The 115343-nt window shown below is 67.2% G+C and carries 109 protein-coding genes and 1 tRNA gene (1 of these 110 running past the window's edge); 67 read left to right on the plus strand and 43 right to left on the minus strand.

From position 1 onward, the window contains the following. From G341_RS0106130 to G341_RS23950, 4 genes are all read right to left on the minus strand, one after another. Nucleotides 1-284 (minus strand): transposase (locus G341_RS0106130; RefSeq protein ID WP_018177401.1); only part of this gene is annotated, 284 nt, incomplete at its 3' end. Nucleotides 285-330: 46 nt separating this feature from the next. Then, entirely contained in the window at nt 331-2889 is a 2559-nt protein-coding gene (gene otsB / locus G341_RS0106135; protein WP_018178233.1) for a trehalose-phosphatase, read from the minus strand. Nucleotides 2890-2911: 22 nt separating this feature from the next. After that, complete coding sequence (locus tag G341_RS0106140) at nt 2912-4420, minus strand: alpha,alpha-trehalose-phosphate synthase (UDP-forming) (protein WP_018178234.1); 1509 nt, start codon at nt 4418-4420, stop codon at nt 2912-2914. A 1-nt stretch (nt 4421) separates the two neighbouring features. Beyond that, nucleotides 4422-4586 (minus strand): hypothetical protein, encoded by a 165-nt coding sequence (locus G341_RS23950; RefSeq protein WP_018178235.1) that lies wholly within the window; start codon nt 4584-4586, stop codon nt 4422-4424. 153 nt (nt 4587-4739) lie between these two features. Here G341_RS23950 and G341_RS0106150 point away from each other — a divergent pair. Then, a tRNA-Thr gene (locus G341_RS0106150) sits at nt 4740-4811 on the plus strand. A 49-nt stretch (nt 4812-4860) separates the two neighbouring features. Here the strand turns inward: G341_RS0106150 and G341_RS0106155 are convergent. Further along, entirely contained in the window at nt 4861-5445 is a 585-nt protein-coding gene (locus tag G341_RS0106155) for a TetR/AcrR family transcriptional regulator (protein ID WP_018178236.1), read from the minus strand. A gap of 120 nt (nt 5446-5565) precedes the next feature. Between G341_RS0106155 and G341_RS0106160 the strand changes: the two genes are divergently transcribed. The 24 genes from G341_RS0106160 to G341_RS0106275 all read left to right on the plus strand — a co-directional run bounded on the left by G341_RS0106160 (nt 5566) and on the right by G341_RS0106275 (nt 34402). Beyond that, a complete protein-coding gene (locus G341_RS0106160; protein ID WP_018178237.1) occupies nt 5566-6540 on the plus strand; it encodes a phosphotriesterase family protein in 975 nt (324 codons plus the stop codon). A 5-nt stretch (nt 6541-6545) separates the two neighbouring features. After that, nucleotides 6546-8072, plus strand: a complete 1527-nt coding sequence (locus G341_RS0106165; protein WP_026303306.1) for a class I adenylate-forming enzyme family protein — start codon at nt 6546-6548, stop codon at nt 8070-8072. A gap of 28 nt (nt 8073-8100) precedes the next feature. Then, on the plus strand, nt 8101-8931 hold the full coding sequence (locus G341_RS0106170; protein WP_018178239.1) for an SDR family oxidoreductase: 831 nt from the start codon (nt 8101-8103) through the stop codon (nt 8929-8931). Nucleotides 8932-8940: 9 nt separating this feature from the next. Beyond that, complete coding sequence (locus tag G341_RS0106175; protein ID WP_026303307.1) at nt 8941-10146, plus strand: acyl-CoA dehydrogenase family protein; 1206 nt, start codon at nt 8941-8943, stop codon at nt 10144-10146. Then, nucleotides 10143-11210, plus strand: a complete 1068-nt coding sequence (locus G341_RS0106180; protein ID WP_018178241.1) for a phosphotransferase family protein — start codon at nt 10143-10145, stop codon at nt 11208-11210. The genes G341_RS0106175 and G341_RS0106180 overlap by 4 nt, the downstream gene beginning before the upstream one ends. A gap of 45 nt (nt 11211-11255) precedes the next feature. After that, a complete protein-coding gene (locus G341_RS0106185; RefSeq protein WP_155826810.1) occupies nt 11256-12698 on the plus strand; it encodes a sugar porter family MFS transporter in 1443 nt (480 codons plus the stop codon). A gap of 9 nt (nt 12699-12707) precedes the next feature. Continuing rightward, nucleotides 12708-13106, plus strand: a complete 399-nt coding sequence (locus G341_RS0106190; protein WP_018178243.1) for a RidA family protein — start codon at nt 12708-12710, stop codon at nt 13104-13106. 1 nt (nt 13107) lies between these two features. Further along, the gene (locus G341_RS0106195) at nt 13108-14295 is read left to right on the plus strand and encodes a winged helix DNA-binding domain-containing protein (protein ID WP_018178244.1); all 1188 of its coding nucleotides are present in this window, start codon (nt 13108-13110) and stop codon (nt 14293-14295) included. 51 nt (nt 14296-14346) lie between these two features. Next, a complete protein-coding gene (locus G341_RS0106200) occupies nt 14347-15183 on the plus strand; it encodes a carbon-nitrogen hydrolase family protein (RefSeq protein ID WP_245556926.1) in 837 nt (278 codons plus the stop codon). 3 nt (nt 15184-15186) lie between these two features. Continuing rightward, nucleotides 15187-16872: a flavin monoamine oxidase family protein gene (locus G341_RS0106205; RefSeq protein WP_018178246.1), complete on the plus strand. Its 1686-nt coding sequence runs from the start codon at nt 15187-15189 to the stop codon at nt 16870-16872. Between the two features lie 16 nt (nt 16873-16888). After that, complete coding sequence (gene speB, locus G341_RS0106210) at nt 16889-17872, plus strand: agmatinase (protein ID WP_018178247.1); 984 nt, start codon at nt 16889-16891, stop codon at nt 17870-17872. Between the two features lie 131 nt (nt 17873-18003). Next, a complete protein-coding gene (locus tag G341_RS0106215) occupies nt 18004-18702 on the plus strand; it encodes a response regulator transcription factor (protein ID WP_018178248.1) in 699 nt (232 codons plus the stop codon). Then, nucleotides 18699-20204, plus strand: a complete 1506-nt coding sequence (locus G341_RS0106220; RefSeq protein ID WP_018178249.1) for a sensor histidine kinase — start codon at nt 18699-18701, stop codon at nt 20202-20204. The genes G341_RS0106215 and G341_RS0106220 overlap by 4 nt, the downstream gene beginning before the upstream one ends. Before the next feature lie 108 nt (nt 20205-20312). After that, nucleotides 20313-21137, plus strand: coding sequence for a DUF559 domain-containing protein (locus G341_RS21215; protein WP_018178250.1), 825 nt, complete (start codon nt 20313-20315; stop codon nt 21135-21137). Nucleotides 21138-21238: 101 nt separating this feature from the next. Then, on the plus strand, nt 21239-21664 hold the full coding sequence (locus tag G341_RS0106230) for an HIT family protein (protein WP_018178251.1): 426 nt from the start codon (nt 21239-21241) through the stop codon (nt 21662-21664). A 97-nt stretch (nt 21665-21761) separates the two neighbouring features. After that, complete coding sequence (locus G341_RS0106235; RefSeq protein ID WP_018178252.1) at nt 21762-23042, plus strand: bifunctional glycosyltransferase family 2/GtrA family protein; 1281 nt, start codon at nt 21762-21764, stop codon at nt 23040-23042. 188 nt (nt 23043-23230) lie between these two features. Further along, complete coding sequence (locus G341_RS0106240; protein ID WP_018178253.1) at nt 23231-25372, plus strand: glycosyltransferase family 39 protein; 2142 nt, start codon at nt 23231-23233, stop codon at nt 25370-25372. A 75-nt stretch (nt 25373-25447) separates the two neighbouring features. Further along, nucleotides 25448-26701 (plus strand): phosphoribosylamine--glycine ligase, encoded by a 1254-nt coding sequence (gene purD, locus G341_RS0106245; RefSeq protein WP_018178254.1) that lies wholly within the window; start codon nt 25448-25450, stop codon nt 26699-26701. After that, the gene (locus tag G341_RS0106250; RefSeq protein WP_018178255.1) at nt 26701-27888 is read left to right on the plus strand and encodes an aminotransferase class I/II-fold pyridoxal phosphate-dependent enzyme; all 1188 of its coding nucleotides are present in this window, start codon (nt 26701-26703) and stop codon (nt 27886-27888) included. The genes purD and G341_RS0106250 overlap by 1 nt, the downstream gene beginning before the upstream one ends. A gap of 73 nt (nt 27889-27961) precedes the next feature. Next, nucleotides 27962-28558, plus strand: a complete 597-nt coding sequence (locus tag G341_RS0106255; protein ID WP_081622448.1) for a TetR/AcrR family transcriptional regulator — start codon at nt 27962-27964, stop codon at nt 28556-28558. A gap of 45 nt (nt 28559-28603) precedes the next feature. Beyond that, nucleotides 28604-30031, plus strand: coding sequence for an adenylosuccinate lyase (purB, locus tag G341_RS0106260; protein ID WP_026303313.1), 1428 nt, complete (start codon nt 28604-28606; stop codon nt 30029-30031). 296 nt (nt 30032-30327) lie between these two features. After that, nucleotides 30328-31281: an alpha/beta hydrolase gene (locus G341_RS0106265; protein ID WP_018178258.1), complete on the plus strand. Its 954-nt coding sequence runs from the start codon at nt 30328-30330 to the stop codon at nt 31279-31281. 113 nt (nt 31282-31394) lie between these two features. Continuing rightward, nucleotides 31395-32285 carry a phosphoribosylaminoimidazolesuccinocarboxamide synthase gene (locus G341_RS0106270; protein ID WP_026303315.1) on the plus strand — a complete coding sequence of 297 codons (891 nt, stop codon included), beginning with the start codon at nt 31395-31397 and terminating at the stop codon, nt 32283-32285. After that, complete coding sequence (locus G341_RS0106275) at nt 32282-34402, plus strand: S9 family peptidase (RefSeq protein ID WP_026303316.1); 2121 nt, start codon at nt 32282-32284, stop codon at nt 34400-34402. Before G341_RS0106270 ends, G341_RS0106275 begins: the two co-directional genes overlap by 4 nt. 82 nt (nt 34403-34484) lie before the next feature. On the opposite strand, the gene G341_RS0106280 is transcribed toward G341_RS0106275, so the two are convergent. Both G341_RS0106280 and G341_RS21220 read right to left on the minus strand, forming a co-directional pair. Next, nucleotides 34485-35954, minus strand: a complete 1470-nt coding sequence (locus tag G341_RS0106280; protein ID WP_026303317.1) for a DHA2 family efflux MFS transporter permease subunit — start codon at nt 35952-35954, stop codon at nt 34485-34487. Further along, nucleotides 35951-36502: a MarR family winged helix-turn-helix transcriptional regulator gene (locus G341_RS21220; protein ID WP_018178262.1), complete on the minus strand. Its 552-nt coding sequence runs from the start codon at nt 36500-36502 to the stop codon at nt 35951-35953. Before G341_RS21220 ends, G341_RS0106280 begins: the two co-directional genes overlap by 4 nt. Before the next feature lie 124 nt (nt 36503-36626). Here G341_RS21220 and G341_RS0106290 point away from each other — a divergent pair, with 124 nt between their 5' ends. The 5 genes from G341_RS0106290 to G341_RS0106310 all read left to right on the plus strand — a co-directional run bounded on the left by G341_RS0106290 (nt 36627) and on the right by G341_RS0106310 (nt 40245). Further along, on the plus strand, nt 36627-37109 hold the full coding sequence (locus G341_RS0106290) for a glutathione peroxidase (protein ID WP_018178263.1): 483 nt from the start codon (nt 36627-36629) through the stop codon (nt 37107-37109). 194 nt (nt 37110-37303) lie between these two features. Beyond that, complete coding sequence (locus tag G341_RS0106295) at nt 37304-38008, plus strand: DUF2334 domain-containing protein (RefSeq protein ID WP_018178264.1); 705 nt, start codon at nt 37304-37306, stop codon at nt 38006-38008. A gap of 43 nt (nt 38009-38051) precedes the next feature. Then, the gene (purS, locus tag G341_RS0106300) at nt 38052-38288 is read left to right on the plus strand and encodes a phosphoribosylformylglycinamidine synthase subunit PurS (RefSeq protein ID WP_018178265.1); all 237 of its coding nucleotides are present in this window, start codon (nt 38052-38054) and stop codon (nt 38286-38288) included. Further along, nucleotides 38288-38968, plus strand: coding sequence for a phosphoribosylformylglycinamidine synthase subunit PurQ (purQ, locus tag G341_RS0106305; RefSeq protein ID WP_018178266.1), 681 nt, complete (start codon nt 38288-38290; stop codon nt 38966-38968). Before purS ends, purQ begins: the two co-directional genes overlap by 1 nt. Nucleotides 38969-38985: 17 nt before the next feature. Beyond that, entirely contained in the window at nt 38986-40245 is a 1260-nt protein-coding gene (locus G341_RS0106310; RefSeq protein WP_026303318.1) for a M18 family aminopeptidase, read from the plus strand. Between the two features lie 7 nt (nt 40246-40252). Here the strand turns inward: G341_RS0106310 and G341_RS0106315 are convergent, their stop codons facing one another. Next, on the minus strand, nt 40253-41530 hold the full coding sequence (locus G341_RS0106315) for a PQQ-binding-like beta-propeller repeat protein (protein WP_155826813.1): 1278 nt from the start codon (nt 41528-41530) through the stop codon (nt 40253-40255). A 48-nt stretch (nt 41531-41578) separates the two neighbouring features. On the opposite strand from G341_RS0106315, the gene G341_RS0106320 reads away from it, so the two are divergent. Together G341_RS0106320 and G341_RS21225 are read left to right on the plus strand one after the other, a co-directional pair. Further along, nucleotides 41579-42643: an alpha/beta fold hydrolase gene (locus G341_RS0106320; RefSeq protein ID WP_018178269.1), complete on the plus strand. Its 1065-nt coding sequence runs from the start codon at nt 41579-41581 to the stop codon at nt 42641-42643. Nucleotides 42644-42837: 194 nt separating this feature from the next. Continuing rightward, the gene (locus tag G341_RS21225) at nt 42838-43836 is read left to right on the plus strand and encodes an esterase/lipase family protein (protein WP_018178270.1); all 999 of its coding nucleotides are present in this window, start codon (nt 42838-42840) and stop codon (nt 43834-43836) included. Between the two features lie 18 nt (nt 43837-43854). Here G341_RS21225 and G341_RS22955 read toward each other — a convergent pair whose 3' ends face one another. The 3 genes from G341_RS22955 to G341_RS0106340 form a co-directional block, all read right to left on the minus strand. Next, the gene (locus G341_RS22955; protein ID WP_018178271.1) at nt 43855-44817 is read right to left on the minus strand and encodes an RDD family protein; all 963 of its coding nucleotides are present in this window, start codon (nt 44815-44817) and stop codon (nt 43855-43857) included. A gap of 140 nt (nt 44818-44957) precedes the next feature. Next, nucleotides 44958-45644: a lysophospholipid acyltransferase family protein gene (locus tag G341_RS0106335; protein ID WP_018178272.1), complete on the minus strand. Its 687-nt coding sequence runs from the start codon at nt 45642-45644 to the stop codon at nt 44958-44960. A 73-nt stretch (nt 45645-45717) separates the two neighbouring features. Continuing rightward, a complete protein-coding gene (locus G341_RS0106340; protein WP_018178273.1) occupies nt 45718-46566 on the minus strand; it encodes an alpha/beta fold hydrolase in 849 nt (282 codons plus the stop codon). A 78-nt stretch (nt 46567-46644) separates the two neighbouring features. Between G341_RS0106340 and G341_RS0106345 the strand changes: the two genes are divergently transcribed. Next, entirely contained in the window at nt 46645-47250 is a 606-nt protein-coding gene (locus G341_RS0106345) for a TetR/AcrR family transcriptional regulator (RefSeq protein ID WP_026303319.1), read from the plus strand. A gap of 3 nt (nt 47251-47253) precedes the next feature. Here the strand turns inward: G341_RS0106345 and G341_RS0106350 are convergent, their stop codons facing one another. Beyond that, the gene (locus G341_RS0106350) at nt 47254-48003 is read right to left on the minus strand and encodes a hypothetical protein (protein WP_018178275.1); all 750 of its coding nucleotides are present in this window, start codon (nt 48001-48003) and stop codon (nt 47254-47256) included. 191 nt (nt 48004-48194) lie between these two features. On the opposite strand from G341_RS0106350, the gene G341_RS0106355 reads away from it, so the two are divergent. The 4 genes from G341_RS0106355 to G341_RS0106370 all read left to right on the plus strand — a co-directional run bounded on the left by G341_RS0106355 (nt 48195) and on the right by G341_RS0106370 (nt 53659). Further along, nucleotides 48195-48710: a nuclear transport factor 2 family protein gene (locus G341_RS0106355; protein ID WP_018178276.1), complete on the plus strand. Its 516-nt coding sequence runs from the start codon at nt 48195-48197 to the stop codon at nt 48708-48710. A gap of 11 nt (nt 48711-48721) precedes the next feature. Further along, on the plus strand, nt 48722-49837 hold the full coding sequence (locus G341_RS0106360; RefSeq protein WP_018178277.1) for an NADH:flavin oxidoreductase: 1116 nt from the start codon (nt 48722-48724) through the stop codon (nt 49835-49837). Between the two features lie 275 nt (nt 49838-50112). Then, the gene (locus G341_RS0106365) at nt 50113-52650 is read left to right on the plus strand and encodes an ATP-dependent Clp protease ATP-binding subunit (protein ID WP_018178278.1); all 2538 of its coding nucleotides are present in this window, start codon (nt 50113-50115) and stop codon (nt 52648-52650) included. 157 nt (nt 52651-52807) lie between these two features. Then, a complete protein-coding gene (locus G341_RS0106370; protein ID WP_026303321.1) occupies nt 52808-53659 on the plus strand; it encodes an SDR family oxidoreductase in 852 nt (283 codons plus the stop codon). Between the two features lie 36 nt (nt 53660-53695). Here G341_RS0106370 and G341_RS21235 read toward each other — a convergent pair whose 3' ends face one another. After that, nucleotides 53696-54016 carry a hypothetical protein gene (locus G341_RS21235; RefSeq protein ID WP_018178280.1) on the minus strand — a complete coding sequence of 107 codons (321 nt, stop codon included), beginning with the start codon at nt 54014-54016 and terminating at the stop codon, nt 53696-53698. A 75-nt stretch (nt 54017-54091) separates the two neighbouring features. Further along, nucleotides 54092-54769, minus strand: coding sequence for a cholesterol catabolism transcriptional regulator KstR (gene kstR, locus G341_RS0106380; protein ID WP_018178281.1), 678 nt, complete (start codon nt 54767-54769; stop codon nt 54092-54094). A 180-nt stretch (nt 54770-54949) separates the two neighbouring features. Here kstR and G341_RS0106385 point away from each other — a divergent pair, with 180 nt between their 5' ends. The 7 genes from G341_RS0106385 to G341_RS0106415 all read left to right on the plus strand — a co-directional run bounded on the left by G341_RS0106385 (nt 54950) and on the right by G341_RS0106415 (nt 63760). After that, complete coding sequence (locus G341_RS0106385) at nt 54950-57118, plus strand: acyl-CoA dehydrogenase family protein (RefSeq protein WP_018178282.1); 2169 nt, start codon at nt 54950-54952, stop codon at nt 57116-57118. A gap of 126 nt (nt 57119-57244) precedes the next feature. Further along, nucleotides 57245-58297: an acyl-CoA dehydrogenase family protein gene (locus G341_RS0106390; protein ID WP_026303322.1), complete on the plus strand. Its 1053-nt coding sequence runs from the start codon at nt 57245-57247 to the stop codon at nt 58295-58297. A 2-nt stretch (nt 58298-58299) separates the two neighbouring features. After that, nucleotides 58300-59463: an acyl-CoA dehydrogenase family protein gene (locus G341_RS0106395; RefSeq protein WP_018178284.1), complete on the plus strand. Its 1164-nt coding sequence runs from the start codon at nt 58300-58302 to the stop codon at nt 59461-59463. Then, nucleotides 59460-60485 carry a bifunctional MaoC family dehydratase N-terminal/OB-fold nucleic acid binding domain-containing protein gene (locus tag G341_RS0106400; protein ID WP_018178285.1) on the plus strand — a complete coding sequence of 342 codons (1026 nt, stop codon included), beginning with the start codon at nt 59460-59462 and terminating at the stop codon, nt 60483-60485. Before G341_RS0106395 ends, G341_RS0106400 begins: the two co-directional genes overlap by 4 nt. Then, entirely contained in the window at nt 60482-60922 is a 441-nt protein-coding gene (locus G341_RS0106405) for a MaoC family dehydratase (RefSeq protein WP_018178286.1), read from the plus strand. The genes G341_RS0106400 and G341_RS0106405 overlap by 4 nt, the downstream gene beginning before the upstream one ends. Next, nucleotides 60919-62094, plus strand: a complete 1176-nt coding sequence (locus G341_RS0106410) for a lipid-transfer protein (protein WP_018178287.1) — start codon at nt 60919-60921, stop codon at nt 62092-62094. The genes G341_RS0106405 and G341_RS0106410 overlap by 4 nt, the downstream gene beginning before the upstream one ends. A 52-nt stretch (nt 62095-62146) precedes the next feature. Next, nucleotides 62147-63760, plus strand: coding sequence for an AMP-binding protein (locus tag G341_RS0106415; RefSeq protein WP_018178288.1), 1614 nt, complete (start codon nt 62147-62149; stop codon nt 63758-63760). Between the two features lie 53 nt (nt 63761-63813). Here the strand turns inward: G341_RS0106415 and G341_RS23445 are convergent, their stop codons facing one another. The 3 genes from G341_RS23445 to G341_RS0106435 form a co-directional block, all read right to left on the minus strand. Then, a complete protein-coding gene (locus G341_RS23445; RefSeq protein ID WP_081622450.1) occupies nt 63814-64323 on the minus strand; it encodes a DUF6764 family protein in 510 nt (169 codons plus the stop codon). Between the two features lie 185 nt (nt 64324-64508). After that, nucleotides 64509-65000: a GNAT family N-acetyltransferase gene (locus tag G341_RS21245; RefSeq protein ID WP_018178290.1), complete on the minus strand. Its 492-nt coding sequence runs from the start codon at nt 64998-65000 to the stop codon at nt 64509-64511. Nucleotides 65001-65150: 150 nt separating this feature from the next. Further along, nucleotides 65151-65915 (minus strand): alpha/beta fold hydrolase, encoded by a 765-nt coding sequence (locus G341_RS0106435; RefSeq protein WP_018178292.1) that lies wholly within the window; start codon nt 65913-65915, stop codon nt 65151-65153. Nucleotides 65916-66005: 90 nt separating this feature from the next. Between G341_RS0106435 and G341_RS0106440 the strand changes: the two genes are divergently transcribed. Beyond that, a complete protein-coding gene (locus G341_RS0106440) occupies nt 66006-66560 on the plus strand; it encodes a TetR/AcrR family transcriptional regulator (protein WP_018178293.1) in 555 nt (184 codons plus the stop codon). Between the two features lie 3 nt (nt 66561-66563). Here G341_RS0106440 and G341_RS0106445 read toward each other — a convergent pair whose 3' ends face one another. Continuing rightward, complete coding sequence (locus G341_RS0106445; RefSeq protein ID WP_018178294.1) at nt 66564-68231, minus strand: MFS transporter; 1668 nt, start codon at nt 68229-68231, stop codon at nt 66564-66566. Between the two features lie 136 nt (nt 68232-68367). Here G341_RS0106445 and G341_RS24275 point away from each other — a divergent pair, with 136 nt between their 5' ends. After that, the gene (locus tag G341_RS24275) at nt 68368-68490 is read left to right on the plus strand and encodes a hypothetical protein (RefSeq protein WP_018178295.1); all 123 of its coding nucleotides are present in this window, start codon (nt 68368-68370) and stop codon (nt 68488-68490) included. A 40-nt stretch (nt 68491-68530) separates the two neighbouring features. On the opposite strand, the gene G341_RS0106455 is transcribed toward G341_RS24275, so the two are convergent. The 3 genes from G341_RS0106455 to kstD all read right to left on the minus strand — a co-directional run bounded on the left by G341_RS0106455 (nt 68531) and on the right by kstD (nt 71798). Then, nucleotides 68531-68968 carry a DUF6918 family protein gene (locus G341_RS0106455; protein WP_026303326.1) on the minus strand — a complete coding sequence of 146 codons (438 nt, stop codon included), beginning with the start codon at nt 68966-68968 and terminating at the stop codon, nt 68531-68533. Nucleotides 68969-69143: 175 nt separating this feature from the next. Then, entirely contained in the window at nt 69144-70004 is an 861-nt protein-coding gene (locus G341_RS0106460) for a MaoC/PaaZ C-terminal domain-containing protein (protein ID WP_018178297.1), read from the minus strand. A gap of 90 nt (nt 70005-70094) precedes the next feature. Beyond that, the gene (gene kstD, locus G341_RS0106465; RefSeq protein WP_018178298.1) at nt 70095-71798 is read right to left on the minus strand and encodes a 3-oxosteroid 1-dehydrogenase; all 1704 of its coding nucleotides are present in this window, start codon (nt 71796-71798) and stop codon (nt 70095-70097) included. Between the two features lie 333 nt (nt 71799-72131). Between kstD and G341_RS0106470 the strand changes: the two genes are divergently transcribed. From G341_RS0106470 to dmpG, 3 genes are read left to right on the plus strand one after another with little or no spacing between them, the layout of a single operon-like run. Further along, nucleotides 72132-72920, plus strand: a complete 789-nt coding sequence (locus tag G341_RS0106470; protein ID WP_018178299.1) for a 2-keto-4-pentenoate hydratase — start codon at nt 72132-72134, stop codon at nt 72918-72920. Between the two features lie 38 nt (nt 72921-72958). Continuing rightward, entirely contained in the window at nt 72959-73855 is an 897-nt protein-coding gene (locus G341_RS0106475) for an acetaldehyde dehydrogenase (acetylating) (RefSeq protein WP_018178300.1), read from the plus strand. A gap of 1 nt (nt 73856) precedes the next feature. Continuing rightward, nucleotides 73857-74921 (plus strand): 4-hydroxy-2-oxovalerate aldolase, encoded by a 1065-nt coding sequence (gene dmpG, locus G341_RS0106480; protein ID WP_018178301.1) that lies wholly within the window; start codon nt 73857-73859, stop codon nt 74919-74921. 191 nt (nt 74922-75112) lie between these two features. Here the strand turns inward: dmpG and G341_RS0106485 are convergent, their stop codons facing one another. After that, entirely contained in the window at nt 75113-75655 is a 543-nt protein-coding gene (locus G341_RS0106485; RefSeq protein WP_018178302.1) for a C40 family peptidase, read from the minus strand. A 124-nt stretch (nt 75656-75779) separates the two neighbouring features. On the opposite strand from G341_RS0106485, the gene G341_RS0106490 reads away from it, so the two are divergent. Together G341_RS0106490 and G341_RS23745 are read left to right on the plus strand one after the other, a co-directional pair. Then, a complete protein-coding gene (locus tag G341_RS0106490) occupies nt 75780-76301 on the plus strand; it encodes a hypothetical protein (RefSeq protein ID WP_018178303.1) in 522 nt (173 codons plus the stop codon). A 112-nt stretch (nt 76302-76413) separates the two neighbouring features. After that, on the plus strand, nt 76414-77430 hold the full coding sequence (locus G341_RS23745) for a hypothetical protein (protein ID WP_018178304.1): 1017 nt from the start codon (nt 76414-76416) through the stop codon (nt 77428-77430). A 206-nt stretch (nt 77431-77636) separates the two neighbouring features. Here G341_RS23745 and G341_RS21255 read toward each other — a convergent pair whose 3' ends face one another. Together G341_RS21255 and G341_RS0106505 are read right to left on the minus strand one after the other, a co-directional pair. Next, nucleotides 77637-77996 carry a hypothetical protein gene (locus G341_RS21255; protein ID WP_018178305.1) on the minus strand — a complete coding sequence of 120 codons (360 nt, stop codon included), beginning with the start codon at nt 77994-77996 and terminating at the stop codon, nt 77637-77639. Further along, entirely contained in the window at nt 77993-79159 is a 1167-nt protein-coding gene (locus G341_RS0106505) for a 3-ketosteroid-9-alpha-monooxygenase, oxygenase component (RefSeq protein ID WP_018178306.1), read from the minus strand. The genes G341_RS21255 and G341_RS0106505 overlap by 4 nt, the downstream gene beginning before the upstream one ends. A 177-nt stretch (nt 79160-79336) precedes the next feature. Between G341_RS0106505 and hsaA the strand changes: the two genes are divergently transcribed. From hsaA to G341_RS0106535, 6 genes are read left to right on the plus strand one after another with little or no spacing between them, the layout of a single operon-like run. Beyond that, nucleotides 79337-80521 carry a 3-hydroxy-9,10-secoandrosta-1,3,5(10)-triene-9,17-dione monooxygenase oxygenase subunit gene (gene hsaA / locus G341_RS0106510; protein WP_018178307.1) on the plus strand — a complete coding sequence of 395 codons (1185 nt, stop codon included), beginning with the start codon at nt 79337-79339 and terminating at the stop codon, nt 80519-80521. 54 nt (nt 80522-80575) lie between these two features. Next, on the plus strand, nt 80576-81493 hold the full coding sequence (gene hsaC, locus G341_RS0106515) for an iron-dependent extradiol dioxygenase HsaC (protein WP_018178308.1): 918 nt from the start codon (nt 80576-80578) through the stop codon (nt 81491-81493). Between the two features lie 18 nt (nt 81494-81511). Continuing rightward, a complete protein-coding gene (hsaB, locus tag G341_RS0106520; RefSeq protein WP_018178309.1) occupies nt 81512-82081 on the plus strand; it encodes a 3-hydroxy-9,10-secoandrosta-1,3,5(10)-triene-9,17-dione monooxygenase reductase subunit in 570 nt (189 codons plus the stop codon). Nucleotides 82082-82125: 44 nt separating this feature from the next. Further along, nucleotides 82126-83331: a hypothetical protein gene (locus G341_RS0106525; RefSeq protein WP_018178310.1), complete on the plus strand. Its 1206-nt coding sequence runs from the start codon at nt 82126-82128 to the stop codon at nt 83329-83331. After that, the gene (locus G341_RS0106530) at nt 83328-84110 is read left to right on the plus strand and encodes an SDR family oxidoreductase (protein ID WP_018178311.1); all 783 of its coding nucleotides are present in this window, start codon (nt 83328-83330) and stop codon (nt 84108-84110) included. The genes G341_RS0106525 and G341_RS0106530 overlap by 4 nt, the downstream gene beginning before the upstream one ends. A gap of 20 nt (nt 84111-84130) precedes the next feature. After that, entirely contained in the window at nt 84131-85279 is a 1149-nt protein-coding gene (locus G341_RS0106535) for a sulfotransferase family protein (protein WP_155826815.1), read from the plus strand. Nucleotides 85280-85314: 35 nt separating this feature from the next. Here G341_RS0106535 and G341_RS0106540 read toward each other — a convergent pair whose 3' ends face one another. From G341_RS0106540 to G341_RS0106565, 6 genes are all read right to left on the minus strand, one after another. After that, nucleotides 85315-85770 (minus strand): nuclear transport factor 2 family protein, encoded by a 456-nt coding sequence (locus G341_RS0106540; protein WP_018178313.1) that lies wholly within the window; start codon nt 85768-85770, stop codon nt 85315-85317. A gap of 116 nt (nt 85771-85886) precedes the next feature. Beyond that, complete coding sequence (locus G341_RS0106545) at nt 85887-87917, minus strand: neutral/alkaline non-lysosomal ceramidase N-terminal domain-containing protein (RefSeq protein WP_043450812.1); 2031 nt, start codon at nt 87915-87917, stop codon at nt 85887-85889. A 110-nt stretch (nt 87918-88027) separates the two neighbouring features. Further along, nucleotides 88028-89122, minus strand: a complete 1095-nt coding sequence (locus tag G341_RS0106550) for an acyl-CoA dehydrogenase family protein (RefSeq protein ID WP_026303329.1) — start codon at nt 89120-89122, stop codon at nt 88028-88030. 85 nt (nt 89123-89207) lie between these two features. Then, complete coding sequence (locus tag G341_RS0106555) at nt 89208-90185, minus strand: acyl-CoA dehydrogenase family protein (RefSeq protein ID WP_018178316.1); 978 nt, start codon at nt 90183-90185, stop codon at nt 89208-89210. After that, nucleotides 90182-91339 (minus strand): acyl-CoA dehydrogenase family protein, encoded by a 1158-nt coding sequence (locus G341_RS0106560; RefSeq protein WP_018178317.1) that lies wholly within the window; start codon nt 91337-91339, stop codon nt 90182-90184. The genes G341_RS0106555 and G341_RS0106560 overlap by 4 nt, the downstream gene beginning before the upstream one ends. 12 nt (nt 91340-91351) lie before the next feature. Next, nucleotides 91352-92242, minus strand: coding sequence for an enoyl-CoA hydratase (locus G341_RS0106565; protein WP_018178318.1), 891 nt, complete (start codon nt 92240-92242; stop codon nt 91352-91354). 194 nt (nt 92243-92436) lie between these two features. Here G341_RS0106565 and G341_RS0106570 point away from each other — a divergent pair, with 194 nt between their 5' ends. Next, the gene (locus G341_RS0106570; protein ID WP_018178319.1) at nt 92437-93297 is read left to right on the plus strand and encodes a DUF559 domain-containing protein; all 861 of its coding nucleotides are present in this window, start codon (nt 92437-92439) and stop codon (nt 93295-93297) included. Between the two features lie 37 nt (nt 93298-93334). Here G341_RS0106570 and G341_RS0106575 read toward each other — a convergent pair whose 3' ends face one another. Next, nucleotides 93335-94135, minus strand: a complete 801-nt coding sequence (locus G341_RS0106575) for a helix-turn-helix domain-containing protein (protein WP_245556928.1) — start codon at nt 94133-94135, stop codon at nt 93335-93337. 129 nt (nt 94136-94264) lie between these two features. Here G341_RS0106575 and cysD point away from each other — a divergent pair, with 129 nt between their 5' ends. From cysD to G341_RS0106590, 3 genes are read left to right on the plus strand one after another with little or no spacing between them, the layout of a single operon-like run. Then, on the plus strand, nt 94265-95179 hold the full coding sequence (cysD, locus tag G341_RS0106580) for a sulfate adenylyltransferase subunit CysD (RefSeq protein ID WP_018178321.1): 915 nt from the start codon (nt 94265-94267) through the stop codon (nt 95177-95179). Next, nucleotides 95179-97053 (plus strand): adenylyl-sulfate kinase, encoded by a 1875-nt coding sequence (gene cysC, locus G341_RS0106585; RefSeq protein ID WP_018178322.1) that lies wholly within the window; start codon nt 95179-95181, stop codon nt 97051-97053. Before cysD ends, cysC begins: the two co-directional genes overlap by 1 nt. A gap of 13 nt (nt 97054-97066) precedes the next feature. Beyond that, complete coding sequence (locus G341_RS0106590) at nt 97067-97813, plus strand: 3'(2'),5'-bisphosphate nucleotidase CysQ (protein ID WP_018178323.1); 747 nt, start codon at nt 97067-97069, stop codon at nt 97811-97813. A 91-nt stretch (nt 97814-97904) separates the two neighbouring features. Here the strand turns inward: G341_RS0106590 and G341_RS0106595 are convergent, their stop codons facing one another. From G341_RS0106595 to G341_RS0106610, 4 genes are all read right to left on the minus strand, one after another. Further along, nucleotides 97905-98348 carry a nuclear transport factor 2 family protein gene (locus tag G341_RS0106595; RefSeq protein WP_043450838.1) on the minus strand — a complete coding sequence of 148 codons (444 nt, stop codon included), beginning with the start codon at nt 98346-98348 and terminating at the stop codon, nt 97905-97907. A 91-nt stretch (nt 98349-98439) separates the two neighbouring features. After that, nucleotides 98440-99618 (minus strand): thiolase domain-containing protein, encoded by a 1179-nt coding sequence (locus G341_RS0106600; RefSeq protein WP_018178325.1) that lies wholly within the window; start codon nt 99616-99618, stop codon nt 98440-98442. 1 nt (nt 99619) lies between these two features. Next, nucleotides 99620-100675, minus strand: a complete 1056-nt coding sequence (locus tag G341_RS0106605; protein ID WP_187329167.1) for a thiolase domain-containing protein — start codon at nt 100673-100675, stop codon at nt 99620-99622. Beyond that, nucleotides 100672-101676, minus strand: a complete 1005-nt coding sequence (locus tag G341_RS0106610) for a Zn-ribbon domain-containing OB-fold protein (protein WP_018178327.1) — start codon at nt 101674-101676, stop codon at nt 100672-100674. The genes G341_RS0106605 and G341_RS0106610 overlap by 4 nt, the downstream gene beginning before the upstream one ends. A gap of 115 nt (nt 101677-101791) precedes the next feature. Between G341_RS0106610 and G341_RS0106615 the strand changes: the two genes are divergently transcribed. Continuing rightward, nucleotides 101792-102829, plus strand: a complete 1038-nt coding sequence (locus G341_RS0106615) for an LLM class F420-dependent oxidoreductase (RefSeq protein WP_018178328.1) — start codon at nt 101792-101794, stop codon at nt 102827-102829. Between the two features lie 66 nt (nt 102830-102895). On the opposite strand, the gene G341_RS23920 is transcribed toward G341_RS0106615, so the two are convergent. Together G341_RS23920 and G341_RS0106630 are read right to left on the minus strand one after the other, a co-directional pair. Further along, nucleotides 102896-103135: a hypothetical protein gene (locus G341_RS23920; RefSeq protein ID WP_162140704.1), complete on the minus strand. Its 240-nt coding sequence runs from the start codon at nt 103133-103135 to the stop codon at nt 102896-102898. Between the two features lie 182 nt (nt 103136-103317). After that, on the minus strand, nt 103318-104799 hold the full coding sequence (locus G341_RS0106630; protein ID WP_018178331.1) for a cytochrome P450: 1482 nt from the start codon (nt 104797-104799) through the stop codon (nt 103318-103320). A 102-nt stretch (nt 104800-104901) separates the two neighbouring features. Here G341_RS0106630 and G341_RS21260 point away from each other — a divergent pair, with 102 nt between their 5' ends. Together G341_RS21260 and G341_RS0106640 are read left to right on the plus strand one after the other, a co-directional pair. Further along, complete coding sequence (locus G341_RS21260) at nt 104902-105549, plus strand: TetR/AcrR family transcriptional regulator (protein ID WP_155826817.1); 648 nt, start codon at nt 104902-104904, stop codon at nt 105547-105549. 31 nt (nt 105550-105580) lie between these two features. Further along, entirely contained in the window at nt 105581-105997 is a 417-nt protein-coding gene (locus G341_RS0106640) for a nuclear transport factor 2 family protein (protein WP_018178333.1), read from the plus strand. A 75-nt stretch (nt 105998-106072) separates the two neighbouring features. On the opposite strand, the gene dinB is transcribed toward G341_RS0106640, so the two are convergent. After that, nucleotides 106073-107317 (minus strand): DNA polymerase IV, encoded by a 1245-nt coding sequence (gene dinB, locus G341_RS0106645; protein ID WP_018178334.1) that lies wholly within the window; start codon nt 107315-107317, stop codon nt 106073-106075. 98 nt (nt 107318-107415) lie between these two features. Between dinB and G341_RS21265 the strand changes: the two genes are divergently transcribed. Beyond that, nucleotides 107416-108300 (plus strand): rhomboid-like protein, encoded by an 885-nt coding sequence (locus G341_RS21265; protein WP_018178335.1) that lies wholly within the window; start codon nt 107416-107418, stop codon nt 108298-108300. Nucleotides 108301-108310: 10 nt separating this feature from the next. Here G341_RS21265 and G341_RS0106655 read toward each other — a convergent pair whose 3' ends face one another. After that, nucleotides 108311-109090, minus strand: coding sequence for a crotonase/enoyl-CoA hydratase family protein (locus tag G341_RS0106655; RefSeq protein ID WP_018178336.1), 780 nt, complete (start codon nt 109088-109090; stop codon nt 108311-108313). A gap of 98 nt (nt 109091-109188) precedes the next feature. Between G341_RS0106655 and G341_RS0106660 the strand changes: the two genes are divergently transcribed. Both G341_RS0106660 and G341_RS0106665 read left to right on the plus strand, forming a co-directional pair. Further along, nucleotides 109189-110802 carry an acyl-CoA synthetase gene (locus tag G341_RS0106660; protein WP_018178337.1) on the plus strand — a complete coding sequence of 538 codons (1614 nt, stop codon included), beginning with the start codon at nt 109189-109191 and terminating at the stop codon, nt 110800-110802. A gap of 8 nt (nt 110803-110810) precedes the next feature. Then, nucleotides 110811-111962: an NAD(P)H-dependent flavin oxidoreductase gene (locus G341_RS0106665; RefSeq protein WP_018178338.1), complete on the plus strand. Its 1152-nt coding sequence runs from the start codon at nt 110811-110813 to the stop codon at nt 111960-111962. 102 nt (nt 111963-112064) lie between these two features. Here the strand turns inward: G341_RS0106665 and G341_RS0106670 are convergent, their stop codons facing one another. The 4 genes in view from G341_RS0106670 to G341_RS0106685 are tightly spaced (at most 60 nt apart) and all read right to left on the minus strand, a layout consistent with a single transcriptional unit that may run on beyond the window. Next, the gene (locus tag G341_RS0106670) at nt 112065-112514 is read right to left on the minus strand and encodes a hypothetical protein (protein WP_155826818.1); all 450 of its coding nucleotides are present in this window, start codon (nt 112512-112514) and stop codon (nt 112065-112067) included. 60 nt (nt 112515-112574) lie between these two features. After that, entirely contained in the window at nt 112575-114131 is a 1557-nt protein-coding gene (locus G341_RS0106675; RefSeq protein ID WP_018178340.1) for a long-chain-fatty-acid--CoA ligase, read from the minus strand. 5 nt (nt 114132-114136) lie between these two features. Beyond that, nucleotides 114137-115246 carry an acyl-CoA dehydrogenase family protein gene (locus G341_RS0106680; RefSeq protein WP_018178341.1) on the minus strand — a complete coding sequence of 370 codons (1110 nt, stop codon included), beginning with the start codon at nt 115244-115246 and terminating at the stop codon, nt 114137-114139. Between the two features lie 34 nt (nt 115247-115280). Next, a protein-coding gene (locus G341_RS0106685; RefSeq protein ID WP_018178342.1) for an acyl-CoA dehydrogenase family protein crosses the window boundary here: on the minus strand, nt 115281-115343 show its 3' portion. The gene runs 1122 nt beyond the window's last position; only the last 63 of its 1185 coding nucleotides appear in the window; its start codon lies off the right edge, out of view — the gene reads right to left on this strand; its stop codon occupies nt 115281-115283.

A 115343-nucleotide genomic window follows, 5' to 3' on the forward strand; every position in this document is an offset into this window, starting at 1 on the left:
ATCTTCCCGGCCGCGTCAGCATCGGCCAGTACCTCGGCAAGAACGATGTCCCAGGTGCCGTCCTCGGCGTAACGGCGGTGCCGTTTCCACACCGTCTGCCATGGCCCGAACACCTCCGACGGCAGGTCACGCCACGGAATCCCGGTCCGGTATCGATAGATGATCGCTTCGACAACCTGCCGGTTGTTGCAGAACGGACGCCCTTGCCGCCCAACGTTTGACGGCAACAACGGCTCGATCCGCTCCCACTGCGCATCACTGAGCGACTCACACCTAGAACTCATCCACCGATCATCAGCGACCGATCACCCAATCATTAGGAGACACGCCCTAGTCGGAGAGGAGCTGCGCGCAGCGGATGAGTCCGAGGTGACTGTAGGCCTGAGGATGGTTGCCCAGGGAGCGCTCGGCGACGGGGTCGTACTCCTCGCTGAGCAGACCGGTCGGCCCGGCCGCCGCGATCAGCTGGCTGAACAGCGCCTCGGCATCGCTGCGGCGACCGATGAGGAGATACGCCTCCACGAGCCAGGCGGCGCACAGGTGGAAGCCGCCTTCGCCGCCGGGTAGCCCGTCGTCGTGATGGTAGCGATATACCGTTGCTCCGCTGCGTAATTCGGCCTCGGTGGCTTTGACGGTGGCGATGAATCGCGGGTCCGTGGGATCGATCAGCCCGGTGAGCCCGATATGCAGGGTGGCCGCATCCAGGTCGACGCCGTCGTAGGCGGCGGTATACGATCGCGCGGCCTCGTTCCAGCCGTGTTCGAGCACATCGGCGCGAATCTCTTCCCGCAGGTCGGCCCAGCCCGGTTCCGCCTCGCGCCCGAATCGGCTCGCCAGACGCAGCGCCCGGTCGACCGTCAACCAGCCCATGACCTTCGAGTACACGTGGTGCCGCGGATTGCCGCGGATCTCCCAGATTCCGTGATCCGGCTCGGTCCACCGCCGCTGGACGGCGTGCACCATGTTGGCCACCAGGTTCCAGTCGGCGTCGGTCAGCGCGTCGGCCCGACCGGACTTGGCGCGGGCGGTCGCCAGCTGATCGAGCAGATCGACGATGGGGCCGAACACGTCCAGCTGCACCTGCTGATTGGCGGCGTTGCCGACGCGGACTGGCCGCGACCCCGAGTATCCGGGCAGGGTATCGATCACGGCCTCAGGCGGCAGGCCGGTGCCGGCCAGTGTGTACAGCGGGTGCAGCCATTCCGGCCCGGACACCGTCTCGAGCACTCGGTGCAGCCAGGCCAGATACCCCTCGGCCTCGGCATGCGACCCGACCGATACCAGTGCCGATGCGGTCAGTGCGGCGTCGCGTAGCCAGCAGTAGCGGTAGTCCCAGTTACGCACGCCGCCAATATCTTCCGGCAGCGATGTGGTCGCGGCGGCGAGGATCGCGCCGGTATCGGCGTGCACCAGGCCGCGCAGCGTGAGCGCCGAGCGCTTCGTCAGCCCCGGCTTGCGGCCGGGCAGTGTGAGCCCGTCGGCCCAGCTCGACCAGTACTCTTCGGCTTCACGTCGTCGATCGGCCTCGTCCCGCGGATACTCGCCGAGATCATTGGTGCCGCAGCGCAGTTCGAGGGTGACCGGCCCGTCCGTGGGGTCGATCACTGCGACCGCGCTCTGATGGGTGCGTTCGGTGTTGATGGTCCAGTGCACGCCCGGGGCCCGCAGGGCGATCGGCTCGTTGGAGCCGAGGACGCGCAGACCGTCGGCGAGCACCTGAATGCGCACGCTCGCCTGGCCGAACTCGGGGCGAGGCACGAACCGGACCAGGGCGGGCACGTCGCCGCTTATGATGCGGATGAGGTCGGTGCGCCCGGGGGTCACGTCATGCGGCAGGTAGTCGGTGACTTCCAGGCTGGCCCAACGGGTCTGGATCGTCATGGTGCCGTCGAGGTACTGCTGGCTCTGCGGCAGCTGGGTGGGCTTGCCGTCCGTGGGCACGGGACCGATGGAGAAGACCCCGGCATCGTCGCCGCCGAGCAGTGCGGCGAACAGGGCGGCCGAATCCGGCTCCGGGTGACACAGCCAGTTGACCTTGGCGTCGGGCGTGAGCAGCGCGATCGACCGCGGCGATGCCAGCATCGACAACCGCTCGATCGGCGGGGTGTCGCCGCCGCGCAGCCAGGCGCGCCGCTCCTCGAAGAGGAACGCCAATGCCGTTGCGACGTAATCGGTGTCGGGGATGCGGAACTCGGCCACCGTCTTGCCGGCCCCGACCTTCACGCCCACATCGGGACCCTGCAGCCGATGGAACGCCTTCTCGTCCGTGACGTCGTCGCCGAAGAACACCGCCGCGCCGGCTCCGGCCTGATGCCGCAGGATATCCAGCGCCTGGCCTTTGTCGGTGGTGATGACGGCCAGCTCGATGACCGACTTTCCCTCCGTCACCTGTACGCCGGCGCGGGCGGCGGGGCCGGAACGGGCGCGCTTCAGCGCGTCCTCGGTGTCGTCGTTGTTGGCGTTGCGGACATGCAGCGCCGCGCTGGCCGGCTTCGTCTCCACGCTGACGCCGTCGTAGTCGGCGGCGATCGCGCGGAGCTCGACGATCAGCGTGTCGAGGAGTTCGGTTGCGGCGGCATCGATCTCATGGATGAAGCCGACGTCGAACTCGCTGCCGTGCGAGCCGACCAGGTGCACCTCGGCGGGGAGTCGCGACAGCGTCGCCAGGTCCCGCAGCGCGCGGCCGGAAATGACTGCGGCCGTGGTGGAGTCGAGTTCGGCGATGGCGCGCATCGCCCGCACCGACTCGGGATTGGGGCGGGCATCCTCGGGCCGGGACACGATCGGCGCCATGCAGCCGTCGTAGTCGGAGGCGACGAGCAGGCGCGGCGTACGCGCCAACCGAGTCAGCGCGCGCCGGAGGTCGGCCGGCAAATCCTGTGCACTCATGTGTCTATGTCTAGTCGCTTGTTCATGGCGCCAACCGCAGGCCGCGGTTGCCGTCGGCAACGGTGTCCGGGGTATCGGTGAGCACGCCGAGGAATGATTGCGCCCACCGCTCGACGTCGTGCATCAGGACCTGGCGGCGCATGGCGCGCATCCGCGTGCGCCCCTCGTCGTCGGTCTGGGTCAGGGCTGCGTCGATGGCGTCTTTGACGCCGTCGAGGTCGTACGGATTCGCCTGGTAGGCGGAGCGGAGTTCGGCTGCGGCTCCGGTGAATTCGCTGAGCACCAGCGCGCCGCCGAGATCGCTGCGGCAGGCCACGTACTCCTTGGCGACGAGGTTCATACCATCGCGCAACGGGGTCACCAGCATCACGTCGGCCGCGACGAAGAACGCGATCAATTCGTCCCGGGCCACCGGTTTGTGCAGATACTGGATCACCGGATGGCCGACGCGGCCGTGAATGCCGTTGATATGCCCCACGAGACGCTCGATGCCGCCGCGCATCTGGATGTAGCTGTCGACCCGCTCGCGACTCGGCGTCGCCAACTGGACCATCACTGTGTCGTCGGCATCGATCCGGTTCTCGTCGAGCAACTCGGCGATCGCCTTGAGCCGCACGTCGATTCCCTTGGTGTAGTCGAGCCGGTCGACGCCGAGCATGATCTTCGACGGGCTGCCGAGCTCGGATCGGATCTCGGCGGCGCGCTGCCGGATCTCCTTCGACCTGGCCTTGGCGTCCAGCGCCGCAGAGTCGATCGAGATGGGGAAGGCGCCGACGCGGACCGAGCGGAAGCCGACCTGGACGACGCCGAATTTACTGCGCACGCCCACGTTGCCCTTGGACGTCGCATGACCGCCGAGGCGTCGGGCGAGGATCAGGAAATTCTGCGCGCCGCCCGGCAGGTGGAATCCGATGAGATCGGCGCCCAGCAGGCCATCGACGATCTCGGTGCGCCACGGCATCTGCATGAACAGTTCCACCGGCGGGAACGGAATATGAAGGAAGAAGCCGATTTTCAGATCCGGCCGCAGCATCCGCAGCATCTTCGGCACCAGCTGCAACTGGTAGTCCTGGATCCACACGACGGCGCCCTTGGCGGCGGCCTTCGACGCTGCCTCGGCGAAGCGGCGATTGACCTCGACATAGGAGTTCCACCACTCGCGGTGGTATTCCGGCTTGACCAGAACATCGTGGTAGAGCGGCCACAGCGTGGCGTTCGAGAAGCCTTCGTAGTATTCGGCGATCTCCTGCGCGCTCAGCGGGACCGCGTGCAACTGCAGACCGTCGATCTCCGGGTCGTCGTCGGCATCGGGGATGCCGGACCACCCGACCCAGGCCCCCGTGTGGGTGCGCAGGATCGGCTCGAGGGCGGTGACCAGCCCGCCGGGGCTGCGTTTCCAGTCGACGCTGCCGTCCGGGTTGATGACCTTGTCGACCGGGAGGCGGTTGGCGACGACGATGAAGTCGGCCTTCTTGCGCCGGCGAGGCTTGGATTCCGCAGGCTTGTCAGTATTTCCCGATCGGTTCGACACCTCAGTTGTCGCCCGGGCCGATTCCCAACATGTTCAGGAGCATCCGGCACTCGTCGGCGTCGGTGGCGTAGGCGGCGACGACGCGGCGGGCCGAGCTGGCGGTCTCGTCGGCGACGGGGGTCAGATCGTCGTCGATGTCGTCTTTATCGGTGGTCTTGGCGGGCATTCAATCCTCGATTCGATGGTGCTGGGGGACCGGCCGGTCCGCGTAAGTCTGGTCCGATTCTATCCGGTCGCCCGCAGGTCGACGCGGTGGCGGGCAGTCCGGCCGGCCCGGCGGCGGACGGCGACGTGGCCGGTATAGTCAGCCGCGCACCATGCCTCCTTAGCTCAGTGGTAGAGCAACGCTCTTGTAAAGCGTAGGTCGTCGGTTCAATCCCGACAGGGGGCTCTGACGTATCGTGGCGATGAGGTGGTGATCGGGGGATCACTGCACCTCTTCAGTGACTCGGCGCCCGTTCGACGCCGAGGATCAGCGCCACCAGATTCAGCGCGGTGTCGATCTCCGCGCGGTCGCCGCCGAGGAGCGGCGCGTACAGGTTGACGTCGCAGATGCGCACGATCGCCAAGGCGAGATCGTCGACCGGCAGGGGTAGCGAAAGCCGACCGGATTCGGACTCCTCGGTCAGCGCCTCGGCGAGCACGGCGGTGGATACCGCTTCGATCTTGCCGGGCATCAACGCGAGCCGAACGAACAGCAGTGGCTCGCGAGAGGTGAAGTCGTGCAACGGTTTCGCTTTGTCCACCGCATGCATCTGACCGGCGACCAGGTCGAGGATGCGCTGCGCGCCGGTGGTCGTGACCGACCGGGACACCCGTCGCATCGTGCGCTCGGTGGCCTCCGCCAGCACCGTGGCGATCAGCTCCTCGCGGTTTCCGACATGGCGGTACAGCGTCGCGCGCCCGACGCCGAGGGTGGTCGCGAGCGCGGACATGTCCACCGCGCCGCCGGCCAGGTACACCTGGGTCGCGGCGTCGACAGCACGACGACGTTCGTACGACATCTTGTCGGGCGTCGTTGCCATCGCTCGTTCCTTTTCGTCAGCGCCTTGACGCATCAGGCGGCCTGATACACACTAGCTGAATGTCTCACGAGACATACATCCTACTTGTCTCGATCCGTGAGTTCAGTCACAGGAGGTTCGATGTCCAACGTGGAAACTGTCCGCGGCCCGGTCGATAGCGGCGCGCTGGGAACGGTGCTGATGCATGAGCACGTCTTTGTGCTCGGCACCGAGATGCAGCAGAACTACCCGGACTATCCGAACCGTTGGGACGAGGATGCCCGCGTCGCGGATGCGGTCGAGAAGCTGACCGAGATGCGGTCGCGCGGCATCGACACGATCGTGGATCCGACCGTGATCGGTCTGGGCCGCTACATCCCGCGCATCGAGCGGATCAACGCGCAGGTGGACGTCAACATCGTCGCCGCGACCGGGCTGTACACCTACAACGAGATCCCCTTCCAGTTCCACTACGCCGGCCCGGGTCTGCTGTTCGACCAGCCCGAGCCGCTGGTCACGTTGTTCCTCAAGGACATTCGCGAGGGCATCGCCGGGACGTCGGTGAAGGCCGGACTGCTCAAATGCGCGATCGAGGAGCAGGGCCTGACGCCGGGCGTCGAGCGGGTGATGCGTGCCGTCGGCCAGACCCACGTCGAGGCCGGCACTCCGATCACCGTGCACACCCACCCCGCGTCCGGCAGTGGGCTGGTGGCGCAGAAGGTCCTCAAGGAAGAGGGCGTCGACCTGACCAAGGTGGTGATCGGCCACTCCGGTGACAGCACCGACCTGGATTACCTGTGTGCCCTGGCCGATGCCGGCTCGTTGCTCGGGATGGATCGATTCGGCCTGGACGTGCTGCTGCCGAACGAGCAGCGCGTCGCCACCGTGGCCGAGCTGTGCAAGCGCGGATACGCCGAGAAGCTGGTGCTGTCCCACGACGCGTCGTGCTTCATCGACTGGTTCGACGAGGACGCCAAGGCCGCTGCGGTGCCCGACTGGAACTTCATCCACATCAGCGACAACGTCCTCCCGGCCCTGCGTGAGCTGGGCGTCACCGAGGAGCAGCTCACCACGATGCTCGTCGACAACCCGCGCAGGTACTTCGAGGCGGTCTGATGGCGATAACGCAGATCCCGCGCACCGACAACCCATGGTCGCGGCGGGGAGTCACCGTCGACGCCGATGGAATCGCCCGCTACGACGACCTGCCGGCGTCGTTGGTCGCGATGCTCGCCGAGCAGGTCGCGGCGCGTCCCGACAGCGAGGCCGTCGTCGAGCTCGGCGGTGACCGACTGACCTACCGGCAGCTCTGGGATCGCGCGGCCGAGGTCGCGGGTGGATTGCGGGCCGCCGGGGTCGGCAAGGGTGACCGGGTGTCGATCCGGTACCCGGCCGGCGTCAACTGGACCGTCGCGTTCTTCGGCACCGTGTTCGCCGGTGGTATCGCGGTGGCGCCCAATATCCGTTCGGCGGCACCGGAGATCGCCGCGCTGCTGGAGGACGCCGACGTCACGGTCGACCTGGCGGCCGACACGACGCTGCCGACCGGCGAGCCCTTCGTGGACGAGTCGCTCACGCGTTCCGACTACGCGGCGATGTTCTTCACGTCTGGCACCACCGGCCGGGCCAAGGGTGTGCCGACGACGCACGAGGCATTTCTGACCAACGCGGAGAACATGATTCGTGCGGCGAACTCCGATCGCAGCCTGGGCGAGGTCTACCGGACTCTGATCAGCGTGCCGCTGTTCCATGTCACCGGCTGCAATTCGCAGCTGTTGACGGCGCTGTACGTCGGCGGCTGCGCGGTGATCATGCCGGCGTTGGATCTGGGCGCGCTGATGAATGCGCTGAATTCCGAACGGATCTCGAGCATGATCACGGTGCCCGCGGTGTACGGGCTGCTGCTGCGCCAGCCGGCTTTCGCCGACCTCGACGTGTCCGGGGTGCGCTGGGTCGGCTATGGGGGTGCGCCGATCGCGCCGACCGTTGTTCTGGCGCTGAAGAAAGCGTTCCCCAGCGCCACCGTGATGAACGGTTACGGCATGACCGAGTCGGCGTCGCTGATGACCGTTCTGCCGGACGGGGATGCCGTCGACCATGCCGATTCGGTGGGCTATGCGGTGGCCACGGTCGACCTCGGAGTGGTGCCGATCGGCGATGACCGGCTGGTGGGCGAGCTGGTGGCACGCGGGGCGAACGTCACTGCGGGCTATTGGAATCGGCCCGAAGCGGATGCCGCGACATTCATCGACGGCTGGCTGCACACCGGAGACGTTGTCCGCGTGGACGATGCGGGTCGCGTGCACATCATCGATCGCACCAAGGACATCATCAACCGCGGCGGCGAAAACGTCTCCAGCGTCGAGGTCGAAGCGGTACTTTTGGCGGCACCGACGGTTACCGACGCGGCCGTGCTGGCGGTACCCGACGAGGTCATGGGAGAGAAGGTGGGCGCGGTGCTGGTCGGCGACGGGGACTCCGGCGTCGATCTCGATGCGGTGCTGGCCTACTGTCGAGAGAATCTCGCCGACTTCAAGATCCCGCAATACATTTCAATCGCCGATGCGCCGTTGCCGCGCAACGCGGGCGGCAAGCTGCTCAAGGCCCGGATGCGCGGAGACGTGCAGTGGGGCACACCGCTGCGGTGATCGGCGCGACCAGATCTGAGGAGATTCGATGCAGGTAGCCGGAAAAACCGCGATCGTCACCGGCGGCGGGAACGGAATCGGGGCGGCGATCGCCACCGCGTTGGCCGGAGCCGGAGCGCGCCTCGTGGTCGCGGACCTCGACGCCGAGGCGGCGCAGAGCGTTACCGCGGCGATCAACGCGGAGCATCCGCGTGCGGCCGTGCATCAGGGCGGCGATGTCGCGGATGCGGAGGTGATCGCATCGTTGATCGAGCTGGCCGAGACGCAATTCGGCTCTGTCGACATGTATTTCGCCAACGCCGGGATCGCCGGCCCGGTGGGATTCGAGGAGCTGACAGAGGCCGACTGGGATGGCGTGATCGACGTCAACCTGCGCGCCCACATTCGTGCCGCCACCCAGCTGGTGCCGCGGTGGACCGTCGGATCGGGCGGCTACTTCGTGTCGACGGCATCGGCCGCCGGGCTGCTGACCCAGATCGGGTCGGCCGGCTACTCGGTCACCAAGCACGCGGCCGTCGGTTTCGCCGAATGGCTGTCGGTGACGTACGGCGACCGCGGCGTCAAGGTGAGCTGCCTGTGCCCGATGGGCGTCGACACCCAGCTGCTGTCGGCGGGATTCGACGCCGACGATCGGCTGGGTCGCACCGCCGCCCGCGCGGTGACCACGGCCGGCGATGTGCTGACCCCGCAGCGGGTCGCCGAGGTGGTGCTCGAGGCGATCGCCGACGAGAAGTTCCTTATTCTGCCGCATCCGCAGGTGCTGGAGATGTACCAGCACAAGGGATCCGACTACGACCGATGGTTGTCCGGCATGCGTCGCTACCAGGCTTCGCTGCTCGCCGCCGACAACGCTGATTAGGAGACGCCGATGAGTATGTTCGAGATGTCCGATCGCGCCCGGGCGATCCGCGAGGATCTGCTGGAATTCATGGACGCCGAGGTCTATCCCGCCGAGGCGGTGTACGAGGAGCAGATGCGGGCGGCCGGCGATCCGCATCACCAGCCGCAGATCATCGAGGATCTCAAGGTCAAGGCGCGGGAACGGGGTCTGTGGAACCTCTTTCATCCCTACCCGGAATGGGGGCCGGGCCTGACGAACCTCGAATACGCGCCGCTGGCCGAGGTGATGGGCCGCAGCCATCTGGCATCGGAGGCCTGCAACTGCAGCGCCCCTGACACCGGCAACATGGAGGTGCTCACCCTCTTCGGAACCGAGGAGCATCAGGAGAAGTACCTGAAACCGTTGCTGGACGGCACGATTCGGTCGGCGTTCGCGATGACCGAGCCGCGGGTCGCCAGCTCGGACGCCACCAACGTCGAGATGTCGATGGTGCGGGACGGTGAAGAGTACGTCCTGAACGGCCGGAAGTGGTTCGCGTCCAACGCCTTGCATCAGAACTGCAAGGTGATGATCGTGATGGGCAAGACCAATCCGGATGCCGCGCCGCATCGGCAGCAGTCGATGATGGTGGTGCCGATCGACGCGCCGGGGGTCACCGTGATGCGCGGGCTGCCGGTGTTCGGCTACCAGGATCGCGAGGGCCACGCCGAGATCGACTTCAAAGACGTGCGGGTGCCGGCCACGGATGTGCTCAAGGGTGAGGGCGAGGGATTCGCGATCAGCCAGGCCCGGCTCGGGCCCGGTCGCATCCATCACTGCATGCGGGCCATCGGAATGGCCGAGCGCGCACTGGAATTGATGTGCCGGCGCGGACTGGAGCGTTCCACCTTCGGTAAGCCGATCGCCTTCAACGCCAACATCGGCGACTGGATCGCCGAGGCGCGCATCGACCTGGAGATGATCCGGCTGCTCACACTGAAGGCGGCGTACATGATGGACACGGTGGGTAACAAGGAGGCGCGCACCGAGATCGCCGCCATCAAGGTGGCCGCCCCCAACATCGCGCTGAAGATCGTCGATCGGGCGATCCAGGTGCACGGCGGTGGCGGTGTCTCCGACGACTTCCCGTTGGCGATGGCTTGGGCGCACCTGCGCACGCTACGGCTGGCCGACGGTCCCGACGAGGTGCACAAGCGCGCGATCGCCCGTCAAGAGCTGGGCAAGTACAGATGAGCGCCGGCGCCGGGGGCGGGCCGAACTCACCGGAATCGGATCCGCATCCCGGTATCGACGAGGGGTCGATACTGCGATGGTTCGCCGCCGAGGGCGTCGAACATGCTGCACCGCTTGCCTTCACCCGTATCGGTCTGGGGCAGTCGAATCTGACCTACCTGGTGCGCGACGCCGACGGTCGTCGCTGGGTGCTGCGCCGGCCGCCGATGGGGCACCTGCTGGCCTCGGCGCATGACGTCGCCCGGGAGGCGCGCATCCTGTCCGCGCTTGGACCGAGCGCGGTGCCGACGCCGCAGGTGTACGCGCTCACCACCGACGAGCGGTTCACCGACGTGCCGTTGCTGCTCATGGAGTTCGTCGACGGCACCGTCATCGACACCATCGACGTCGCCGAATCGCTCCCCGTCGATCAGCGCCGGGCCATCGGCCTGGCGATGCCGGCGAACCTGGCCCGCATTCATGCCGTCGACCTGGCGGCGGTCGGGCTGGACGATCTCGCCAGCCACAGCCCGTACGCGCCGCGACAGATCAAGCGGTGGACCGGGCAATGGGAGAAGTCCAAGACCCGCGACAGCGCCGAATTCGATGCGTTGACGCAGCGTCTGGTCGCCGCGGTCCCGGAGCAGACCGAAACCACATTGGTGCACGGCGATTTTCATCTGCGCAACGTCATCACCGATCCGGCCGCCGGTGAGATCCTCGCGGTGCTCGATTGGGAGCTGACCACCCTCGGTGATCCGCTCGCCGACATCGGCAGCCTGCTCGCGTACTGGCCAGAGCCGGAGGATTCGATGGCCGGCGGATTCATCGGCGCCAATGTCGAGGGATTCCCGAAGCGCGCCGAACTCGCGGCGGCGTACGCGGAGCAGACCGGAAGAGACCCTGCGGCGCTGCAGTACTGGCATGCGATGGCGCTGTGGAAGCTGACCGTGATCGCCGAGGGCGTGATGCGCCGCGTGATGGATAACCCCGCCAACAAGGCCGCGGCGGGGACGCCGATGCTCGAGCAGGTCGACGGAATTCTCCGAAGGGCTATCGAAGTCGCAGACGGTGCGGGAATATGACGCGTAGCGGGGCGAGAACATAACCCCGGCGGCAGGGCGCTGCCGATGCATCCGAGTCGAGAGGTCCAGATGACGGCAAGCACCCACGACGAGCATTTCGGCAAGGTCGTCACCGTCTCGGTGGCGGCCGCTATTGGCGGATTCCTCTTCGGCTTCGACAGTTCCGTGGTGAACGGCGCGGTCGATTCGTTGCAGAACAAGTACGACCTGAACTCCTTCATGAAGGGGTTCGTCGTCGCGATCGCGCTGCTGGGCTGTGCGCTCGGCGCCTGGTTCGCCGGGCGGCTCGCCGACCGCTGGGGCCGCAAGAAGGTGATGGTCCTCGGCGCGATCATGTTCATCGTGTCGTCGGTCGGTCAGTCGCTGGCCGTCGATGTTCCCGACCTGCTGTTCTGGCGCGTTCTCGGAGGTATCGGGATCGGCATCGCGTCGGTCATCGCGCCGGCGTACATCAGCGAGATCGCGCCCGCGCGCTATCGCGGCGCGCTGGGTTCACTGCAGCAGCTGGCCATCACCTCGGGCATCTGTATCGCGCTGGTGTCGGACGCGCTGCTGCGCGGCTGGGCCGGCGGCGCCAGCAACGAGCTGTGGTGGAACATGGAGGCCTGGCGGTGGATGTTCCTCGTGGGCGTGATTCCCGCAGCCGTGTACGGCTTTGTGGCGCTGCTGATCCCGGAGTCGCCGCGCTACCTGGTCGGGCAGGGCCTGGACGAGGAGGCGGCCCGGATCCTGCGCGAGGTGACCGGCGAGGCCCACCCGCTCGAGCGCGTCACCGAGATCAAGCTGACGCTCAAGCGCGAATCGGTGGTGTCGATCAGGGATATCCGTGGGCCGACGTTCGGGCTGCATCCCCTTGTCTGGGTGGGCATCTGGCTGGCGATCTTCCAGCAGTTCGTCGGGATCAACGTGATCTTCTACTACTCGACCACGCTGTGGCATTCGGTCGGATTCTCCGAAGGCTCGTCGTTCAAGATCTCGGTGATCACCGGCATCGTGAACGTGGTGATGACCTTCGTGGCCATCGGCTTCGTCGATCGGGTCGGTCGGCGCGTGCTGCTGAGCGTCGGGTCGATCGGCATGTTCGTCGGCCTGCTGCTCGCCTGCATCGCGTTCACGCAGCAGGAGGGCCACGGCGACGACATCACGCTGCCGAGCGGCTGGGGCAAGGTGGCGCTGGTCGGCGCCAACATGTTCGTGGTGTTCTTCGCCGCGACCTGGGGCCCGGTGATGTGGGTGATGCTCGGCGAGATGTTCCCCAACCGCATCAAGGGCATCGCGCTCGGCGTGTGCAGCGCGGTCAACTGGATCGCCAACTTCACGATCTCGCTGCTGTTCCCGCAGATGAACAAGTCGGTCGGGCTGACGTACATCTACGGGTTCTTCGCGCTGTGTGCGTTGATCTCGTACTTCTTCGTCCGGTTCAAGGTGCCCGAGACAAAGGGCATGGAGCTCGAGGAGATGGACACACTGGAGGCGGTCGAGCACTAGGCTCGCACCATGTCGCAAATACGGCTCAACGGTTCCGGTTCGCTCTACGACGGCGGGTACTCCTATAGCGTCACCGTGCCGCCGGGATCCACGATCTATACGGCCGGCATCAGCCCGCTCGACACCGACGGCACCACGGTCGGCCCGAATGATGTGACGGCACAGGCGAATCAATGCATGATCAACCTGGAGACGGCGCTCGACGACGCCGGCGCATCGCTCACCGACGTGGTGAAGGTGACGATCTACGTCGCCGAGAAGATGCAGGCCGACCTGGTCGTCGCCTGGGATGTGGTGTCCCAGGTCTTCGGCGACCACAAGCCCGCCGCCACGCTGGTCGGGGTCACCGTTCTCGGCTACGACGATCAACTGGTCGAGATCGAGGCGATCGCGGCCGTCCCGGCCTGAGGTGAGTCGCCCGCACATCACCGACGCGCAGCGGCGCGCTCGGCTGGTGGCTCGGCAGTTTCAGCCGGCGGATTCGGTTGTCGGCGTTGCCGAATCGGTCGTGTGCCTGCACGCCACCACCCAGTCGAGCATCTACCTGTCGACCTGGGCCCGGCATCGAGCGGTCACCGTTGATGACGTCAATGCCGCCCTGTATCGCGATCGCACCGCGATCAAGCAGCTCGCCATGCGTCGGACCCTGTTCGTCTTCCCGCGGGAGACGCTCCCCGACGCAGTCGGTGCGGTCGGGCAGCGGGTCGCCGACAACGAGCGCAAGCGAATGATCTCCCACATGACCAAGGCGGGCGGGTTCGCCGATCCCGCCGCCTGGGTGGCCACCGCCGAGTCGGCGGTGCGCGGGGCACTCCGTGACGGGCGCGCCGCCACGTCGACCGAACTCCGAGCCGAACTGCCTGAGCTGGAAGGATTCATCGAGTACTCGCCGGACAAATCGTGGGGCGGCACGCAGCCGCTGGGTCCGCGGGTGCTCACGATGATGGGTGCCGGCGGCGAAATCGTGCGAGGCCCGGACGACTCCAAGTGGTATCTGTCGCGGCCGCGGTGGGTCTCGATGCCCGACTGGCTGGGTGAGGAGCTCCCCGAGGTGTCGCCGCATGACGGCCATCTGGCGATGATCCGGCGATGGCTGGCCCGGTTCGGGCCAGGCACCGAGGACGACCTGGTGTGGTGGCTGGGTTCGACGAAGACCGCCGTGCGCAAGGCCCTCGCCGAGATCGAGGCCGTCCAGGTCGACCTCGACGGTGGCCCAAGGGGTTCCGGAGCGGCGGTCGGCTATGTGCTGCCCGATGACCTGGACGAGGTGGCGTCGCCGAAGCCGGCCGCGATGCTGCTCCCGGAGCTCGACCCCACGACGATGGGCTGGAAGGACCGCGACTGGTATCTGGGCGGCCACCGCGAGTGGGTGTTCGACCGCACCGGCAACGGCGGTCAGACCGTGTGGTGGGACGGGCGCATCGTCGGCGGCTGGAAGCAGCGCGACGACGGCTCGGTGGCCACCGCTCTGTGGGCCGATATCGGCAAAGCCGGGCAGCGTGCGGTCGCGCGCACCGCCGACGAGCTGGCCGCCTGGTTGGGCGAGGACCGGCCCAAGGGCGGATACCCGGCGCCGTTCATGCGCTCGATCGAATAGCTCGCGTCGCGCAAACCGGCTTCGGCCGTGGCGGTGTGGGACCATCGGAATATGTCCGGGCCGCGGCGCTCTGTCGACATCATGGCGCGCGTCGCCGTGATGCAAGGCCCGGCCGCCACCGGAAGTGTTGAACAGAACCTGGCTGCGATCGAGGCAGCGGCCCGCGAGTCCGCGGCGGCCGGCGCTCGGCTGCTGGTCACACCCGAGATGTCGGCGACGGGCTACAACATCGGCGACCTCACCGGCGAGCGGGCGGAATCGCTCGACGGCCCGATCGTCCGAGCCATCATCGAACTCTCCCAACGATATTCGCTGACCGTCGTGGCAGGCCTGCCGGAGCGAGAGCAGGGGCGTCTCTACGACATCGCGGTCGTCGTCGCGCCGAGCGGCCTGGTTATCGCCCGCCATCGCAAGGTGCATCTGTTCGCCGAGCTCGATCGCGACCGGTTCGCTCCAGGTGACCGGCTGGTCACCCAGTTCGAGTGTGCGGACCGCACCTTCGGCCTGGCCGTCTGCTACGACGTCGAGTTTCCCGAACTCGTACGGGCCCATGCGGACTCGGGTACGGATATCCTGGTGGTCCCGACCGGCCTCATGCAGCCCTATACGGTGGTCAGCCGGATTCTGGTGCCGGCGCGGGCTTACGAGAATCAGCTGTTCATCGTCTACGCCAATCGATGTGGTTCGGAGAACGGTCTGGAGTACTGCGGTGACAGCGTCATCGTCGGGCCGGATGGAGCCGACCTGGCCCGCGCCGGCGCGGAGGAAGAGCTGCTGATCGCCGACCTCGACGCGGCTGCGCTCGCTGACGGCAGGCGCCGGAACACCCATCTTGCCGACCGTCGCCCGGACCTTTATCCCGCAAAACCTTTCGGTCGGAGGGACTGATCGATGACCGTCCCGATATCCGTCGCCGACAGCGCCACCGAGTCGCCACCGTTGACGATGTTCGGGCCGGATTTCCCGTTCGCCTATGACGAGTACGTCCGCAGTCCGCTCGGCATCGGTGCGGTGCCGCGGTCGGCCTATGCCAAGCCGGTCGCGGTCATCGGCGGCGGGCTGTCGGGCACGCTCACGGCATATGAATTGGCGCGCATGGGTTTGCGGCCCGTCGTCTACGAAGCTGACCGGCTCGGCGGCCGGATGCGATCGTTGCCGTTCGCCGGCCACCCCGGTATCACGGCCGAGATGGGGGCGATGCGCTTCCCGACGTCATCGACCACGCTCTTCCACTATCTCGACGAGATGGGTTTGCAGACGACACCGTTCCCCAACCCGCTGGCCGAGGCGACGCCGTCGACCGTCGTGGACCTGAAGGGGAGCAAGCATTTCGCCCGCACTCTCGCCGATCTTCCCGATATTTACCGCGAGGCGGCGCACGCCTGGCATCGCACACTCGACGAGCTGGGCGAGGCCGGCTCGTTGACGGCCGCCATCCGGCGCCGGGACGTGCCTGCGATCCAGCGGATCTGGGCCGACTTGGTGCGACGCCACGATGACACCACGTTCTACGGATTCCTCTGTCAATCAACGGCATTCGAGAGCTTCGCGTTGCGCGAACTCTTCGGGCAGGTGGGATTCGGGACCGGCGGGTGGGATACCGACTTTCCGAATTCGATTCTCGAGATCCTCCGAGTCGTGTGCACCGCTGCCGACGATGATCACCGGTCCATCGTCGGGGGCTCGCAGCAACTGCCGGAGTGTCTGTGGTCGGCGCCGGTGCCCGGGGTCAAGCGTTGGCCCGCGGGAACATCCGTGCAGTCGCTGCACGCGGATGGCCGGACCCGGCCCGCGGTGGTACGTCTGGGCCGTACCGGCGCGGGAGGGTTCGTCGTGGCCGATGCTTCCGGGACGGTCGACGTGTACGACGCCGTCGTGTTCACCGGGCAGGTCTGGATGCTGCTGAACACGATCGACACGGATGAGTCGGTGCTGCCGGCGGCCCACTGGACGGCGATCGAACGGACCCACTACATGGGCGCGTCCAAAGTCTTCGTGTTGGTTGACCGACCCTTCTGGAAGGACATCGATCCCGCGACCGGACACGAGACGATGAGCATGACGCTCACCGATCGAATGACCCGCGGCACATACCTTCTCGAGTTCGGCGACGATCGGCCGGCCCTCATCTGTCTGTCGTACACCTGGGCCGACGATTCCCTGAAACTACTGCCGCTGAACGCCGGTGAGCGGATGGATCTGATGCTCAAGTCTCTGGGCAGAATCTATCCCGGCGTCGACATTCGCGGTCACGTTATCGCGGCGCCGGTGACGATGTCGTGGGAGACCGAACGTGCCTTCATGGGCGCGTTCAAGGCGAATCTGCCCGGCCACTACCGCTACCAGCGGCGGCTCTACACCCATTTCATGCAGGACCGATTGCCCGCGCAGCACCGCGGCTTCTATCTCGCCGGGGACGACGTGTCGTGGACCGCCGGGTGGGCCGAGGGCGCCGTGCAGACTGCGCTCAACGCGGTGTGGGGCGTGATGACGCAATTCGGCGGGCATACGGTGCCCGGCAATCCCGGGCCGGGGGATCTTTTCGACGAGATATCACCGATCGATCTCGATCAGTAGGGAGACCACCATGAGAATGCGTCATCGGTCGTTGCAGATACCGCGAATCGTCGAGGGCGGACATACGGGCCCGGCGGACTCATCGCGGCTGCCGCGGTTCGCCGGGCCGGCCACGTTCGCCCGGCTGCCACGGCTCGACGAGATCGATACCCCTGACGTGGTGCTGCTGGGTGTGCCGTTCGACAGTGGGGTGTCGTATCGGCCGGGCGCGCGGTTCGGCCCGTCCGGCATCCGCGAGGCGAGCCGGCTGCTGCGGCCGTACAACCCCGCCGCGGGAGTGTCTCCCTTCGCTGAGATACAGGTGGCGGACGCCGGCGATATCGCGGTGAACCCCTTCGCGATCGGGGAGGCGATCGAAACCATCGAGCAGGCGTCGGGTGAATTCGGCGCGGCCGGAATCCAACTCGTCACCCTCGGCGGCGACCACACCGTAGCTCTGCCGCTGCTGCGCTCGGTGGCCGCTCGGCACGGACCTGTGGCCCTGGTGCATTTCGATGCCCACCTCGACACCTGGGACACCTATTTCGGCGCCGAATACACCCACGGCACCCCGTTCCGCCGGGCGGTCGAGGAAGGCATCCTCGACACCGAGGCCCTCTGTCATGTCGGTACCCGCGGTCCGCTCTACGGCGCCAGGGATCTGGAGGACGACCGGCGCTTCGGCTTCGGCATCTATACCTCCGCGGACGTCTTCCGCCGCGGCGTCGACGAGATCGTCGGCGCGCTGCGCGACCGGGTCGGGGATCGACCGCTCTATGTATCGATCGACATCGACGTCCTCGATCCGGCGTACGCACCGGGTACCGGTACCCCGGAGCCGGGCGGCCTCACCAGTCGCGAACTCCTGGAGATCCTGCGCGGCATCCGCGATCTGCAGCTGGTCGGTGCCGACGTCGTGGAGGTCGCCCCGGCATATGACCACGCCGAGATCACCAGCCTGGCCGCGTCGCATGTGGCCTATGAGCTCGTCAGTTGGCGTGCCCACCTGCGGCAACGCTGACCGCGCACGCCGCCGGCCGGGACTGGAACCCCGGTGTGGCGATCGCCTCGGCGATACCCTGGACCGGGCTCACAGGAATCTCCCAGCTTCCGTGCAGTCGCAACGAAGGCGGATCGCAGAGAGTAATCGATATGACCGAAGCTGGCGCCCGCGTCCTGGTGGTGGACGACGAACCGAACATCCGTGAACTGCTTTCCGTCTCGTTGAAATTCCAGGATTTCGACGTGCAGACGGCCGCCGACGGCCCCGCCGCGCTCGACCTGGCGCGCAGCTTCCGGCCCGATGCGCTGATCCTCGACGTGATGATGCCGGGGATGGATGGCTTCGGCCTGCTGCGCCGGCTGCGTGCCGACGGCGTGGACGCCCCGGCGCTGTTCCTGACCGCGAAGGATTCCGTGGCCGACAAGGTCAACGGACTGACGGTCGGCGGCGACGACTACGTCACCAAACCGTTCAGTCTCGAGGAACTGGTCGCGCGGCTGCGGGTCATCCTGCGGCGCAGTGGTTTCGGCGACGACGAGCGTCGGGACAGTCGAATCACCTTCGCCGACATCGAGCTCGACGACGACACCCACGAGGTGTGGAAGAACGGCAATCTGGTGTCGTTGTCGCCCACCGAGTTCACCCTGCTGCGCTACTTCATGATCAACGCGGGAACCGTCCTGTCGAAGCCGAAGATCCTCGACCACGTCTGGAACTACGACTTCGGCGGCGAGGTGAATGTCGTGGAGTCGTACGTCTCCTACCTGCGGCGCAAGATCGACACCGGCGACAAGCGGCTCATCCATACGCTGCGCGGCGTCGGCTACGTGATGCGCGAGCCGCGATGAAACGCGGCGAGACCCAGCTGGACCAGACCCCGGCGCCCCCGCGGAATTCCTACCGCGGTGGGCGCCGGGGCATTCCGCTGCGTGTGTCATTGGTGGCGATGATGATCGTGCTCGTCGCGGTCGGGCTCACCGTGTCGGGCGTCGCGGTGACGTCGGCGATGCGCGGCAACCTGGTGAACCGGGTGGACGACGGGTTGCGCGACGCGGTCCGCACCTGGGCGCGGCCCGTGCCGCATCTCGACCAACCGCCGGGTGAGCCGACCGGACAGCCCGGGTCTCCGGGAACACACGGCCCCGGGCTGCGCCGGCCGCCGAGCCAGTACTACGTGAAAGTCATTGCGCCGGACGGCGCTTTGATCACCGACTTCAACGACTACTCGCGATCGGAACCGAAGGTTCCCGACCCGGACGCCCTCGGACCCGGACCGCATACGGTCGGGTCGGTCAGCGGCAGCACCAAGTGGCGGGTGATCTCGAAGCACAACGAGCAGGGCACGGTGATCGTCGCCGCCAGCCTGACGGACGTCAACGCGACCGTCGATCGGCTGGTCTGGCTGCAGTTCGGGATCGGCGCGGCGATCGTCGCCATCATCGGCGCGCTCGGATACATCCTGGTCCGAACCAATCTGCGGCCGCTGCGGCAGGTCGAGGCGACGGCCGAGGCGATCGCCGCGGGCGACCTGAACCGCCGTGTTCCGGAGCTGCCCACCAACACAGAGGTCGGGCGGCTGTCGGCATCCTTGAACGTGATGCTGCATCAGATCGAGGAGGCGTTCTCGGCGACCGCCGCGTCCGAGGAACAGGCGCGAAAATCCGAGGACAAGATGCGGCGCTTCGTCGCCGATGCGAGTCATGAGCTGCGGACGCCGCTGACGTCGATCCGCGGCTTCGCGGAGCTGTATCGGCAGGGCGCGATGTCCGATCCCAACCAGACGCTGGGCCGTATCGAGTCGCAGGCCAAGCGCATGGGGGTGCTGGTCGAGGAACTGCTGATGCTCGCCCGGCTGGATGCTCAGCGACCGATGGAACACGCTCCGGTCGACCTGCTCGCCTTGGCCAGTGATTCCGTGCACGCCGCCAAAGCCATTGCGCCCGATAGGGACATCTCCTTGGAGGTCGCCGACGGACCGGGCGTGCCCGAGGTGATCGGTGATGCCGACCGGTTGACCCAGGTGTTGTCGAACCTGATCAGCAACGCCATCCGGCACACGCCGCCGGATGCGAAGGTGGTCGTGCGGATCGGCACCAACGAGCAGGGCGCCTTCATGGAGGTGCACGACGACGGACCGGGACTTTCGGCCGACGATCAGACCAAGGTCTTCGAACGCTTCTACCGCACCGACGAATCCCGGCAGCGGCACGACGACTCCGGCGGCTCGGGGCTCGGCTTGGCCATCGTGAGTGCGTTGGTGCAGGCCCACGGCGGCGAGGTCGGTGTGGACAGCGAGCCCGGCCAGGGCTGCACCTTCTGGGTGCGGCTGCCGCGGGTCGAGGTGCCCTGATTTTCTGTGGCTGTGGGGCGAGCAACGACAATATTTGTCGCCTGACCTCGAATTCCTGACAGAAAATCCGGATGCATCCGATCGGACCGTGTGGAACGTCCAATCAGCATGGCTGTTGACTTGGGTGTCTATTCGCTGGCAGAGCTCCGTGACCGGGGCATATCCGATCACGACCGGGATGCATTCCTGCGGGCCGGCTCGTTGACCAGGGTGCGACGGGGTTGGTACGCCAGTACCACTGCGCACGACGATGGGGTCGCCGCAGTGCGGGCCGGGGGAGCGGTCGGCTGCGTGTCGGCGTTGCGTCATCACGGGTTCTGGATTCCGCCTGGCCACGATCGGCTTCACGTGCGCACCCGATTCCACCGGACCGGGCAGCCCACCTGCATGCCGTACGGGCCGCCGGACCCGGTCGACAGCGCACTCGACCCGCCGTTCACTGCGCTGCGCAGTGCCGCCCGCTGCCTGAGCGACGAGGACTTCGTCATCGTTGCGGATTCGATTCTCAACAGCACCAACTATTCGATGTCCGACCTGGGCAACGAGCTGCGGGATGCGCCGGCGCGGGTACACGCGTTGCTGGCGAAGTGCGACGGTCGTGCGCAGAGCGGATCGGAGACCGCGGCACGACTGCGGTTGCGTGCCAGGCGGATCCGAGTGCAGGTGCAGCCGTTCATCCGCGGTGTGGGCTGGGTCGATCTGCTGGCCGGATCCAGCCTGATCATCGAGGCGGACAGCAAGGACCATCACACCAAGCGCGTGAACTACCAGGAGGACCATCGCCGCGACCGGGCCGCCGCGGTCGGCGGCTACCGGGTCCTGCGGCTGACGTATCAGGACATCTTCTTCAACTGGGACAACGTGTTTCCGGACATCTTGGATCTCATTCAGCGGCGGGTGCACCGGGGGCGCCTGCGCAAGGCGGCGTCCTGAATTTTCTGTGGCTGTGGGGCTAGCAACGACAATATTTGTCGCCTGACCCCGAATTCCTGACAGAAAATCCGGGAATCGGGCCCGGCCCTTAAGGTGGGGGCATGGCTTCCGTCTTCTCGATGATCATCAACGGCGACCTGCCCGGTCGATTTGTCTGGAAGGACGACGACGTCGTCGCGTTCCTCACCATCAACCCGGTCACGGCGGGCCACGTGCTCGTGGTGCCGCGCGCCGAGGTCGACCACTGGCAGAACCTCGACGCCGACCTGTTCGGCAAGCTGACCACGGTCTCGCAGACCATCGGCAAGGCCGTCACCACGGCATTCGATGCGCCGCGCGTCGGTCTGCTGATCGCCGGGCTCGAGGTCCCGCACGTGCACCTGCACGTGTTCCCGGCGTGGGACGTGCAGACCTTCGATCTGGCGCTGGCGGACAAGGATCCGGCTCCCGATGCCCTCGACGATGCGGCCGCCCGCATCCGCACGGCCTTGCGCGATCAGGGCCACGGGGCCAACGTCGCCGACTGACACCGGCCGGGTGAGTACGTAAGTACCCGAACCGGTCACAGGAAGCTGACAGCTTCATTGAAGCGGCACCGCAGCGACGGGCAACACGCTGTGTGTCATGACCGCAGAGCTGAGCAACAACGCCGACGCCTACGCCGTCCCGGAACCGGCCCCGGTGACCGAGCTGTTCGTCGTCGACGGCACCGCTGCGCACCCCGTGCTCGACATCGTGGTGCCGGTCTACAACGAGGAGACCGACCTCGAGGACTGCGTCCGCTGCGTGGATCAGTATCTGCGCCATGAGTTTCCGTATTCGGCCCGGATCACCATCGCCGACAACGCGAGCACCGACCGAACGCTGGAGATCGGCAGCCGGCTCGCCGAGACGATGCACAACGTGCGCATCGCGCACCTGGATGCCAAGGGCCGCGGCCGGGCACTCAAGGCGGTGTGGAGCGCAAGTGACGCCGACGTCGTCGCCTATGTTGACGTCGACCTGTCGACCGATCTGAACGCGATGATGCCCCTGGTGGCGCCGCTGATCTCGGGCCACTCGGACGTGTCGATCGGTTCCCGCTTGACCAAGTCGTCGCGGGTCGTGCGCGGCCACAAGCGGGAATTCATCTCGCGCAGTTACAACCTCATCCTCAAGGCGACCATGCGAGCGCAGTTCTCGGACGCGCAGTGCGGCTTCAAGGCGATCCGCACCGACGTTGCGCGCCAACTGCTTCCGCTGGTCAAGGACACCGGCTGGTTCTTCGACACCGAGCTGCTGGTGCTGTCCGAGCGGGTCGGGCTGCGGATCGCGGAGGTGCCGGTCGACTGGATCGACGACCCGAACAGCAAGGTCGATATCGTCAAGACCGCCACCGAGGATCTCAAGGGCTGCTACCGGGTCGGCCGCGCCCTGGCGAAAGGTGAACTGCCCGTGCGTGAATTGCGGCAGTCGCTCGGCCGGCACGAGATCGGACCCGAGGTGGACGGCGTGCCGCCGGGGATGATCGCCCAGCTGCTGCGCTTCGGGATCATCGGTGTCGCATCGACGTTGGCGTTCGCCCTGCTGTTCCTGATGCTGCATCCGATGGTCGGTGCGCAGGCCGCAAACTTTCTGGCGCTGCTCATCACGGCGGTCGCCAATACCGCGGCCAACCGGGCGTTCACGTTCAATGTCCGGGGCCGCGACGGCGCCGCCAAACATCAGGCGCAGGGCATAGCCGTGTTCCTGGTGACGTGGGGCCTGACGTCCGGGGCGCTGTTCGGGCTGCATCACTACTACCCGCACGCCAGCAACCATGTCGATCTCGCGGCGCTGGTGATCGCGAACTTCGTGGCGACGCTGCTGCGATTCGTCGCCTTTCGCTGGATCTTCCGGGCCAAGCCTGACCCGACCACAGCCTGACTGCAGGCGGATCGGCCTGCGCTGCAGTGATTGCGCCCGCCGATCCACGCTGACGCGAGCCCGTCCGTTCCGATCGAGGAACTGGCGGGTTTGCCGTGTTCCGGCATCATCGACACAGGTCAGCGCTCCCAGGGAGTTCGCAGCCGGGAGTCAGGCCGAGGCCAGTCAGCGCCGCGAAGATCTACGCCATGACCGCAGAACTGACGAGTCGCCCAAAGGGCACTCCACCGCAATCGTCCATCCCGGCGGCCGGCCCGCCCGGCGTTCCCCCGAAGGGGTGGCGCCGCCATGCCACGGCCGCGAACGGCGGATTCGCCGCGCTGCTGACCGGCACCGCGCTGCTGTATCTGATCGGGTTGTCCACCAACGGCTGGGCGAACTCCTTCTATTCGGCGGCCATCCAGGCCGGCTCCCAGTCGTGGAAGGCGTGGTTCTTCGGGGCGTCCGACGCGGCCGGCTCGATCACGGTCGACAAGCCGCCGATGTCGTTGTGGATCCCGTCGCTGTCCGTGCGGATCTTCGGGCTCAACTCCTGGGCGATCCTCGTACCCGAGGCGCTGATGGGCGTGGCGTCGGTCGCGATGATCTATCTGATCGTGCGCAAGCGCTTCTCGGCCACCGCCGGGCTGATCGCCGGCGCCGCGCTGGCACTCACGCCGGTCGCGACGATGATGTTCCGATTCAACAATCCGGACGCGCTGCTGGTGCTGCTGACCATCGCCGCGGTGTGGACCACCATCAAGGCGCTGGAGGACAACCGGATTCGATGGATGCTCCTGACGGGCATGTTCATCGGGTTCGCGTTCCTGACCAAGCAGCTGCAGGCATTTCTCATCCTGCCGACACTGGCCGTTGTCTACTTCGCGTTCGGCTCGGGCACCTGGAAGCGCCGGATCGGGCATCTGCTCGCCGGGCTCGGTGCGCTGATCGTCAGCGCCGGTTGGTGGATTCTGGCGGTCACCCTGTGGCCGAAGAGCTCGCGGCCGTATATCGGTGGATCGCAGCATAATTCGATCCTCGAGCTGACCATGGGCTACAACGGGTTGGGTCGGATCACCGGCAACGAGACCGGCAGTGTCACGCCGGGCCACGGGATGGAGATGCCGGCCGGCATGACCGGCATGACCGGCATGGAAGGCGGCCCCGGCGGCGGCGGACCGGGCGGCGGCATGTGGGGTCAGACCGGCCTGCTGCGGATGTTCCAGCCGGAGCAGGGCGGTCAGATCGCCTGGCTGATCCCGGCCGCGTTGATTCTCGCCGTCGCCGCGATCGCGGTCCGCTGGCGGGCACCCCGTACCGACATCAAGCGGGCCGTGGTGGTCCTCGGATTCCTCTGGCTGTTGACGACCTTGGCCGTGTTCAGCTTCATGTCGGGCATCTTCCACGCGTACTACACGGTGGCGCTCGCGCCGCCGATCGGTCTGCTCGTCGGCATCGGCGCCATGGAGCTGTGGGGAGAACGTCGCAAGCTATGGGCGCGAATCACTCTCGCGGGCACCTCGGTGGCGACGGGTGCGCTGGCCTTCTATCTCCTCAATCGCTCCGCGGACTTCCTGCCGTGGCTGCGGTGGGTGGTGCTGATCGGCTCGATCGTGGCGGCACTGGTGCTGCTCGTCGCTCACAGTGATCGACCGTCCCTGAAACGCGCTGCCGTGGCAGCCGGGCTGGCCGCGATCATCTTCGGGCTCGCGGCACCCGCGGCATACGCCATCGACACCGCGGCCACCGCGAAACAGGGTTCGATTCCGAGCGCCGGCCCGTCGGTGCGTGGCGGGTTCGGCCCGGGCGGGCACGGCGGCCCGGGTGGCCACGGTCCCGGCGGCGGCTGGCGGCATCGCGGCGGCAACGCCGGGCAGTTCGGCCCGGGCGGGATGCCGGGCGGCGGGCAGGCCCCCGGGGGAATGCCCGGTGGCCAGCAGGGTGCGGGTGGCGCCACCGCTGGAGGTCCCGGTGGCCGCGGCGGCATGGGCAACTTCCTGGACGGCTTCACGCCGTCGGCCGCGTTGACGAAGCTGCTGAACACCGATGCCGGCAAGTACACGTGGGTCGCGGCGGCGATCGGGTCCAACGAGGCCTCCGGCTATCAGCTGGCGACACAGCATTCGGTGATGCCGATCGGCGGGTTCAACGGCAGCGATCCGTCGCCGACCCTCGCGCAGTTCCAGAAACTGGTGTCCGAGCACAAGATCCACTACTTCATCGCCGGCGGCGGCATGGGGTTCGGTGGCAGCGGAACCGGCAGCGAGATCTCGACGTGGGTCAAGGCGCACTTCGCGTCGACCACCGTCGACGGCGTGACGCTCTACAACCTGACCCAACGAACGAGCTGACCGTGGCCGCCTCGTCGGGGCAGCCCGGATAAGGCCTGTTCGCGGCCGTCCGATCAACGAACTAGGGTTTGCCCTGTGCGAGTACTAGTCATCGGATCGGGCGGCCGCGAACACGCGATTCTGTTGGGGCTGAGCCGCGACCCTGCAGTCACCGAGCTGCATGCGGCACCCGGCAATGCCGGCACCGCCGCGATCGCCCGCAACCACACTGTCGACGCCGCCTCGCGCGAGGCGGTCGTCGCGCTGGCCAAGGAGCTGGGCGTCGACCTGGTCGTCATCGGGCCCGAGGTGCCGTTGGTGCTGGGCGTGGCGGATGCGCTTCGCGAGGCGGGGATCGCGGTCTTCGGCCCGAGCGCGGAAGCCTCGAAGATCGAGGGCTCCAAGGCTTTCGCCAAGGATGTGATGGCCGCAGCCGGCGTGCGGACCGCGCGCAGCGAGGTAGTCGACAGCCCCGCCGACCTGGACGCCGCGCTCGACCGGTTCGGCCCGACGTGGGTGGTCAAGGACGACGGGCTGGCGGCCGGCAAGGGCGTCGTCGTGTCCGCGGACCGCAGTGTCGCGCGGGCGCACGCCGCCGACCTGCTGGAGTCGGGGCATCCGGTGGTGCTCGAGTCGTTCCTCAGTGGACCCGAGGTATCGCTGTTCGCCCTGGTCGACGGCGCCACCGTCGTGCCGCTGCTGCCGGCGCAGGACCACAAGCGGGTCGGTGACGGCGACGCCGGTCCGAACACCGGCGGCATGGGCGCCTACACGCCGCTGCCGTGGCTGCCCGACGGCATGGTCGACCGCATCGTCGACGAGGTGGTGGCTCCGGTCGCGGCCGAGCTGGCCCGGCGCGGCACCCCGTTCAGTGGACTGCTGTACGCCGGCCTGGCGATCGACGCCGAGGGTCCGGCCGTCGTCGAATTCAATTGCCGCTTCGGTGATCCCGAGACCCAGGCGGTGCTGACGCTGCTGCAGTCGCCGCTCGGCGAGGTGCTGGGAGCGGTGGCGCGCGGCACGCTCGCCGACCTGCCGCCGCTGCAGTGGGCCGACGGCAGCGCGGTCACCGTGGTGCTGGCAGCCGAGAACTACCCGGGCACGCCGCGCACCGGCGACGCCATCACCGGCGCCGATACCCCCGGTGTCCTGCATGCCGGTACGAAGCTGGACGACAACGGGCAGGTCGTGTCGAGCGGTGGCCGGGTGCTGGCGGTGGTGGGCACGGGCGCCGATCTGGCGACCGCGCGCGAGGCCGCCTACACGATCCTCGACGGCGTGAAACTTCCTGGTGGACATCACCGTTCGGATATCGGCCTCGCCGCGGCCGAGGGGCGGATCGCGATCTGATGAGCGGTCGGGGGCCGGTGTCGACACGATCGGACGTCGACATGTTCTACGTGATGGACGTCCTGCGCATGTCGGCCGAGCGCCAGGCCAGCCATGGCGATGCGCTGAATCTCGCGGCCGGTCAGCCGAGCGAATCGGCACCCAACGCAGTTCTCGAGGCGGCGCACGCGGCGCTGGATACCGAGCGGCTCGGCTACACCGAGTCGATGGGCATCGTGCCGCTGCGCGAGACGATCGCGCAGCACTACGAGCGCACCTACGGCGTCGCGGTCGACCCGGGCGCCGTCGCGATCACCACCGGTTCGTCCGGCGCCTTCACGTTGGTCTTCCTCGCGGCGTTCGATGCCGGCGACTCGGTCGTGCTGGCGCGGCCCGGCTACCCGGCGTATCGAAACACCTTGGAGGCGTTGGGCTGTCGGGTCATCGAGGTCGACTGCGGACCGGAGACCCGCTACCAGCCGACCGTCGCGATGCTGGAGGCGCTCGACGAGCCGCCGAAGGGCCTGATCGTCGCCAGCCCGGCCAACCCGACCGGGACCATCCTGGCTCCGGAAGAGCTCGCCGAACTCGCGCGCTGGTGCGAGGCGAACGGCACGCTGCTGATCTCCGACGAGATCTATCACGGCATCAGCTTCGGCCGCCCGACCGCCTGCAGCTGGCAGTACTCCACCGAATCGGTGGTCATGGGGTCGGTGTCGAAGTACTTCGCGATGACCGGCTGGCGGCTGGGCTGGATGCTGCTGCCCGACGCGCTGCGGCGACCGGTGGAGCGGCTGACCGCGAACATGACGATCTGCCCGCCCGCGCTCTCGCAGTACGCGGCGATAGCGGCGTTCTCCGATGCCGCCCGTGCCGAACTGGATCAGCACGTCACCCACTACGCGCGCAATCGGCAGATCATGCTCGATGGCCTGACCTCGCTCGGAGTCACCGAGATGGCGCCGCCGGACGGGGCCTTCTACGTGTACGCCGACATCGGCCACCTCACGGACGATTCGATCACCTGGTGTTCGGAGGTCCTGGCCGAGACCGGTGTCGCCATTGCACCCGGCGCCGACTTCGATGCCGTGTCGGGCGGCCGTACCGCCCGGTTCAGCTTCGCCGGCGCCCCCGCCGACATCGAGGCGGCGATAGAACGACTGCGTCCGGTTTTCGCACGTCGACGCCAGTCATCCGCGAGCTCGTAGGAACGCTAACCACCGGCGTCGGAGATTTTGCAAAACTGCCCGGTAGAACGCGGGTTTTGGCAGCATATGGCGAATGACATCGGCAGCCACCCCGAAGGGGGAACGCCGTCGTGCGCGGTTGATCGCGGCGGCGCGTGAGTTGCTGCTGGAAGGCGGCTACGACGCGGTGCGACACCGCGCGGTGGCCGATCGGGCGGGGCTGCCGCTGGCGTCGACCACCTATTACTTCGCCTCCCTGGAAGACCTGGTCGTGGAGGCCGTCGCCGATGCCTGTCGCAACGACGAGGTGGCGATCCGTGAGCGCTGCGAACTGCTGACCCGGCGACGGCGGGGCAGCGAGGCGACCGCGGAGGCTCTGGCCGATGTGTTCGTCGGCACTTCCACCTCGCACGACGAGCTCACCTCGCGCGTCGAGACGGTGGTGCTGTCGGCCCGCCATCCGCGCCTGCATCCGGTGATGTCGGCGCATCGCCGCGCGCTGTATGAATTGCATCTGGAGGTCTTGGAAAAGTCCTGCCGAACAAGCGATTCCGAGCGGATAGCGCAGCTGATCGCGGTCGAGGACGGCGCGGTCGTCGGCGCGCTCGCGGACTCGTCGGTCAATGTCGCCGACGTCGCACGCGGGGCGTTGACCGGCGTGGTCGACCAGCTGGCCCCCGCCACCGGCTGACCACCGACTAACGGTGCCGGGCGTTCAGCAGCGATAATGGACACCGTGACTAAGCCGCGCATCGCCAACGTCCTGGCCAACCGCTACGCCTCCGCCGACCTGGCCACCCTCTGGTCGGCCGAGCACAAGATCCGGCTGGAACGGCAGCTGTGGATCGCGGTCATGCGCGCCCAGCGCGAACTCGGCGTCGACATCTCGGAGGAGGCGATCGCCGACTACGAGAATGCCGTCGACACAGTCGATCTCGTATCGATCGCCGACCGCGAGCGGGTCACCCGCCACGATGTGAAGGCGCGGATCGAGGAGTTCAACGCCCTCGCCGGCCACGAAGACATCCACAAGGGGATGACGAGCCGCGATCTCACCGAGAACGTCGAGCAGCTGCAGATCCTGTTGTCACTCAAGCACGTCCACGGGCGTGGCGTCGCGGTGGCGGCGCGGCTGGCCGATCGCGCGGCCCAGTACTCATCGGTGGTGATGGCCGGCCGCAGCCATAACGTGGCCGCGCAGGCGACGACGCTCGGCAAGCGATTCGCCACGGCCGCAAATGAACTGCTCGTGGCACTGACCCGGCTCGAGGAACTGATCGACCGCTATCCGCTGCGCGGGATCAAGGGCCCGATGGGCACCAGCCAGGACATGCTCGATCTGCTCGGCGGCGACGCGAGCCGACTGGCGACGCTGGAAGACAAGATCGCCGCGCATCTGGGCTTCGCCAATGCTCTGACCTCGGTCGGGCAGATCTACCCGCGCTCGCTCGACCACGACGTCGTCTCGGCGCTCGTCCAGGTGGCGGCGGGTCCGTCGTCGCTGGCCCACACGATCCGGCTGATGGCCGGGCATGAGCTGGTCACCGAGGGTTTCCAGCCCGGCCAGGTGGGCAGCTCGGCGATGCCGCACAAGATGAACACCCGCAGCTGCGAGCGGGTCAACGGCCTGCAGGTGATCCTGCGCGGCTACGGCTCGATGGCGGCCGAGCTCGCCGGCGCCCAGTGGAACGAGGGCGACGTCTTCTGTTCGGTGGTGCGCCGGGTCGCTCTGCCGGACGCGTTCTTCGCGATCGACGGACTGTTCGAGACCTTCCTGACGGTCCTGGCCGAGTTCGGGGCCTACCCGGCGGTCATCGCCAAGGAGCTGGACCGCTACCTGCCGTTCCTGGCGACCACCAAGGTGCTGATGGCCGCGGTGCGGGCCGGTGTGGGCCGCGAGACCGCGCACGAGGTCATCAAGGAGCATGCGGTGGCGGTCGCGCTGGCGATGCGCGAGGAGGGCCGCGAGCCCGACCTGATCGCCCGGCTGGCGGCCGACGACCGGCTTCCGCTGGACGCGGATCAGCTGACGGCGGCGCTGGCCGACAAGACGGCCTTCATCGGCGCTGCCGAGTGGCAGACGGCCGATGTCATCGCGGCGGTCGAGGACCTGGTCGGCCGGTATCCGGACGCCGCGAAGTACACGCCCGCCGCCATTCTCTGAACCGAACTCCCGTCACACTGTGACGCAGACCACTATTCTTCTTCGATGCGGAATGCGGCGCCCGGTTTGCCGGTGCGAGTGGTCTGGCCCCGGTCGGTCACCTGCGAATTCGGTAAGAGGCTCACAGCAAACGCTCAGCAAGCGTTAGCAAGCCGCTAGCCAGAATCGCTGTCGGACTCGATAACGGTTCGGTATCGCTGATAGTCTCCGCAGGGAATGTAGGGGGGTAGTGCGTCATTGTGCGTGCCCTCGGACTCAACCAGCCCGGAACTAGACACCTGAGGACGATTACGAACATGTCGTTGAGAAAACGAGCGTGGACTCGCATCGCGGTCGGCGCGGTAGCGGTCGCAGCTGCAGTCAGCACCGCCACCGTCGTCACCCCGACGGCCAGCGCCACCCCGAGCGGCGTGCAGATGGTCTACTCGCCCGCGATGCACCGGAGCATTCCGGTCGACATCTTCGGCGGCGGCGGCGCAGGCGCGCCGAATCTGTACATGCTGGACGGCCTGGATGCGCCGAACAATGGCAACGGCTGGTTGATCAACACCGACATCCGCAGCTTCTTCGCCGGCAAGCGCGTGAACATCATCATGCCGTTCGGCGGTGCCGGATCGTTCTACACCAACTGGCAGGCCACTGATCCGACGCTGGGCGTCAACCAGTGGGAGACCTTCCTGACCGTCGAGCTGCCGGCGTGGCTGAACCAGCACGGCCTGGGCAGCAACCGCAACGGCATTGCCGGCCTGTCGATGTCCGGCACCTCGGCACTCGACCTCGCGTCGCGTCACCCGAACTTCTACAACACCGTGGCGTCGTTCTCGGGCTACCCGACCGTGAGCCTGCCGCCGTACGCGGCCGGAATCGCGGCCGCTGTCGCCAAGAAGGGCGGTAACCCGCTCAACATGTGGGGCCTCTACCCGTCGCCGGCATGGTTCCAGAACGATCCGCTGCTCCAGGTCGGTGCCCTGCGCGGCCACCGCGTGTACGTGTCGGCCGGTACCGGTGTGCCGACCAGCGCCGCCGACAACCCGTTCAGCCCGGGCTTCAACCCGGTGCAGTTCGTGCAGCAGGTGCCGCTGGAGACCGCCGCCGGCCTGTCCAGCAACATGTACATCGCCGCGGCTCGGGCTGCGGGTGCCATCGTGACCAGCAACGTCACGCCGCAGGGTGTGCACTGGTGGACCTACTGGCAGCCGAACCTGCACAGCGCCTGGTACTCGACCCTGGCTCCGGGCCTGGGTGTCTGATCGGCGCTAGCTGACAGCTACTGAAGGAGCCCGGCGGCGGAAGCGATTCCGCTGCCGGGCTCTTTGCTTTGAGTGCTGCGAGCGGCCGGTTCGCCTGCCGATAGGGTTGGCCCATGCGTCCTGACCTCTCCTCCTATAGGCACGTGGCCACCGGCAAGGTTCGCGACCTCTACGCCATCGACGACGACACCCTGCTGTTCGTGGCATCCGATCGGATTTCCGCCTACGACCACATCCTGTCGACGCCGATCCCGGACAAGGGCCGGATCCTCACCGCGATGAGCGTCTTCTTCTTCGACGCGCTCGACGTGCCGAACCACCTGGCGGGCACCGCCACCGATGAGCGGATCCCGGAGTCCGTGCTGGGCCGGGCACTGGTCGTGCGCCGGCTGAACATGGTGCCCGTGGAATGTGTTGCGCGCGGTTATCTGACCGGATCGGGCCTGGCCGACTACCAGCGCACCGGTGCCGTCTGCGGGATCGAGCTGCCGGGCGGCCTCGGCGAGGCGGACAAGCTGCCGGAGACGATCTTCACCCCGGCGACCAAGGCCGAGCTGGGCGACCATGACGAGAATGTCAGCTTCGAGGCGGTTGTCGCCACGGTCGGCGAGGAGCTGGCCGTGCGCTTGCGCGATGCCACGCTCGACATCTACACGCGGGGTGCGGACCTGGCCGCGCAGCGGGGGATCCTGCTGGCGGACACGAAGTTCGAGTTCGGCCTCGACGGCGACCAGCTGGTGCTCGCCGACGAGGTGCTGACCCCGGACAGCTCGCGCTACTGGGACGCCGGGGGCTACCGTCCGGGCGTCGTACAGCCGAGCTTCGACAAGCAGATCGTGCGCAACTGGCTGACCTCGCCGGAGTCAGGTTGGGACCGGGCGTCGGACACTCCGCCGCCGGACTTACCGGACGAGGTCGTCGCGCGCACCCGCGACAGATACATCGAAGCCTACGAACGTATTTCAGGACTCTCATTCGCCGACTGGCCAGGGGCAGCAGCATGACGGAAACAACAGAATCGACCGACCAGCCCGTGACCGCGCCGGTCGCGAAGAAGACGCCGACGGCGCGCACCCATCACGGCGACACCGTGATCGATCCGTACGAATGGTTGCGCGACAAGGAGAATCCGGAGGTGGTCGCGTACCTCGAAGGGCAGAACGCCTACACCGAGGCGCAGACCGCCGACCTCGCCGAGCTGCGCGAGACGCTGTTCGACGAGATCAAGTCGCGCACTCAGGAGACCGACATGTCGGTGCCGATCCGGCGCGGCGACTACTGGTACTTCGTGCGCACCATCGAGGGCAAGCCGTATCCGCTGAGCTGTCGGGTCGCGGCCACCACGATCGACGACTGGACGCCGCCGACCGTCGAACCCGGGGTGTCGCTCCCCGGCGAGCAGGTGATGCTCGACAGCAATGCCGAAGCGGAAGGTCACGATTTCTTCAGCCTCGGTGCGGCGTCGGTCAGCGACGATGGCAACCTCCTGGCATATGCCGTCGACACCGTGGGCGACGAGCGATACACGTTGCGGTTCAAGGATCTCCGGACCGGCGAGCTGCTGCCGGATGTGATCGAGAAGGTTGCCGCCGGGGCGGTCTGGTCGAACGATGGCCGGTTCGTCTTCTACGAGACCGTCGACGACGCCTGGCGGCCGGACACCGTCTGGCGGCACGAGCTCGGGACCGAGCGGTCGGCCGACGTGCAGGTGTATCACGAGCCGGACGAGAAGTACTGGGTCGGCATCGGGAGCACGCGCAGCAAGCGCTACCTGGTGCTGTCGGTGGGCTCCAAGATCACCTCGGAATATCAGGTGCTGGACTCGTCCGATCCGACGGGCGAGTTCCGCATGATCTGGCCGCGGCGCGAAGGGGTCGAGTACGGCATCGAGCATGCGGTGATCGACGGCGCCGACCGATTCCTCATCCTGCACAACGACGGCGCCGAGAATTTCGAGCTGATCGATGTCGCGGCCGACGATCTGGGCGATCGGCGGGTGCTGGTGCCGCACGATCCGCAGGTCCGGCTCGACGGCATCAGCGCGTTCGCCGAGCATCTGGTGCTCGGGTACCGCAAGGATGCGCTCACCCAGGTCGCGGTCGCGCGGCTGGGCCACGGCGTGCCGACATTCGAGCAGCTGGAATTCGATAGCGAGCTGTATTCGGTTGCGGCGTCGGGGAATCCGGAGTGGAACGCTCCACGGCTGCGCCTGGGCTATGGCAGCTTCGTCGAGCCGAGCGAGATCTTCGAACTCGACGTCGCGACCGGCGAGCGGACGCTGCTCAAGCGGGCACCGGTGCTGGGCGACTTCGATGCGAACAACTATGAGCAGCACCGGGACTGGGCGGTCGCCGACGACGGCACCCGGATTCCGCTGTCGATCGTTCATCGCAAGGGGTTGACCGGACGGTCGCCGCTGCTGCTGTACGGCTACGGCTCGTACGAGTCCTGCCTCGATCCGGCGTTCTCGATCTCCCGGCTGTCGATGCTCGATCGCGGCGTCGTGTTCGTGATCGCGCACGTGCGCGGCGGTGGTGAGATGGGCCGTGCCTGGTACGAGAACGGCAAGACCCTGACGAAGAAGAACACCTTCACCGACTTCGTCGCCGCCGGAAGGCATCTGGTCAACATCGGGCGCACGTCGCCGGGGCAGATGGTGGCGCTCGGCGGCAGCGCCGGCGGGCTGTTGATGGGCGCCGTCGCGAATCTGGCGCCCGAGCTGTTCAACGGCATCGCCTGCGATGTCCCGTTCGTCGACCCGCTGACCTCGATCCTGGATCCGTCACTGCCGCTCACCGTCATCGAGTGGGACGAGTGGGGAAACCCGCTGGCCGACAAAGAGGTCTACCAGTACATGAAGTCGTATTCGCCGTACGAGAACGTCGAGGCGAAGAACTATCCGGCGATCCTGGCGATGACCGGTTACAACGACACTCGGGTGCTGTATGTCGAGCCGGCCAAATGGGTTGCGCGACTGCAGGAGCTGTCGACCGGTGATGCGCCGATCCTCCTGAAGACGGACATGACTTCCGGCCATGGCGGACCCAGCGGCCGATACGCGGTCTGGCGCGAGGTGGCGTTCGAGAACGCCTGGATTCTGCGTCAGACCGGCGCGGTCTAGCCTTCGGCCTGAAAACTGACGACGCCCGCGACACCGGTCAGGTGTCGCGGGCGTCCGCAGGTGTTGGGAATGCGTTTGGGGCTTAGTGCATCAACACCGGTTGCGGGGCGTCGACATCCTGGTCGGAGTCGGCGGCCGCGGGCTTGGTCCGGGGCAGGAACCAGGCCGGGATCCAGGTGACCAGCACCAGCACAGCGGACACGGTGAACGCGATGCCGAATGCCGATGCGGCAGAAGAGCTGTGGGCCATCGACACTTCGTGCACGCCGCGGCTCTTCATCGCGCTGGTGAGGATGACGGTGATGATCGCGGTACCGATCGATCCGGAGACCTGCTGGACGACGTTCATCAGCGTCGAACCGTGCGGCACCTCGATCGGCTTCAGGGTGGAGAGCGCGGCCGACATGATCGGCATCATCGTCATACCCATACCGAGACCCTGGACGAACAGCAGGCCGCACAGGAGCCAGTACGACGTGTCGGCGCCGACCCAGATGAAGCCGCCGAGGCCGATCGTGATCAGGCCGATGCCGGTCAGCACGAACTTTCCGGGGCCGATCTTGTCGGTCATGCGACCGGCGACCGGCATCGTCAGCATGGCGCCCAAACCCTGTGGGGCGACGAGCAGTCCGGCCATGACGGTCGATTCGCCGCGCACACCGATGAAGTACTGCGGGTAGAGCAGCATGGCGCCGAAGAAGGCGATCATGAAGGTGACCATGCAGACCACCGACCAGGCCAGCTTCGGGTTGCGCAGCAGGTGCAGATCCAGCAGCGGGGTCTTGGCACTCAGCGAGCGCCAGATGAAGCCCGCGACCAGCACGACGCCGACGGCCATGCAGCCGAGGACCTTGGCATCCATGAAGGTGCCCTTGTCATTGCTGGACGAGACGCCGTACAGGAAGATCGCGAGACCCGGTGAGAGCAGCAGCAGTCCGACGAAGTCGAAGGGTGCCTTGACGCGTTCGTTGTCGCTGGGGAGCACGAAGTACGCATACGCCAGTGCAACCACCGCGATCGGAACGTTGATCAGGAAGATCCAGTGCCAGGACAGGTACTCGATGAGCACGCCGCCGAGGATCGGGCCGAGGATCGGGCCGAGCAGCATCGGGATGCCGAGCACGGCCATCAGCGAGCCCATTCGACCCGGGCCGGCGGCGCGGGTGAGGATCATCATGCCGACCGGCATCAGCATGCCGCCGCCGAGACCCTGCAGCATGCGGAACGCGACGAGCGATCCGATGTTCCAGGCCAGGGCACACAGCACCGAGCCGATGACGAAGAACAGCATCGACGCCATGTAGACGCGTTTGGTGCCGAAACGGTTTGCGGCCCAGGCGGAGATCGGGATCACCGCGGCGAGGGCGAGGGTGTAGCCGGTGGCGGTCCACGCGACCGTGGACGGATTGGTGACGTCGAATGCTTTCGCGAATTCGTTCTGCGCCACCGACACCACGGTGGTGTCGAGGATCGACATGATCGCGCCGAGCACGACGGCGAACGCAACCATGTACGTGCGCCTGTCGAGGGGCGCAACGGTTGGGGCGGTCATGGTGTGCCTTTCGGGGTTGCGGTGTTCGGGGTGGACCTGATCGCCGTCATGGCGGGGTCGGCCGGACCGAGGTAGTCGCCGTTGATGACCTCGGTGAGAACGTTGAAGAACCGGTCCCGTAAGGGATCCGGCAGGCTGCCGACGAAGTCGCGCACACGATCTTCCTTGGCGCCCATCCAGGAAGCGAGTTCTTTTTCCGCTTCGCCGGTGAGGGACACGCGCTTGACCCGTCGGTCAGCCGTGTCCTCGCGTCGATCGACCAGGCCGAGCTGCACCAGTTTGTCGACGGCCCGACCAGTCGCGGCCACCGACAGCGACAGCGACTCGGCGAGCTCATTGACCGACAGCGTGCCCTTGGCCCGCAGCACGAGCAGCGACTTGAAGTGGCTGAATCCGAGATCGGAGTTCATGAAGCTGTGGTCGACCGAGTTCGAATTGGCATCGTTCACCAGCCGGGACACGAAATCGTGGATCGCGTCGGCGACGTCGGCGATGGAGGGTGATCCGCTCGTCGGCGCACTGGTTGAGCGTGCAGTGGTAGATGACACGAACGCAATAGTAACGCCAACGCAACTATTAATACAAACGCAAATTTTGGTGATGCTCAGCACCGGGCCGCATAGGTGTGATCTGGGTCGCCTCGGGTCGGTGGTCGTCCGATAGCCTCGGAACATGACGGCAATCAAGAACATCCCCCTGCAGACCCTGGCCGGTGAAGACACCTCGCTGGCCGCCTTCGACGGCCCGATCCTGGTGGTCAATGTGGCCAGCAAATGCGGTCTGACCCCGCAGTACACCGGTCTGGAGAAGCTCGCCGAGGACTATCGCGACCGCGGCCTGACGGTCGTGGGCGTGCCGTGCAACCAGTTCATGGGGCAGGAGCCGGGAACCGCGGAGGAGATCGCCACCTTCTGCTCGACGAACTACGGCGTCACCTTCCCGCTGATGGCTAAGACCGACGTCAACGGCGACGACCGGCACCCGCTGTATGCCGAGCTCACCAAGGCCGCCGACGCAGACGGCGAGGCCGGCGATATTCAGTGGAACTTCGAGAAGTTCCTGGTCGGCCGGGACGGCACGGTGGTCGGCCGGTTCCGCCCGCGCACCGAGCCGGACGCGCCGGAAGTTGTCACCGCCATCGAGGCCGCGCTCTGATCGGCGCCAGGTGAACGCCCAGCGGCGTTCTCAGTCGGTCGGCATAGCTCCGCGATTACCGACCTCCTTCGGCCTTGCTGGGTCGTCCACCTGATCGCCGATCAGGTTGTTTGGCGCTGGCTGATCCTGCAGAGTTGGGGTGACGTCCACCTGGACGACATCGACGTCACATCTCGGCGGCCCACACTGGCGTCATGACAGGACAGCTGATCGTCTCCGTGTCGGGCATCCGAGCCGAGACGCTGCAGCGCGCCCAGGAGTTCGTCGCCGACCTGGATCGGCGGGAGATCCCGGTGTCGCTGCTGGTGTCGCCGCGGCTCAAACACGGATATCGCCTCGCCGACGACCGTCCGACGGTCGACTGGCTGCGCGAGCGCCGGGCCGGCGACGATGCGATCGTGCTGCACGGTTACGACCAGGCGCCCACCAAACGCCGTCGGGCCGAGTTCGCGGTGATCGACGCCCATGAGGCGCGGCTGCGGCTCACCGCCGCCGACCGGGTGCTCGAGCAGACCGGTCTGCGCACCCGGATCTTCGCGGCGCCGCGCTGGAGCGCCTCGCCGGGAGCCGTGCAGGCACTGCTACCCACCGGCTTCCGCGCGAACCTGGGCTTCACCTCGATGCAGAACCTGGCCGCCGGCACGGCCGTCCGCGCCCGCGTCCTCGGGTTCGGCGACGGATTTCCGGACGAGGCCTGGTGGTGCCGGATGGTGGTGATGAACACGAACCGGGTCGCTCGTCGCGGCGGGGTGGTGCGGCTGTCGGTGGCCGCCAAGCACCTGTCGACGCCGCTCGTCCGCCGAGCCCTTCTCAACGGCATCGACCTGGCCGTTCATCACGGCGCCACCCCGGCGACCTACCGCGGGTTCACCGCCAAGCCGGTCATCGCCGCCGCCTGATCGACCGGTAAAGTCTGGCCTGCAACCAGCCAGAGGAGGACGCGTGGCGCGAGTAGTGGTCGACATCATGCCCAAGGCCGAGATCCTGGACCCGCAGGGCCAGGCGATCGTCGGAGCACTGGGCCGTCTCGGCTTCGGCGGGGTCAGCGATGTCCGTCAGGGCAAGCGTTTCGAGCTCGAGGTCGACGGCAGCGTCGACGACGATTCGCTGCAGCGCATCGCATCGGAGCTGCTGGCGAACACCGTCATCGAAGACTTCACGGTCACCCGGGTTCAGTGATGAGCGCCCGTATCGGAGTCATCACCTTCCCGGGGACCCTCGACGATGTCGACGCGTCCCGCGCGGTCCGGTTGGCCGGGGCCGAGGCGGTTGATCTCTGGCATGGCGACGCCGACCTCAAAGGCGTTGACGCCGTTGTCGTCCCGGGCGGGTTCAGCTACGGCGACTATCTGCGGGCCGGCGCCATCGCGCGATTCGCCCCGGTGATGGGTGAGGTCGTCGCAGCCGCGGCGAAGGGCATGCCGGTTCTGGGGATCTGCAACGGATTCCAGGTGCTGTGCGAGGCCGGACTGCTGCCGGGCGCGCTGACCCGTAACGAGGGGCTGCACTTCATCTGCCGCGACCAGTGGCTGCGCGTCGAGAACGCCGGTTCGGCGTGGAGCACCCGCTATGACGAGGGCGCGGAGATCCTGATCCCCCTGAAGTCGGGCGAGGGCCGCTATGTCGCTGACGAACACACCCTCGACGAGCTCGAAGGCGAGGGCCGGGTGGTCTTCCGGTACGCCGGCGACAACCCGAATGGGTCGATGCGTTCGATCGCCGGCATCTCCAGCGACAACGGCCGGGTCGTCGGCCTGATGCCGCACCCGGAGCACGCCACCGAGCCCCTCACCGGACCGTCCGACGACGGCCTCGGGCTCTTCTATTCAGCACTGGACGCCATCCTCACTCCCGCCTAGGCCGCTAGGGTTGGCCCATGAATACCGCTGCTACTGCTGACGGGCTCTGTTCCTTCGTCGACGCCTCGCCGTCGCCGTTCCACGTCTGCGAAAGCGTGGCGAAGGTGTTGGCGGACAACGGGTTCACTCCACTCGATGAGACCCAACCGTGGTCGGCCGGCGGTCGACGGTATGTGATCCGCGGCGGATCGATCATCGCGTGGGACGACTCGAACGCCAGCGGGGCCTTCCGAGTGGTCGGCGGCCACACCGATAGTCCCAATCTTCGGGTCAAGCAGCACCCCAACGGGCGGGTCGGCGATCTGCGGATGGTCGCCCTCGAACCGTACGGCGGGGCGTGGTTGAACTCCTGGCTCGACCGCGATCTCGGGCTGTCCGGCCGTATCGCGATCAGTGATGGGAAGTCGCTGCAGCACAAGCTGATCCACATTCAGGCGCCGATCCTGCGAGTGCCGCAGCTGGCGATCCACCTGTCCGAGGACCGCAAGGGCGTCTCGCTCGATCCGCAGCGTCACCTCAACGCCATCATCGGGGTCGGCCCCGGCCCCACGCTGTTCGAGCTGGTGGCCGCGAGTGCAGAGGTCGATCCCCGCCGGATCGTCGGCTGGGAGCTGATGACGCACGACCTGACCCCGAGCCGGGTGGTCGGCATCGACAGCGACCTGATCAGCGCGCCGCGACTGGACAACCAGGGCACCTGCTACGCCGGACTGAATGCCTTCATCGCCGCCCTGGGTGACCAGCGGTACGTGCCGTTGCTGGCGCTCTTCGATCACGAAGAGGTCGGCAGCGGGTCGGATCGGGGCGCGGCGTCGAACTTCCTGTCGACCGTGCTGGAACGAATCATCCTGGCGCGCGGGGGTTCTCGTGACGACTACCTGCAAGCGATGGCCGGCAGCGCCTGCGCGTCGGGCGACATGGCGCATGCCACGCATCCGAATTATCCCGACCGGCACGAGCCGGCGCATCAGATCGCCGTCAACGGCGGTCCGGTGCTGAAGGTCAACCAGAACCTGCGCTACGCGTCCGATGCCGACGGCGAGGGGTTGTTCGCCCTGGCCGCCGAGCAGGCCGGAGTTCCGTTGCAGCGCTACGTGCACCGCGCCGATCTGCCCTGCGGCTCGACGATCGGCCCCATCACGGCCACCCGCACCGGGCTCACCACGGTCGACGTCGGGGCTCCGCAGCTCGCGATGCACAGCGCCCGGGAGATGATGGGCGCCGATGACGTCGGCATGTACGCGGCCGCGCTGGCGGCGTTCCTGCGGCCGCAGTAGCGCGATATCAGCTGGGTGCCAGGACGCTGAGCACCCCGTTCGCGACGATCGTGAGATAGCCGTCGACGATCGCCGGGGTGCCGCCCAGCTCATCCGGGGTCTCCCAGGCGACGTGGCCGGTGTGCGTATCGAAGGCGGTCAGCAGGCCCGAACTGTCGGCGAAGACCATGCGCGAGGTGTTCGCGCCCACGCAGCGCAGGCCGCGGACGTCGCGACGCGGATCGGGCCCATCGGGGCGCATGATCTTGCCGAGTTGCTTGCCGCTGTGCAGCCCCAGGATCAGACGCGAGTCATCGAATTTGCGCAGCATCGCGATGTCGCCGCAGGTGATCGCCGCGGCCGTGGACAGCTGCGGATTGGTCGCCTTCCACAGCGCCGTCTTGCGCGAGGGGTCGTAGGCCACGAAAGTGCCCTGGACCGGGGGCAACTCGCCGGTTCCGGAGGCCGCGGTGACGACCGGCAGTGACGACGGGCCGTGCAGCAGTTCCTGCCGGTCGGCGGTGGTCACGTGAGAGCCGTTCAGCCGATAGAAATCGACGGCTCGGTGATTCCCGTTCTGCTGCACCGCGATTCCGTCCGCGTAGGCAGTCGCAGTACAGCTGGCGCAGCTGTACTGCTCATGGCCGTTCGTCGGGTCGATCAGGTAGGTGCGGGCGCTCGCGGTCTGCACGATGATGGAACCGTCCGTCGTGGTCAGCGCCGGCGCCGAGTCGAACTCCCGCTGCCACACGGTCTTTCCGTCGGGAGTGATGCGGGTGACGGAATTCTCGATGTTGTTCGCGAGGAGGAAGTCGTCGCCCTGCGCGGCCACCTCGGTGGCGACGGGCGCGTCGTGACGCGGCCCGAGGCTCCCGCCGTCCTGCGTGCTGTAGAAGCCGTCCGGGCGGTTGTCGAGCGGCGACTGGACGGAGCAGCCGATGACGCCGCTGTCGGCGATGGCGCACTGACCGAATCCTGCATCGATGGCGGGCGCTGCGGAGCGCTTGCCCGAGCTGGAATCGAGCGTGGCGAACACGTTGTCCTGGTTGATGCTGCTGCGCACCAGCCACGTCGAGCCGACGGAATCGATGACGCTGACATCGGCGCCGACCTGCGGTTGCAGGCTGCCCAGATCCGCGGTCCACTTCACGTCCGGCTGCTTGTCATAACCCCGGATCTGTCCGCCCGTGTAGTCCGGGTGGTCGTCGTACCCGGCGTACATCATGGCGCCGACCGAAACTACGGTGATCACCGACAGCACCAGCACGACCAGACCCATGCCGGGGCGCCATTTCGCAGCTCGCATGCCTGACAGTCAACCACTTCCCGGACGAACGTCTGTATAACTGTCACGGTGAGCGACCGGCAGGATCCCGCAGCGGACGAGAGCTCTGCCCGCAGCGCCCTATCGGTGCGAAGGCTGCTGGGCGATGCCATCGCCGCGCCGCTGAACGTCGCCCGATTGGTGAGCCAGGCCGTCGAGTCGGTCCCGATGCGGGCGACCGCACCCCCGAAGGACGCGCCGCCGGCCGCGATGCAGGTGTCGTACAACTTCTTCTCCGGCATCGGGCCGGAGATCAGGCATCCGGGCGGATCGCTGCCGGGATCGAATCGCTGGGGCGTGCGTCCGTCTGCCGAGCATCCGGTGCCGGTCGTGCTGGCGCACGGCACCGGCGGGGGAGCGCAAACCAATTGGGGCACCTATGTTCCGCTGCTGGCCAACGCCGGTTACTCGGTCTTCTCTCTGACCTACGGGGCGATCCCGGGCAGCCGGTGGCCCATCTCGGCGATCGGCGGAATGGCTCCGATGGAAGACAGCGCCGCCGAGTTCGGACGCTTCATCGATCGGGTGCTGGAGTCGACCGGCGCCGAGCAGGTCGACGTCGTGGGCCATTCGCAGGGCACGTTGATGCCCAACTACTACGCCCGATTCCTCGGTGGCGCGCCGAAGATCCGCAAGTACATCTCGTTGGCGCCGTTGTGGAACGGGACGACCGCCTTCGGGGTCGACGTCTGGCGGCGGCTGGATATTCGGCTCGGGGTCAATCCGATGGACGTGATCCCGTGCCAGTCCGCGGCGCAGATGGCGGCGGGCTCGAATTTCATCACGCAGATGAATGCGCCGGTCGAACGTGCGCCGGGTGTCATCGAGTCGGGTCCGTACGTGCCGGGAATCGAATACACGAACATCTCCACGCGACACGACGAGTTCGTCGTGCCCTACACCAGCGGTCAGGTCGAGCCTGGACCCGACGACGCGGTCACCAACATCGTCGTGCAAACCGATTGCACGAAGGACTATTCCGATCATCTCGGTATCGCCGGTTCACCGCGCGCGGCACGGCTGGTGCTCAATGCGCTCGATCCGGCGAGCTCTGAGGATGTTCCGTGCCTGTATGTGCCACCGTTCTTCGGTTGAGTAGTCATCGCCCGATACGTTGAGGCGCAACAGTCGTGGTGGATCTATTCGCCGCCGAGCCGACAGGTTGGACAGTCGCTACGCAGGCCGGGCGATCCTTAATGCGTTGGACCCGGCGAGTTCTCAGGATGTTCCTGCGCGTCTGTGCCACCATTCTTGAGGTGAGTAATCAGCGCCTGATACCCCGCATTGCGATGGCGGTATTCGGGTTGCTCGGGGCGATGTTGCTGGTACCGGCGACCGCCGGAGCCACGCCGGTGACGTCGGGCGGACAGCTGCCCGTTCCCTATGACTTCTTCGTCGGAGCCCGCGCCGAGCTGGCGAATCCGGGTGGTTCGCTCCCGGGGTCGAACGACTGGCAGTGCCGTCCGTCGGCGGCTCATCCGAACCCGGTGGTGCTGGTGCACGGCACCGGCGGCAACCGCCAGACCAATTGGGCGACAATGGTCCCGGCTCTGCACAATGCCGGCTTCTGCGTCTTCGCGCTGACCTACGGGGCCCAGCCGGGCACGCCGTGGCCGATCAGCGGACTGGGCGGGCTGATCGATATGCGCAGCAGTGCGGAGCAATTGAAAACCTTCGTGGCCCGCGTGCTGGCCGCCACCGGTGCCGAGAAGGTCGATATCGTCGGTCACTCCGAGGGCACGCTGATGCCCGAGTACTACGTGAAATACCTTGGCGGCGCGCGATTCGTGGACACCTACGTCTCGTTGGCGCCGTACTGGAAGGGGCAGGACAGCAGCGCTTGCAACTCGGCTCTGGCCTTCATGCAGGCGCTCGGCATCGGTCGACTGTGGCCGTACCCGGAATGTAATCAGGAGCAGTACGGGTCGGAATTCATGAACGAGATCAATTCCGGCGGAACGCCGTACGTGGCCGGCGTGCGCTACGTGAACGTGATGACCCGCTACGACGGCATCGTGGAACCGTATGACGACGGATTCGTCCCCGGGCCGGACACGACGAATATCGTTCTGCAGGACAGCTGCCCGGCCGATCACTCCGACCATCTCTCGATCGTGGCGTCGCCCCGCACGGTCAGCATCGTGCTCAACGCGATCGACAAGACACGACAGTGGACCATTCCGTGTCTGCCGATCGCGCCGGGGCTATCCGGGGCGCCCGCGGTGACGGGCGGTCAGCGGGTGGCACCGGCCAGCTGGTCGATCGCCGTGACCCGGCCGGTGCCCTGACCCGCTGCTGCCAGGCGATCAGCCGCCCAGCGACGACCGTTCGACGACAAGTGTTTTCGCGACCTTGTCGTGCCAGCCCTGCCGGTAGTTCGAATCGAAGAACGGGCTGATCGCGTCGAGCGGCACGACGAACATCAGCGCCCGGCCGAGCGCCCGTCCCGAGGTCACCGGCCCGCCGGTGGCTTCGTCGACGATCGTGGCGCCGACGGCCTTCTTGCCGATCGTCGATCCGGTCTTCGCCACCATCAGCCACTGATAGAGGATCGGCAGGACGGCGCCGATCACCAGCAGCACGATGCCGGCGGCGACCGCGCCGGGGTTGAAGTGGACGATCTCGCAGGACGCGTACGAGCCGTCCGACCGGGTGCATGGCTCGTATCTGCCGGTGTAGTCGGCGGTTCCGAACATCACGCCGAAACCGGCGCCGAAGAAGACGGCCAGCATGAACCAGCAGATCACCGCGTCGAGAATGTAGGCGCCGACCCGGGCGCCGAACGATGTCAGCGATACGACGCGGCCGTTGGCGATGGTGCGGGTGTCTCCGCCGCCGCCCATCGCGGGCGCGTAGCCGGCCTGCGCGGGCGCGCCGGGATAGCCCGGTTGCGTCTGGCCATACGGGGATTGGCCGAATCCGGCCTGGCCATAATCCTGTTGGCCGTAATTCTGTTGGCCATAGCCCTGTTGCCCGTAGCCCGGCTGGCCGTATCCCGGTTGACCCGGCGTCTGCTGGCCGTAGCCGGGGTAGCCCGGTTGACCCCCGGTGGGCTGGCCGGCGGCGGGCTGTCCATAGGCCGGTGGCTGCTCGCCGTACGCCGGCGGCTGCGCACCGTAGGTCGGTGCCTGACCGGCCTGCGGGTACGGCGGCGGCGTCTGGCCGTATTCGGGCGCGGGGCTGAAGTCGGCGGCCGGATTCGGCGCGGGATCGCCGGCGGCGTTCTCGTCGGGTTGCGGCTGATTCGGGTCCGGCGGGTTGGACGTCACAGTCTCTCCTGGGCTCGGTGGGCTCGGGCGGGGGACTGCCCGGTTTTGGTGACTATTCAGTCAAACAATGCCACGAGGGTCGGCTCAATGGGGAGAACTGCCCGCGCCGCACTCCGGCCCCGGGCCGCCACGCCTCGTCGCTACTTTCCGGCGCTCCCGGGCTTGGCGTAGACGTCGACGTATTCCTGGCCGGTGCGCTCCCTGATCCGGGTCATCAACGTGTCGGTGGCCTCGCGAATCTCCTGCTCATTGCCGGCGTGGACATGACTCAGGTCGAGCGCCGGCAGGATGTCGACCGTCACCCGGCGCTTCCAGAAGTTCTTGATGGTGCGGTTGTCGGTGCCCGAGAGTGCGATCGGGATGATCGGGGTGCCGGTGGCCACCGCGACCCGCACCACGCCGGTCTTGCCGCGATACATCCGGCCATCCGGCGACCGGGTGCCCTCGGGGTGGATGCCCCAGGCGCCGCCGCCGTCGACGATCCCGGTCGCGGCGTCGATCGCGGGGGACGCCTTCGCGCCGCCGGCCCGGTCGACCGGAATCTGTCCCATGCCCGAGAAGAAGACCTTCTTGAACTTGCCGCGCAGTCCCGGCTGGGTGAAATAGTCGGACTTCGCGAGGAACATCACCGGTCGCCGGGCCGATTGCACGACATAGAACGAGTCGGAGATGGCCAGGTGGTTGGCGGCGAGGATCACCGGACCGGTACGCGGGACATTTTGCTGCCCAGTCACTTTCGGGCGTCCCCAGACGAACAGGAACGGGCCGATGAGGAGATGTCGGGCCACGCGATAGCGAAAGGCCTGGCGGAGGCTCTGGATGGACATCACCGATGTCTACCACTGTGCCGCCGTCTATGTGATCGGCTTGGCCGCGCTCGCGTGGTCGGGCGCGCTCGCGTCAGCCGGCGGACACCGTGACCTCGGCGATCCCGTTCGCGACGGACTCCGGATCGTCGAGCGGAATGAAGGTCGATACGCCCGGAACCTCGATCAGCGTGGAATTGGGCATCATCTCGTGCAGCCGCCGCGCGTACTCCGGCTTGAAGGCCTTGTCTGCCTGGCCCCAGATCAGCACGAGCGGCTTGTCGAAGTCCGCGGCCATCCGATGTGTCATGTCATCGAGTTCGGCCCCGTTGAGGTTACGCAGGAGACGGGCGAGGTCGAGTCGAATTCTTTTGTCGGACAAGGCTGGATCGATCCAGCTGCGCGTCAGTTCGGGCTCCGCGGTGCGCGTCAATGCGCCGAAGCCCAGCACCGATTGCCGGATCGCGGTGGGCTTCGTCGCCGCGATCGAGGCTTTGATCGTCCGATCGCCGCGCATCGAGGAGAACATGATGTTGAACGGGAACGGCGGGAACTTGTCGAAGGTGTCGCAGTTGGTCAGCACCAGTCGGCCGATCCGCGAATCGTCGATGTTGACCAGGAATTGGCAGATTCCGCCGCCGGAATCGTTGCCGACGAGGGTGACGTCGCGCAGGCCGAGCGCATCGAGGAAATCGTTGATGGCCCGCGCCAGGGTCTGCGGCGACAGCTCCTGCATGGGGTCGGCCGGCTTGGTGTGGGAGCCGAGCGGCAGCGTCGGCTGGTAGCAGCGGTAGCCGCGGGCGGCGAGGAGGTCGGCGGTGCGATCCCAGAGATGGCCGTCGACCAGGACTCCGTGGATGAAGACGACGGGCGGATGGGGAGAGTCTTCGGGTCCCACGACCCGGTAGTCGATGGTGGCCAGTGGGAGGGCGATATCTTGCATGTTGTTCTCCGGTCGGTCGGTTTCCCCGGTGCGATACTGAGTTACAAACACTCTGTACGTAAGTTACATACACACTGCATGGAAGTCAATAGGCGCACTCAAGCGGAAAGGTCGGCCACCACGCGCGCGGCGCTGGTGTCGGCCGGTAGAAAGCTGTTCGCTGCCAATGGATTCGCGGCGGTCGGCACGCCGGCGATCGCGGCGGAAGCCGGGGTCACCCGCGGTGCCCTCTATCACCAGTTCGAGGACAAGACCGAGCTCTTCGCAGCGGTGTTCGACGAGGTCGAGCAGGAGGTCACCGCCCGCATGGTGGAGATCGTCGCCGCGGCCGGCGTCACCGAACCGATGGCCGCGATCGTCGCCGCGGTCGACGCCTGGTTCGACATCTCCGCCGAGCCCGAGGTGCATCGGATCGTGCTCATCGAGGCACCCGCGGCGCTCGGCTGGGCGCGCTGGCGGGAGCTGGGCGTCAAGTACACGCTGGGGATGACCGAGCAGATGCTGGCCGGCGCGATGGCCGTGGGAGCGATCCGCGAGCAGCCGGTGCGGCCGCTCGCGCATGTGCTGATCGGCGCGGTGGACGAGGCGGCCCTGTACATCGCATCGGCGGCCGATCCGGACACCGCGCGCGCCGAGATGCGCGCGATCGTGCGGCAGCTGGTCGACGGGATGGTCGCGCGCTGAGCGTCAGCTGCTGATCGCCGGCGGCTGTGATTCGGGTATCTGGGCAGTGGGCAGCGGCACGTTCCAGCGCAGGGCGTGATGCATGGCGATGACCATCCGTTTGGGATCGGCGGGATGCGCTGGGTCGTGCCACACCACGGTCTCGTGGCCGTCCGCCAGTGGCGCCCGGCCCGGTATCGAGACGATCCGGTTCAGCCGGTAGGCCGTCCCGTCGGCGCCGGTGAACTGGAATGTCACCCAGGTGATGACGTTGCTCGCCTCTTCCCAGTCCCAGGGGCCCAGGCCCGTCTCGATCGCGGTCGCCGGCCGCGGATCCCCGTCGGCCATCAGCTGCAGATCGCGCAGGTAGCGCTTGCGGCGTCGCAGCGGCAGCAGCACGCCGATGAGCAAGCAGACCGCACCCGAACCGGCGAGGACCGCCGCCGCGATGCGGAAATCATCGTTGAGGTCGTCCCGTTCGACGGCCGCCGCGAGTCCCAGTCCGGCCGGAATCCCGAAGAGCGCCAACCCCTGATGCCCGTTGAGATCGATCGGCCAGGGCGCCATCGCGATCAGCCAGCTGATGAGTCCGATGATCGCGAGCAGGAAGCCGACAATCGTGGCGACCGAGGGGGCACTGGAGTATGCGGACGTGCCGAATCCGTAGGCGCCCAGGCCGCTGCCGACGAGCAGTGCGATCGCCGGCAGGGTCGGCGTCGCCGGGCGCCGGGGCCGGGGCTCGACCTCGTAGGGGCCGGGATGGGCGGAGGACATGAGCTATTCAACCCCAGCGATGGGGCGATCGCGGCAAACGGGACTATTGCGATCGGTCGGGCGTGGACGTCCACCCGGATGCCGGCGCGCCCGTCCATCGCGGATCCCCGCAAGGCGATGCTGCCAACGCCCTGTCTGCTCACCGGGATTCGGTCCTTGTGGTCCCGGTCGGGCGGCCGGATAGTCGAAAAATGGCTTCCGATATCTCGCTGACCGCCGCCGAGCAACTCCTCGCCATCGAGGAGATCAAGCGCACCTTCGCCGCTCGACTGCGCTGTATGGATAACAAGCAATGGCATATCTATCCGACGCTGCACACCGAGAACGTGGTGTCGGAGACCTGGGGCGGCCTGCCCGACGACAAGCAGCCGCAGACCGGCGAGACGTCGAACCGGGTCGTCGGCCGCGACAAGCTGACGAAGGCGATCAGCACGCTGCTCGGCGGCCCGACCGTCGTCACCACGGTGCATCACGGGCATTGCCCGGAGATCGAGCTCACCTCCGACACGACGGCGAAGGGGATCTGGTCGATGGAGGACAAGCTCTGGTGGACCAACGGCGACCACGAAGAGCATCTGCACGGCTATGGCCACTACCACGAGGAATACGAGCTGGTCGACGGTCGCTGGTTGATCAGTTATCGCCGGCTGACGCGGCTGCGGGAAGACCGCACGCCCGGATTCTTCGACTTTCTGGCGCCGCTGTGACGGATTCTGCTGTGAGCACGCTCTTCTCGCCGCTTCGGGTCCGGTCGCTGGAGCTGCCCAACCGCATCGTGATGTCGCCGATGACCCGGCAGCATTCGCCGGGTGGCGTCCCGGGCGCCGATGTCGCCGCCTACTACCGGCGACGTGCGGCCGGCGGCACCGGGCTGATCGTGACCGAGGGCGTGGCGATCGATCATCCGAGTGCCGTCGACAGCCCTGCCGTCCCGCGGCTGCACGGTGACGCGGCGTTGGCCGGTTGGCGGCATGTGGTCGACGAGGTGCATGCGGCCGGTGGCCGGATCGTCCCGCAGCTGTGGCATGTGGGTCCGCTGTGGGGCGCGATGGCCGACGTCGATCCGGATGTGGTGCCGATGCGTCCGTCCGGGCTGTGGGGTCGGCCGGGGGTGACGGTGTACCCGCAGGACTACCTCGATGCCAGTGCGACGCCGACGGCCGCGATGACGGATGCCGACCTGGATGCGGTGGTGGCGGCCTACGTGCGATCGGCGCGCAACGCGGTCGCGGCCGGTTTCGACGGCATCGCGATCCACGCCGGGCACGGCTATCTGCTGGATGCGTTCCTGTGGGCCGAGACCAATCGTCGCGACGACCAGTGGGGCGGCGATCTGGAGCGGCGTACTCGGTTCCCGGCCGCGGTGGTCCGGGCGATCCGCCGCGAGATCGGGGACGAGCTGCCGATCTTCTACCGCTTCTCGCAGCACAAGCAGCAGGACTTCGGGGCCCGGGTCGCCGATACGCCCGAGGAGCTCGGGGTGATCCTGCGCGCGCTGGCCGATGCGGGTGTCGACGTCTTCGACGCCAGCTGCCGCCGGTTCGATCAGCCGGCGTTCGACGGGAGCCCGCTGACCCTGGCGGGTTGGGCGAAGGAATTGACGGGCGCGATCAGCATGGCCGTCGGCAGCGTCGGCCTGACCAAGCCGACGCGGGAGGACCGCGTGGTCGAATCGGCCCCGATCGACAATGTGCATCGGCTGCTCGACAGCGGGGAGATCGACCTCATCGCGATCGGCCGGCTGCATCTGGCCGATCCGGCACTCGCATCGACGCTCCGGCGAGGTGCGGTTCCGGCCTTCGACCGCGCCGTTCACGAGGGCCGGCTGCACTAGCGCCGAACCGATTCGACCGGGCACCGCCGGGGCCCGCAGCTCCGATCACGGTGATCGTGGGAGTTCGCTGACGGCGCAACCGGGTATGAAACACCGGCGTGGTCTGCGACGTTAGTCCCTACAGTCAAGGGAACAGTGGCTTGCCGACCGATGAACCACAACGTTGGTCAGTGGTGCTGACCTGCGGCCACTAGAGTGGAGACAAGCCTTCCGCGTCGGGTGCAATTCGGACACCCGCCGCGGAGCAGCTTCAGCTACGAAAGCAAGGAGAGGTGATGTTCGAAAGGTTCACCGATCGCGCTCGCCGCGTTGTCGTCCTGGCCCAAGAAGAGGCCCGGATGCTCAACCACAATTACATCGGTACTGAGCACATCCTGCTCGGCCTGATCCACGAGGGCGAGGGTGTCGCCGCCAAGTCGCTCGAGTCGCTGGGCATCTCGCTGGAAGGTGTGCGCAGCCAGGTCGAGGAGATCATCGGACAGGGGCAACAGGCGCCGTCCGGGCATATCCCGTTCACCCCGCGCGCCAAGAAGGTGCTCGAGCTCTCGCTGCGCGAGGCACTGCAGCTGGGCCACAACTACATCGGCACCGAGCACATCCTGCTCGGCCTGATCCGCGAGGGCGAGGGCGTCGCCGCCCAGGTCCTGGTGAAGCTGGGCGCCGACCTCAACCGGGTGCGTCAGCAGGTCATCCAGCTGCTGTCGGGCTACCAGGGCAAGGAGCCGCAGGAGGCCGGCACCGGCGGGCGCAGCTCGGAGTCGGGCACTCCGTCGACATCGCTGGTCCTGGACCAATTCGGTCGCAACCTGACCGCGGCCGCGGGCGAGGGCAAACTCGACCCGGTCATCGGCCGGGAAAAAGAGATCGAGCGGGTCATGCAGGTGCTGAGCCGTCGCACCAAGAACAACCCGGTGCTGATCGGCGAGCCCGGCGTCGGCAAGACCGCCGTCGTCGAGGGCCTGGCCCAGGCGATCGTCAGCGGCAATGTGCCGGAGACGCTCAAGGACAAGCAGCTGTACACCCTCGACCTCGGGTCGCTGGTGGCAGGCAGCCGCTACCGCGGTGACTTCGAGGAACGTCTGAAGAAGGTCCTCAAGGAGATCAACACCCGCGGCGACATCATCCTGTTCATCGACGAGCTGCACACGCTCGTCGGCGCGGGTGCCGCCGAGGGTGCGATCGACGCCGCGTCGATCCTGAAGCCGAAGCTGGCCCGTGGCGAGCTGCAGACCATCGGCGCCACCACGCTCGACGAGTACCGCAAGTACATCGAGAAGGATGCCGCGCTGGAGCGTCGTTTCCAGCCGGTCCAGGTGGGCGAGCCGACGGTCGAGCACACGATCGAGATCCTCAAGGGACTGCGCGATCGCTACGAGTCGCACCACGGTGTGTCCATCACCGACGGCGCGCTGGTCGCGGCGGCCACGCTGGCCGACCGCTACATCAATGACCGGTTCCTGCCGGACAAGGCGATCGACCTCATCGACGAGGCGGGCGCGCGCATGCGCATCCGCCGGATGACGGCGCCGCCGGATCTGCGCGAGTTCGACGACAAGATCGCCGAGGCCCGCAAGGAGAAGGAATCCGCGATCGACGCGCAGGACTTCGAGAAGGCCGCGAGCCTGCGCAACGAAGAGAAGCAGCTGATCAGCCAGCGCGCCGAGCGTGAAAAGCAGTGGCGCAGTGGCGATATGGACGTCGTGGCCGAGGTCGACGACGAGCAGATCGCCGAGGTCCTGGGCAACTGGACCGGCATCCCCGTGTTCAAGCTGACCGAGGAGGAGACCACTCGGCTGCTGCGCATGGAGGAGGAGCTGCACAAGCGGATCATCGGCCAGGAGGACGCCGTCAAGGCGGTCTCGAAGGCGATCCGGCGCACCCGTGCCGGCCTGAAGGATCCGAAGCGCCCGTCGGGCTCGTTCATCTTCGCCGGCCCGTCCGGTGTCGGTAAGACCGAGCTGTCCAAGGCGCTGGCGAACTTCCTGTTCGGCGAGGACGACGCGCTCATCCAGATCGACATGGGCGAGTTCCACGACCGGTTCACCGCGTCGCGGCTGTTCGGTGCCCCTCCCGGGTACGTCGGCTACGAAGAGGGCGGCCAGCTCACCGAGAAGGTGCGCCGCAAGCCGTTCTCCGTCGTCCTGTTCGACGAGATCGAGAAGGCGCACTCGGAGATCTACAACACCCTGTTGCAGGTCCTCGAGGACGGCCGGCTCACCGACGGTCAGGGTCGCACGGTCGACTTCAAGAACACCGTGCTGATCTTCACCTCGAACCTGGGCACCTCCGACATCTCGAAGGCGGTCGGGCTCGGCTTCACCTCCGGTCAGGACAGCAAGTCCAACTACGAGCGGATGAAGCTGAAGGTCAACGATGAGCTGAAGAAGCACTTCCGCCCGGAGTTCCTGAACCGTATCGACGACGTGATCGTGTTCCACCAGCTCACCGAGCAGCAGATCATCGAGATGGTCGATCTGATGATCGCTCGGGTCGAGAAGCAGCTGAAGAACAAGGACATGCAGCTCGAACTGACCGACAAGGCCAAGAAGCTGCTGAGCCGTCGCGGCTTCGATCCGGTGCTGGGTGCGCGTCCGCTGCGACGCACCATTCAGCGCGAGATCGAGGACCAGCTGTCGGAGAAGATCCTGTTCGGCGAGCTGACCGCCGGCCAGATCGTGCTGGTCGACGTCGAGGGCTGGGACGGCGAGGACGACGGCTCGGACGCCAAGTTCACCTTCCGGGGTGAAGAGGCCGCCAAGCTGCCGGACTCGCCGGTCGAGCTGGCCGTCGGCGGCGAGGGCGAGAGCTCCTAGCGAATCGCTGACAACAGGGGCGCGGATCCGATCGGATCCGCGCCCCTCTTGCATTCGCGGAATCGTTTGTCCCGGGAGGCGGTACACCCGCCGGAGACGCCGCCGGTGCTGTGTAGCGTCGGGCGGGGATCAACGGTGAACGACGGGAGTGACCGCGATGGGCGTGTACGCAGTGACGGGATCGGCGTCCGGAATGGGGCGCGAGGTCGCCGACAAGCTTGTCGCCCAAGGACATCGGGTCATTGGCGTCGATCTCAGGGAGGCCGACGTCATCGCCGACCTGTCGATCGCGGCCGGTCGCCGGGAGGCCGCCCGCAAGGTTCTGCAGCTGGCCGACGGACGGCTGGACGGTGCGGTGATGGCCGCGGGCCTCGGCCCGGCCGGTGGCAAGGAGCGGGTCAACCTCCTGGCCCAGGTGAACTACCTGGGCGTCGTCGAACTGCTGGAGGCGTGGCGACCGGCGCTGGCGGCCGGTGGCTCGGCGAAAGCCGTTGTGTTCTCCAGCAATTCGACCACCTCCACGCCGATGGTGCCGCGGCGCACCATTCGGGCGCTGCGTGCCAAGGACGCCGGCAAGGCGGTGAAATCCTTGAAGCTGTTCGGCCGCGGGGCGAACGCGCTGATGTATGCCGCATCGAAGATCGCCATCAGCCAGTGGGTGCGGGCGACCGCGGTCAGCCGGGACTGGGCGGGCGCCGGCATCCGGCTGAACGCGCTGGCCCCGGGCGCGATCATGACACCGCTGCTGCAGCAGCAGCTGGACAACCCCAACGAGGGCAAGATGGTCCGCCGGTTCCCGGTGCCGATCGGCGGCTTCGGCGACGCGGGTCAGCTGGCCGACTGGGTGCTGTTCATGCTGTCGGACGCCGCGAATTTCCTATGCGGCAGCGTCATTTTCGTCGATGGCGGCTCGGATGCGTATTTCCGGACCGACGAGTGGCCGCGGGCGGTCGGTGCTCGGCAGCTGTGGTCGTACCAGAAGAAGTTCCGCGGGTTCCGCCCCTACTGATCAGGTCGTGACCCGTCGGTCGTGTGGCCGCGGGCATCAGGATCGGCCGGTGAGGTGCATCCCCGACTCCATCAATCCTGCGCCGATCACCAGCAGCGCGACCTGTATCAGGATGCCGACGATCGGAATCCAGAAGGACCGTCGTCGCCGCGCCATCAGCAGCACCGAGAGACCGATGGAGACGACGAGAGCGACCATCCCGCCGACGAGGGGAAGCTGCAATCCGACGTTGATGGTGCCGTTGTCGCAGCTGCTGGTGCAGGAGTCGGTGCCCATCGCGAGTGCAAGATCGACGGCGAGCGACAGCAGGAATACGCCGGCCTGCGCGACCAGTAGCACGATGGTCGCCGCGGACACGCGAGGTCTGTCGGCATCGCCGGGCATACGCACATTATCCGGTGACGCGCACCCGTCAGGATCCTGCGCGTCGTCCTATTGAATGCTTTCCAGGGTGATGCCGGACTCGCGGCCGGCGAGCAGCAACTGGATCGTGAGCTCGAGGCGGTCGGAGACGTCGTTGGCGGACGCCCGCCGGGTGAGCCAGTTGACCAGGTTCGACATCCAGACGTCCGAGATGACGCGGGCGATCTTGAGGTCGATGTCGGTCGGCTCGCCCTCGACCATGGCATTCGCGAGCAGGTAGTCGATGATGCCGCCGACCCGCTCGACCTCGGCGGACGCCGACGCGTCGGCGAACATGAAGGCGCGGGTCATCGCCTCGGTCAGCAGGGGATCGCGCTGCATGCCGACGGTGATCATCTCCAGCACGTGCCGCAGCCGTTCGAGGGGGGTCTCGCCGTGCAGCCGGGTCTTGTCGGCGCGCTGGCGCACCTTCTCCAGCTCGCGGCCCAGGGCGGTGACGAGCAGATGGACCTTCGACGGGAAGTAGCGGTACAGCGTGCCCACCGCGACATCGGCCTTCTCGGCGACCGCGCGCATCTGCACGGCGTCGTAGCCGCCCTTGGATGCCAGCGCCAGGGTGGCGTCGAGGATGCGCCGGCGGCGTTCGCGCTGGGCGGCCGATCCGAGGTCGACGTCCGAATCGCCCCCGCGAGCAGGCGCGGCGCCGGGGGCGTCGGAGCTGTCGCTGGTCTTTGCGGGCGTGGACATCGGCGGGTGTTCCTCACATGTCGGCCGGGTCGTCACCCGGTGTCGGTTGTCAACGATAGTTCTTTGCGGCGGCCAGGTGGTGTTGCGAAAACGCGGGTGTTTCGCCACAACGCACGTGCGCCTGTCACAATTAGAACAGGTTCTACTTCTATGTGACAGCACAACCGTCAGGAGAATGCGGTGACAATCGCCACGACCGAAGAACAGATCGCCGTCAACGACGCGATTCGGCAGTGGGCCGCCAGCGCGTCGGTCATCGAGGTCATCCGGTCGGCCGAGGAGCCCTCCGGACGCGACGCGTGGCGCGAGTCACTGCGCAAGCTCGCCGATCTCGGCGTGTTCGCCGCGGCGTTGCCCGAGGACCGCGGCGGCGCCGACGCCGGGTTCGTGGATCTCGCCGCGATGCTCGAGGAATGCGGACGTTCGCTGGTGCCGGGTCCGGTCGCGGGTACCGCGGTCGCGGCGTTGGCGCTGGCGACCTCGACCGCACACGACAATGACCCCCTGCTCGAGCGTCTCGCCGGCGGGGAGGTCGCGTGCGCGGTGGCCACCGCGGTGTTCTCCGGGGCCGAGGTGCCCACCGCGGTCGAGGAGACCAAGGGCACGTTGACTGTCGACGGCGATCTGGGGCTGGTGCCCGGCTACTCCGCGGGCTCGGCGATCCTGGCGCCGGTCCTGGTCGCCGACGCCGTGCGATGGGTCGTCCTGGATCCGGAGCTGCCCGGAATCGAGGCCGAAAGCGTTGATCCGGTGGACTTCTCGATGCCGCTCGCGCGGGTCGCGCTGCGCGGCTGCGTGATCGATCTGCAGCACGTCCTGCATCTGCCGGGGGCCTACGTACGGGCCCAGATCATCGCGGCGCTGGCCGCCGATGCCGCAGGTGTCGCCGCCTGGACGCTGGATACCGCGGTCGAATACGCCAAGGTGCGCGAACAGTTCGGCGCGGCGATCGGCAGCTTCCAGGCCGTCAAGCACATCTGCGCCGAAATGCTCTGTCGCAGTGAGCAGATCGCCGCCGCGGCCTGGGACCTGGCGACCGCGATCGATGACTCGGACGAGAACCAGATCGAGATCAGTGCGGCGGTGACCGCCGGCCAGATCGCCGACATGGTGGTCGACAATGCCAAGGACTGCATTCAGATTCTCGGCGGCATCGGCTTCACCTTCGAGCACGACGCCCACCTGTACCTGCGCCGGGCGCTGTCGATCCGCACCCAGCTGGGCAGCCCGTCGGGCTGGCATCGCCGGGTCGTGGAGTTGCACGGCGACGGCGTGGCGCGCTCGCTGCGCCTGGACTTGTCGGCGGTCGAGGATCAGCGCGAGCAGGTGCGGCTGACCGTCAAGCAGATCGCGGGCGCCGACGATCGGCGACGCGCGCTGGCCGAGGCCGGCTACCTGGTCCCGCACTGGGCGCCGCCGCACGGGCTCGGCGCCAGCCCGGCGCTGCAGGTGCTGATCGACGAGGAGCTCGACGCCGCGAACGTGCAGCGGCCGGACATCAAGATCGCCGGCTGGGCGGTCCCGACCATCGTCGAGCACGGCACCGACGCGCAGCGCGACCGGTTCGTCAGCCCGTCGCTGCTCGGCGAGATCAACTGGTGCCAGCTGTTCTCCGAGCCGGGCGCCGGATCGGATCTCGCATCGCTGCGCACCAAGGCCACCAAGGTCGACGGCGGCTGGTCGCTCAGCGGGCAGAAGGTGTGGACGTCGCTCGCGCGCGAGGCCGACTGGGCTATCTGCCTGGCCCGCACCGACGCCGACGTCCCGAAGCACAAGGGCATCACCTACTTCCTGGTCGACATGCGCTCGGCCGGCATCGACATCCGCCCCTTGCGGGAGATCACCGGTCGCGCGATGTTCAACGAGGTCTTCCTGGACGACGTCTTCGTACCGGACGAGTGCGTCGTCGGCGAGATCAACAACGGCTGGCGCCTGGCGCGGACCACCCTGGCCAACGAGCGGGTCGCGATGGGCGGCTCGGCGATGGGCGAAGAGATGCGGGCGCTGCTGGACTCGGTCGAGGGCAAGGATGTCGGCGAGCGCGGCCGGACGGCGATCGGCGAGCTGATCGGCCAGGCGCAGATCGGTCACGTGCTGGACTTCCGGTCCGTGCTCAGCCAGCTGGAGGGCCGCGACCCGGGCGCGGCGTCGAGCGTGCGCAAGCTGATCGGTGTGCGGCACCGACAGGCGGTCCCGGAGGTGGCGCTGGACCTGCTCGGTCCGGACGCGCTGACCGCGGGGTGGCTCTCGGAGCTCTTCCTGCGCAATCGCTGCCTGTCGATCGCCGGCGGCACCACGCAGATCCTGGCGACGGCGGCCGCCGAGCGACTCCTCGGGCTCCCGCGCTAGCCGCCGTACGGGCGAACGTCGGGGTGCATTCGGCGGTGGTCCGGTGAGCTGGATCCGCCGTAGTGCGTCGGGGTGATCTCTGCTACAACTAGAACAGGTTCTAATTCTCATTTTTCGGGAGGCATAGTGGACTTCAGCCCTGACGCCACGGCAGTTGCCGTAGGCGACGTGATCGACAACATCGTCGCCAGGCATCAGCCGGAGTGGGAGTCGCGATTCCCCGACGCCGGTGGCTTCGAGTCGGCGCTCTGGTCGGCCATCGCCGAGAACGGCCTCGCGGCGCTGGCCCTGCCGGAGTCGGCGGGCGGCGACGACGTCGGGGTGGACGGCTTGTTGCCGCTGCTGACCGCGGTCGGGGCGGCCGGCGGCGTGGCGCCGGTGATCGGGCTCGCGGCGCTCCCGCTGCTGGCGCAGTCGGCACCCGATGTCATCGCGCAGTTCAGCGAGCAGCTGGCATCCGGAGGTCACCTGGCGGTGGCCATCAACGAGCCGGCGTCGCCGCTGCCCGCCGCGCCGCAGACGACGGTCGCCGACGGTGCCGTCACCGGCGTCAAAACCGGTGTGCTGCACGCCGATACCGCCGCGCTGCTGCTCGTCGACACCGCCGCCGGGGTCGCGGTGGTCGCCGCCGACGCGGCGGGGGTGAGCATCGAGCGGACGACGTCGTCCTCGCGCTGGGGCGAGTACACGGTGCGGTTCGACAACGCACCCGCGCTGACGGTGCTGTCGGATGCCCGCCGCGCACTCGCCGATCACTACCTGCTGGGCATCGCCGCCTATGCCGACGGACTGATCAACGGCGCCACGAAGCTCGCCGCCAAACATGTGACCGAACGCGAACAGTTCGGCAAGCCGCTCGGCACCTTCCAGGCCGTGCAGCAGCAGATCGCCGACATCTACGTGGTCGCCCGCGCACTGCATCTGGCCGCGGTCTCCGCGTCCTGGCGGCTCGCCGGCGGCCTCGACGCGACGCCGGACCTGACGCTCGCGAGTTACTGGCTGGCGCAGGAACTGCCGACGGCCATGCGCACGCTCACCCACCTGCATGGCGGCGTCGGCGTGGACATCACCTATCCGTTGCACCGGTACTACTCGGTGGCCAAGGACCTGACCCGCCTCGTCGGCGGGCCGACCGCGAGCCTCGACCGGTACAGCGACGCACTCGAGTTGGGAGCCTAGGCATGTACATCGACCTCACTCCCGAGCAGCAGGCGCTCAAAGCCGAACTGCGCGAATACTTCGCCGGCCTGGTGTCGCCCGACGACGCCAAGACGATGCTCACCCAGCGGCACGGTTCGGCCTACCGCAAGGTCATCCGCCAGATGGGCAAGGACGGCTGGCTCGGCGTCGGCTGGCCGAAGGAGTACGGCGGCAAGGGCTTCGGTCAGATGGAGCAGCAGATCTTCGTCAACGAGGCGGCCCGCGCCGACGTGCCGCTGCCGTCGGTAACGCTGCAGACCGTCGGCCCGACCCTGCAGCGCTACGGCTCGCAGGCGCAGAAGGACAAGTTCCTGCCGGCGATCCTGGCGGGCGAGGTGCACTTCGCGATCGGCTACACCGAGCCGGACGCCGGCACCGACCTGGCCTCGCTCACCACCACCGCGGTCCGTGAGGGCGACGAGTACATCGTCAACGGCCAGAAGATCTTCACCACCGGCGGCCACGATGCCGACTACGTCTGGCTCGCCTGCCGCACCGACAAAGATGTGCCCAAGCACAAGGGCATCTCGATCCTCATCGTCGACACCAAGGATCCGGGCTACAGCTGGACACCGATCATCACCGCCGACGGAGCGCACCACGTCAACGCGACGTATTACAACGACGTGCGGGTGCCGGTCGACATGGTCGTCAGCGGCGAGAACGACGGCTGGAAGCTGATCACCACGCAGCTCAACCACGAGCGCGTGATGCTGGGGCCGGCGGGCCGCGGCGACGGTTTGCTGGCGCATGTCACCGAGTGGGCGCAGCGGCCGGGGGTCGACGGTGTGCCGCCGATCAAGCACACCGACGTCCGCCGCGCGATCGCCGAGATCACCGGCTACGTGCGGATGAACGAATTGCTCAACTGGCAGGTCGCCTCGTCCGGCGACGACATCTCGATGGCCGATGCCGCCGCGACCAAGGTGTTCTCCACCGAGCGGGTGCAGCGGGCCCATCGGCTGGTCGACGAAATGATCGGCCGCTACGGCGATCTCAGCGATCCGTACACCGCGGAGCTGGTCGACTGGTTCGACGCGCAGGCCAAGCGCAACGTGGTCATCACGTTCGGCGGCGGCGTCAACGAGGTGATGCGGGAAATGATCGCCCAGGCCGGGCTTGGGCTGCCGAGAGGGAAGCGATGACGCTGAGCACCGACGAGCTGGTCGCAGCCGCCGAGAAGATCAAGGCGCTGGGCGCCAGCGCGCCGATCGACGGCCGCGATCCCATCAACCAACCGATGATCAACAACTGGGTCGAGGCGATGGGGGATGGGAACCCGATCTACGTCGACGAGAACGCCGCCCGCGCAGCGGGATTCGACGGCGTCGTGTCGCCCCCGGCGATGACCCAGGTGTGGACGATGCGCGGCCTGCACGGCGAGCGCGCCGACGACGACCCGACGTCGCAGATCTTCGAGCTGCTCGACGACGCCGGCTACACCTCGGTGGTGGCCACCAACTGTGACACCACCTACCACCGCTACACGACCCCGGGCGAAGAGGTGTCGATCTCTTCGGCGCTCACCGAGCTCACCGGCCCCAAGACGACGGGGCTGGGCGAGGGCTGGTTCTTCACCATCCGCAACACCTGGTCGGTCGGCACCGAGGTGGTCGCCGAGATGGACTTCCGGATGCTGAAGTTCGCGCCGAAGACCGCGGCGGCGCAGCCGGATCCGGCCACGTCATACGACGATCTCGATCCGTCGAAGATGATGCGGCCCAACAGCTCCCGCGACAGCGCCTTCTTCTGGGAGGGTGTCGCCGCGCACGAGCTGCGCATCCAGCAGCGCGAGGACGGCAGCCTGCAGCACCCGCCGGTGCCGGCGCTGTGGAAGGACAAGACCGAGCAGACCGACTACATCCTGGCCGCCGGCACGGGAACGGTCTACAGCTTCGTGGTGCATCACGCGCCGCAGGTGCCGGGCCGGTCGTTGCCGTTCGTCATCGCGCTCGTCGAGCTGGACTTGGACGCCTCCCTTCGCTCCGCGGGGCCGGGCGTCCGGATGCTGGGCGAACTGCGCGGCGTCGATCCGTCGACCGTCGCCATCGGGCAGCGGGTGCAGGTCGAATTCCTGGACTTCCCGGCCGATTCCCGCGGTGACGCCTGGTCCCTGTACGCCTGGCAGCGCATTGATGAGAGCAAGGGAATCGAGGGGGACAAATGACGGGCGCAATCGTCGCCAAGACGGTCCCGGCGACTCCGCCGGCCGTTGCGGTGGGAGACAAGCTGCCGGAGCTGGTGATTGAGGGCACGCCGACGTTCATCGTCTCGGCGGCGTTGGCCACCAGGGACTTTCAGGATGTGCACCATGACCGTGATCTGGCGGTGCAGCGCGGCTCGAAGGACATCTTCGCCAACATCCTGACCGACACCGGGCTGGTGCAGCGATTCATCACCGACTGGGCCGGCCAGCGGGCCCAGATCACCTCGATCAAGCTGCGCCTCGGTGTGCCGTGGTACGCCTACGACACCCTGACCCTCGCCGGCGAGGTGACCGCCGTTGACGGACAGCGGGTTTCGGTGTCGGTGACGGGCACCGACAGCCTCGGCAAGCACATCGTCTCCACGGTGGAACTGATTCTGGATCGGACGGTCAAGTGAGCGGACTGAGCAGGAAGGCGGCGATCGTCGGCATCGGCGCCACCGACTTCTCCAAGGATTCCGGGCGCAGCGAACTGCGGCTCGCGGCCGAGGCCGTGACCGCGGCGATCGCCGACGCGGGTCTGCAGCCGTCGGATGTCGACGGCCTGGTGACCTTCACCATGGACACCAACATGGAGATCGCGGTGTCGCGCGCGGCGGGCATCGGCGAGCTGAAGTACTACTCGCAGGTGCACTACGGCGGCGGCGCCGCGTGTTCCACCGTGCAGCAGGCCGCGATGGCGGTCGCGACCGGTGTCGCCGACGTCGTCGTCGCCTACCGGGCGTTCAACGAGCGGTCGGGCAACCGGTTCGGTCAGGTGAGCGCGGCGGTGGCCAACCAGGCGACCTCGTCGGGCACCGACAACGCGTTCACCTATCCGCATGGGCTGTCCACGCCGGCCGCGTTCGTCGCGATGGTCGCGCAGCGCTACATGCACGAATACGGCGCCACCAGTGAGGATTTCGGTCGCATATCGGTGGTCGACCGCAAGCATGCCGCGGTGAACCCGAAGGCGTTCTTCCACGGCAAGCCGATCACCCTGGAGCAGCATCAGGCATCGCGGTACATCGCCGAGCCACTGCATCTGCTCGATTGCTGCCAGGAATCCGATGGCGGACAGGCGATCGTGGTCGTGTCGGCCGAGCGCGCCAAGGACCTGCCGCAGAAGCCGGCGATCATCGCGGGTGCGGCGTCCGGCAGCGGCACCGACCAATACATCATGACCAGCTACTACCGGCCGGAGCTTGCGGGCCTGCCGGAGATGGGTCTGGTCGGTCGGCAGCTGTGGGAGCAGTCGGGCCTGTCGCCGGCCGACATGGACATGGCCGTGTTGTACGACCACTTCACCCCCTACACGTTGATGCAGTTGGAAGAGCTGGGATTCTGCGGTCGTGGTGAGGCGAAAGACTTTGTGCGCCAAGAAGGTGCGCTCGAGGTCGGCGGCACGCTCCCGCTCAACACCCACGGTGGACAGCTGGGCGAGGCCTACATCCACGGCATGAACGGCATCGCCGAAGCCGTACGTCAGCTGCGCGGCGACTCGGTCAACCAGGTCGAGGGCGCGTCCCAGGTGATCGTCACGGCCGGCACCGGGGTGCCGACCAGCGGCCTCGTGCTGACGCACGATTAGAAGCCCAGCACTCACGCACGAGCAGCCCAATTTCATTGCAGGAGAGGTAGTTATGCACCAGTTCAATCTCGCGGACATCTTCGAGACGGTCACCGACGCGGTCGGTGAGCGCGTCGCGCTGACGTACGAAGGCCAGAACTTCACCTACCTCGAGCTCGAGGCGCTCAGCAACCAGGTCGCGCACCTGCTCGCCGACAATGGCGTCGGCGCGGGCGACCACGTGGCGCTGTACCTGAAGAACAGTGTCGAGCACGTCACCTCGATCCTCGGCCTGATCAAGGTGCGGGCCAGCCCGATCAACGTCAACTACCGCTACACCGAGCCGGAGTTGGAGTACATCTTCACCAACTCCGATTCGACCGCGATCGTCGTCGAGGAGGCCGAGCACCAGGAGGTCCTGGCGGGCCTGCTGCCCTCGCTGCCGAAGGTCGCCACGGTCTACGTGATCGGGCCGATCGAGTCGGTGCTGCGGGATGCGGCCGCGGCGAACGGCAAGGCGCTGGTGGCCTTCTCCGACTTCGAGACCAGGTCGACCGACCGCGACTTCGAGCCCCGGACCGGCGACGAGCTGTATGTGCTCTACACCGGCGGCACCACGGGCTACCCGAAGGGCGTCATGTGGCGGCACGACGACTTCTTCCACAAGCCGCTCTCGGGTGGCAACCCGTACGGCACCGACGCGCGCACGACGCTGGAGGAAGTCGCCACCGGCGCAAAGGAATTCCCCGGCCTGGCGTTCTTGATCGCCGCACCGCTGATGCACGGCGCCGCGTCGTACTCACTGTTCACCTTCTTCACCCTGGGCTCGCGCGTGGTGCTGATGCGTCAGTTCGACGCCGAGAAGATGATCCGCTCGGTCGAGACCGACAAGACGCAGGTGATCCTGATCGTCGGCGACGGCATGGGACTGCCGCTGGCCGAGGCGATGGAGAAGCTGAAGGACGAGGTCGACATGTCGTCGCTGTTCTCGATCACCTCCGGCGGCGGCCTCTGGTCGGTGCCGGTGCGCAATCGGATGCTCGCCGTGAAACCGGATCTGTTGCTGCGCGACAACTTCGGTGCGTCGGAGTCGGGCAACGACGGCGCGTTCGAGATCGACGATGCCGGCAATCTGCGGATGCCGCCGACGGACAAGATGAAGGTGCTCGACGAGTCGCTGAACGAGATCACGCCGGGCAGTGACGAAGTGGGCCTGATCGCCCGGATCGGTCACGTCCCGATGGGCTACTACAACGACCCGGAGAAGACCGCCAAGACCTTCCCGACGCTCGCCGACGGCACCCGGGTCTCGGTCCTGGGCGACATGGGCAAGGTCGAGGCCGATGGCACCATCGTCTTCCTGGGCCGCGGTTCCGGCTGTATCAACACCGGCGGCGAGAAGGTGTTCGCCGAAGAGGTCGAGGCGGCACTGCACGGCCATCCGGCCGTGGGTGACGCGCTGGTCGCGCCGGCTCCGGATGAGCGCCTCGGCCAGCGGGTCGCGGCCGTCGTGTCGCTGCGCGCCGGCGCCGAGGCCCCGTCGGTCGACGAGATCCGGGATCATTGCCGGAAGACGTTGGCGGGCTACAAGGTGCCGAAGACGGTGGTGTTCGTCGACGAGATCAAGCGCACCCCGGCCGGCAAGGCCGACTACAAGTGGGCCAAGGAGACCGTGGCCGCCGGTTGATCATCGACACCACATCGTGACGAGTCGGTGGTCGGGGTCTGATCGCGTCCTGGTTAGCGCTGACCGAGCGGGATCTCGCCCGCTCCGGTGTTGAGGCAGCCGCTGAAAGTCTGGAAGTCGCCCGCGAAACCGGCGCCGTCGGTACAGGTGGCAGGGTGCTTACCGTCGACCGTGACCGTCGCGTTCGATCCCGCGATCGCGATCGAGAGTCCAGGGCGTACACCCATCGCGGTGGCGTTGGCGCCCGGACCCAGTGCGATGGCAGCGGGCCCCGAGTAGTCACGGGCTTGTGAGGTGGCGGTGCCGCCGGCAAGGCCGATGCCCAACGACAGGCCGTTCGGTCCAGCGGTGGCAGCCGCGTGGCCTCCTGTGTCCGCGATCCCTGCAGCGGTGCCGGTCGGGTCGGCCGTCGCCGAACACCCCGACTGGTACGTTGCCTGACCTGGGTAGGCAGGGCAATACCCGGGTGCGGCCGTGGCAGTGCCCGTCGCGAACAATGTCGCGGCAGCTGCGGTGCTCGCAAACCCTGCGACGATAACGACGCCATGTGCGAACTTCTTCATCGGAAATCACCATCCTTGAACCATTTTCGTGAACGGGTCCGCTGGCCACGCCTGCGAATCCGTGAACCTGTCTCAAGGGATTCGGTGGCGTCGGGAGGAAGGATGGGTCGGAACGCGTGGTCGGACTCTTCTATCACCGCTTCGGCCCGCCGGCCGGTGCCACGGAGACGTTCGCGGCCGAGTGATCACGGCCGCAATGTCTTGGCGAACCAGTAGTCGGCGTAAGGGTTGTCGTTGAAGCGAGGCACCTCGGTGAAGCCGAGTCGGCGATACATCGCGATCGCCCCGGTCAGGGCGCGGTTGGTGTCCAGCTGCAGGGTGTGTGTACCGGCGTCGCGCGCCCGGGTCTCGAGCTCGAGGACCAGTCGGCGGCCCAGTCCGTGACCGCGGGTCGACGGGGCGGTCCACACCCGCTTGATCTCCGCCACGCCGGCGTCGTGGAAGGTCAGGGCGCCGCAGCCGACGGTCTCGCCGGCCGCAGAGGTGGCGATCAGCAGCAGACCTCGCGGTGGGGTGATGGACGGATCCCCAATGGCCCCACCGACATCCGGGTCGAAGCCGTCCGGGAACAGCTCGGCGAGTTCGGTGTAGTACGCCTCTGCCGAATGCCGGGCGGCGGCGGAACCGGGATCGGCCGGTGCGATCCGGATGTCAACGGTCTCGTCCGTGTCGCCCATGCGGCAGACTCTAGTCTTCGGTCGCCGGCACCTGCGCGGGCTCGACCCTGTCGGCAACGTCGATCTGCATTTCGTGTTCAAATCGCCATGGATCGGTTCCGTTGTCCAGAAACGGATTTCGTCCGCCCGTTGGTTCGATGAAACATGTTGTCATGCGCCGAGAAACGGTAATGCCACGGCCAGGAAGCCATCCGGGTCGGAGGAGAATGCCACATGCCCGGTGTCCAGTTCGGTGACCGGGCCCAACTCTTGCGGTAAGAATTCGCGACGAACGATCGGGTCTTGCCGACCCCACACCACCAGCGCGGGAGCGGTGATCTGGCTATGGCTGAGGTCGTAGTCCGCCGCGGCGAATCCTCGCCAGATGCTCGCGGCGACCCGGGCACCTTCAGGCGTCTTGGCGCGGGCAACCGCCCGCGCCTCGATCTGCCTGTCGGAGTCGGTGCGTGAACGCATGTACGCCGGCACCATTCGTGGCATCAACTGCCGGGCGACAGCCGGGATTCCGACCGTGCGAGAGGCAACCCGCACGAACCAGGGCACCGTCACGAATCCTCCGGGGTTGACCAGTACCAGATGCGTGACGGCGTCGGGCCGCCGCGCGGCCAGACGGCCGGCGGCGAACGCGCCAACGGAGTTGCCGATATAGGCGGCGCTCGACAACCCCAATGCGTCTACGACGTCTTCGAGTACATCCGCGAGCAGCGTCACCGACGGTTGCGCCGGATCGGACAGGCCATGGCCCGGCCAATCGACCGCGATCACACGGAAGTGTGCGGCCAACTGAGTTGCGATCGGATCGAAGTCGTGGTGGTCATGCAAAGTGGCGTGCAAGAGCACAACCGGAGGACCCGCACCGCGCTCGACCACATGCACCAGGCCGGCGCGGCTGCTGATCATGGCTGATTCGCTCATCCCATACTCCATTCATTGACCGACTGGTCGGTTAATGAATGTTAAGCTGTGACGGTCCGCGCCGCAAGAAGTGACTGAGGAGGATCCGGAGTGTCGATTCGAGTCGAGGCGGCCGCGCAGACCCGGGCCGCGCTGGTCGATGCCGGGCTGCGATTGGCTGACCGATTCAGCATCGCCGAGCTCAGTGCCAACCGTGTCGTGGCCGAGGCCGGTGTATCCAAGGGGACGTTCTTTCATCACTTCCCGAACAGAGTCCAGTACCTCCTGGCGCTGCATGCTGGCTTCCACGACCGTTTGGACGCCGAAATGGCCGCCGCCATCGCCGATCTGCCTCCGGGCCGGGATCGACTGCGGGTAGCTCAACAGACGTATTTGGACGGTTGCCGGCGTAATCGAGGCGTGCGCGGGCTCCTGCTTGAAGCGCGGGCTGAGCGTGCGATCACGGATCGGATCAATGCCCGCAATGAGGCACTTGCCGACGTTGCGGCTGCGGACTTTCGTGCCATGGGCTGGTCACACCCGACCGAGTCGGCGCGACTGTGGATCGGCATGGTGGTCGAAGCCGCGTTGCTCGAACTAGACCAGGCGGCCGCAAGTTCCTCTGTCCGTGCGGCATTGGACCAGTACCTGACCGCTCGTGAGTGATGATCAGTCGCTGCCCGATGACACCCTCAAAGGCTCGGCCGCGTCGGCGGCGTCCTCCTGCATTCGGATCGGCGCCAGCCACGCCATGATCGCGCCGCCGATGAGCACGAGCACGCCGAGAACGATGCTCGACTGCCCGGCCGGCGCGGTGAAGGCGTGATGCGCCTGCTCGGTGATCCGCTGAGTCAGTGACTGATCCTGTGCGGGAAGCTGTTTGGCGACCTGGAGCGCCTCCGCCAACGACCGGGACAGATGGTCGGCGGCCTGGTCGGCCGAGGCATGCAACTGTGCGGCCTGCTCGGGCTTTCCGGCGGCGGCCAGCTGATCGGCCTGATGGTTCAGCTGCGCTCGGGTCGCCTGCGCCGTCGCATCGATCTTGTGCGAATAGCCGGCAGCGAGCAGGCTGCCGGCCACGGCGATGCCGATCGAGGCACCGAGTTCGCGGGCGGTGTCGTTGAGCGCGGAACCTATGCCCTGGTTGTCCAGCGGCGTGTTGACCATGATCGCCGACGTCGACGGCGATTGCGCCACACCGAATCCCAGCGCCATCACGGCGAGAACCGTGGTGTAGGTCCAGTACTGGGCGTCGGAGTAGATGCCCAGCAGCACCATGCCGACGCCCATCACCAACATGCCGACCGTCAGGATCGCCTTCAGGTTGAACTTCACCGCCAGCCAGTTGCCGAGCAGCGAGAACACCATCACGACGATCACCATCGGGACGAGGCCGACCGCGGCGCCCAGCGGCGAGTAGCCGTAGATCAACTGGAACTGCTGAAGGATCAGGAAGAACATGCCGAACACCGCCGTGTTCTGCAGCAGGATCGCCAGCGTGCCGGCCGACAGGGCGCGATTGCGGAAGACCCGCACGTCCAGCAGCGGATGGTCGGTGCGCAGCTGCAGCCAGACGAACAGGCCCATCAACAGCAAGCCGCCGATGAGGCACAGCAGCACAACAGGATCGGTCCAGCCCGAATGCGGCGCCTCGACCAAGGCGAAGACGAATACCGCGATGGCGACGACCGACACGATCGAGCCGGTGATGTCGAACTTGGGGGAGGTGGAGTCCTTGGTGGACCCGATGGTGGTGACCAGTGCGAGGCACCCGATCGCCGAGATGACGAAGGTGACGAAGATCGATCGCCAGGAGAAGAACTCCAGCAGCAGGCCGGTGACGAAGAAGCCGGCGATCGCGCCGACGCCGGCCACCGCGGCCCAGACGCTCACGCCGAGAGCACGTTTGGACTCTGGCACCTGCGAGGTGATCAGCGACAGCGTCGCCGGCATCACGAATGCCGCGCCGACGCCGGTAATCACCCGGCTGACGACGAACCAGGTCGGCTCGTCGATCCAGATCGGCATGGCCGAGCCGGCCGCGAACAGCGCCAGTCCGGCCATCAGAATGCCGCGGCGGCCGAACTTGTCGCCGATCGCACCCGCCGGAAAGAGCAGCGCCGCCAATGCCAGCGTGTAGCCGTCGACGATCCAGGTGAGCTGACTGTTGGTGGCGCCGATGTCGGGAGCGATATCCGGCAGCGCGGTGTTCAATGCCGCGACCGCGGCGACCACCAGGCTGACGGCGGCGCAGGCCACGAAGATGACCCAGGCGATCCGCAGATTCGACACGGTGGCGTCGGTCTGATCGGATCGGTTGGATTCCGGTTTGGTCACGGTCTCAACCTACGTTGTGCGATTGTTATTGCGACTCGCCGGGCGGCAATGACTCGTCACTTCGTTCACTTGGGTCACAATTGTTTTGACCGAATCGCTGACTCTCTGCTGTCGCTCGAAGTACCCGAGGTGACCAATGGCTTCCACCCACGTTCAGAACTCGCCTGCGCGCCTGCGCCTCTGGCGGGTTGTGGCAATGCTGCTGCCGTTGGCGGCGGTGGTCGCCGGGCTGCTGGTGATCCTGGCTTCGGCGGCCTGAGCAGGTCATCACCCAGGCCGCCGTCGGCCAGTGTCTTAGATCAGTTGCTCATCTGCTGCTGGATCGTCGATCCCAGAGCCGGCAGCGACTCCCGCACGTGGTCCTGCGCCTTGCCGCGCAGCGACGAATAGGCCTTGGCCAGAGCCGCATTGGCATCTTCGGTGCGGCGATCGGTGACGGCCAGCAGAGCGTCGGAGACCTGGTCGCCGCGGGCGGTCAGGTACTCACCGAAATCGGCGCCGGCGTCCTTGCTGTCCCAGAACGGCTGCAGCGCATCGAGAAACTCCGGCAGGAGCTGATCGGTGGCGGTGTCGACGGCGCCGGGACGCACCTTCTGGACGGACTTGTAGGCGGCCTTGATGGCGGTGCCACTGATTCCGGTCTTGCCGTCCACCTCGGAATCGATGACGCCGGCGAGGGCGGTCACGACGGCGGGACGACGGGTGGGCTCGAGGAGAGTGTTCAGCGAATTAGTCACGGGGACAACTTAATACACCGAGTCTGGACTTGGACAGTCGGCGCGTCGAGTGCGACGCACGTCCTGATCCGAGCCCGGACCGGGGGTAGATCTGAGCCTGAGGTTCAGCGCCCGTTCGGACCGGCCTGATCGAAGCGACTCGCGGTGGAATCGCAATCGGGCCGGTCCCGGACGATCAGCGCTTGGTGAGCACCACGTTGCCGAGGGCGGGAGCGTCGTCCCGATCGGCCACCGAGGCGGTGATCAGCAGGCGGTCGCCCTCGTCCCAGACGCGGGTGCGCAGGGTCTCGCCGGGGAACACGACGCCCGCGAACTTGACGCCGTAGTCGGCCACCGCGGTCACGTCGCCGCCGAGCACGGTGTTCACCACGGCGCCGCAGACGGTGCCGTAGGTGCACAGGCCGTGCAGGATCGGAGCAGGGAATCCGGCGCCCTTGGCGAACTCCGGGTCGCTGTGCAGCGGATTGCGGTCGCCGCAGAGCCGGTACAGCAGGGCCTGCTGCGGCAGCGTCTTCGTCTCGATGACGTGGTCCGGGTCGCGGTCGGGGTACTCGACCTTGTCGGACGCGCCGCGCTCGCCGCCGAAGCCGCCCTCGCCCTTGGCGAAGATCGACGACCGGGCCGACCACAGCGGCTGGCCCGACTCGTCCACCGTGGTGGATTCCTGGACGATCACCGCGGCCGAGCCCTTGTCCTGCACCTCGACGATCTTGGTGCTGGTGGTCGCCGTCGCGGCGGCCGGCAGCGGCCGATGCAGGGTGATCTGCTGACCACCGTGCACGATCTTGGCCAGATCGATCTCGACACCCGGGAACGACACCTTTGGCGGCTCCACCATGTGGAACGTCGCGGCCACCGTCGCGAAGGTCGGCAGAACCTTCGGCGACACGTCGTTCTGATACTGCAGATCCGCTGCGTCCAGCGGCGAGATGCCCACGCTCACCCCGAGGTGATAGAGCTGCACGTCGGACGCGGTCCAACTGAACGTCGTGCTGCCGAGGTCGGCGCCGACGGCGACGGAAGGATCGATGGGCATGGTGTGCCTCCCTGTTCTTATTCGGTCTTACCAGTATGAGTAGTCAAGTGACGCAATAACTCTCGGCCAGGGCCGATTGCGGCAGCAGTGCTACGACTGGGGGGCAGCAGCCGCAGCGGTGCGCGCCTTGTCGGCGATGTCGAGCGCGGCGAGGTAGCCGAAGACCAGCGCCGGACCGATGGTAGCGCCCGGGCCGGCATAGGTGTGGCCCATGACCGGAGCACTGGTGTTGCCGGCCGCGTAGAGCCCCTCGATCACCGAGCCATCCTCGCGCAGTGCGCGACCGGCGGTGTCGGTGTTGATGCCGCCCTTGGTGCCGAGGTCGCCCGGCACCATCTTGACCGCGTAGAACGGGCCCTTAGCCACCGCGCCGAGGCTCGGGTTCGGCTTGTTGGTGATGTCGCCGTAGTAGTGGTCGTACGCGCTGTCGCCGCGGCCGAAGTCGGCGTCCTTGCCGTCCTTGGCGAAGCCGTTGAAGCGCTCGACGGTGGCGGTCAGGCCCTCGGCCGGGACGCCGATCTTCTCGGCGAGCTCCGCGATGGTCGACGCCTTGGTGATCACGCCCGACTCGAGCCACTTCTTGGGAAGCGGCTGACGGGCGTTGATGCTGGTGAACAGGTACCGGTTGCGGTAGGTCTGGTCGAAGATCAGCCATGCCGGGATGTTCTCGCCCGGCCCCTCGCCCTGGCCGTACTCGCCGCCGTACATCTGGTGCACGGCCTCGACGTAGGGGAGCGACTCGTTCATGAACCGCTGGCCGCGGTCGTTGATCATGAAGCTGCCCGGCAGTGAACGCTCGGCGAGCGCGAACCACGGACCCTTCGGCAGCGGGATCGTCGGGCCCCACCACGCGTCATCCATGAAGCTCACCGCGGCGCCGTGCTTGAGTGCCGCGTTGATGCCGTCGCCGGTGTTCGACGCGGCGCCGGTGGTCCAGTCCGAACCGATCGGCGCGCGCTGGTACTTCTGCCGCATCTCGGCGTTGTTCTCGAAACCGCCGCAGCCCAGCACCACGCCGTGGCGCGCGGTGACGGTGATTGGCACGCCGTCGCGCTCGACGACGACACCGGTGACTCGGCCGTCCTCGGTGACCAGGTCGGCCAGCGGGGTGTTCAGCCACAGCGGGACGCCCGCCTGGCGCAGGCCGATCAGCAACTCGGCCGTCAGGGCGCGGCCCATCACCAGCAGGTTCTTGCGGGTGATGTTGGCCCAGACGGTGCGGGCGCCGACCTTGGCCATCTTCACCGGGCCGCGCCAGTGGCGGAATCCGGTGGACAGCCAACGGAAGTCGGACTGCATGACCGCGACGTTCAGCGGCGCCTTGGCGTACGGCGGGTGGATCGTCTTGAGATCCTCGCCCAGCTTCTTGCCGTTGAACGGCTTGGGCTCGCAGGACCGGCCGTGGGAACGTCCGCCCGGTGCCTCCGGGTAGTAGTCGGAGTAGTCCTTGACCCACTCCAGCTTCAGCGGCGAGTTGGCGATCAGGAAGTCCAGCGCCTCCGGCCCGCGCTCGATGTAGGTGTCGATCCGGTCGGCCGAGACCACGTCGCCGATGATGGCGTGCGCGTACTCGCGGGCCGCCTCGGGGGTGTCGGTGACGCCGTCGCGCTGCAGGACCGAGTTGTTCGGGATCCACACGCCGCCGCCCGAGCGGGAGGTCGATCCGCCCCAGTACGGCGACTTCTCGATCAGGACGGTGCTCAATCCCTGCTTGGCCGCGGTCAGTGCGGCGGCCATGCCGGCACCGCCGGCTCCGATGACGACGACGTCGAATGTCTCTGCTGCTGTGCTCATGCGCGTACTCGCTTCGCTCCGTGCGCGCACGAGGCACATGCGCGCTGTGTTTGATTATTCGCTCGCTGGCGCTCGCTCTCGCCAGTCCCAACTGCCTGTGAGTGTGTCGCAAATCTAGAACACGTTATAAAATGACTCGAGTGAAGGCTATACCAGCTTAGGTGGTGTCTGAGCTGGCAGTCGCGCGGGCAAAACGGCAACCTGTTCATTTGCCGGGACAACCGCTGGCGAATCCGACTCCCAGTGGCTGGGAGTCGGCCCAGCGCCCGCGCGTGCAGCTGTCACCCTGGAAGAGCGCACGGCGCAGGTCAACAGAGGATTGAAGGAGTATCGGTGGCGGTCAGCACGCAGATCCAGGCGGATATTGCGCAGGCATTGTGGAACGCGGAGCGCGACGCCGCGCCGATCGATCCGCCGACCAACGCGCATCCCGAGCTCGATCCGAACGACGCGTTCGAGATCCAGCTCATCAACATCCGCAAGCGTCTGGGCGAGGGCGCGAAGGTGGTCGGCCATAAGGTGGGCCTGGCCTCCGAGGCGATGCAGAAGATGATGGGCGTCGGTGAACCCGACTACGGTCACCTGCTCGACACGATGCAGTACCACGAGCACACGCCGATCGACACCAGCACGCTCTGCTACCCGCGGGTGGAGGTCGAGGTCGGCTTCATCCTCGGCAAGGACATGCCCGCCGGCAACTGCACCATGGAAGACGTCATCGACGGCATCGAGTGGGTGGTGCCGTCCATCGAGCTCATCGACAGCCGCATCAAGGACTGGAAGATCACCCTGCCGGACACGATCGCGGACAACGCGTCGTCCTGCGGTTGGATCCTGGGCGAGCAGCGCGTGCGGATATCGGACCTGGACGTCGGCAACATCGACGCGCGGCTGCGGCGCAACGGCGAGGTCATCGCCGAGGGCAATTCGTCTGCGGTCCTGGGCAATCCGCTCACCGCGGTGTCCTGGCTGGCCAACAAGGTCGAGTCGTTCGGTGTTCGGCTGCGGGCCGGCGATGTGATCCTGCCGGGCACCGCCACCCGGGCGATCGACATCAGTCCCGGCGACAACTTCCACGCCGAGTTCGACGGATTGGGTTCCGTCACCCTGCATTTCAAATGACTCAGTATTTCCAGTAGAGAGCGTACGAGGAGCAAGCTATGGCCAAGTTGACAGCGGCGATCATCGGATCGGGCAACATCGGTACCGACCTGATGTACAAGTTGGAGCGATCGGATGTGATCGTGCCGCGATGGATGGTCGGCATCGATCCCGACTCGGAGGGCATGAAGCGCGCCGCCGATCATGGACTGCTGACGATGTCCGGCGGCGCCGATGAGCTGCTCGCGTCGAATGAGAAGCCGGACTTGATCTTCGAGGCCACCTCGGCCTACGTGCACCGAGAGTACGCGCCGAAGTACGAGGCCGCCGGCATCACCGCCATCGACCTCACCCCCGCCGCGGTCGGCCCGGCCGTCGTGCCGCCCGCCAACCTGCGCGCGCACCTGGATGCCCCGAACACCAACATGATCACCTGCGGTGGCCAGGCCACCATCCCGATGGTGCACGCGGTGTCCAGCGTCGTCCCGGTGAAGTACGCGGAGATCGTCGCCTCGGTGTCGTCCGAGTCGGCCGGCCCGGGCACCCGCGCCAACATCGACGAGTTCACCAAGACCACCTCTAAGGGTGTCGAGACGATCGGCGGCGCAGAAAAGGGCAAGGCGATCATCATCCTGAACCCGGCCGAGCCGCCGATGATCATGCGCGACACCATCTTCTGTGCGATCCCGGAGGATGCCGACACCGACGCGATCGCCGAGTCGGTGCACAAACGCGAGAAGGAGATCCAGGAGTACGTGCCGGGTTACCGGCTGCTGCAGGATCCGCAGTTCGATCCGCCGAGCGTGATCAACGGCGGCATGGCTCGCGTCTCGATCTTCGTCGAGGTCGAGGGTGCCGGTGACTTCCTGCCGCCGTACGCCGGAAACCTCGACATCATGACCGCCGCCGCCACCAAGGTCGGCGAAGAAATCGCCAAGAAGAAGCTGGGGCTCTGACATGACTGATCTGATGGCAAACGCACGTAAGTTCAGCGACACGTTGGACATTCGGGTCACCGACTCGTCGCTGCGGGACGGCTCGCATCACAAGCGGCACCAGTTCACCGAGGAGGACGTGCGCAACATCGTCGCCGCCCTCGATGACGCCGGCGTCCCGGTGATCGAGGTGACCCATGGCGACGGTCTGGGCGGCTCGTCGTTCAATTACGGCTTCTCCAAGACCCCCGAGCAGCAGCTGATCAAGGCCGCGGTCGAGACCGCCAAGAACGCCAAGATCGCCTTCCTGATGCTGCCGGGCCTGGGCATCAAGGACGACATTCGGGCTGCGCAGGACAACGGTGCGCAGATCTGCCGCATCGCCACGCACTGCACCGAGGCCGACGTCTCGATCCAGCACTTCGGCCTGGCGCGCGAGCTAGGCCTGGAAACCGTTGGCTTCCTGATGATGTCGCACAGTCAGCCGCCGGAGGTGCTCGCCAAGCAGGCGCGGATCATGGCCGACGCCGGATGCCAGTGCGTCTACGTGGTCGACTCGGCCGGCGCCCTCGTGCTCGAGCAGGTGTCCGACCGCGTCGCGGCCGTTCGTGCCGAGCTCGGTGACGACGCGCAGATCGGCTTCCACGGTCACGAGAACCTGGACATCGCGGTGGCCAATTCCATTGCGGCCGTGCGGGCCGGCGCGCAGCAGATCGACGGTTCGGTGCGGCGCTTCGGCGCCGGCGCCGGCAACACGCCGGTCGAGGCGTTCGTCGGTGTCTGCGACAAGCTCGGCATCACGACCGGCATCGACTTCAAGAAGATCGCGGACGCCGCGCAGGACGTCGTGCGGCCGGTCATGCCGACCGAGTGCCTGGTGGACCGCTCGGCGATGATGATGGGCTACGCGGGCTGCTACAGCTCGTTCCTCAAGCATGCCGAGTCGCACGCGGAGAAGTACCACGTGTCGGCGGCGGACATCCTGGTCGAGGCGGGCGCCCGCAAGCTGGTCGGCGGCCAGGAAGACCAGCTGATCGACATCGCGCTCGAGCTCAAGAAGAAGCAAGACGCGAACGCCGGGGTGTAGCTGGCGCCAGATGAACGCCCGGCTGCGTTCTCGGTCATCCCGCATACAAGGGCGGTATTGCGAGACGACCTCCGCCTTGCCGGATCGTTCATCTGATCGCCAGCTGGCCAGATCGTTGGAACATCCGCCCGCCCAAGGGATCTCCTTGGGCGGGCGGATGCGTATCTGGGGGCCGGGGCCGGCCGGGTTGATCAGCCGAGTCGGCGGATCGTGTTGATCGGCGGCATCGTGTTGAGCGCGTTGAAACCGATGGGGAAGCCGTTGGGGCCGTAGGCGTTGAGCACCTGGTTGAAGCCGGCGTAGATACCGACGTGGCTCGCGTTGCCGTAGAAGATGATCAGGTCGCCGGGGGCGAGCGCCCACAGCGGAACCTCGGTGCCGACACGGGCCATCTGCTGGCTGGTGCGCGGCAGGTGGATGCCGACCGTCGAGTAGGCCCACTGCAGCAGCCCTGAGCAATCCCACGCGTTGGGGCCGGTGCCGCCCCACAGGTAGGGCTTGCCGATCTGGGTGCTGGCGGCCGTCAGGGCGCCCAGTCCGGCCGATGTCGGTATGGGCATGGGGATGAAACCCGACCCGGTGGACGATCCGGCGGACGAGCCGAGCGAGCCGGTGCCGTCGGAGCCATCGGCGAACGCCGGAGCGGCGCCGAGTGACGTGCCGGCGATGAGGCCGGCCGCGCAGAGAGCGCCGACCGCATGTCGGCGAACGCGATGTGACGATGAGATGCGCATGTGGTCAGAGTGAGGCATGCAGCGGCGCGTGTCTGAAGTTTCAGTTGAAGTTGGTGCAGGTGTGACTAATGGGGCAAATGAGGCGAAATTATCGGCGTGTCGCTCCGGCTATATAGTGCGCGGTGTGAGTAAGCGGCCGATTCTTCCGACGTTGCTCGGTGCACTGGCAGCGGTGCTCGGGCTCATCGAGTTCGTCGCCGCATTCCTGCGGTGGGGGCGGATCGGCTCGCTGGACATGAACATCAGCGGGATGGGATCGGTATCGGTACCGGGCGCCGACGCGAAGAGTATCGAATCGTTCACCGCGATGCCCGGAATCGTCACCGCGATCGTCGGGCTGGTCGCGATCGGCGCCGGGGCGTTGGCGGTCGTCGACCGGGCGCCGCGGCTGCGCGGCTGGATACTGCTGCTGGCGGGTGTGGCCGGCACGGTGCATGCCGCCATCGCCGCGGCCGACCCGGAGCGGCTGCTGTTCGACGACAGCTGGCGGTCGGCGGCGGACGGTCAGGCGGGTTCGGCGGCCACCGCGCAGTACGGCATCTATCTCGCCCTCGTTGTCGCCGTGCTGCTGCTCGTTCAGGGCGCTGCCGCGGTGCTGCCCGGGTTGCTTCGGCAATATCGCCCGCGACGGTCCGCAGCTGGGTAGCGTTCGCCGCGGTTTCGGTGGCCCGGCTTTGGCAATCAGCCGATCGACTGACCATCCTCGGCGAGGTCTGTCGGGGTTTGATTACCATCAGTTGACTCGAAAGGGAGATCGCATGACTTATGGACCGCCGCCCGGCCCCCCGCAGGGCCCCGGCCAGCCGCATCAGCAACCAGGTCAGCCGTACGGGCAGCAGCCCGGACAGCCCTATGGACAGCCGGGCCAGTACCAGCCCGCGCCGGCCGGACCGCCGAACCCGTACATCGCCGCTCTGAAGGAGCCGACGAACAACAACCCGATCCTCAAGCCGCTCGGTATCGCCTTGGCGACCGCGGCGCTGGTGATGGTGCTGTTCTCGTTCTTCAGCTGGGCCACCGCCGACGTCTCGGGCACCAAGGTGTCGATCTCGGGCATCGGGTCGGTGTCGGTGAGCGGCAAGGACCCCTGCGCTGACCTGCCGTCGGAATACCGTTCCCAGTGCAACAGCAACAAGGATGAGGGCACCAGCGCGGCAATGGCCACGACGGTGATCATCTTCAGCCTGCTGCTGGCGGGCGCCGCGGTGACCCTGATCATCAACCGCTTCCCGGGCCTCGGCACGGCCGCGGGCGCACTGCTGTCGCTGATCCTGTTCATCGTTGCCATCGTCGCCGTATCCGATCCAGGTGGAGCGGTGAGCTCGGGTGGCGGCGGCGGTGACGCCAGCGTCGGTTGGGGTCTGTGGCTCGTGTTCGTCGGGTCCCTTGCCGCCGTGGGCATCGCCGGTTACCTGGTGTACCTGTTCGTCAACCAGATCCGTGGTGGCGGCGCGGCGGGCATCGGTGGCCAGGGTGGCTACGGCGCCCCGCAGCAGCCGCAGTTCGGTGCTCCGCAGCAACCGCAGGGCTACCAGCCGCAGCAGCCGTCGTACGGCCAGCAGCCGCATCAGCCCCCGCAGGGCTACGGTCAGCAGCCGGGCTACGGCCAGGCGCCGCAGCAGGGCTACCCCCAGCAGCCGCAGGGCGGCTACGGCCAGCCTCCGCAGGGCTATGGCCAGCAGCCGCCGCAGCAGCCGGGCTACGGTCAGCAGCCCGGTGGTTATGGTCAGCAGCCGCCGCAGGGCGGTTACGGCCAGCCGCCGCAGCAGCACTGACAAGCCGCAACAGCACTGGCAATCAGTAGCCGAAGGCCCGCTCCCGCATCGGGGGCGGGCCTTCGTGCTTCTGCGCCCAGATCTCTTGACGGGGCCACGGTCTCGACATGGGCCTCGCGTGGAAATCTGGGCCTGGAGGTGCCCGGTGCCGGCCCAACGCAGAAGGTCCGCACCGAATCGGTGCGGACCTTCTGTCGTCTGTATCTCTAGCGGGCGGGGTTGGCCGGATCGGAGTGGTCGTACTCCTTCGGCAGAATCCCTTCGGCCACACCGTGATCGATGCTCGCCGACAGGCGCGAGCAGGTGGGCACCATAGCCGGGTTGTCCGTCCCGTCGAGCTCGTTGCACCGCGCTCGCGCGTCGGCGTTCCACTGCACGCTGGTGTGGTACGGGCTGTACTTCTTCACCTGCACGCAGGCATGGCAAGTGCGGCATTCGATGTCGCGCAGGCCGCCGGCCAGATAGAACTGCTTGTCATCGGACGTGGCGCGGGCGACGGCCGCCCGCCGCTCCGGATCTCCTGCGAAATCCGGAGCCTTGGACCAGCCCGTCGCCGACTTCGTCATTTCGACGCGGATGCCTTGTCGCGTGCGACCGCGATCGGATCGATGTCGTTGGCCAGATTCTCCTGAACCTCGACGTTCCAATTCTCCAGCGCCTTGGCGGTGTCGATCTCGTATTCGTAGCGCTCGGTCATCTCATCGGTGACATCGGCGGCGTCGACGTAGAACTGCTCGTACCAACGACGCAGCTGGTACACCGGGCCGTCTTCCTCGACCAGCAGCGGGTTGTCGATGCGGCTCTTGCGCTTCCAGATCGCGACGTCCTGCAGGAAGCCGATCTCGACACCCTTGGAGATCTTCTCGACCATCGCGGAGACATGCTCTTCGCTGAGGCCCTCGGGCTTCTTGGCCATCACGCCGAACATCAGCACGAAGGAGTTGCTGTCGATCGGGTAGTGGCAGTTGGTGAGCAGCGTGTCGATGCGGTAGCCCGAGTAGGTCTGGGTCATCGGGTTGAGCATGTAGGACGGACCGTAGTACGCCGCAACCGATTCCAGCTTGGTGTCGCCGTACTTTCCGCCGATCTTGACGTCCGGCCGGCCGTGCGAGTTCATGTACTGCGCGGCGGTCTCGCCCTCGAAGACGTTCTTGAAGTAGTCCGGCAGGGCGTAGTGCACGTAGAAGAAGTGCGCCATGTCGACCACGTTGTCGATGATCTCGCGGCAGTTGGAGCCCTCGATCACAATGCGGTTCCAGGTCCAATCGGTCCACTCGTCCGACTCGTACTCCGGGACCGCCGGGATCACGCAGTTCTCCGGCGGCGGGTTGCCTTCCGGGTCGTTGTAGACGAAGAGTTGGCCGTTGCGGACCATGGTCGGCCACGAACGGGTCTTGGCCAGCTTCGGCGCGTGCTTGGCATAGGGGACGCCGGCGCAGCGGCCGTTGCCCTTCCAGCGCCAGTCGTGGAACGGGCACGCGATGTTGCCGTCCTTGACGAAGCCGTCGGACAGGTCGCCGCCCATGTGTCGGCAGTATGCGTCGAGGATGTTCATCTTCGGGGTGCCGTCTTCAGTCGGCTCGCCCGCCCAGACGACGAGCTTGGTGCCGAACACCTCGACCGAATGCGGCTTGCCGTCGTCGAACTCGCCGATCAGGCCCAGGCAGTGCCAACCGCGGGCGAAGCGCTCCGGGGGTGTTCCGGTGTCGATTTCGCGGACTTCGGCCATATCAGACATCAAATTTCTCCTTCACACGCAACTGCGTACTAGAACATGTTACAAAAGTTCGTCTGCCCCCGCCAACTAGTGGCTGATTAGTGACTAAACGGCCTGGACAAACGTCTATCTCGACAGAAACTAGAACGTGTTCTAATATTGCTCCGTTGCCCCAACTAGGAGGATTCGATGAGTGAGGTCAGGACCGCAGAGGTCGCAGAGGTTCTCGAGCGGATCAATGCGTTGCTGCCGGATATCGAGCAGCGTGCGCAGCAGGCCGAGGATCTGCGGCAGATCCCGGACGAGACCATCGCGGCACTGCAGGACGCCGGCTTCTTCAAGCTGTTGCAGCCGGGGCAGTGGGGCGGCTACGAGGCGGATCCGGTGAGCTTCTACGAGGCGGTTCGACGGATCGGTTCGGCCTGCGGCTCCACCGGCTGGGTCTCGGGCATCATCGGCGTCCACAACTGGCACCTGGCCCTGTTCGACCAGCAGGCGCAGCAGGACGTGTGGGGCGAGGATCCCAATGTCCGCATCTCCTCGTCGTACGCGCCCATGGGCATGGGCGAGGTCGTCGACGGCGGCTACAAGGTCAACGGCGCATGGGCCTGGTCGTCGGGCAGCGGCCACGCGTCGTGGGTCGTCGTCGGTGGCCCGGTCATCAAGAACGGCAAACCGGTCGACTTCGGCAGCTTCCTGATCCCGATCAGCGACTACAAGATCAACGACGTGTGGAATGTCGTCGGCCTGCGCGGCACCGGCTCCAACACCATCGAGGTCAAGGACGTCTTCGTGCCCCGGCACCGCTTCCTGAGCTTCGGCGCGATGAGCAAGAACGAGGCGCCGGGCCTGGAGCAGAACACCGCTCCCGTCTACAAGATGCCGTGGGGCACCATCCATCCGAGCACCATCAGCACGCCGATCGTCGGAATGGCCTACGGCGCCTACGCCGCCCACGTCGAGCACCAGGGCAAGCGCGTGCGCGCCGCCTACGCCGGTGAGAAGGCCAAGGACGATCCGTTCGCCAAGGTGCGGATCGCCGAGGCGTCCAGTGAGATCGACGCCGCCTGGGCGCAGCTGTCGGGCAACCTGCAGGCCGAGTACGACCTGATCCTGGCTGGCGAGGTGCCGCCGATGGAGCTGCGGCTCAAGGCCCGTCGCGATCAGGTGCGCGCCACGCAGCGCTCGATCGCCGCGATCGACAAGCTCTTCGAGAACTCGGGTGCCACTGCGCTCGCGAACGGCACTCCGCTGCAGCGCTTCTGGCGCGACGCGCATGCCGGCCGGGTGCACGCGGCCAACGATGCCGAGCGCGCGTACGTCGCATTCGGCAACGGAGAGTTCGGAATTCCGATCGGCGACACCATGGTCTGATCCTCGGGGATCAGACATCACCCTCGCGGAACTCGACCACTAAGGAACTCTGGAATGACTGACGAAAGCCCCATCAAGTCGCTCGGCTACATGCGGATCGGCGCCACCGACGTCCCCGCGTGGCGCGAGTACGGACTCAAGGTCCTCGGCATGGTCGAGGGCAGTGGCGACACCGACGGCGCGCTGTATCTGCGCATGGACGACTTCCCGGCCCGGCTCGTCATCGTTCCGGACGAGAAGGACCGCTTGCTCGTCTCCGGCTGGGAGACGCAGAATGCCGCAGGGCTGCAGCAGGTTCGGGATGCGCTGACCGCGCATGGTCACGAGTTCCGCGAGGGCACCGCCGAGGAGAAGGCCGAGCGCAAGGTCGACGGGCTGATCGTGTTCGACGACCCCAACGGCAGCCATCTCGAGGTGTTCCACGGGGTGGCGTTGCAGCACCGCCGGGTGGTGAGCCCGTACGGCCACACCTTCGTCACCGGCGAGCAGGGCCTCGGTCACGTCGTGCTCACCACCGAGGACGACGCGGTGTCGCTGCAGTTCTATCGCGATGTGCTCGGCTTCCGGCTGCGCGACTCCATGCGGCTCCCCGCGGAAATGGCAGGCAAGCCGGCGGGATCGGACCCGGTCTGGCTGCGCTTCCTCGGCTGCAACCCGCGCCACCACAGCCTGGCGTTTCTCCCGTTCCCGCAGGCCGCCGCCAGCGGGATCGTGCACCTCATGCTCGAGGTCGAGAACTATGACGACGTGGGCCTCTGTCACGACCGCGCGCTGCGCAAGAACGTCAAGATGTCGGCCAGTCTCGGCCGACACGTCAACGACCTGATGCTGTCGTTCTACATGAAGACGCCGGGCGGATTCGACATCGAATTCGGTTGCGAGGGAAGGCAGGTCGAGGACGACAAGTGGGTCGCCCGCGAGTCCACGGCCGTCAGTCTCTGGGGCCACGACTTCACCATCGGGTTCAAGTAAGCCGATAGGGGAGACGCCATGACACAGGTTCGCGGTAGCTCCGATTTCGATTCCCGGCAGTTCCGGACGGCGATGGGCCAGTTCTGCACCGGCGTCACGGTCATCACCACGACCGACGAGAACGACACCCCGACGGGCTTCGCCTGCCAGTCGTTCGCGGCGCTGTCGCTGGACCCGCCGCTGGTGCTGTTCGCGCCGATGAAGACGTCACGCAGCTGGCCGATCGTCGAACGCGCGGGCAAGTTCTGTGTGAACGTGCTGTCGACCGCGCAGCAGGAGGTCAGTGCGACCTTCGGCAGCCGTGGCGACGACAAGTTCGCCAAGATCGGCTGGGAGCGCTCGCCGTTGGGCCTCCCGGTGATCGACCACGTGCTGACGTGGGCCGACTGCACCGTGGAGCAGGTCGTGGACGGCGGCGATCACTACATCGTGATCGGTCGTGTCCACACACTGGGAGAGATCCTTCAGGACCGTCCGCTGCTGTTCTACCGTGGCGGCTACCTCTCGACCGAGCATCCGCACGTGACTCCGGCTCAGGCCGAGCTGGAGAACTTCTTGACCTGGACCGGGCAGGACACCTGGCTGTAGCCGACCGGCCGGGAGGCGGGTCGCGAACGTAGAGGGAGATTCGAATGGCCGATGCAAACCCGGCGGTGGTGCCGCCGAGCGAGATCACCAAGCCGTTCACGGATGCGATCGCCGAGGCCGAAAAGCTGGTCGCTTCTGCGGAATTCATCCGGACCGAGCAGGACTTGGCCGAGGGCTACGAGTATCTGGCCAGCAGCATCCGCGCGATCGTGCAGCTCGCGTGGGCGTACGACAAGGGGCACCCGTTCTTCGTGTCGTCCACCGGGCCGTACACCAAGATGGGCCTGGACAACCCGGACACGCTCTACTACAGCGCCAACATCGTGGACGACGCCGAGTACGTCGTCACCGGAACGCGCGGGACCACAACCGATCTGGCGTTCCAGATCATCGCCGGTCAATACACCGCGGACGAGGTGCCGCCGGGCGACCAGGCGTTCGACGATCGGCAGCTCCAGATCGAGGACGACGGCAGCTTCGTGGTGCGGTTCGGACCCCCGAAGGACGACGCCGGTCCGAACTACTTCGCGATCGCGCCGGGCGCGACGACGCTGTCGGTGCGCGAGGTGTACAGCGACTGGAACGCAGAACGCAAGGGCAGCATCCGGATCGAGCGCGTCGACACCGTCGGCACCGCGCCGGTCGAGGCCGATGTCGCGGCCCTGACGAAGCGCTACAAGGTCGCCGGCAAGATGTTGCTGTCGCGGATCAACACCTGGTTCAACTTTCCGAAGTGGTTCTACCTGGATCTGCCGGTGAACACCTTCACCGAGCCCCGGCTGACGCCCGGCGGGCTTGCGACGCAGTTCTCGTCGGTTGGCCACTACGACCTGACCGATGACGAGGCGATGATCATCACCGTGCCGAAATCCGCTGCGCCGTATCAGGGCTTTCAGCTCGGCAGCATGTGGTACATCTCGCTGGACTACGTCAACCACCAGACCAGCCTGAATTCGTCGCAGGCACAGGTCGATCCGGACGGCAACATCCGGATGGTGGTGAGCCGCAAGAATCCCGGCGTCGCGAACTGGATCGAGACCACCGGCCGGCAGCAGGGCATCCTGCAGTTCCGCTGGCAGCGCACCGATGCGCCGATCACCGCGAGCGAGGGGCCGACCGCGCAGGTCGTGGAGCTTTCCGATGTGCCGCAACACTTGCCGTACTTCGCGAACAATCAGATCGATGACGCCGGATGGCGCGACCGAATCGCCGCCCGGCAGCGCGGCTTCTCCGAGAGGATGTTGGGATGAGCGGTTTGCTCGATGGCAAGGTCGTCGTGGTCGGGGGTGTCGGGCCGGGGCTCGGCAGGTCGATCTGCATCCAGGCGGGCGCGGCCGGCGCCAAGGTCGTGCTCGCGGCGCGCACACAGTCGCGGCTGGACGACGTCGCGGCCGAGGTCGACGCGGCCGGCGGCGAGGCGCTGACCGTCGCCACCGACATCACCGATGACGCCGCGGTGCAGAATCTGCTGTCGACGACCGTGGACAAGTACGGCCGCGTCGATGCGCTGATCAACAACGCCTTCGCGCTGCCGTCGATGAAACCGCTGGCGCGCACCGACTTCCAACAGATCCGCGATGGCATCGAGCTGACCGTGCTGGGCGGGCTGCGGATGACGCAGACCTTCGCCGAGGAATTGGAGAAGTCCAAGGGCGCGGTGGTCAACATCAACTCGATGGTGATCCGGCACTCCGAGCCGCGGTACGGCAGCTACAAGATCACCAAGTCGGCGCTGCTGGCGATGTCGCACACGCTGGCAACCGAATTGGGCGAGAAGGGGATCCGCGTCAACAGCGTGGCGCCCGGCTACATCTGGGACGATCAGCTCAAGTGGTACTTCGATGAGATCGCCAAGAAGTACAACATCACCCCGGAGATGGTCTACGAGCAGACGGCGTCCAAGTCGGACCTCAAGCGGCTGCCCGAGCCGGACGAGATCGCCCGCGCCGTGGTGTTCCTGGCATCCGATTGGGCGAGCGCGATCACCGGTCAGACACTCGACGTCAACTGCGGCGAATACCACCTCTGACCGCCCGAGAGGACTGAATCATCATGGGACGCACCGATGTCGGCACGATCGAGGACCTGCACGCCTCGGCCACCAAGGCGACGGGTCTGACCGATTTCGGTCAGCAGGACTACCTCGAAGCACTCGGGGTGCTGCTGGAGTCGTACCAGCGCGATGCAGAGCTGACCGAAGACGGCAGCAAGATGAATCGCTACTTCCTGCGGGGTGCGTTGATCGCGCGGTTGCTCAGCGAGGCGTCCTGGGCCGCGAACCCCGGCTATGTCGACCAGAAGATCGAGCGCCCGATCTTCGTCACCGGCCTGCCGCGCACGGGAACGACTGCGCTGCACCGGTTGCTCGCCGCCGATCCGCGCCACCAGGGGCTGGAGATGTGGCTGACCGAGTTCCCGCAGCCGCGCCCGCCGCGCGAGACATGGGCCGACAATCCGGTGTTCCAGCAGATCGAGGCCGGCCTGGCCCGGCACCACGTCGAGAACCCGGAGTACGGCGGCGTGCACTATATGACGGCCTCCGAGGTCGAGGAATGCTGGCAGCTGTTGCGCCAGACCATGAAATCGATCTCCTACGAATCGCTGGCGTACCTGCCGACGTATTCGCAGTGGCTCCAGGGGCAGCCCTGGGTTGGTGCCTATCAGCGGCACAAGGCCAATCTGCAGATGATCGGGTTGAACGACGATCGCCGGTGGGTGTTGAAGAACCCGAGCCATCTGTTCGCTCTGGACTCGCTGATGGAGGTGTACCCGGACGCGATCGTGATCCAGACGCATCGGCCGCCGGCCACCATCATTCCGTCGATGTGCAGCCTGGCCGAGCTCACCACCAAGACCTGGTCGACGAAGTTCCAGGGCGACGTGATCGGTGAGACGCAGTTGGAGCTGTGGGCGCGCGGGCTGGAGAGCTTCAACGCAGCCCGGGCGAAGCACAACGCCGACCAGTTCGTCGACGTCGACTTCCGCGAGCTGCGGGACGACCCGTTCGGCACCGCCGAAAAAATCTATGCCGCAGCCGGAATCGAGTACACCGACGAGGCACGGTCGGCGATGGCGGCGCTGGACGAGGAGAGCAAGTCGGGCGATCGCAAGCCGACGCACAAGTACACCCTCGAGGAGTACGGACTCACCAAGGAGCAGGTCGACGAGCGGTTCGCCGGCCTGGTGCCGACGGATTGAGCCGCGGGCCGGTCATCGGCCGCGGTTCGGGCAGGTCACTCGGTGGGCGCGGTCCAGTTCTGCGGGCCGCTGCCCATCACGGCATAGTTCCCGAGAGCGCCGCGATTGTGCTTGACGCGCCGTGTCATTCGCCATCCGTCAGGCGTGCGGCGCCAGTCGTCGTGGTAATCGCCGAGCGTCCGGAAGAACTGTCCTTCCAGTTCGCCGGTGCCCAGGTGCATGTCCGACACGTAGGCGCGGCTCGTCGCGGTGTCGCCGTCGACGTCGATGAGCACGTTGGCCACCAGATGCTGGGTCGGGCCGCAGTCGTCCAGGTATGACCGGATGATGGCCACCATGTCCGCACGGCTGGTCACGGGGCCGGTGCCGAGGTCGGCGGTCATATCCGCGTCGACCAGCGGATCGATTGCGGCCCAGTCGCGATCGTCCATCGCGCGGGCGATGAGCACGATATTCCGGTAGATCTCGCGTTCGTCCTCGTAATTCGACATCTGGCGACCCTTTCGTCGGTTCTCAGACGAGGGTGCGACATCGCGAGGGGCTCGGCGGGCCCCGTTCCCATCCAGCGAAACGTTCCCATCCAGCGAAACGTGCGATCGAACGCCGATCAGACCACGGTGATCGCCGGGCTGATCCCGGTGATGCCGATGAGCTTGCCGGAGCCGTCGCGCCGGTCGCCGAGGTAGCGGATGCGGTAGCGGCCCTTGGCCGCCGCGGCCGGGACCTTCCAGTTGATCGTGATCTGACTCGCCGTCAGATTCAGATCGGGCCGGGCCCAGTGCAATTCGGTGCAGGCGGAATCGTCGTCATATGCGGTCGACCAGGTGCCGTCGCGGAAATGCTCGACATAGAAGTAGCTGCTGCCGGTCCGTATCCGGTTGTTCGGGTGGGCACCGCAGAACTGGACCGACACGGTGGTGCCGGCCGCGGCCTTGGCCGCGGGTGCGATCACGACGTCGCCGAATTTGTGACCCGGTATCGGTGTATCCGGCGGGATCGGCGGCATCAGATTGATCAGATTGACGTTGGTATTGGCGGGCGTCGGGCCGAGATCGAGTCGCTGGCCGCGGCTCATCGCGCGGGCGAGCCGGTCGAACTCCTGCATGTACGCGCAGAGGGTGTAGCGGCCGAACTGCGTCTCGCCGCCCTCGTATTGCTGCGCCACATATTCTTCGGGCGTGGTCACGTACTGGCTGTACGCATTCGAATAGCCCTGCAGCAAGACGTTTTCCAGCGGCACGTTCAGTGCCTTGGCCACGATGCGCCGCACCCGGAGGCCAGCGACGATGGTGAATTCGGCCGGCGCCCCGCACAGCACCAGATCGCCGATGCGCATCAGCTGGATCGGCAGCACCTGCTGGATCCACGGCCGGGGCGGCATGATGCCCAGCGGGAAGGTGATGAGCTTCGGCGCCTGCACGTCGGCGATCCATTGCGGGGGAGTGGGAATCGCGCCCGCGCCGAGGGCCGCGGCGAACGGATTCACCTCTCCCTCGAAGAAGCCGGGCAGCGGCGTCTTGACGTTGTCCTCGGTGCTGGTGGCCACCGCTCCGGCGCCCATCATGGCGGGCGTGGTGCGGCTGGGCTTGCCCGACGGCGTGTATGCGCCGTCGATGCGGACGTCGGCCATGTTGATGTAGCGGTACGCGTACTGGACGGTGCCGGAGATCTGGGTGACGTTGGCGGCTTCGCTGGCGCGGAACTGGCGCTCGCCGATCATGTCTCGGTTGAGTCGGTGGTCGTCGGTCGGGCCGCTTGGGTGAAAGGGCTGCACGCGCAGGTTCGGCGTCATGTCGCCGGCATTCGTCTGCGGGAAGGCGCAGATCGCGCCCGGCGCAGCCGATTCCGCGAGGTAGCTGGCGTATCCCTTGTTGTCGCAGCTGATCAGGGTGTTCGCGTCGGTGAGCGAGGTGCCGTGGGTGGCGAACCAGCTGATGATGCCGATGTCCTTGCCGCCCTGGCGCAGGTGCAGCACGGTCACCTGCGGGTCGATCTTCCGCGGGAAGATCGCTTTCTCGGCGTTCGGGTTCAGCACGAATGCCTGAGCCGACCGGTTGGCGCTGGCGTTGTGCAGTTCCGAATGACCCAGGTGCAGCGTGCCGGGCCCGACGCTGCGATGCGCGGCATCAATGGCTGCGACGATGCCGGCGATCTCGGACTCGTACGAATTGCGCATGAAGCCGTGGGCCGCAAGCGCATAGGCGTAGTCCCACGCGGTGCCGCCGCACGAGTTGTGATTGTGGGTGGCGTTGATGTTGACGTTTTCTTCGGTGTAGAGCGTGCCGTACTTCTTGCGCAGCGCATCCATCACTCCCACCCGATGCGATTCGAAGACCGCGGCGATGTCGGCGTTGATGAAGACCACCCGCTTGCCGGTGGCGGCGTCCCCGATGATGTACGCGCGGGCCCAGCAGCGCTGCAGCAGGCCGCTGGCGATCTGGTCCAGCTCGGAGTAGCCCATCATGCCCTGATCTGCGATGGCCCCGGTCATATCCGCCTTGCCGGCGCCGACGAGGAAACCCTGCGATCCAGGCGCCGCCGAGGCGCTGCCGGTGCCGGCGATCCCGCCGACCGCGGTACCGACCATTCCGGCGGCCAGGCCGCCCAAAACCGCACGCCTGCTCACGTCAGTGCTCATCAACCGATCAACCTTCCCGGTGAAGTCGTCATGCGGCTGCTGTGGGTCAGTTGCCCCACATCAGGGCCGGAAGGTGACGCTACCGGTTGTTGAGCCTGTGTGCAATAGGGTCAGTCGGCGAGCCCCGCGACGATCTCCAGCTCGGCCAGCGCTTCCGGCTCCGAGCCGAACAGCACGGAATCACTGTGTGCACGTTTGAAGTACAGATGCGCGTCGTGTTCCCAGGTGATGCCGATGCCGCCATGCAGCTGGATGGTCTCCGACGTCACCTGGCGCAGCGCATCGGTGCAGTAGACCTTCGCGGCGGCGGCGAGTGCCGGCGCCTCGTCGGATTCGCGAACCAGCGCGTCCACCGCCGTGTACGAGATCGACGTCGACGACTCGTTCAGCACGAACAGGTCGGCCATCCGGTGCTTGAGCGCCTGGAAGGAGCCGATCACCCGGCCGAACTGGGTGCGCGACTTGGTGTATTCGACCGTCAGGTCCAGCGCGGCTCGCGCCGCGCCGACCTGATCTGCGCTCAGCGCGATCGCGGCGACCGTCCGCAGCTGATCGACCAGGTCGGCCGGGGCGAGGATGGCCTCGGCGTCGACCTCGTCGAACCGCACGGTCGCCAGGGCCCGCGTCGGGTCCAGGACGGTATGCGGCTCGATGGTCACGCCGTCGGTGCCGGCGGCGACCGAGTGCAGCGTCGTGACCCCGCCCGACTCGGCCAGCACGATCAACACGTCGGCGTACTCGGCGTCGAGCACGTAATGCGCGGTGCCGCTGAGTAATCCGCTCTCGGCCCGTACGCCGGGCTGAGCCCAGCCGCGCTCGCCGGCCCAGCACAGGGCGGCGATCGTAGTGCCTTCGGCGATGCCGGGCAGCAGGCGCTCGCAGGCGGCATCATCGCCGCTGCGGAGGATCGCCTGCGCGGCAAGGACGGCGCTGCCGAGCATGGGGACCGGGGACAGGCCGGCGCCGAGCTCCTCGAGCACGACATGCGTCTCGACCAGCGTGGCGCCGATGCCGCCGAACTCTTCCGGAATGGCCAGCGCCGCAACGCCGATCTGCTGTGTCAGCGACTCCCACAGGCCCACGTCGTACCGGGGATTGCCGGCGTAGCCGCGACGAACGTCCGACTGGGCCGCGAGCAGGCCGCGGACCGAGTCGCGCAGGGCCGCCTGCTCTTCGGTGTCGATACCCGGTGCCACTCGACTCATTGCGCTCATGCACGTACTCGCTTCGCTCCGTACGCGCATGAGGCACACGCACTCTGTGTTTGACGATTCACTCGCTGACGCTCGCTCATGCGGTCACCTCGGCCAGCAGGCGCTGGCGGTGGAATGCCGGAGTGCCCCAGGCGGTCAGCAGCGCCTTGGTCTTGGTCAGATACAGCGACAGGTCGTGCTCCATCGTGTAGCCGATGGCGCCGAGCACCTGCAGACCGGTGCGCGAGGCCCGGTAGGCGGCGTCGCCGCAGGCGACCTTGGCGGCCGAGACGTCGCGGGTCGCCCAGGTCGGGTCCACGGTCGCGCCGTCGAGATCCAATGCGGCGCCGTAGATCAACGGCCGCGCCATCTCGATACCGATGGACACGTCAGCGAGCTGATGCTTGATCGCCTGGTACGAGCCGATCTCCACGCCGTACTGCTTGCGGGTCTTGGCGTATTCGGTCGCGATGTCGAGCATCCGCTGTCCGAGCCCGATGAGCTGTGCGGCGGTCGCCAGGGCGCCGATGTTGAAGGCGCGCTCGACGTCGGCCGCATCGGTGACCAGCTCGCCCCTGTCGAGCGCGGCGACAGTCCGGGTGGCATCGACCGAATTGCGCACGGTGCCAGGGGTTCCGCGGTACACGGCGCCGTCTTCGACCAGCAGCACGGAAGCAGCGGCCTCGGTGTTCACCGCGTAGGGGGCCTGTGGCCGGAACGCGACCGTGGCCAACTCACCCTCGGCGAGGGCGGACAGCGAATCGGCGGCCGGCGTGCCGGTCAGCAGCGCCGGCGCGACGGCGATGGTCTCGACCACCGGACCGGGCAGCGCGTGCTTGCCGATCTGTTCGATGGCGACGACGGTCTCCAGGACGCCGGCTCCGGATCCGCCGTTCTCATCGGGGACCAGTAGGCCGGTGATACCGGTCTCGGTCAGCTGCTGCCAGGCCGACAGCGCCGCGGTGCGGTCGCCGTCGGACCAGCTGCGGATGGCGGCCGGCAGGTCCGCCTTGCCGAGCATGTCGTCGACGGTGTCGGCGAGGTCGTTGTGTTCGGACTCGAGCAGGAATCTCATCGGGCACCTCGGGGCAGGCCGAGCAGCCGCTCGGCGATGACGTTGCGTTGGACTTCGTTGGTACCGGCGTAGATCGGGCCGGAGAGCGAGAACAGGTAGCCGTCCATCCACGGATCGTCGGCGAACTCGGCGTCGACATCGAGCAGGTTCAGCGCGGTCTCGTGCGTCGCGATGTCCCACTGCGACCAGAAGACCTTGTTGATCGACGACTCCATGCCCAGCTGGCCGCCCTCGGCGAGCCGGCTCACGGTGGCATAGGTCGACAGCTCGTACGCGCGCGATCCGATCCAGGCGTCCGCGACACGCTCGGCGAGGTTCGCCGGCTTGTCACCCGAATTCCACAGCGCCAGCAGGCGATCGGTGGTGGCGAGGAACCGTCCGGGCGAGCGCAGCGACAGCCCGCGCTCGTTGGCGGCGGTCGCCATCGCGACGCGCCAGCCGTTGTCGACCTCGCCGATCACGCCGGACTCGGCCGGGTTGGCGGGGTCGTCCGGGACGAAAACGTTGTCCAGGAACAGCTCTGCGAAGCCGGGCTCGCCGTCGAGCTGATCGATCGGCCGCCGGGTGACGCCCTCCGCATTCAGGTCGAACATGAAGTAGGTGAGACCGCGGTGGCGCTGCTGCTCCGGATCGCTGCGGAACAGGCCGAATCCCATGTCGGCGTAGCTCGATCGCGAGCTCCAGGTCTTCTGGCCGTTGAGCACCCAGCCGCCCTCGACGCGCGTGGCCGTGGACCGCAGCGAGGCGAGGTCGCTGCCGGCCTCCGGCTCGCTCCAGGCCTGACCCCAGATGTCGTCGGCGCGGGCCATGCGCGGCATGATGCGCGCCAGCTGGCCGTCGTTCGCATGGTCGAAAAGCGTTGGTGCCAGCAGGAAGATGCCGTTCTGGCTGACGCGGCCGGGGGCGCCGGAGCGGTAGTACTCCTCTTCGAAGATCAGCCAGTGCAGCAGCGGCACGTCGCGGCCGCCGTACTCCTCCGGCCAGCTGACGACCGACATGCGGGCGTCGGCCATCTTCCGCTCCCACTCGCGGTGCTGCTCGAAGCCCTCCGGCGAATCCATCGACTTCAGCGGCTGCGCCGGAACGTTGGCACGCAACCAGTCTCGTACCTCGGCGCGGAACTCTTCGGCCGCACTGTCGAACAACAGATCCATCTGTATCGCTCTCTACTTGGCGCTGTCGCGCATGCTGTGGGCGTCCATGCCGCCCAATGAGTCGCCATTGGCCTCGACGTTGGCGCTGTGGGCGAAGTGGTGCCACCCGAACACCGAGTCGATCGAGTTGCGCAGGCCCATCTGGTCCTCGCAGATATTGACGGCCTTCTTGGTCAGCGCGAGACCCAGCTGCGGCATCTCGGCGATGCTGGCCGCGATCTCGTTCACCTTGCCGTCCAACTCGTTTCGCGGCACGACGTGGTTGACCATGCCCCAGTCCTGCGCCTGCGCCGCGGTGAACCGCTGGCCGGTGTACAGGATCTCCTTGGCCCGGCGCGGCCCCAGGACGAAGGCGTGCGCGAAGAACTCCACGCCCGGGATGCCCATCCGCACCACCGGGTCGGAGAAGAAGGCGTCGTCGGAGGCGACGATGAAGTCGCAGATCCAGGCGAGCATCAGGCCGCCGGCGATGCAGGCGCCGTGCACCTGCGCGATCATCGGCTTCGGGATCTCGCGCCAGCGGCGGCACATCCCGGTGTAGACCTCGATCTCGCGGGCCAGTCGCTGATCGGCGCCGGTGCGATCGGTGTGGTCCCAGTACAGCGACGCCACATTCGGGTACTCGACGGTGAAGTCGCGCTCGGGGGTGCCGATGTCGTGGCCGGCGGAGAAATGCTGGCCGTTGCCGCGCAGCACGATCACCTTGACGTCGGCGTCCTGGACAGCCTTCACGAACGCGGCGTCCAGCGAATAGGTCATCACCGAGTTCTGCGCGTTGCGGTAATCGGGACGGTTCAGCGTCACGTATGCGACTCCGGCGGCCACCTCGTAGGCGACGGGCGAAGTATCCGGACCCAGCTGGTCCGGCGTGAGCGGTGCAGGGATCCCCGCGGCTTCGGCCATGCCGGACAGACTACCAAGCAAATGCTTGGTAGGGATACGGGGTGGTGATTCGGCCGAGTCTGCGCGATGCCGTCGCACGCGAACGCCATCGGCGGATGCTCGGCGTCTAACCGCGCAGACTCGGGTGACCCGGTTATCCACAGACCGCGAATTGGGGCTGGTGGCGCGGGGCTACTCATCTGACGATGTTCGATATGTCCGAAAGTACGAGTATCGAGCCTCGGGCCTGCGGCGTCTATTCGACGGCACACCTGCTGGGCTGGGGAGTCGATCACAGCAGACTCCGTCGACTGGTCGACGACGGGCAGCTGATCAGACTTCGGCAGGGTTGGTATGCCGAAACCGCCGCCGACCCCGCGGTTGTCGCCGCGGTCCGGGGCGGCGGAGTGCTCAGCTGTCTGTCAGCACTGCGCATGTACAAGATCTGGGTGCCACCGACCGATGCGGTGCACATCCGCCGGTCGACTCACCGGAGGCCGCGTCTGGGTGTCTCCTGTCACGGATTCGGAGCCCAGCCTCGTCTGAGCGATCCCGTTGACTCCGTTCTGGTCGCATTCGGTGGCGCGGCGCGCTGTCTTGCCGGCGGCGCGCGACGCGACTGTGAACTGCTGGTCGCCATCGCCGACTCCATTCTCAACGGCACGGTTCTGACGTCGGCGGATCTCCGTGGCGCCGTGGCGGCGGCCCCACCACGGATTCGACGATTGCTGGATCTGTGTGACGGTACGGCGCAGGCCGGGACCGAGTCGTTGACGCGGATCCGCCTCCGGTCGTTGAACATCGTCGTGCGGACGCAGGTGGTGATACCCGGCGTGGGCCGCGTCGATCTGCTCGTCGGTGAGCGGTTGATCATCGAGTGTGACAGCCGCGCCCACCACACCGCCGCGACCAACTATCAGGAGGACCGACGGCGAGACCGCGCCGCATTGGCCGCCGGATACCTCGTCCTGCGGGTGACCTATGCCGATGTGATGTACCGCTGGGAGGAGGTGCTGGCCGACATCCTGAAACTGATTCGTCGGCACGATCATCGATCAACCAAACATGCGCGCTGAGCGTGATGGCATCCGCCGTTGGCGGTCGACCTGACTGTCAGTGCGCAACTTCGGAAAGCTGATCTGCGGCCGCCGCCACCGCGGCGCCGATCCGCTCGATCTCCGCGGCCGGCAGCGTCGCGTCTGGGCAGGCCACCAGCGATGCGACGACCGCGCCATCGTGGCGAATGGGGGCGGCGATGGTGGCGGCGGCTATCGCGTCGCCGGTGAGTTCGTGCCCCAGATAATCGATTTCGATCAGCTGGCTGAGCAGGTCGCCGATCTGATCGCGGATCGAGGAGCTGCTCATCGGGGCGATCGCGTCGAGGAGCTGACCGGCGTCCTGGGCGAGTCGCTCGATCGCGTAGCCGCGGGCGCGGATCGCGTCGAGGGCGAGCCCGAGGCGACTGCGAATCGCCGGTGGTGCGTCGGCGATCCATTCCTCGCGATCGGCGGCGGGCTCCCAGGCGACGAATTCGCGGCATACGGGCGGCCGCAGCCGGAGGCGTCGGCCGCGGCGGATCCAGTCGGACAGTGGTTCGCCGACCAACTCGGCGACCTCGACGACGTCTTCCTCCCGGATCGCGAGGAAGACCGGGATATCCAGTTCCTGCGCGAGTTCTCGCGCCGCGCGCGCCCCCGACCGACGCAGCGGGAACGCCGCGTCGATGCGGTCGGCCAGCCGGGCCAGTCCTTGGCCGATGCGGTATGCGCCGTCCTCGCGGATGGTCCAGCCGTCGACTGTCAATTGCTGCAGAACGGCGTGTGCCGTGGCCCGTGACATGCCCGTGTGCCGGACGATGTCGGCGAGTGGCAGGGCGACATCCGGTGATGCACAGAGGAGTTCGATCACCTTCACCACCCGCGTGGTCGGAGGTGAGGGTTGACGATCGGGGTCCGATCCGATTAACGTTCCTGTCACATATTCGAACTTTAATGTCGAATATTCGACAAGTCAAGTTGATAGCCAAACCAAAGGGATGGATGGATGGCCCAGCAGAGCTACGAGTTGTCGCATCTGGCGGCGCTGGAAGCGGAATCGGTACATATCTTCAGAGAGGTCGCCGCGACGTTCGAGCATCCCTGCATGCTCTTCTCGGGCGGCAAGGACTCGGTGGTGATGTTCCACCTGGCGCGGAAGGCCTTCTGGCCGGCGCCGGTGCCGTTTCCGTTGATGCACGTGGACACGGGCCACAACTTCGACGAGGTGATCGAGTACCGCGACCGCATCGTCGAGCAGACCGGGGTGCGCCTGGTGGTGTCGCATGTCCAGGACGACATCGACGCCGGCCGCGTGGTTGAGCAGACGGGTGTCGGCGCGAGCCGCAACCGGCTGCAGACCGCCGCGTTGCTGCGCGGCATCACCGAGAACCGGTTCGACGCCGTCTTCGGCGGCGCGCGCCGGGACGAGGAGAAGGCCCGGGCCAAGGAGCGGGTGTTCAGCTTCCGTGACGAGTTCGGCGCCTGGGATCCCCGCGGCCAGCGACCGGAGCTGTGGAATCTCTACAACGGTCGGCATCACCGCGGTGAGCACATCCGCGTTTTCCCGCTGAGCAACTGGACCGAGCTGGACATCTGGCAGTACATCGAGGCCGAAGAGATCGAGCTGCCCAGCATCTACTACTCGCATAAGCGCGAGGTGGTGCCCCGCGACGGCATGCTGCTGGCGAAGACCAGGTTCCTGCAGGTCGCCGAGGGTGAGACGTCGTACATGGAGACCGTGCGGTTCCGCACCGTCGGCGACGCCACCTGCACCGGCTGCGTCGAGAGCGATGCCGACACCGTGGCCAAGGTGATCGAAGAGGTCGCCGCCACCCGAGTCACCGAACGCGGCGCCACCCGTGCCGACGACCGAATCTCTGAATCCGGAATGGAAGACCGCAAGAAGGAAGGCTACTTCTGATGGCCCGCAGTGACACAGCGGTGACGCGCTCCGCGCGCAAGGAACTGCTGCGCTTGGCAACGGCAGGCAGCGTCGACGACGGAAAGTCGACCCTGATCGGCCGACTGCTCTACGACAGCAAGAGCATCTTCAGCGATCAGCTGGAGTCGATCGAACGGGCCAGCTCCGAGCGCGGCGACGAGTACGCCAACCTCGCACTGCTCACCGACGGCCTGCGCGCCGAGCGCGAGCAGGGCATCACGATCGATGTCGCCTACCGCTACTTCGCCACGCCGCGAAGGAAATTCATCATCGCCGATACCCCGGGCCATGTGCAGTACACGCGCAACATGGTGACCGGCGCGTCGACCGCCGACCTCGCGCTGATCCTCATCGATGCACGCAAGGGCGTCCTGGAGCAGACGCGTCGCCACGCGTTCCTGTCGTCGCTGCTCGGAATTCCGCACCTGGTGCTGTGCGTCAACAAGATGGACCTGGTCGATTGGTCGCAGGCGCGGTTCGAGGAGATTCAGGACGAGTTCAGCGCGTTCGCCAGCAAGCTGCACGTCAGCGACCTGTCGTTCATCCCGGTGTCGGCCTTGCAGGGCGACAACGTCGTCGACAAGTCCGAGAACATGCCCTGGTACCAGGGATCGTCACTGTTGCACCACATCGAGGAGGTGCATATCGGCTCGGACCGCAACCTGACCGATGCGCGGCTCCCGGTGCAGTACGTGATTCGCCCGCAGCGCAGCGATGGGTCCGACCACCGCAGCTACGCCGGCACGGTCGCCGGCGGAACTTTCAAGCCCGGCGACGAGATCGTGGTGCTGCCAAGCGGATTCAGCACCAAGGTGGCGGAGATCTGGGGCCCGGGCGGCAGCCGGATCGAGGAGGCGTTCCCACCGATGGCGGTGACGATGTCGCTCGAGGACGAGATCGACATCGCGCGCGGCGAGATGTTCGCCCGCCCGAACAACCGGCCGAACGTCGCCCGCGATCTGGACGCCATGGTCTGTTGGTTCTCCGACGACACCGAGCTGCGGCCGGGCAATCGGTACACCATCGCGACCACCACGCGAGACAGCAAAGCGGAGATCACCGGGCTCAACTACCGGCTCGATGTCAACTCGCTGCATCGTGACGAGAACGTAACGGCCCTGTCGCTCAACGAGATCGGGCGACTCACGCTGCGCACGCAGCAGCCGCTGATGTTCGACGCATACAGTCGCAACCGCGACACCGGCAGCTTCATCCTGGTCGACGAGGCCACGAACAAGACGGTCGCCGCGGGCATGATCAATGGCACGGTGCGGCCCGATTCGAATGTGGTGTGGCACAAGTCGGCGATCACCCGCGACCAGCGTCCGCACTCGGGCGCCACGGTCTGGCTCACGGGTCTGTCGGGTTCCGGCAAGTCGTCGATCTCGGTCGAACTGGAGCGTCAGCTGGTCGCCGCCGGACGCCCGGCCTATCTGCTGGACGGCGACAACCTGCGGCACGGCCTCAATGCCGATCTCGAGTTCACCGACGACGATCGTCGCGAGAACATCCGCCGCGTCGCCGAGGTGGGCGCGCTGTTCGCCGACTCCGGTGCGGTCGCGATCATTTCGCTGATCAGTCCGTTCGCCGAGGAGCGCGGCAATGCGCGGCGGACGCATATCGACAAAGAACTGCCGTTCTACGAGATCTTCGTCGACACTCCGATCGAAGACTGCGAGCGACGCGATCCGAAGGGGCTCTATGCCCGTGCTCGCGCCGGTCAGATCGCCGATTTCACCGGCATCGACTCGCCGTACGAGCGGCCGTCGCATCCGGATCTGACCGTCACGCCCGATGATGGCGACCCGGCGACGATCGCTGAGATGATCATCCGGAACCTGGGGCTGGCATGAGTGGGGTAGACGCATGAGTACCGATATCGAGTTGGCCGGCGAACTGGCCACGGCCGCCGGCGAATTGCTGATGACGATTCGCGGCGAAGGGCTGACGGGCAAGGAGCTCGGCAAGGCGGGGGACCAGCGGTCCAACGCGTTCCTCCTGGAGAGGCTGGCCGCCGAGCGGCCCGACGACCGGGTGCTGTCCGAGGAATCTTCCGATGACAAGCGCCGGCTGACGGCCGATCGGGTGTGGATCATCGACCCCCTGGACGGCACCCGCGAATACGGGATGGGCGGTCGGGCCGACTGGGCGGTGCACGTCGCACTGTGGGAGCGCGGCGACCTGACGGTCGGTGCCGTGGCGCTGCCTGCGCTGGGCCCGACCTATGTGTCGAACGCCGAACCGGTTGCGCCGCAAGAGGGCGTCGCACCGCCGCGGAACGGCATGGCCCGGGTTGTGGTCAGCGGCTCGCGGCCGCCCGAGTTCGCGCAGGCCGTCGCCGACGCGCTGGACGGCGAGCTGACCTCGGTCGGCTCGGCGGGTGCCAAGACGATGGCGGTGTTGCGCGGTGAGGCCGACGCGTATGTGCACGCCGGCGGGCAGTACGAATGGGATTCGGCCGCCCCGGTCGCGGTCGCGCGGGCAAAGGGACTGTGGTGCAGCCGGATCGACGGCTCGCCGCTGATTTACAACCAGGACGACGTCTACTTGCCCGACCTGGTCGTCTGCCGGCCGGAGCTCGCCGAGAAGGTGTTGGCGACGATCGCCGGCTAGGTCGTTACTGGGAGCGTGAACCTGGAAAGGCGCCGTGGACGATATGTCCACGGCGCCTCGCTATCGTCACGTTCCCAGTCGCGCGGGCGACTCAGTCCGCCTTGCGTACCGACTTCATCGTGGCCTCGACCTCCCAGAAAGCGCGCAGCGCAACCAGTTTGCCCTCGTCATTCGCCCGATAGGTGAACACGCCGCGGGCCTCGGAGATGTGTCCGGCGATATGCGTGACGATCTTGCCGATGTAGGCGACCTCGTTCCCGCAGATGATCTCCTCGTCGAATTGGAAGTCCAGCTTCGTGGTGGGCGCGATCGCCTTGTCCCAGAACGCCGCGATCGCCTCCTTGCCGCGATGCCCCACGCCCTCCTCGTCGAAGAGCGACGGACCCACCGGATCCTCGACGATCCCGTCGTCGGCGAAGTTGTCCAGCCAGCCCTGCTTGTCGCGGGCCTCGACCATGTCGCGCGAGCGGCGGCCGACGATGACGCCGGGCGCGTTCTCGCGATCGATGTTCAGGTAGGCGGGTTGATCAGACATCAATGTCTCCTTCGTGTTCGGGCCGATCGGGCTCACTCTCGCACGCACCGACGGTCGATAGGCGGGGCCGTCCCGGCTGGTGGTCCGGCGATCAGTGCTCGGGCTTGTCGGCCCCGACGAGCCACATCGAGTAGTACTGGGAGCCGCCGCCGTAGGCGTGACCGATCGCCTTGCGGGCGCCGTCGACCTGGTGGTCGCCGCCCTTGCCGGTGACCTGGATGGCGGCCTCGGCGAAGCGGATCATGCCCGATGCGCCAATCGGGTTGGAGGACAGCACGCCGCCGGAGGCGTTGACCGGCAGCTTGCCGCCGATTTCGGTCTCGCCGGCCTCGGTGAGCTTCCAGCCCTCGCCCTCCGGCATGAATCCGAGGTTCTCCAGCCACATCGGCTCGAACCAGGAGAAGGGGACGTAGATCTCCGCGGCGTCGATCTCCTCGAGCGGATTGGTGATGCCACCGGCCTTCCACAGCGCGGCCGCCGCATTCCGGCCGGCCAGCGGGCTAACCGTGTTGCGGTGGCTGTAGCTCAGCGGCTCGGTGCGCATCGCGGTGGCATGCACCCAGGCCACCGGAATGCCCTGGGCCACCGCATCATCTGCGGCCTGCTCGTCGCCGATGACGACGGCGCAGGCGCCGTCGGAGGACGGGCAGGTCTCGTCGAACCGGATCGGATCCCACAGCATCTGCGACTTCATCACCGACTCGACGGTGATGTCGGGCTGGTGCAGGTGCGCCAGCGGGTTCTTGGCGCCGTTGCGCCGGTCCTTGGTGGCGACGATCGCGCCGATGTGTTCGGGGGCACCCGACTGGCGGATGTACGAGCGCACGTGCGGGGCGAAGTACCCGCCCGCGCCGGCGCCGACCGGCATGGTGAACGGCACCGGAATACTCAACGCCCACATGGCATTCGATTCCGACTGCTTCTCCCACGACACCGCCAGCACCCGGCGGTGCACGCCCGAGGTGACCAGTGAAGCGGCGACGTTGGCGGTCGATCCGCCGACCGAGCCGGCGGTATGCACGCGGATCAGGCGCTTGCCCTCGGCGCCCAGCGCCGCGGCCATCGCCAGTTCCGGCATCATCGAGCCCTCGAAGAAGTCGGGGGCCTTGCCGACGACGATCGCGTCGATGTCATCGAATCCGACCTGGGCGTCGGCCAGCGCCTTGTCGATGGCGTCGCGGCACAGGCCGGCCATCGAGACGTCCTTGCGCTTGGCGACGTACTTGGTCTGCCCGGTGCCCAGCACCGCGGCGCGATAGCGTCCGGCCATGTCAGTTGGCTCCTTCGGTTGCAGTGCTGGACATTCCGACGACCATGTTCTGCTGCAGCAGCGGGCCGCCGGTGGCGTGCGCCAGGGTGCGATCGGCGCCGCCCTGGGTGATCGCGGTGGCCGCGTAGCCGATGCGCTCGAGGCCGGCCGAGAACATCGGGTTGGCCGCCAGGGCACCGCCGGACGGCGTGATGTTCACCGAATCGGGCAGACGCAGCGCCGATTTCACGATCAGCTCCTGATGCGTATATGGCGTGTGCAGTTCGGCCACATCGAACGAGCGGTCGGAACCGAGTGCCGTGTCGCCGGCCAGCGCCGTCGACGGCGAGGCGGTCAGATCGCGGGCACCGAAGTTCGGTGTGTCGATGCGGTGGTCCCAGCCGGTGATCCAGGCGGGACGCGCGACGAGCTGCTTGGCCCGTTCGGCCGAGGCCAGGATGACGACCGCGGCGCCGTCGGTGTATTGACCGATGTCATGCGCGCGCAACGGATTCGCGACGTAGTCCGAGGCCAGGAGGCTCGCGGCGTCGCCGCCACGCACCCGGGCGCCGACCGCGGCCATGTCGGCCTCGGTCCAGGCTCCGGAATCGATGCCGGCCCGAGCCTGCAGCCCGGCCAACGACCGGGCGTCGGCCCAGAGCGGCGCCACCGTGTACGGGTCGGTCTGCATCGCAAGGGTGCGGTCCATGTCGCCGGCCGACGGTTTGCCGAAGCCGTAGGCCAGGGCCAGGTCGACCTCGCCCGTCGCGATCTTCACCCACGCCTCGTACAGCGCCCAGGCGCCGTCCATCTCGACATGCGATTCGTTGATCGACGGCGTCGCGCCGATCGAGTCGATCGCCGAGATGAACGAGAAGGCGCGGCCGGCAAGGTAGTCCGACGACCCGGAACACCAGAAGCCGATGTCCTCGCGGCGGATGCCGAGTTCGGCGTACAGCTTCTGGAAACAGGGGACCAGCATCTCGACGCCGTTGGTGGTGCCGGACGACTCGGCCACGTGCTCGCTGTGGGCGAAGCCCACGACCGCAATGGGCGGCACTGCTTTATCGCTACTCACAGGTGATCCTTGTAGGTCTCGTAGTCCGCGTCCGGCTCACCGGTCGGACGGAAATGGCTGATGTTGCGCAGGGTGTAGTCCCACTCGGCCTCGGGTCGCCACACGGCCTCGATGCGCATGCCCATCCGCACCTCGGAGGCCTCGACGTCGAGGATCAGGTGCAGAAACGGAATGTCGGCCCCGTCGAGCAGCACATACGCCGCGACATACGGCGGCTTGATCTGCTGGCCCAGGAACGGAACGTTGACGATGCAGAAGGTGGTGACGATTCCCTTGTCGGACACCTCGACCGGCTCCATGCCGGGCACACCGGTCTTGGGGCTGGTCTCGCGGCCGGGGACATAGACCTCGTTCTCGACGGTGCGAGTGCCGATGATCTTGCCCTCCTTGAGGCCGCGCAGGTAGGCGGATTCGGGGGCGGTCGCGCTGTGCTTCACGGTCATCGACACCGGCGTGACGACCATCGTCCCGGCGTCCTCGCCGAGTTCGGCGGTGTTCGCCGGTACGTCCGCGGCGGTGTCGCCGGGCACGAAGTAGGCGATGTCGGTGACGAGGCCGGTGCGCTGGGCCGACCACTCGGCCCGCACCCGCATGCCGGTGCTGAGCTGGTCGGCCGAGTCGGCCTTGATCACGTGCAGCAGGTCGGTGTCGGCGCCGTCGAGGCGAATCAGCGCCCAGCCGAACGGTTCGGCCAGCGCCTGCCCCTCTTTGGGCTCCGGCTGCCACGACCAGGACTTCACGGTGCCCACCGGGGCGACTGTGACGAATTCGGTTGTGGCGGCGTGAGTCACCGGGTCGTATTCGCTGGGTGGCACGAACACGCGGCCGTCGCTGGCGCGCGAGCCGATGATCTCCCCGGCGATCAGGCCGCCGGCGAATCGGCCGAGCACCGATCCCAGCGAACGTGTGTAGTCGAAGGCGTTGGTGAGCGGGGCCGTCAGGTTCTCCTCGGCGGGCGGGGGAACCGGTGCGACGGCGGTCTCGAGGTACGAACTGGTCACACTCCAACTAGAACACGTTCTAGTATTGGTGCGCAAGGGTGGCCCTGCCGGGCACCCCGGAGCCGGACGGATCCCCGGGATCGGGTCGGCTTTCCGCACGTGATGAGGAGTTGGAATGAAGCTTGGTCTGCAACTCGGGTACTGGGGCGCCGGTCCCATCGGAGGCGCTCCTGAACTGATCGCGGCCGCCGAGGAGTCGGGATTCGACGCGGTGTTCACCGCCGAATCGTGGGGCAGCGACGCCTACACCCCGCTGGCTTGGTGGGGTGCGGCGACCGAACGGATCCGGCTCGGCACCGCGGTGGCGCAGCTGTCGGCGCGGCCGCCGACGTCGTTGGCGATGCATGCGCTGACGATCGACCACCTGTCGGGCGGCCGGCACATCATCGGACTCGGCGTGTCCGGGCCGCAGGTCGTCGAGGGCTGGTACGGCGAGCCGTTCGCCAAACCGCTCGCCCGCACCCGCGAGTACGTGCAGATCGTGCGGGAAGTGCTGGCGCGCGAGGGCAAGGTCGTCAATGCCGGCCCGCACTACCCGTTGCCCTACCCGGCCGACGCTCCCGGCTCCACGGGCCTCGGCAAGTCGCTGAAGCCGATCACCCACCCGCTGCGCGCCGACATCCCGATCTGGCTGGGCGCCGAAGGGCCGAAAAACGTTGCGCAGACGGCCGAAATCGCCGACGGCTGGCTGGCGATCTACTACACGCCGCGGCTGTCGAAGCAGTACGAGGGCTGGCTCGCCGAGGGGCTGTCGCGGCCGGGTGCCCGGCAGACGCGCGAGACCTTCGAGGTGGCGGCTACCGTGCAGGTCGTCATCACCGACGACATCCCCGCGGCGATCGACGCCTACCGCCCCGCGACCGCGCTGTACGTCGGCGGAATGGGCGCCAAGGAGAAGAACTTCCACGCCGATCTGTACCGCCGGATGGGCTACGAGCGGGAGGTTGACCGGATCGGTGAGCTGTTCCTGGCAGGCAAGAAGGCCGAGGCGATCGCGGCCGTGCCGGACGAGATGGTCGCCGAGACGATGATCGTCGGACCGAAGGAGAAGGTCCGCGACGAGATCGTGCGCTGGGAAGAGGCCGGCGTCAGCATGCTGATGGTCACCGCCCGGACCCCGGACCTGATCCGCGGCCTGGCCGAACTGGTCTAGCCGCCGGTCGTTCGGCCGATCGCCGTCTACGACGCGTGTCGACCGTCTGAACGAGTTCCGGCGGAATCAGTCAATGATCGTGACGTCGGCCGATATCGTCCGGAATATGGCGAACATACGGTGCAGAGCCGGTTCAATCACGGCGACGATCGCCGTCATGATGGCGATCGTCACCGCATGTGATTCGGGATCGACGACGGCAAAAGATGATTGCCCCGCGCCTGCCGGGGATTCGATCACGCTGCGCGCCAACGCCACGCCGGCGCAGGAGGTCGCCGGGGGCCGCGTCGGGTTGTCCTCAGCCACCGACACCGAGGCGGTGCTCTATCGAGATCCCGGCCCGCCCAAGGAGATCCGGGTGAAGGTCGGTGACTCCTTCGAGGTGGGTCCCGTCCGGTATCGACTGCTCGCGGCGTGCTCCGTACATCCGCCGAGGGAACAGCCTGGTTCCACCCGCGCGATCGCCTATATCCGGGCCGAATGAGCGATCAGCGAGTCGCCGCAGCGTGATTCGTACCGGTGTGGCTGGTGGCCGCCGGTGCGCGCGGAGTCAGGTCGAGCCGGAATCCGCGCGGCATCAGCGTCAGCCGCTCGTCGATCTTCAGCTGATAGCCCGGATCGCCGGACATGTTGTAGCGGTGCAGGATTCGGGCCAGCACCAGCACCGCCTCGTGCAGTGCGAACTGGCGGCCGATGCAGGCCCGCAGCCCGGCCCCGAACGGCTTGTAGGAGTGCGCGGGCCGGGCCTTGACGTTCTCCGGCAGGAACCGGTCGGGATCGAAACGCAGCGGGTCCGGCCACACCGCCGGATCTCGGTGGACCCCGCCCAGCCCGATCAGCGCGAAATCGTCCGTGGTCATGCGGTACTTGCCGGCGATGACGGTGTCGGCGCGCGGCATTCGGGCGAATCCCGGGACTGTCGGCCACAGCCGCAGCCCCTCATCCAGCACCCGTCGGATGTAGCGGAACTTCGCGACCTGCTCGTAGGCGGGTTCGGCGTCCCGGTCGGCGCCGAGGATCTCGTCGGCCTCGGCCTGCGCCCGGGCCAGCACCTCCGGGTTGCGGGACAGGAAGTACAGCGCGAACGAGAGTGCGCCCGAGGTGGTTTCGTGCCCGGCGATCATGAACGTGAGGATCTGCCGACGGATGTTCAGATCGTCCAGATGGGCGCCGGATTCGGAATGCGTCGCGTTCAGCATGATCCCGAGCAGATCGTGCGTGCTGGTGTCACCGGAGTTGCGGCGCTGTGCGATCAGATCATCGAGCATGGATTCGACATAGGCGAGATGTTCGCGATTGCGGAAGTCGAGGACCGAACCGAGCAGCCGTTTCGGTAGCCCGGGCGGCAGCGTGCCCTTGGCCATCGAGGTGCGCAGCGCGGCCACCATCGCGGGTACGAAGCGGTGCGGCTCGGCGTTCTTGAACGACCCGAAATCGTGGCTGAAGGCCGTGCGGCTGATGGTCTCCATCGTCAGCTTGGTCATGTCGCCGGAGATGTCGCCGCGTCGCAGCGGCGCGCCCGCGCCGGTGGCGCTGGAGTCCCAGTAGTCGAATAGTTCGTCGATCGCCGCGAGCATGGTGGCGTGGTAGGTCTGCATCGCCGACTTGGTGAAGGCGGGCATCAGGAGATCGTGCGCCAGTTGCCAATTCGGTTCGTCGTTGTAGGCGGTGAACAGGCCGTCGCCGCCCAGTTCGCGTAGCGCGTTGATCACCGGGGTCGGGGCCTTCTGGAACCGGGTTTCGTCGCATAGTTCGGCGGCGACGTCGGCGCCGATGACGAACACCAGGCGCCGCGGTCCGACCTTGGCCTCGAAGATCGGTCGGAGCTCGTCCACCCGTTCGAGCATCGTCTGCACCAGCCCGTCGCGGAGCATCGACGGTCGGACGTCGCCGATCAGCGGCAATCGACCGGCCGGGTGCGGGAACTGCTGCTCAGACCAGCGGTTGCCGAGCGTGCGCATCTCCGTCATCGGGACTCCTGCCGAGCGGGCCGCAGAGCGGCGGCTATTTGACTCACGTTCAGTAATTCAGCCTGGCGTTCTACTGGCTTGGTGTCAAGTAGCATTTGTTCCGTGGCAACCCGTGTTCGTATGCGTCCCGATGAACGGCGTCAGCAGCTGCTCGACCTCGGGGCTGAGCTGTTCGCGACGCAGCCGTATGAGGACGTGCACATCGAGCGGGTGGCCGAGTTGGCCGACGTGTCGCGAGGGCTGCTCTATCACTACTTTCCGAACAAGCGAGAGTTCTTCGGGCAGTTGCTGGTTCGGGAGAGCCAGCGCGTCCAGGAGCTGACCGCGCCGGACCCGTCGCTGCCACCGTTGGACCAATTGCGCAACGGCCTGGACGCGTTCCTCAACCATGCCCGCAAGAATCGACACGGCGTCCGGGCGATCCATCGGGGCAGTCTCTCCGGCGACCCCGAGGTGCAGGAGATGCTGGCCGAGGGCAATCGGATGCAGGAGGACCGGATCCTGTCCGTCCTGGTCCCGGAGGGGACGCCGGCGCCGCTGCTGCGGATGTGCGTGCACGGCTGGATCGTCTTCACGCGCGAGATGTGCGACGAGTGGATCGAGGCCGATGCCGATCCCGTCGAGGTGTCGCAGGAAGACGTCGTCAGCGCCTGCGTCAACGCATTCGTCGGGATGATGCTGGGCCTGCCCGACCATGCCCGGCCGCCGGGCGCCGCGGAATTGCTCGCCGCCGCGACCGGAACCGCGTGATCGACCGAACCGAACGAATCAGGGGTTGTTGATGGATGCTGCTGTTCTCGCCGATCGTCTCGCGATCGCGGACGTTCTGACCAGCTACACGGTCGCGATCGACACCGACGACTGGGATCGGCTCGACACGGTATTCACCGAGGACGCTGAGATCGACTATTCCGAGTCGGGCGGGCAGGTCGGCCGCTTTCCGGAGATCAAGAAATGGTTGGCCGAGACGCTGCCGATGTTCATTCGCCGGCAGCATCAGCTGGGTCAGCTGGATGTCCGGTTGGACGGCGACAGTGCCACGGTCGCAGCGTATTTCATCAATCCCATGGTCTATCTGGTGGACGGCGAGGAGCGCATGTTCGAATGCGGCGGCGTGTACCACCACGAGATGGTGCGGACCCCGGCCGGCTGGCGCAGTCGGAAGCTGCACGAGCAGTTGGTCTGGCGCCGCGCCTGACGGTCGTCTAGGTGGCGCAGCCGGCTGGCGCAGTCGGAAGCTGCACGAGAAGTTGGTCTGGCGCCGCGCCTGACGTCAGTCGGGCAGCAGCGGGACATGCAGCCCGGGATCGCGGCCGAGGTGGACGCCGCGGGTGAGTGATTTGCCGCCGAACCGGTCGCGGACCTGATCCATTGCGGCATCGAGCGCATGTCGGTCGGGCTCGTCGCCGAAGGGGAGCTCGGGCTGATCGCCGCCCGAACCGGGGAAGTTCGAGACGGCCACGCCGACCAGGGTGACGCCGCGTTCGGCGATGAGCGGTCGAACGGACGAGAGCAAGTCGAGGGCGGTGTCGCCGATCGTCGCGGTGTCCGCGGTGGGGCGGGCCATGGTGGCCGACCGAGTCGCCCGGCCGAAATCGGTGAACCGCAGACGCAGCGTGACGGTGCGGCCGACCCGTCCCGCGGCGCGCATGCGACCGGTGACCCGATCGACCAGGAGCAGCAGCGATTCTTCGGCGGTGCCCTCGGGGTGGATGCCGTCGCGATTCGGTCCCCAGCCGATGGCCCGTTGGGCACCAATCGATTTCCGTCGGCGACCGGTCTCGACCCGCCGTGGATCCTGCGCCCAGGCGAGCGCGTGCAGATGCCGGGCGGTGCCGGGACCGACGAGGGTCGCCAGCTGTCGCTCCGGTAGCCGCGCCAGTTGGCCGACATGAGTGATGCCGCCGTCGTGCAGCTTGCCGGCGGTCACCGCGCCGACGCCCCACAGTCGCTCGACCGGCAGCGGATGGAGGAAGCGGAGTTCGCGGTCGGGCGGAACCTCCAGCAGCCCATCGGGTTTGGAGACCGCGCTGGCCACCTTGGCGAGGAACTTGCTGCGGGCGATGCCGACGCTGATCGGCAGTCCGACCTCGCGGGCGACCCGCTGCCGCAACGTGGTCGCGATCTGCGCCGGCGGGCCGACCAGGCGGCTGAGCCCGCGGACGTCCAGGAAGGCCTCATCGACGCTGATGCCCTCGACCCACGGCGTGGTGTCGCGGAAGATCTCGAACACGGCGGCGGACGCATCCGAGTAGGCGGACATCCGCGGCCGCACGAAGATCAGATCGGGGCACAGGGCCTGGGCCTTGCGGCCGGGCATCGGTGTCCGCACCCCGCACGCCTTCGCCTCATAGCTGGCCGCGAGCACCACCCCGCCGCCGACAGCGACCGGTCGGCCGCGCAGGCCAGGGTTGTCACGTTGCTCGACCGAGGCATAGAAGGAGTCCAGGTCGGCATGCATGATCGACGCGTCGGCACGCGTGGCGATCCTGCGACGATGAGAGCCGGACACGAACATATGTTCGCATTGCGGTCCGACATCGATCGGCTGCGGCTCCCAGGGAACTCCCAGCGTTCGCCGATGGCGCTCCCGGATTGGGCGCGTGTCATGAAGTCATGAACACAGCCGCTGCACCGCAAGTCCCGGCGCTGTCCCTCGGGACCGTCCGGAGGTTCGTGATGCGGACGCCCGTCACCGGCGTCTTCCTGGCGGTCCTCACGCTCATGCAGGTGGTGTGGACCTACGCCAGCCCGGTGTTTCTCGATCGGATCGTCGCCGTCGCCAGCACCAACGTCGACAACCTCACCTCGGGCCGACTGTCGACGCTGATCACCAGCGCCTTCGTCCTCGATGATGACCACGCCTGGGTACTGCTCCCGCTGGTCGGTGCGGCCCTGGCGGCCGGCGAATTGCTGTGGGGCTCACGCAAACTGCTCGGAATCTTCGTGGCCGGTCATGTCGGCGCGACGCTCATCGTGTTCGTGGGCCTCGTCGCCGGAACCCACCTCGGGTTGTTGTCGAGCTCGGTCGACAACGCCGCCGACGTCGGCATCAGCTACGGCCTGGCGGCGGTGATCGGCGCGCTGGCATACGAGATGCCACGTCGGTACGGCGCGATCTGGACGACGGCGTGGATCGGGCTCGTCGCGATCGCACTGGTGGCCGCACCGTCGTTCACCGCCTGGGGCCATTGCGTCGCGCTGGCGTTGGGGCTCGCGGTGGGGGCGATGCTGGCGGACCGTCACGGTCGGGCCGACCGGCGGCTCGCGAACCTGTCGGGGGACCTCGGGCTCGGCGTCGTGATGACGACCGCGGGATTTGCGGTCTCGATGGCCGCGGTCATCGGCTTCCTGGAGATCGCCGATAGCGCGAGTATCCCGTCGCTGGCGGTGGTCACGGTCGGTTTCGGGACCGCGGTCGCGGTCGCCGCAGCCAGTGGTCGGCCGCCGCAGTCGGCCGCTGTCGAGACGCTCGACGGCGACCGTCTGGTGGGTGTCTGAGCCGGCGCGACTACTCGCCGGTGAATTCGGGGGTCTTCTTCTCCGCGAACGCCTTCGGGCCGATCTTCGCGTCCTTGGACATGAAGACCTGCATTCCGAGCGGCATCTCGACGCCGAAGGCGTCCTTCTCGGCCATACCCTCGGTGTCGCGGATGGTCTTGAGGATGTTCTGCACGGCGAGCGGCCCGTTCTTGGCGATCTGGTCGGCGATCTCGAGCGCCTTCTCCAGTGCTCCGCCGTCCGGGACGACGTAGCCGACGAGACCGTACTCGAGGGCCTCCGCGGCGCTGATGTGGCGACCGGTCAGCAGGATGTCGGCGGCGATGGTGTACGGAATCTGCCGCACGAGCCGAACGGCGCTGCCGCCCAGGGGGAACAGGCCCCAACGGGCTTCGGACACGCCGAACTTCGCGCTCTCGCCGGCCACCCGGATGTCGGTCGCCTGCAGGATCTCGGTGCCGCCGGCGATCGCCGGGCCCTCGACGGCCGCGATCAGCGGCTTGTTCAGCCGGCGGCCCTTGAGGAGCGCGTCAAGTGCGTTGCGGCTCTTCTCGTTTCCGACGTCCTTGCCGGGGGCCGAGGAGTTCATCGCCTTCAGGTCGGCGCCCGCGCAGAAGTAGCCGCCGGCCCCGGTGAGGACGGCGACGCGGATCTCGGGATCGCTGTCGACCTGATCCCAGGCCTCGTTCATGATCGCGAGCATCTCGCTCGACAGCGCGTTACGCGCCTCCGGACGGTTCAGCGTGACGATCAGGACGTGGCCGCGCTTCTCGATCAGGGCGTGTGGCATGAGTGCCTCTCTTGACTGCCGTGTTGGCGTGATGTGGGTCTCAAAGGACCGCCAATGAGACGGTTGATCAAAACGGTAACACGTTCTAATTTATGCCCATGGCCTTCAACATTGCAGACCTCATCGAGCATGCCGTCGATCTGGTGCCCGACCGCACCGCGCTGGAGACCGACGGCCGCAGTGAGACGTATCAGGAGCTCGATGAGCGGGCGAACGCGCTGGCCAACAAGCTGCGCGAGCTCGGTGTCGCACCGGGGGAGACGGTCGGTCTCTACAGCCGGAACACCATCGAATCGGTCGAGTCGATGGTCGCGATCTTCAAGGCCCGCGCGGTGATGGTGAACGTCAACTTCCGCTACGTCGAGGCCGAGTTGGAGCACATCTTCACCAACTCCGACATGAAGGTGCTCTTCTTCGAGCGCCGCTACGCGGAGAAGGTCGCCAACGTGCTGCCCAAGGCACCGAAGCTGACGAAGGCGATCGTGATCGAGGACGGCTCGGACGTCGAGGTCACCTTCGATGCCATCGCCTTCGAGGATGCGATCGCCGGCAGCTCGCGCACCCGCGACATCGAAGAGCGCTCCGGCGACGACCTCTACATGCTCTACACGGGCGGCACCACGGGGCTGCCCAAGGGCGTCGTCTGGCGGCAGGAGGATGTCTGGCGCGTCCTCGGCGGCGGCATCGACTGGTACACGGGGACCCCGCTGGCCGACGAGTGGGTGCTCGCCAAGCAGGGTGCCGAGGCCGGCCAGCTGGTGCGCTTCCCGATCCCGCCGTTCATTCACGGCGGCTCGCAGTGGGCGGTGTTCCAGGCGCTGTTCGCGGGCGGCAAGGCCATCATCTACCCGGAGTTCAGCGGGCACGGAACGTGGGAAATCGTTGAGCGCCATGGCGTCAACGTCATCTTCATCACCGGCGACGCCATGGGCCGGCCGATGATCGATGCGCTCCTGGAGAAGGAGTACGACGTGTCGACCGTGTTCTCGGTGGCGTCGTCGGCCGCGCTGTTCTCGCCGAGCGTCAAGGACCAGTTCCTGGAGAAGATGCCGAACCTGATCCTGGTCGACGCGATCGGTTCGTCCGAGACCGGCTTCGGCGGGCTCGGCACCGCGTCCAAGGGCGAAACCCACACGGGCGGACCGCGAGTCAAGATCGACTCGTCGACGGTCGTGCTGCGCGAGGACGGCTCGATCATCGAGCCGGGGTCGCCCGATGTCGGCATGCTCGCGCGGTCGGGCCACATCCCGCTGCGCTACTACAACGATCCGGAGAAGAGCGCCAAGACCTTCAAGGAGATCAACGGCGTGCGGTACTCCATCCCCGGCGACTTCGCCCGAGTGGAGGAGGACGGCACCGTCACGATGCTCGGCCGCGGATCGGTGTCCATCAACTCCGGCGGTGAGAAGATCTACCCGGAAGAGGTCGAGGCCGCGCTGAAGATGCATGACGACGTTTTCGACACCGTGGTCGTCGGTGTTCCGGACGAGCGCTGGGGCAGCCGCGTGGCCGCGGTGATCGCCACCCGGGACGGACTCAAGCCGCCGCTCGCCGAGATCAACGAGGTCGCACGCAAGGACATCGCCGGCTACAAGTGCCCGCGCAGCGTGTGGTTCGTCGACGAGATCAAGCGCTCGCCGGCCGGCAAGCCCGACTACCGCTGGGGCAAGGAAATCACCGAAGCCCGCCCGGCAGATGAAGAATTGAACTAGGAGAAAACGTGAAAACCGTTCTGACCGAACGCTTCGGGATCGAGTACCCGATCTTCGGCTTCACCCCGTCCGAGCATGTTGCCGCCGCCATCAGCCGCGCCGGCGGCCTCGGCGTGCTGGGCTGCGTCCGCTTCAATGAGGCCGAGGAGCTCGATGGGGTCCTCGAATGGATGCATCAGAACACCGACGGCAAGCCGTTCGGTGTCGACATCGTCATGCCGGCCAAGATCCCGACCGAGGGCAGCAAGGTCGACCTCGACGCGATGATCCCGCCGGAGCATCGGGCCTTCGTCGAGCGGACACTGGAAGACCTTGGCGTGCCGCCGCTTCCGGACGGCAGCCGGATGAACACCGGCGTGCTCGGTTGGCTGCATTCGGTGGCCCGGTCGCATGTCGACGTCGCCATGGAGCATGCCGACAAGTACGGGCAGATCAAGCTGATCGCCAACGCTCTCGGCTCGCCGCCGGAAGATGTAATCGCCAAGTCGCACCAGCACGGTGTGCAGGTCGCGGCGCTGGCCGGCGCCAAAGAGCATGCCCTGAGCCATGTTTCGGCAGGCGTCGACCTGGTGATCGCGCAGGGCCACGAGGGCGGCGGCCACACCGGCGAGGTCACCTCGGTGGTGCTCTGGCCGGAGATCGTCGATGCCATCAGCGGCGTGAAGACCACCAGCGGCGAGAGCGCCGAGGTGCTAGCCGCCGGCGGTGTCGGCAGCGGCCGGCAGATCGCCGCGGCGCTCGCGATGGGTGCGGCCGGTGTCTGGATGGGCACCTACTGGCTGACCGCGCAGGAGTACCAGCTGGGCCACCGTGGTGCCGGTCCGTCGACCGTGCAGCAGGCGCTGCTGAACGCGACGTCGCGGGACACCGTGCGCACCCGGATCTACTCGGGCAAGCCGGCGCGGCTGCTCAAGACCAAGTGGACGCAGGCCTGGGAGGCCGCCGGAGCGCCTGAGGCGTTGCCGATGCCGCTGCAGAATCTGTTGGTCGGCGAGGCGCATGCGCGCATCTCGGCGTCCGACGATCCTGAGGTCGTCGCGATGCCGGCCGGTCAGATCGTGGGTCGGATGAACGCGATCACGCCGGTCGAGGACCTGATCAACGGTCTCGTCTCGGAGTACACGGCGGCCGTCGAGCGCCTGGAGCGGACGCTGCGGTAGTCGCCGTTACTCAAACCGTGCTCATAGCGAGGGGCCGTGAACGTATCGTCCGCCGGACCTCGCTATGAGCACGGTTTGAGCAACTCTTGAATCCAGCCCGCGTCAGTACATGTCGCACATGGTCAGAATCCGGGTCACGACGACCGGGACGCCGAGTGCCGCGGCCAGCGCCCGCACGTCCGGCATCCGGTGTTTCATGGAATCCAGGCCGAATCGGCGCCACTTGCCCTCGATGATGGCGTGAATGGCGAAATCGTCGTGATTGCCCCAGTAGTGCTGCCGCGCGAAACCGGAACTCGTCCAGTGTTTTTCGTCGCCGCTCGGCTGCACGACGGCGAGCTTCTCCCGCACCACCAGGACGTAGGGGCCGTTGGGGAATTCGTTGTAGTACGTGCCCCGCGTGTCCTCGCCCGTCGGCAGCAGTCGTGGATCGATTCCACCGGTCGCGCGAGACCCGATGAAGACGTGAGCGAGGGTTTCGTCGTGATCGGTCGCGAGCAGGTCGGGACCGGCCTCAGCCATCGCTGCCAGCCCCAGAGGTTCTGGTGGCATGACTATTTCTACCGCACCGCGATCGCCGCCGGGGTGCCGCGCTGCCTGGCCGGATCGGTGCTACGCGGGAACGTAGCGTCGATCTGCAGTGAGCTGCCACCAGCCCGGACCGCCGGCGCCCTCGGCCTTCAGGACGCGCTTGAGCACCTTGAAGGTCTCCGTGCGCGGTAGATCGTCGGCGACGCGCACGAACTTCGGCCACTGCTTGGGGCCCAGGTCCGGCTGCGCGGCAAGGAAGTCGGCGAGATCATCGGGTGTCAGGCCGTCAGCGACGAGCGATGCCACCAGGTCGTCGCCGACCTCGGCGCGGACGCCGTAGACGGCGGACAACCGGATTCCGTCGTGCCGCATGAGAATCCGCTCGATCGGCCCGGTGCCCATGTTCTCGCCGTCGACGCGAACCCAGTCGCCCAGTCGGCCGGCGAAGTAGACATAGCCGTCGGCATCGACGTATCCGAGATCGCCGGAGTGGTACATGCCGCCGCGCATCCGCTCGGCGTCCGCCTCCGGATTGTTGTAGTAGCCCGTGAAAGCGCCCGCGCCGCCGGTGTTCACGAGCTCTCCGACCGCGGCCGACTCGTTGAGCAGCCGGCCGTCCGCGTCGAATTCGGCGATCGGGCAGGGCTCCCCGGTCTCAATGTCGAGGATCGCGTTGGGCGCCACCAGCGGACCCAGCGCCTCATCCGGGGTGTCCGGGGTGCGGGTGATGGCCACGCCGCCTTCGGTGGAGCCGAAACCGTCGACGATGCGGATACCGAACCGCCGGGCCATCGCGGACAGATCGCCGGGGGCCGCCTCGTTGCCGTACATGATCTTCAGCGGATTGTCGGCGTCGTCGGGCTGCTCGGGAGTCGCCAGGATGTAGGCGAGCGGCTTGCCGACGTAGTTCGCGTAGGTGGCGTTGTACTTGCGGATATCCGGCAGCCAGCCGGACGCGGAGAACTTGCGGCGCAACGCGATCGACGCCCCGGCGGCGACTGCCACCACCCAACCGGCGATCAGCGCGTTCGAGTGGAACATCGGCATCGCCAGGAATGCGGTGTCGGCCGGACCGAGCCCGAACCGCTGCGAGAGCATCTCACCGGCCGCCGCGAACTTGGCGTGATCGCACTGCACGGCCTTCGGGTCGCCGCTGGTGCCGGAGGTGAAGATGAGGGTGAACAGCTGTCGTGGGTCGGTGTCCGGAAACCGCACCGGCGCATCGGAGTTGTGATCGAGCGCGGCCTGCCATTCCGGTGAGTCGACGTTCAGCACATCGACGCCGGTGACGCCGTCGAGCAGGTCGGCCGTGGCATCCTCGACGATCACCAACTGGCAGTCGGCGGTGGCCATGTCGGCCGTCAGGGCCGCGCCGCGGCGGGTCGGGTTGAGTCCGACGAGCACCAGCGACTCCATCGCGGCGGCCGCGAGCAGATAGCTGAACTCGGGGATGTTGCCGAGCAGCACCGCCACGTGCGGCGGGCGGTCGACGTCGAGACGCGCGGCCACCGCCGCCCCGCGAACGGCCGAGAGCCGCAGGTGTTCTCGCCAGCTGACGAAGTCGTCCTCGAAGTACAGTCCCCGGTCGTCGACGTCGGCCAGCGGCGCCAGCAGCTGCGAGACGGTGGTGCGCGACACCGTGATCAGGCGGGTTCGGCGGCGAGCTGGGCGCCCAGACGCCGCAGGTGCGCGGTGCCGGAGCCGAGGCTGAACTCGTTCTGCTTGGCGGCCAGGAAGTATCGGTGCACCGGATGGTCGGTGTCGATACCGACGCCGCCGTGCACATGCACGGTGGTGTGCGCGACCCGATGGCCGGCGTCGGCGGCCCAGAACTTGGCAGTCGCCAGTTCCTTGTCCGCGCTGCCGTTTTCGCCGAGCAGCCAGGCGGCCTGCAGCGTGGTCAGTTTGAGTCCGCGGACATCGATGTAGCCGTCTGCCAGCCGCTGCGCCACAGCCTGGAACGAACCGATCTTCTTGCCGAACTGCTCGCGTTCGCGACCGTAGGTCGCGGTCAGCGCGAGGGCCTGCTCGAGGACACCGGTCTGGTCGGCGCAGAGCGCGAGCGTCAGGCGATCGACCACGAAGCCGTTGGTCTCGGCACCGCCGAGGATCCGCGAATCATCCAGGGACACACCGGACAGCTCGACCGTCGCTGCCGAGGTCAGGCCGGTCACCCGGGTCGGGGTGATGGTGACGCCGGCGTCGCCGGGCAGCACGATGAACACCCGCGGGCCGTCCGGGCCGTGGGCGCTGACCAGCAGGCCGTCGGCGACGTCGGCGTAGGCGACCTCCACCTTGGTGCCGTCCAGCCGCCAGCCGCCGTCGACGGGCCGGGCGGTGGTGGCCGGGTTGTGCGGGTCGTCGTTCAGGTCTTCATCGACGGCGACCGCGAACACTTTGGCGCCGGTGCCGATGTCCGGGAGCCACTCGCCCTTCTGGGCATCGCTGCCGAATCGGGCGATGGCCGGTGCGGCGACGATTGCGGTGGCGCCGAACGGGACTCGGGCGAGCGCGCGGCCGAGTTCTTCGGCGACGGCGCAGTTCTCCACCACGCCCAGCTCGCTGCCGCCGTGGGCCTCGGCGATCTCGATGCCCAGCAGGCCGGATCCGGCCAGCTGCGCCCAGAGGGCGTCATCGAAGACGCGTGGCGCCTTCTCGAGTTCGAGCAGGCGGTCGGTGGTCACCAGCTTGCCGGCGATGTCGCGGGCCAGTCCGGCGAGCGCGGTGGCCTCTTCGGTGAGAGAGAAGTCCATGAGAGTCAGTCCTTTTGAGTGAAGAGGGGCGCGATTACCGGGCGGCCGGGGGCTGGCCGAGCGCCATCATGGCGATGATGTCGCGCTGCACCTCGTT

Origin of the sequence: Jongsikchunia kroppenstedtii DSM 45133 (genome assembly GCF_000380485.1) — a bacterium.
GTDB classification, from domain to species: Bacteria; Actinomycetota; Actinomycetes; order Mycobacteriales; family Mycobacteriaceae; genus Jongsikchunia; species Jongsikchunia kroppenstedtii.

Bases quoted from the DNA above. Each gene is read 5' to 3' on its own strand.
- otsB (WP_018178233.1), bottom strand. From the start codon at position 2,889: ATGAGTGCACAGGATTTGCCGGCCGACCTCCGGCGCGCGCTGACTCGG.
- G341_RS23950 (WP_018178235.1), bottom strand. From the start codon at position 4,586: ATGCCCGCCAAGACCACCGATAAAGACGACATCGACGACGATCTGACC.
- G341_RS0106155 (WP_018178236.1), bottom strand. From the start codon at position 5,445: ATGGCAACGACGCCCGACAAGATGTCGTACGAACGTCGTCGTGCTGTC.
- G341_RS0106160 (WP_018178237.1), top strand. From the start codon at position 5,566: ATGTCCAACGTGGAAACTGTCCGCGGCCCGGTCGATAGCGGCGCGCTG.
- G341_RS0106170 (WP_018178239.1), top strand. From the start codon at position 8,101: ATGCAGGTAGCCGGAAAAACCGCGATCGTCACCGGCGGCGGGAACGGA.
- G341_RS0106175 (WP_026303307.1), top strand. From the start codon at position 8,941: ATGAGTATGTTCGAGATGTCCGATCGCGCCCGGGCGATCCGCGAGGAT.
- G341_RS0106180 (WP_018178241.1), top strand. From the start codon at position 10,143: ATGAGCGCCGGCGCCGGGGGCGGGCCGAACTCACCGGAATCGGATCCG.
- G341_RS0106185 (WP_155826810.1), top strand. From the start codon at position 11,256: ATGCATCCGAGTCGAGAGGTCCAGATGACGGCAAGCACCCACGACGAG.
- G341_RS0106190 (WP_018178243.1), top strand. From the start codon at position 12,708: ATGTCGCAAATACGGCTCAACGGTTCCGGTTCGCTCTACGACGGCGGG.
- G341_RS0106200 (WP_245556926.1), top strand. From the start codon at position 14,347: ATGTCCGGGCCGCGGCGCTCTGTCGACATCATGGCGCGCGTCGCCGTG.
- G341_RS0106205 (WP_018178246.1), top strand. From the start codon at position 15,187: ATGACCGTCCCGATATCCGTCGCCGACAGCGCCACCGAGTCGCCACCG.
- speB (WP_018178247.1), top strand. From the start codon at position 16,889: ATGCGTCATCGGTCGTTGCAGATACCGCGAATCGTCGAGGGCGGACAT.
- G341_RS0106215 (WP_018178248.1), top strand. From the start codon at position 18,004: ATGACCGAAGCTGGCGCCCGCGTCCTGGTGGTGGACGACGAACCGAAC.
- G341_RS0106220 (WP_018178249.1), top strand. From the start codon at position 18,699: ATGAAACGCGGCGAGACCCAGCTGGACCAGACCCCGGCGCCCCCGCGG.
- G341_RS21215 (WP_018178250.1), top strand. From the start codon at position 20,313: ATGGCTGTTGACTTGGGTGTCTATTCGCTGGCAGAGCTCCGTGACCGG.
- G341_RS0106230 (WP_018178251.1), top strand. From the start codon at position 21,239: ATGGCTTCCGTCTTCTCGATGATCATCAACGGCGACCTGCCCGGTCGA.
- G341_RS0106235 (WP_018178252.1), top strand. From the start codon at position 21,762: ATGACCGCAGAGCTGAGCAACAACGCCGACGCCTACGCCGTCCCGGAA.
- G341_RS0106240 (WP_018178253.1), top strand. From the start codon at position 23,231: ATGACCGCAGAACTGACGAGTCGCCCAAAGGGCACTCCACCGCAATCG.
- G341_RS0106250 (WP_018178255.1), top strand. From the start codon at position 26,701: ATGAGCGGTCGGGGGCCGGTGTCGACACGATCGGACGTCGACATGTTC.
- G341_RS0106255 (WP_081622448.1), top strand. From the start codon at position 27,962: ATGACATCGGCAGCCACCCCGAAGGGGGAACGCCGTCGTGCGCGGTTG.
- G341_RS0106265 (WP_018178258.1), top strand. From the start codon at position 30,328: ATGTCGTTGAGAAAACGAGCGTGGACTCGCATCGCGGTCGGCGCGGTA.
- G341_RS0106270 (WP_026303315.1), top strand. From the start codon at position 31,395: ATGCGTCCTGACCTCTCCTCCTATAGGCACGTGGCCACCGGCAAGGTT.
- G341_RS0106275 (WP_026303316.1), top strand. From the start codon at position 32,282: ATGACGGAAACAACAGAATCGACCGACCAGCCCGTGACCGCGCCGGTC.
- G341_RS0106280 (WP_026303317.1), bottom strand. From the start codon at position 35,954: ATGACCGCCCCAACCGTTGCGCCCCTCGACAGGCGCACGTACATGGTT.
- G341_RS0106290 (WP_018178263.1), top strand. From the start codon at position 36,627: ATGACGGCAATCAAGAACATCCCCCTGCAGACCCTGGCCGGTGAAGAC.
- G341_RS0106295 (WP_018178264.1), top strand. From the start codon at position 37,304: ATGACAGGACAGCTGATCGTCTCCGTGTCGGGCATCCGAGCCGAGACG.
- purQ (WP_018178266.1), top strand. From the start codon at position 38,288: ATGAGCGCCCGTATCGGAGTCATCACCTTCCCGGGGACCCTCGACGAT.
- G341_RS0106310 (WP_026303318.1), top strand. From the start codon at position 38,986: ATGAATACCGCTGCTACTGCTGACGGGCTCTGTTCCTTCGTCGACGCC.
- G341_RS0106315 (WP_155826813.1), bottom strand. From the start codon at position 41,530: ATGCGAGCTGCGAAATGGCGCCCCGGCATGGGTCTGGTCGTGCTGGTG.
- G341_RS21225 (WP_018178270.1), top strand. From the start codon at position 42,838: ATGGCGGTATTCGGGTTGCTCGGGGCGATGTTGCTGGTACCGGCGACC.
- G341_RS0106335 (WP_018178272.1), bottom strand. From the start codon at position 45,644: ATGTCCATCCAGAGCCTCCGCCAGGCCTTTCGCTATCGCGTGGCCCGA.
- G341_RS0106340 (WP_018178273.1), bottom strand. From the start codon at position 46,566: ATGCAAGATATCGCCCTCCCACTGGCCACCATCGACTACCGGGTCGTG.
- G341_RS0106345 (WP_026303319.1), top strand. From the start codon at position 46,645: ATGGAAGTCAATAGGCGCACTCAAGCGGAAAGGTCGGCCACCACGCGC.
- G341_RS0106350 (WP_018178275.1), bottom strand. From the start codon at position 48,003: ATGTCCTCCGCCCATCCCGGCCCCTACGAGGTCGAGCCCCGGCCCCGG.
- G341_RS0106355 (WP_018178276.1), top strand. From the start codon at position 48,195: ATGGCTTCCGATATCTCGCTGACCGCCGCCGAGCAACTCCTCGCCATC.
- G341_RS0106365 (WP_018178278.1), top strand. From the start codon at position 50,113: ATGTTCGAAAGGTTCACCGATCGCGCTCGCCGCGTTGTCGTCCTGGCC.
- G341_RS0106370 (WP_026303321.1), top strand. From the start codon at position 52,808: ATGGGCGTGTACGCAGTGACGGGATCGGCGTCCGGAATGGGGCGCGAG.
- kstR (WP_018178281.1), bottom strand. From the start codon at position 54,769: ATGTCCACGCCCGCAAAGACCAGCGACAGCTCCGACGCCCCCGGCGCC.
- G341_RS0106395 (WP_018178284.1), top strand. From the start codon at position 58,300: ATGTACATCGACCTCACTCCCGAGCAGCAGGCGCTCAAAGCCGAACTG.
- G341_RS0106400 (WP_018178285.1), top strand. From the start codon at position 59,460: ATGACGCTGAGCACCGACGAGCTGGTCGCAGCCGCCGAGAAGATCAAG.
- G341_RS0106405 (WP_018178286.1), top strand. From the start codon at position 60,482: ATGACGGGCGCAATCGTCGCCAAGACGGTCCCGGCGACTCCGCCGGCC.
- G341_RS0106415 (WP_018178288.1), top strand. From the start codon at position 62,147: ATGCACCAGTTCAATCTCGCGGACATCTTCGAGACGGTCACCGACGCG.
- G341_RS23445 (WP_081622450.1), bottom strand. From the start codon at position 64,323: ATGAAGAAGTTCGCACATGGCGTCGTTATCGTCGCAGGGTTTGCGAGC.
- G341_RS21245 (WP_018178290.1), bottom strand. From the start codon at position 65,000: ATGGGCGACACGGACGAGACCGTTGACATCCGGATCGCACCGGCCGAT.
- G341_RS0106435 (WP_018178292.1), bottom strand. From the start codon at position 65,915: ATGAGCGAATCAGCCATGATCAGCAGCCGCGCCGGCCTGGTGCATGTG.
- G341_RS24275 (WP_018178295.1), top strand. From the start codon at position 68,368: ATGGCTTCCACCCACGTTCAGAACTCGCCTGCGCGCCTGCGCCTCTGG.
- G341_RS0106460 (WP_018178297.1), bottom strand. From the start codon at position 70,004: ATGCCCATCGATCCTTCCGTCGCCGTCGGCGCCGACCTCGGCAGCACG.
- kstD (WP_018178298.1), bottom strand. From the start codon at position 71,798: ATGAGCACAGCAGCAGAGACATTCGACGTCGTCGTCATCGGAGCCGGC.
- G341_RS0106475 (WP_018178300.1), top strand. From the start codon at position 72,959: ATGGCCAAGTTGACAGCGGCGATCATCGGATCGGGCAACATCGGTACC.
- dmpG (WP_018178301.1), top strand. From the start codon at position 73,857: ATGACTGATCTGATGGCAAACGCACGTAAGTTCAGCGACACGTTGGAC.
- G341_RS0106485 (WP_018178302.1), bottom strand. From the start codon at position 75,655: ATGCGCATCTCATCGTCACATCGCGTTCGCCGACATGCGGTCGGCGCT.
- G341_RS23745 (WP_018178304.1), top strand. From the start codon at position 76,414: ATGACTTATGGACCGCCGCCCGGCCCCCCGCAGGGCCCCGGCCAGCCG.
- G341_RS21255 (WP_018178305.1), bottom strand. From the start codon at position 77,996: ATGACGAAGTCGGCGACGGGCTGGTCCAAGGCTCCGGATTTCGCAGGA.
- G341_RS0106505 (WP_018178306.1), bottom strand. From the start codon at position 79,159: ATGGCCGAAGTCCGCGAAATCGACACCGGAACACCCCCGGAGCGCTTC.
- hsaA (WP_018178307.1), top strand. From the start codon at position 79,337: ATGAGTGAGGTCAGGACCGCAGAGGTCGCAGAGGTTCTCGAGCGGATC.
- hsaC (WP_018178308.1), top strand. From the start codon at position 80,576: ATGACTGACGAAAGCCCCATCAAGTCGCTCGGCTACATGCGGATCGGC.
- hsaB (WP_018178309.1), top strand. From the start codon at position 81,512: ATGACACAGGTTCGCGGTAGCTCCGATTTCGATTCCCGGCAGTTCCGG.
- G341_RS0106525 (WP_018178310.1), top strand. From the start codon at position 82,126: ATGGCCGATGCAAACCCGGCGGTGGTGCCGCCGAGCGAGATCACCAAG.
- G341_RS0106530 (WP_018178311.1), top strand. From the start codon at position 83,328: ATGAGCGGTTTGCTCGATGGCAAGGTCGTCGTGGTCGGGGGTGTCGGG.
- G341_RS0106540 (WP_018178313.1), bottom strand. From the start codon at position 85,770: ATGTCGAATTACGAGGACGAACGCGAGATCTACCGGAATATCGTGCTC.
- G341_RS0106545 (WP_043450812.1), bottom strand. From the start codon at position 87,917: ATGAGCACTGACGTGAGCAGGCGTGCGGTTTTGGGCGGCCTGGCCGCC.
- G341_RS0106550 (WP_026303329.1), bottom strand. From the start codon at position 89,122: ATGAGTCGAGTGGCACCGGGTATCGACACCGAAGAGCAGGCGGCCCTG.
- G341_RS0106555 (WP_018178316.1), bottom strand. From the start codon at position 90,185: ATGAGATTCCTGCTCGAGTCCGAACACAACGACCTCGCCGACACCGTC.
- G341_RS0106560 (WP_018178317.1), bottom strand. From the start codon at position 91,339: ATGGATCTGTTGTTCGACAGTGCGGCCGAAGAGTTCCGCGCCGAGGTA.
- G341_RS0106565 (WP_018178318.1), bottom strand. From the start codon at position 92,242: ATGGCCGAAGCCGCGGGGATCCCTGCACCGCTCACGCCGGACCAGCTG.
- G341_RS0106570 (WP_018178319.1), top strand. From the start codon at position 92,437: ATGTCCGAAAGTACGAGTATCGAGCCTCGGGCCTGCGGCGTCTATTCG.
- cysD (WP_018178321.1), top strand. From the start codon at position 94,265: ATGGCCCAGCAGAGCTACGAGTTGTCGCATCTGGCGGCGCTGGAAGCG.
- cysC (WP_018178322.1), top strand. From the start codon at position 95,179: ATGGCCCGCAGTGACACAGCGGTGACGCGCTCCGCGCGCAAGGAACTG.
- G341_RS0106590 (WP_018178323.1), top strand. From the start codon at position 97,067: ATGAGTACCGATATCGAGTTGGCCGGCGAACTGGCCACGGCCGCCGGC.
- G341_RS0106595 (WP_043450838.1), bottom strand. From the start codon at position 98,348: ATGTCTGATCAACCCGCCTACCTGAACATCGATCGCGAGAACGCGCCC.
- G341_RS0106600 (WP_018178325.1), bottom strand. From the start codon at position 99,618: ATGGCCGGACGCTATCGCGCCGCGGTGCTGGGCACCGGGCAGACCAAG.
- G341_RS0106615 (WP_018178328.1), top strand. From the start codon at position 101,792: ATGAAGCTTGGTCTGCAACTCGGGTACTGGGGCGCCGGTCCCATCGGA.
- G341_RS0106630 (WP_018178331.1), bottom strand. From the start codon at position 104,799: ATGACGGAGATGCGCACGCTCGGCAACCGCTGGTCTGAGCAGCAGTTC.
- G341_RS0106640 (WP_018178333.1), top strand. From the start codon at position 105,581: ATGGATGCTGCTGTTCTCGCCGATCGTCTCGCGATCGCGGACGTTCTG.
- dinB (WP_018178334.1), bottom strand. From the start codon at position 107,317: ATGTTCGTGTCCGGCTCTCATCGTCGCAGGATCGCCACGCGTGCCGAC.
- G341_RS21265 (WP_018178335.1), top strand. From the start codon at position 107,416: ATGAACACAGCCGCTGCACCGCAAGTCCCGGCGCTGTCCCTCGGGACC.
- G341_RS0106655 (WP_018178336.1), bottom strand. From the start codon at position 109,090: ATGCCACACGCCCTGATCGAGAAGCGCGGCCACGTCCTGATCGTCACG.
- G341_RS0106660 (WP_018178337.1), top strand. From the start codon at position 109,189: ATGGCCTTCAACATTGCAGACCTCATCGAGCATGCCGTCGATCTGGTG.
- G341_RS0106670 (WP_155826818.1), bottom strand. From the start codon at position 112,514: ATGCCACCAGAACCTCTGGGGCTGGCAGCGATGGCTGAGGCCGGTCCC.
- G341_RS0106680 (WP_018178341.1), bottom strand. From the start codon at position 115,246: ATGGACTTCTCTCTCACCGAAGAGGCCACCGCGCTCGCCGGACTGGCC.